The sequence below is a fragment of the Variovorax paradoxus EPS genome (assembly GCF_000184745.1).
Taxonomy (GTDB): Bacteria; Pseudomonadota; Gammaproteobacteria; order Burkholderiales; family Burkholderiaceae_C; genus Variovorax; species Variovorax paradoxus_C.
Map to the genome: position 1 here is coordinate 5,633,021 of NC_014931.1, position 112,684 is coordinate 5,745,704.

Below are 112,684 nucleotides of genomic sequence, written 5' to 3' on the forward strand. Positions count from 1 at the left end.
AGGTGAGCAATGTGCAGATCAGCTATGCCGGAGCTATCGCCGACGACGCCACCGCCGAGGCGCAGCGAGACTCGATCCGCACCGGCTGGGCCCTGCGCGCAGGCCTGCCCTTCACCCAGCAGGCCTGGGACGACGCCAAGACCACCGCGCTGCGCAGCCTGACGGCCAAGCGCTTCCCCACCGGCAACATCGAGGTGAGCCGCGCCGAGGTCGATGCCGACCGCAGCGAGGCGCGCCTTAGCGTCACCTACCAATCGGGCCCCGCCTACAAGTTCGGCCCGCTCGTGCTGCGGGGCCTTTCGCGCTACGACCCCGACGGCGCGCGCCGCATCGCACGCCTGCCCAGCGGCACCGACTACGACCAGCAGAAGCTGCTCGACGCCCAGCAGCGCCTGGCCAGCAGCGGCTACTACGACTCGGTGTTCCTCACGCTCGACACCGAGAGCGGCAACCCGCTGGCCGCGCCCGTCATCGCGCAGTTGCGCGAGGCGCCGCTGCAGAAGGTGGTGCTGGGGGCCGGCTTCACCACCGACAACGGCCCGCGCCTGTCGATCGACCACATCCACAACCAGATTCCGCTGCTGGGTTGGCGCGCGGTCTCGCGGCTCTCGGTGGACAACGACATCAAGTCGCTGGGCACCGAGTGGAACGCGATCCCCGACGACAAGGGCTGGCGCTGGTTCTCCGGCGCCGAACTCAAGCGCGAGGAAGCGGGCAGCTACATCGTCGACAGCGGCCGGCTGCGCGGCGGGCGCAACAAGTCCAGCGACCACATCGACCGCAGCTACTTCCTGCAGTACGACTACGCGCAGAACCGCGGCATCGACGCACCGCCCTCGGCCTCGGCGGTCACAGCCAACTGGGGCTGGACCGGGCGCTACTTCGACAACAACTCGGCCCCCACGCGCGGCTACGCGCTCGCGCTCGAACTCGCGGCCGGCTACACGCTCACGGGCGAGCAGACGCCCTTCACCCGCACCTATGTGCGCGGGCTGGGCATCCTGCCGCTCGGCTCGGCCGAGGACACCGAGGCGCGCGCGCGCCGCAGCCGCCTGCAGTTGCGCGTCGAGGCCGGCGCGGTGTCGGCGAAAGACTCCGCGCAGATCCCGTCCACGCTGATGTTCCTCACCGGCGGCGACACCACCGTGCGCGGCTACAGCTACAAGCAGATCGGCACCGTGCGCGCTGATGGCCAAACGGTGGCCGGCCGCTACCTCGGCGTGGCGAGCGTCGAGTGGCAGCGCCCCTTCGTCTACAACAACAAGCTCACCGAATGGGAGAGCGTGGTGTTCGTCGATGCCGGCGCCGTGGCCGACAAGCCCGGCGAGCTCAAGCCCAAGGTGGGCGTGGGCGTGGGTGCGCGATGGCGCAGCCCGGTCGGGCCGGTGCAGGCTGATCTGGCCTACGGCGTGGACACGAAGAAATTCCGCCTGCACTTTCGCCTCGGCTTCACTTTCTGACCGCACCGCATTCGATGTCGAACGAAGAAGCCGTCTCCAACCCCACGCCGCCCGTGCCACCCGCGGTCAAGGCCAAGCGCTCGCGCGCACGCCGAGCCATGCGCGCGCTGGCATGGACTTTCGCGGGCCTCTTCCTCGCCGTGCTGCTGCTCGTTGCGGGCGCGTGGTGGTGGCTGGGCTCGAACACCTCGCTCGCGTTCGCGCTGGCGCAAGCGGCGCAGCGCCTGCCCGCGGGCCAGACGCTCGAGAGCCGCGACGTGACCGGGTCCCTGCGCACCGGCGGGCACATCGGCTGGCTCAAGTACCAGAGCGAGAGCATCGCCGTCGAGGTGAACGACGCCACCATCGGCTGGCAGTTCGCGCCCCTCTTCCAGCGCAAGGTGCAGCTCGGCGAGGTGCATGCGAAGCAGGTGCTGATCGAGAAGCGCGGTGCGCCGAGCGAAGAACCGACCCAGCCGCTCGAACAGCTTGTGCTGCCGGTCGATGTGGATGTGCCCTTCCGCATCGATGAGGTGCGCTGGGCCGGCCCACCCGTGCTGGAAGCGAAGAACCTCACCGGCAGCTACGTCTACAAGAACGCCGAGCACGCGCTCGAAGTGAAGGGCGTCGACATTGCCGATGGCCATTACAGCGCGCGCATCAAGCTGCAGGGCCCCGCGCCGATGGCGATCGATGCAGCGCTCGATGGCCGCGTGAAGGCGCCGCTTGCCGAAGACCACAACATCGACGTGATCGCGCAAGCCACCGTGAAGGGCACGCTCGCCGGCACGGCTGCGCGCTTGCAGGTCGCCGCCGAACTCAAGCCCGCCGAAGAGAACGCCGATGCGCCGATGGAAGCCAAGCTGCAGGCGCAGATCGCGCCCTGGCTGCCGCAGCCGGTGATCGACGCCAAGGCCGATCTCAGCAATGTCGATGCATCGAGTCTCTGGCCCGGCGCACCCGAAACCCAGCTCACCGGCACCGTCTCGGTCGAACCCGATCCGGACGCGGGCGCGTCCGCATGGAAGGCCTCGGCCGACATCCGCAACGCCTTGCCCGGCCCGTGGGACCGATCGAAGCTCCCGGTCGAGCAGGTGCAAGGCCGCGTCGGCTTCGACGGCACCAACTGGACCATCCCCGAAGCCACGGTGCGCGCCGGCGGCGGCCGCATCGATGCCGAGGGCCGCTGGAGCCCCGCACCCGCGCCCTGGCAGATTCGCGCCACCGTGCGCAGCGTGCGGCCCGGCGCATTGCACAGCGAACTGGCCGGCGCGCCCGTCAGCGGCCAGGTCACCGCGCAGCAGCGCGAAGACACCATCACCTTCGACGCATCGCTCAAGGCCGAAGGCGGCGCGGGCAGCAAGTCGCTGCCCGGCTTTGCGCTCGACCGCGCGCTGGCGCAGGGCCAGTGGAAAGACCAGGTGCTCGACCTGCGCACGCTGCGCATCGAAGCCCAGCGCGCGAGCGTCGACGGCAAGCTCCAGGTGCGCGTGGCCGAACAGGCCGCGAGCGGCAAGCTCAACCTCGTGCTGCCCGGCGGCGGCGCGCAGCTCGAAGGCCGCATCGCGCCGGACGCGGGCGCAGGCGACATCAAGGCGCGCATCGATGATGCCGACACCCTGCAGCGCTGGGTCGAAGGCCTGCCCGGTCTCTCGGGCGTGTTCGCAGGCACGACGGCCAAGGGCTCGGCGCGGCTCGACGCCAGTTGGCAAGGCGGCTGGCGGACCATCCAGCGCCGCATCGAGAACGCGAACGCACCGGCACAACGCGGCATCGCCGAGCCCACGCTCAAGGCCGCGCTCACCGTGCCTCGCCTCGACCTCAACCTGCCGGCCGCACAGCCGGGCGGTACCGCCACCGCGGTGCAACTGCGCGAACTGCAGGCCGACCTTTCCGGCAGCCTCGCGCAAGCCGCGCTCACGCTCAAAGGCGAAGCCACCACCGGCACCCAGAAGATCACGCTCGACACCCGTGCCAGCGGCGGCATTGCCGGCGCCAACCAGTGGCGCGCCGCCCTCGCCAGCCTGCGCCTGCAGGCACAGGACAGCGCGCGCCCAGGCAACCCGTGGATCGTGGAGCTGAGCCGCGAAGTCACTGCCACCATCCGCGCGGGCGGCAATCCGGCCCGCCTCGACGTCGAAGCCTCCGCCGCTTCGGCCACGCTGCGCGGCCCAGTGCCCGGCACCGTGCGCATCGACTGGCAGCCGCTGCGCTTCAGCCAGAGCGGCGCGGCGCCCAACAAGGTGTTCCGCGTGCAGTCGAAGGGCCAGATGCAGGGCCTGCCGATGGCCTGGGCCGGCGCCTTCGGTGCGAGCTCGACGCTCAGCGAACTGGGCATCAGCGGCGACCTGATGTTCGACGGCGACTGGGACATCGACGCCGGCGACACGCTGCGCGCCAAGGCCCGCATCGCGCGCCAGAGCGGCGACATCCGCGTGCAGGCTGGCGAGGCCGCGCTGGTTACCCGCATCACGAGCACCGGCACCGGCACGGCGAGCGAGCGCACGATGAATTCCGCCTCGGCGGGCGGCGCCGATTCGCCCAGCACCCCCGCGGGCCTGCGCCAGGCCGAGTTGCGGCTCGACGCCGAAGGCGATGCCGTGCGCGCCACGCTCGCATGGGACAGCGAACGCGCCGGCAAGATCAACGCCGACATGAACACGCGCGTCACGCAGCGCGCCGGCGGCTGGCAGTGGGCACCCGATGCGCCGCTGGGCGGCAGCATCAAGGCCACGCTGCCGAACCTGGGTGTGTGGTCGATGCTCGCGCCGCCGGGCTGGCGCATCGCCGGCACGCTCGACGCCAACGCCACGCTCTCGGGCAACCGCGCCGCGCCGCGCTGGAACGGCACGCTCGGCGCCGACAAGCTCGCGCTGCGCGCACCGGTCGAAGGGCTGGACCTGCGCGACGGGCGCCTGCGCGCCAGCCTCGCCGGCGACCGCATCGAGATCACCGAGTTCACGCTCAAGGGCGGCGCCGGCAGCTCGGCCCGCATTGGCGGCCAGAGCGGCAACCGCAGCACCGCGGCGAGCGAGGCGGGCACCGATGGCGGCTCGCTCTCGGCGCGCGGCGACATGAGCTGGGGCGCCGCACCGGGCACCGCCACGCCGAGCATCCGCATGGCGCTGCAAGGCGAACTGCGCGCGCTGCGCGTGCTGGTGCGCACCGATCGGCAGGTCACGCTCTCGGGCGACCTGCAGGCGCGGCTCGACGCCGGCCAGTTCACCGTGCGCGGCAAGCTCAAGACCGACCGCGCCGTCATCATCCTGCCCGACGAAACCGCGCCGAGCCTCGGCACCGACGTGGTCGTGCGCTCGGCCGCCAAGGACCGCGAAGCGGCCGAGGCCGCGCAGCGCGAATCGGCCCGCGCCGATGCGCAGGCCGCCAAGCCGCAGACCGCGAAGCCGCCCGACATCGTCGTGAACTTCGACCTCGGCGACGACTTCGCGGTGCAGGGCCGCGGCATCACGACGCGGCTCGAAGGCGACCTGGAAATCCGCAGCACCAAGCTCAATGCGCCGCCGCGCATCACCGGCGAGGTGAAGACCGTGAAGGGCCAGTACCGCGCCTACGGCCAGCAGCTCGATGTGGAAACCGGCGTGGCGCGCTTCAACGGGCCTTTCGACAATCCGCAACTGGACATCCTCGCGATCCGCCCGAACATCTCGCAGCGCGCGGGCGTGCAGATCTCGGGCAGCGCGCAATCGCCGCGCGTGAAGCTCTATTCGGAGCCCGCGCTCTCCGATGCGGAAACGCTCTCGTGGGTGATCCTCGGGCGCGCTTCGGCCACCAGCGGCGGCGAGTCGGCGCTGCTGCAGCAGGCCGCGCTCGCGGTGCTGGGCAAGATCGGCAAGTCCGGCAGCGGCGGCAGCCTCGCGAGCCGCTTCGGCCTGGACGAACTCGGCTTCAAGGGCCCGGGCAGCGGCGGCGATCTGCGCGAGTCGGCGGTCACGCTGGGCAAGCGGCTGTCGAAGGATTTCTACGTGACCTACGAACGCAGCGTCGGCGGCACCTTCGGCACGCTCTTCATCTTCTACGACCTGACGACACGCCTCACGCTGCGCGGACAGGCGGGCCAGACCAGCGGCCTCGACCTGATCTACACCCTGAAGTACGACTGATCGAAATCCTGGTACGTCGCCCCGGAGATTTCGAAACATGACGAAAGCGATGGATTCGCGCCGAGGGCAAGGCGCAAACCGCAGCGATACCCGTAGGTATCGCGAGGATTTGCAACGCCGCCATCGGGGCGAAGACGCGCTTTCGTGTTTCGAAATCTCTGGGGCGATGTACTAGGGACTTCGATCTTGACCGGGCCGAACCCGGAGTTAACAATTCGTTGACGCCTTCACCGAGGAGCGACGATGAAAAAAGATGGAGACAAGGGCGACCACAGCCCGGTGCACGACCGTCGGATGTACGACGCGCCGACGTCCTCGCGGATCGCGCTCGTGCGCAGCGCGCTGCATGTGGTGATCGCGGTCGTCGCGCTTCTGGCGATCGCCACGTCGATCCCGCACTGGGGCGGCGAGAACTTCCCCGTGCTGAGCCTGGTGATCTACGTCGCGGGAATGGTGTTCATCGCGATGCCGCTGTGCCTTTGCTATGAGGCGCTGCTGAAGTCATACACGGAGCAGCAGCAGATGAGGCGCACCAGCCTCACCTGATCCGGGACCTACCTACCCCGCGTCGCCGCCCCCCGGCGGAAACTGCTCTTTCCTTTCAGCCAGCTCGACCGCCCCGCCCGGCAGCAGGTTCGCGCGATGGCTGCGCACGGCCGACGCAACGATCGGCATCAGGTGCGTCGCGCCGCCCGCTTCGAGCGCGCGGATCAACTGCATGCGCATGCTCGGCGCCCAGAACGATTTCAGGTGCGCCGCGATCGCGTCCGTGGCCATCGTCGCGTTGTCGGGCGACTGGGCCTGGAAGAAGCTGCCGATCTGGTTGGCCATCTTGACCAGTTGCGCCGTCGGATCGTGGTCGTGCATGCACTGCCTTTGAAGAGATGAAGTAGCTTGCCGGCAGCTCGCGTCAGTGCGCGCGGCGCCCGGTCGATGTGGATGAGAGTTCCCGCCCAGCCGTCGTCACGCGCTCCGGATGGCTGTAGACGGCCAGGTCGTCCTTGCGCGCGAAGCCCACCAGCGTGAGCCGCGCGCGTTCCGCCGTGGTCACGGCGAACGAAGTCGGCGCCGACACCGCAGCGAGCAGCGGCACGCCCGCCATCGCGGTCTTCTGCACCATCTCGAAACTCGCGCGGCTGGTGACGGCGATGAAGCCGGTGGACGCGTCGATGTCATTGCTCGCGAGCGCACCGATGAGCTTGTCGAGCGCGTTGTGGCGGCCCACGTCTTCGCGCAGCCACATCACCTCGCCTTCGGCGGAGCACCACGCCGCCGCATGCACCGCGCCGGTGGCCTGCTGCAGCGTCTGCAGCGACTGGAACTGCGACATCGCGCGCGCAATCGCCTGGCGTTCCAGCGCCACAGCCGCATCGCCGAGCACCGGCAGTTCACGCGATACATGCGCCAGGCTCTCGGTGCCGCACAGGCCGCAGCCGGTGCGGCCCGCGATCGTGCGGCGCCGCTGCTTCAGGCGGTTGAACGCGGCGCTCGACACCTGCAGACGCACCGTGATGCCGAGGTCCGAGGGCGCGATGTCCACCGAATAGAGCTCGTGCGCCGCATCGAGGATGCCTTCACCGAGCGAGAAGCCGAGCGCAAAGTCTTCCAGGTCCAGCGGCGTCGCGAGCATCACCGCGTGCGAGATGCCGTTGAACTCCAGCGCCACGGGCACTTCCTCGGCCACCCAGTCCTGCACCGCATAGGCCTCGCCGCCGCGCACGCCGTGCACGGGCAAGAGCAGCGCGCCTTCGCAGAAGGTGTCGGCGCCTTCGGCGGCCGGCAGGGTGGCGATGTTGTTCACGGCGCGCTTGCTTCCCTACTTCGCGGGGATCGTCTCGTTGCTGCGGTCCGTCGCCGAAGCAGCAGTCGCCAGGTCGAGCTGCGTCTTGTTGAAGCGGCTGTACTCCTGCTGCCAGGTCGAGGGCTGCATCACCGGCATCACCTGCACGGCCGTCACCTTGTACTCGGGGCAATTGGTGGCCCAGTCGGAGTTGTCGGTGGTGATCACGTTGGCGCCCGACTCGGGGAAGTGGAAGGTCGTGTAGACCACGCCCGGCTGCATGCGCTCGGACACCGTGGCGCGCAGCACCGTCTCGCCCGCGCGGCTCTGGATGCCGACCCAGTCGTCGTCCTTCACGCCGCGCTCCTCCGCATCGTGCGGATGGATCTCCAGCCGGTCTTCGCCGTGCCACAGGTTGTTGTCGGTGCGGCGCGTCTGCGCGCCCACGTTGTACTGCGACAGGATGCGCCCGGTGGTCAGCAGCAGCGGGAACTTGCGCGTGACCTTCTCGTCCGTCGCCACGTACTGCGTGACGATGAAGCGCCCCTTGCCGCGCACGAAGGCATCGATGTGCATCGTTGGCGTGCCGTCGGGCGCGTCGTCGTTGCAGGGCCACTGGATGCTGCCGAGTTCGTCCAGGCGCTTGTAGCTCACGCCGTGGAAGGTCGGCGTCAGCGCGGCGATCTCGGCCATGATGTCTTCGGGGCTCTTGTAGTTCATCGGGTAGCCCAGCGCCTCTGCGAGCTTCACCGTGATTTCCCAGTCGGCGAGGCCCGCCTTCGGCGGCATCACCTTGCGAACGCGCGAGATGCGGCGCTCGGCATTGGTGAAGGTGCCGTCCTTCTCGAGGAACGACGAACCCGGCAGGAACACATGCGCGTACTTGGCGGTTTCGTTGAGGAACATGTCCTGCACCACCACGCACTCCATCGCCATCATGGCCGCGGCCACGTGCTGCGTGTTGGGGTCCGACTGCACGATGTCCTCGCCTTCGCAGTACAGGCCCTTGAAGCCGCCGCCGATGGCGGAGTCGAACATGTTGGGAATGCGCAGGCCCGGCTCCGGGTCGATGGTCACGCCCCAGGCCGCTTCGAACGAGGCACGCGTGGTGCTGTCCGATACATGGCGGTAGCCCGGCAGCTCGTGCGGGAACGAGCCCATGTCGCACGCGCCCTGCACGTTGTTCTGGCCTCGCAGCGGGTTCACGCCCACGCCTTCACGGCCGACGTTGCCGGTGGCCATCGCGAGGTTGGCAATGCCCATCACGGTGGTGGAGCCCTGGCTGTGCTCGGTCACGCCGAGGCCGTAGAAGATTGCGCCGTTGGCGGCGCTCGCGAACAAGCGGGCCGCGGCGCGCATCTCGGCAGCCGGCACGCCGGTGGCCTTCTCGGTGGCCTCGGGCGATTGCTCGGGCTGCGCGACGAAATCCCTCCACGCAGCGAACGAGGCGGTGTCGCAGCGCTCGGCGATGAAGGCATCGGCCGTGAGCCCCTCGGTCACGATCACGTGCGCGAGCGCGGTGACCACGGCCACGTTGGTGCCGGGCTTCAACTGCAGGTGGTGCGAGGCCTTCACGTGCGGCGACTTCACGATGTCGATGCGGCGCGGATCGACCACGATCAGCTTGGCGCCTTCGCGCAAGCGCTTCTTCATGCGCGAGGCGAACACCGGGTGGCCATCGGTCGGATTGGCGCCGATCACCATGATCACGTCGGCCTTCTCCACCGACTTGAAGGTCTGCGTGCCGGCCGATTCACCGAGCGTCTGCTTCAGACCATAGCCCGTGGGCGAGTGGCACACGCGGGCGCAGGTGTCGACGTTGTTGTTGCCGAAGGCCGCACGCACCAGCTTCTGCACGAGGTAGGTTTCTTCATTCGTGCAGCGCGACGACGTGATGCCGCCGATCGAATCCTTGCCGTACTTGGCCTGCAGGCGCTTGAATTCGCCGGCAGCGTAGTTGAGCGCGGTGTCCCAGCTCACCTCTTGCCACGGGTCGCTGATGTTCTTGCGGATCATCGGCTTGAGCATGCGGTCCTGGTGGGTCGCATAGCCCCAGGCGAAGCGGCCCTTCACGCAGGAGTGGCCTTCGTTGGCCTTGCCGTCTTTCCACGGCGTCATGCGCACGACCTCGTTGCCCTTCATCTCGGCCTTGAAGGCGCAACCCACGCCGCAGTAGGCGCAGGTGGTGATGATGCTGTGCTCGGGCTGGCCGAGCCAGATGACCGACTTCTCTTGCAAGGTGGCTGTCGGGCAGGCTTCGACGCAGGCGCCGCAGCTCACGCACTCCGATTCCATGAAGGCTTCGTCCTGGCCCGGCGACACGCGCGACTCGAAGCCGCGGCCGCTGATGGTCAGCGCGAAGGTGCCCTGCGTTTCCTCGCAGGCGCGCACGCACCGGTTGCACACGATGCACTTCGAAGGGTCGTAGGTGAAGTACGGGTTCGACTCGTCCTTCTGGTCCTTCAGGTGGTTCGCGCCGTCGAAGCCGTAGCGCACGTTGCGCAGGCCCGTGACGCCCGCCATGTCCTGCAGCTCGCAGTTGCCGTTGGCCGAGCAGGTAAGGCAGTCGAGCGGATGGTCGGAGATATAGAGCTCCATCACGCCCTTGCGCAGGTCCTGCAGCTTGGGCGTTTGCGTGCGCACCTTCATGCCGGCTTCGGCCGGTGTGGTGCACGAGGCCGGAAAGCCCTTGCGGCCCTCGATCTCGACCAGGCACAGGCGGCACGAGCCGAAGGGCTCCAGGCTGTCGGTGGCGCAGAGCTTGGGCACGTTGATGCCGGCATCCACCGCCGCGCGCATCAGCGAGGTGCCCGCGGGCACGGTGACTTCGTTGCCGTCGATCTCCAGCGTCACTTCGCGCGTCGATTCGCGCTTGGGGGTGCCGTAGTCGATTTCTTTCAGATGGTCGAGCATGTGTTCTTGTCTCCTGCTGCTTGTGCGGTGCGGTGCGAGCGACGCGCTCAAGCAGCCTTGCGATCGGGAACCACCAGACCGAAGTCCTGTGGGAAATGGTCGAGTGCGGACAGCACCGGGAACGGCGTCATGCCGCCCATGGCGCACAGCGAACCGTGGACCATGGTGTTGCACAGGTCGCGCAGCAGGATGACGTGCTCCACGCGCTTGTTGTCCGCGCGGATCTTGTCGATCACCTCGACGCCGCGCGTCGATCCGATGCGGCACGGCGTGCACTTGCCGCACGATTCGATGGCGCAGAACTCCATCGCATAGCGCGCGAGCTTCGAGAGGTCCGCCGTGTCGTCGTGCACCACGATGCCGCCGTGGCCCACGGTGCCGCCCACGGCCGCGTAGGCCTCGTAGTCGAGCGGCAGGTCCCATTGCGATTCGGGAAGGTACGCACCGAGTGGCCCGCCGACCTGCACCGCCTTGATCGGCCGGCCCGAGGCGGAGCCGCCGCCATAGTCGTACAGCAGCTCCCGCAGCGTGACGCCGAAGGCCTTCTCCACCAGCCCGCCGTGCTTGATGTTGCCGGCCAGCTGCATCGGCAGCGTGCCGCGCGAACGGCCCACGCCGAAGTCGCGGTAGTGCTCGGCACCGCGCGCAAGGATCAGCGGCACGCTCGCGAGCGTGATCACGTTGTTGATGAGCGTCGGCTGCCCGAAGAGGCCGGTGATGGCCGGCAGCGGCGGCTTGGCGCGCACGATGCCGCGCTTGCCTTCCAGGCTTTCGAGCAGCGCGGTTTCTTCGCCGCATACATACGAGCCCGCGCCCTTGCGCACTTCGAGCCAGAAGGTCCGGCCCGAGCCGAGGATGTTGTCGCCCAGGAACCCGGCAGTCTCGGCCGCGCGGATCGCCTCGTTCATCGTCGCGATGGCGTGCGGGTATTCGGAGCGGATGTAGACATAACCCTTGGTCGCGCCGGTCGCGATGCCCGCGATGGTCATGCCCTCGACGAGCATGAGCGGGTCACCCTCCATCGTCATGCGGTCGGAGAAAGTGCCCGAGTCGCCTTCGTCGGCATTGCAGACGATGTACTTCTGCGCGGCCGGCGTGGCCATCACCGTCTTCCACTTGATGCCCGCCGGAAAGGCTGCGCCGCCGCGGCCGCGCAGGCCGGAGTCGAGCACCTGCTGCACCACTTCCTCGGGCTTGAGGCCCAGTGCACGGCGCAGGCCCGCATAGCCTTCGTGCGCTTCGTAGTCGGCAACCGACACCGGATCGGTGATGCCCATGCGTGCAAAGGTCAGGCGCTCCTGCTTCTTCAGGTACGGAATCTCGTCGGTCAGGCCGAGCGAGAGCGGGTGCGTCTGCGCGCCTTCGGCGAAGCCGGCGTCGAACAGGTCGGCCACGTCGTCGATGGTCACGGGGCCATAGGCCACGCGACCGGCGGGCGTGCTCACCTCGACCATCGGCTCCAGCCAGAAGAGACCGCGCGAGCCGTTGCGCACCATGCCGAAAGACACGCCGCGAATGGCGGCCTCTTGTGCGATGCGCTCGGCCACGCGCTCAGCGCCGACCGCCAGTGCGGCCGAGTCGCGCGGGACATAGATGGTGAGGCTCATGCGCAGCTTCCGTATTGCGCCACCAGCGCATCGAACGAACGCGTCGTCATGCGCGCGTGCGGTTCTTCGTTGATCGTCATCGCGGGCGACGACGCGCACAGGCCCAGACAGAAGGCCGGCTCCAGCGTGAAGTTGCCGTCCTTCGAATGGCCATGTGCGCTGCAGCCCAGCCGCAGTTCCGCGTGGGCCAAGAGCGCATCGGCACCCATCGACTGGCAGGCCTCGGCCCGGCAGATCTGGATCACGTGGCGCGCCGCGGGTGCGGAGCGAAAGTGGTGGTAGTAGGTGATGACGCCATGCACTTCGGCGCGCGAGAGGTTCACGCCCTCGGCGATCGTCGTCACGGTGTGCGGCGGGATGTAGCCCAGCGCGTCCTGCACGTCGTGAAGGATCGGGAGCAAGGCCCCCGGTTCTTCGGCGCGCTCCTGCAGCACCTGGCGCACCGCGGCCAGTTCATCGGATTCGCTCATCGTGGCGTGTCGGCCCACTTCGTTCATGCGGCGCTCCTTGGCGGTTTCTTATTCATCGTGACCTTGCATCCCGGCTCGGAGGCCGCGTCCCAGGAAAACCGTGGTTTCCCGCTGTGGGGGCACTGTCAGGGAATAAGAAGGCAATGGCCTTGACTCAGGTCAATTTCCCGGAAACAAGGGGCCGGGCGCCGCCGGCAGAGACCTCGCGCAAACCCGCGAGCGCCGGCCCGACGATGGCCGGATCGGCGCCCACCGCGTAGACCGCGTACGCGGGGTAGAGAAACTCCGGCGTGTTGGGCACGCGCCGCAGATGCCCCGATTCGAGATGCGCGCGCACCACGTCGAGCCGGAAGTAGCCGGTGCCACCCGCGGCCAGCAGGTACTCGCGGCCGAGCGGCCCGAGCCCTGCCTTCACCGCCGCGTTGGAGAGTTCGGGAAACGCAAGGCCGTGCTGCGCCGCGAACTCCGGGCCCCAGTCGACGTACACGTAGTCCGCCGGCCGCGGCACGCGCGGGCGCTTGGCGGTCGTGACCATCACGAGCTTTTCTTCGATGAGCAATTCCACGCGCAGCCCCGGCCGCTGCTGCGGGGCATAGACGATGGCGATATCAAGCACGCCCGCCGCCACCTTGTCGAGCAGGTCGTGCGGAAAGCCGACCTCGGTGCGAACCGCGAGCTGCGGCGCGGTCTGGCGCAGCCACAGCAGCCAGCGCAGCAGCAGCGGGTCCCACAGGCTGATCTCGCAACCGGCCGCGAGCACCGCCTGGCTGCCATCGGGCACCGCCACCTGGTGGCGCGCCCGCTCCCACACCTGCACGAGCGTCGTCGCATGAGGAAGAAATTGTTCGCCCGCGCGCGTGAGGGCGGCACCGGCCTTGTTGCGCACGAAGAGCTTGCGGCGCAGCAGTTCTTCGAGCGTTCGCACGCGTGCGCTCACCGAGGTCTGCGTCACATGCAGGCGCTCCGCGGCGCGCTGGAAGCTGCGCGTCTCGACGATCGCGAGAAAGGTGCGGGCCAGGTTGATGTCCATCGAGGCGCCCTCGTTGAATGCATTATTTTTGCATTCAACTGGCAATTAATCTCGTTTTACTTGGGCGGTGACCGGGCAGAAGATGAAGGCGTTCAACCTTCAACCTTCAATGCAACCGGGAGCCACTCATGCCGACCCTTGGTCACTCCGTACAGGCGAAGGGCGCCGAGCGCCTTGCCGATGCGCTCCGGGGCCTCGCCGACGAGGCCTTCATGCTCGTGGAGGCCTTGCTCAGCCCCCGCAAGCTCATCGAGGACGTGGAGCAGATGCGCGCCTTGCAGGTCGCGGCCGACACCCTCGAAGCCACCGACCCGTGGCGGGCCGACGTGCTGCGCTCGCGCGCCTCGCGCATCGGCCTTCGCTGACTGAAAGAACAATGGAATCAGGACGCCTGGCGGCTGGCCTCGATGTGCTTGCGGCGCATCGGACGCAACACGAACCAGGCCATCAGCGCGGCCGCGGCATTCACTGCGCTCGCGACGATGAACACCGCATGCCAGCTGCCGGTGGATGCGGCGAGCACGCTGGAGAGCGGCACCAGCAGCGAGGCCGTGCCCTTCGCGGTGTAGAGCATGCCGGCGTTCGACGCGGCGTACTTGGAGCCGAAGGTGTCGGCGCAGGTCGATGGGAACAGGCTGTAGATCTCGCCCCAGGCGAAGAACACCATGCCGGTCAGCAGCACGAAGAGGATGGGGTTCTGTCCGTAGTGGTACAGCGCCAGGATGCCGACCGCTTCGAGCGCGAAGGCGACGAACATCGTCTGCTCGCGGCCGATCTTGTCGGAGACCCAGCCGAAGAAGGGCCGCGTCAGGCCGTTGAGCACGCGGTCGATGGCGAGCGCGAAGGTCAGCGCGGGCAGCACCAGGCCCATGATGTTGACCGGCACGTCCATGATCTTGAAGTCCTGCGCAATGGGCGCGAGCTGCGCGGTGGCCATGAGGCCGCCGGCCGCCACCATCACGAACATCGCGTACATCACCCAGAAGATGGGCGAACGCAGTACCTCCGACGGTGCGTAGTCGCGCTGCGACTGCTGCACGTTGCCGCGGCTCGACGCCGCCTTCACGTGATCGGGTGCACGGGTGAGCAACCAGGCCAGGGCGAAGACGATCACGCCCTGACCGATCCCAAAATAGAGAAACGCAGACTCGTAGCCGCTGGTCTTGATCATCACGGAGATCGGGATGATCGTGAGGGCCGAGCCGGCACCGAAGCCCGCGGCGGTCATGCCCGCTGCAAGCCCGCGACGATCGGGAAACCACTTGAGCGCATTGCCCACGCAGGTGCCGTACACCGCGCCCGCGCCGATACCGCCGACGGCCGCCGCAACGTAGAGCATCGGCAGCGACGCAGCGAACGAATTCATCACCCACCCAAGGCCGCAGAGCACGCCGCCCACGAGCACCACGGGGCGTGGGCCGAAGCGGTCGACCAGATAGCCCTCGATGGGCACGAGCCAGGTTTCGGTGAGCACGAAGATGGTGAAGGCCACCTGGATGGCGGCGCGGCTCCAGCCGTGCTTTTCAGCGATGGGGTTGACGAAGAGGGTCCAGCCGTACTGCAGGTTCGCGATCATCGCCATGCAGACGATGCCGATCAGCAACTGTCCCCATCGATACGCTTCGGACCGCTTGGCGGTGACGGCGTAGGTGGAATCCGAAGGTGGATACATCGCGGGGTTGGAACCCGCAATCGTGGTGGTTGGCCGAGTCATGGAGTTGTCCTTAATGTTTTGATGAGTCCGACGGTCTCGGGAAAGACGACGCAATCAGTCGAGTGAAAAACGGAAATGAATCACTTGTTTTTGCGCGTGGATGACTGTCGGACTGCACGACTCAAAAACTCTTGACCGCAGTCAAGTTCACACGAATCGCGAGTTGTTGAGACCCCCGAGATATCCCTAGCACTTGGCTTCGTTTTTGGAAGGGCTTGGTGATGCTGCGCTGTTGTTCTTGGCGCTGTTATTCAGGGCGGCGATCACGCCGACGGGGTACCTTGCTCCGCGAATGTCCCCCGGGGCTTCGCCCCTCCTCCTTGATTTCGCTGCGCAAGGCACCCCATCGGCGTGATCGTTTTCAGAGCGGTCGTTGATCAGCGATATGCCAGCAGCGTGCCCAAGTGCGCAGGGCATCGGGTGCTCCCCGCAGCGAAATAAAGGAGGAGCGAAGCGGGGGACATTCGCGGAGGGGAGTACCCGGTGGCCTGTGCACCCGCTCCGGACAAGGCCCGAACAAAGGCCTCAGTGCACGCTTGCACCCCACATCCATCGGGAGAAAAATTGACCTAGGTCAAGAAACGCGAAATCAGCGTTTGCGATCGTCTAGGGTAAACCCTAAAATTGCGGGTAATCCCTTCAGTCTTTTTGATTCAACTTCTTAGGAGCATTTCCATGAGCAACACCACCCTCGATTCCCGCGCGATCCGCACTGCCCCCCAATCGGCCACCAACGACGAAGCCCTCCGCGATCTGGTCGCCGCAATGCCCATCGTGATCATGTACAAGGCCGCTCGCGCCGCACTCGTGCAACACCGCAAGAGCATCCGCAGCGCACTGACCAACTGATCGATCGTGCCCCGCCCCAAAGACAAAGAGCGCTTCAAGCGCTCTTTTGTTTTTTCAGGCCTGCGGTTGTCGTGACTCCAGAGGTTTGAACGGCACGATCTGCGAGATCAGCGATGCGCCATCGCTCAGCAGAAAGTCCTTGAAGGCTTGCGCCACCGGCGGCAGGCGCTTGGTGCGGCGGTGCACCACGTACCAGTTGAGCATCAACGGAAAACCTTCCACGTCGAGCACGCACAAGCTGCCGGCCTTCAGCTCCTGGCTGATGGTGTGCGCAGAGACGAAGCTCACGCCCATGCCCGCGATCACCGCCTGCTTGATCGTCTCGGTGCTGCGGATTTCCATCGCGATGTTGATGTGCTCCAGCTCGCGCCCGAAGCCGTCTTCCATCGAGTGCCAGGTGTCCGATGCCTTCTCGCGCACGACGAACGGCTCGCGCATCAAACGCTTCAGTGGAATGCCCGGCACGCCGACCAGCGGATGCGTCGGCGGCGCAACGATCACGTAGGGGTGCGGGGCAAAGGCCTGGTTCGATGTGTCGAGGTCGGTGGGCGGCCGCACCATGATCGCGAGGTCGGTGAGGTTCTCCGCGATGTGGGTCAACAGGCCCTCGCGGTTGTGCACGGTGAAGTTCAGCGTCACGCCGCGATGGCGGCTTGCGAACTCGACCAACAGGCGCGGAAAGAAGTAGTCGCCCGCGCTGATGACGCCCACATTGAGCTTGCCGCCCGAGACGCCCTTGAACTGCATCATCGCGTTCTCGGCCGCCTCGAACTGCTGGATGATCGCGCGGCTGATCTGCAGCAGCTCGGCGCCCGCGGGCGTGAGGAAGATCTTCTTGCCGAACTGCTCGAACAGCACGTTGCCCGCATGCTCCTCGAGCTTGGCGACCTGCGTGGAGACGGCGGGTTGGGTGAGGTGAAGCTCCTCCGCCGCGCGCGAAAAACTCAAGAGCCGCGCGACGGCCTCGAAGACCTTCAACTGGCGCAGGGTTGCGTGCTTCATCAGGCAGGGTCAAAAGATCGTTCGGGCTGAGAACCCCGACCGTTCGGGCTGAGAACCCCGACCGTTCGGGTTGAGAACCCCGACCGTTCGGGTTGAGCTTGTCGAAACCTCGCGCGGCGCTTCGACAAGCTCAGCGTGAACGGTGGGTGGGGGCAATGTTCTTCCCAGGCGATCGGCATCAGTTCGGTATCCGCGCAACGTGCAACAGGTTCGTCGTGCCAGACAAGCCGAACGGCAGCCCCGCCACCACCACCACATCGTCGCCCGCTTTCGCGAAGCCTTCGGCCTGCGCGGTGCGGCAGGCGCAGTCGATCATCTCGGCCACGTCGTGCACATCGTCAACCAGCGCCGCGTGCACACCCCACACCATCGCCATGCGGCGCGCGGCCGCGACGTCGGGCGTCAAGCTCAGGATCGGCACCGCGGGCCGCTCGCGCGCGGCGCGCAGGCTCGTGAAACCCGAGGAGGTGTAGGTGACGGTGGCCGCCGGCGTGAGCAGCGCGGCCACCTGCCGCATCGAGGCGCACACGGCATCGGCCGTGGTCGAGAGCGCCGCATCGTGCGTCGCATCGATGCCGGTGCGGTACGACGGGTCGGCCTCCACGCGCGCGACGATGCGGTCCATCATGCCGACCGCTTCGAGCGGGTACTTGCCCGAGGCCGATTCGGCCGAGAGCATCACGGCATCGACGCCGTCGTAGATGGCGGTTGCCACGTCGGACACTTCGGCGCGCGTGGGCACGGGCGCCGCGATCATCGATTCGAGCATCTGCGTGGCCACCACCACCGGCTTGCCGTGCTGGCGGCAGGCGCGCACGATGCGGCGCTGCAATTCGGGCACCTGCTCGGGCGGCAATTCCACGCCGAGATCACCGCGCGCGACCATGACGCCGTCGGCCAGCGCGACGATGCCGTCCAGGTGCTCGATGGCCGCGGGCTTCTCCAGCTTGGCCATGATCCATGCGCGCTTGCCGATGATCTCGCGCGCCTCGGTGATGTCTTCGGGTCTTTGCACGAACGAGAGCGCGACCCAGTCGACGCCCATCGAGAGGCCGAAGTCCAGATCGTCGCGGTCCTTCGGTGTGAGCGGCGAGATCGGCAACAGCACGCTCGGCACGTTGACGCCTTTCCGGTCCGAGATCGGTCCGCCGACGATGACGGTCGTCTCCGCGAAATCGGCGCCATGGCTCTCCACGCGCAGGCGCAACTTGCCGTCGTCCAGCAAGAGGTCGGTGCCGGCCTGCAGCGCCGCGAAGATCTCGGGGTGCGGCAGCGGCGCACGGCGGTAGTCACCATTCGTCTTCGTGTCCATGTCGAGACGAAAGCGCCGCCCTGCTTCGAGCTGCGCGCGCCCGCCTTCGAAGGTGCCCAGCCGGAGCTTCGGGCCTTGCAGGTCGAGCAGCACGCCGATGGGCCGGCCGAACTCTTTCTCGAGCCGGCGGATCGCCTCCAGCCGGCGCGCATGGTCGTGCTGCGAGCCGTGGCTGAAGTTCAGCCGGAACACATCCACGCCACGCTCGAACAGCGCGCGAATGGCTTGCTCGTCGGGTGTGGCCGGGCCGAGCGTGGCGACGATCTTTGCGCTGCGTGTGCGTCTCATGGGATGGCCTCTGTTTTCGGATAGTCGCTCGCGTTGCGGCTGTTGCTCCCTCTCCCCTTGGGGAGAGGGCTGGGGTGAGGGCCGACGGCGATGGCGGAAGCGGCGCGCGTGTGAAGGCCCATGCCCTCACCCCCACCCTCTCCCCAAGGGGAGAGGGAGAAAGACATGGTGCTCATGCCGCGACCTCATGGAGCTTGACGCGCCCCCGCTGCTCTTCCATGGTCCGCGCCAGCAGTTTCACCAGCGTGTACACGGTGTCGATGTGCGGCGTCGATGTGTCGGTGAGCCGCGCCAGTTCGACCACCGCGCCCACGAGTGCATCGATCTCCGGCGCGCGGCCGGCTTCGACGTCCTGCAGCATCGAGGTCTTGTGCTTGCCGACCTTCTCTGCGCCGGCGATGCGCTTTTCCAGCGTCACGCGGAACTCGATGCCCAGCTTGTGCGCGACGGCCTGGGCCTCGCGCATCATCGCGGCCGCGAGATCGCGCGACGGCGGGTACTGGCAGATGTCCACCAGCGTCGAATGCGAGAGGCTGCTGATCGGGTTGAAGGTGAGGTTGCCCCAGAGCTTGAGCCAGATCTCCGCGCGGATGTTGTCCAGCACCGGTGCCTTGAAGCCCGCGCCGGTGAAGCATGCCGAGACGCGGTTCACGCGCTCGCTCGACGAGCCATCGAGCTCGCCGACCGGGAAGCGATCGCCTTCGATGTGCTTCACCACGCCCGGCGCGATGAGCTCGGACGCGGGATACACCACGCAGCCGATCACCCGCTCCGCCGGCAACTTCGCGCTCACCAGCCCCGTGGGGTCGACGCTGCGCACCGGCGTGCCCGCGAGCGCGCCGCCGTGGTTGTGGAAGTACCAGTACGGAATGCCGTTCTGCATCGTCACGACCATGGTCTCGGGGCCGAAGAGCTTGGGCACGTCGTTGGCCACGGCCTCGACCTGGTGCGCCTTCATCGCGAGGATGACGATGTCCTGCGGGCCGGCCTCGTCGTAGCTGTCGGTGGCCTTCACGTTGCGCGCGACCTGCTCCTCGCCCTCGGCCGAGACCAGCTTGAAGCCGTTCGCCTTGATGGCCGCGAGGTTCGCGCCGCGCACGATGAACGTCACGTCTTCCCCGGCCAGCGCGAGTTTCGCGCCGACCAGGCCGCCGATGGCGCCTGCGCCGATGACTGCAATCTTCATGTCGATCCCCAGTAGTTTTGAATGCGTTGTGCGAGGCCGGCAAGGCTGCTTTTTGTCGTCTCAACCGAAGCGGTTGGAGAGCTTGCCGATGCCTTCGATGCCGATCTCGACCTGGCTGCCCGGCTTCATCGAGCCGACGCCCACCGAGGTGCCGCACAGGATCACGTCGCCGGGATTCAGCGTCATGTCCTGCGAGATCAGGCTGACCAGCCGCTGCACGGAAAAGCGCATGTCGCTGATCGGGTAGTTCTGGCGCTCCTCACCGTTGAGCACGGTGGTCACGACGAGCGTTGCGGGGTCCAGACCGGTGGCGACCACCGGCCCCATGGGGCAGAAGGTGTCGAAGCCCTTGGCGCGCACCCACTGGGCGAAAGATGCGTCGCGGTTCAGGATGTCGGCCACGGTTACGTCGTTGGCGCAGGTGTAGCCGAACACGTGGTCGAGCGCATCGGCCTCGCTGACGGCGGTGGCGGTCTTGCCGATGACGATGCCCAGCTCGCCCTCGAACACCACCTTGCCCTCGCACAGGGGCTTCTTGATCGCATCGCCGTGCGCCGCAAAAGAGTTGGGGGCCTTCAGCAGATACAGCGGCTCCGCGGGCACCGGCAGGCTGAGCTTCGCGCCCAGCGCATGGAAGTTGTTCCACAGCGCGATCACCTTCGTGGGCTCGCTGGGCGTGAGCAGCTTCAGGCCCGCGAGCACGAACACGCGGCCCGTGGGTTCGGAGCGGCCGTACATGTCGCCCTGGTGCTCGTGCACCGCATCGCCCTCGACGGTGCCGAACGTGGCCTTGCCGGCGTCTTCGAAACGGACCCACTGCTGCTTCTGCTGTTTCATTTGTTGTGTGCTTTCTTGAAATCTGCGAGGCCGTTCAACCAGTGATCGATGGATCGATCGATCAGTCGAACGGGAGGTAGTCAGGGATGACGAGCGATGCCAGCAGCTTCCCCATCTCCGCCGGATTGCTCGTCACATGGATGCCGCATTCCTTCATCACCGCGAGCTTTTCCTGCGCGGTGCCGCGCCCGCCCGAGACGATGGCGCCCGCGTGGCCCATGCGTTTGCCGGGCGGCGCGGTGGCGCCGGCGATGAAGCCGACCACGGGCTTGCGCATGTGGTCCTTGATCCAGCGCGCGCAGATCTCTTCTTCGTTGCCGCCGATCTCGCCGACCATGATCACGGCGTCGGTGCGCGGGTCGTCGTTGAACATCTTGAGCACGTCGATGTGCTTGAGTCCGCCGACCGGGTCGCCGCCGATGCCCACCACCGTCGATTGCCCGATGCCGAAGCGCGCCAACTGGCTCGCCGCTTCATACGTCAGCGTCCCCGAGCGCGACACCACGCCGATGCGCCCGCGCTGGTGGATGTGCCCCGGCATGATCCCGATCTTGATTTCGTCGGGTGTGATGAGCCCCGGGCAGTTCGGCCCGAGCAGCAGCGTCCTGCTGCCCTCCATGCGGTGGCGCGTGCGGATCATGTCGCGCACCGGAATGCCTTCGGTGATGCAGATGACGAGGTCGAGCTCGGCATCGACCGCCTCGTCGATCGCGGCCGCGGCGAACGGCGGCGGCACGTAGATCACCGAGACGGTGGCGCCGGTCTCGGCCTTCGCGTCCTTCACCGTGCCGAAGACCGGAATGCCGTCGAAGGACTTGCCCGCCTTGTTCGGGTTCACGCCCGCGACAAAGCACTTCTGGCCGTTGCCGTAGTCGCGGCACATCGCCGTGTGGAACTGGCCGGTCTTGCCGGTGATGCCCTGCGTGATGACGCGGGTGTGCTTGTTGATGAGGATCGACATCTCAGTGGCTCCTCCGCCGCGCCGCGGCCACGGCCTCTCGGGCCGCATCCGCCATGTCGTCGGCCGTGATGATCGGCAGGCCCGATTGGGCGAGGATCGTGCGGCCCAGGCTCTCGTTGGTGCCCTTCATGCGCACCACGAGCGGCACCGAGAGTTCGACCTCGCGCGCCGCCGCGATCACGCCCCGCGCGATCACGTCGCACTTCATGATCCCGCCGAAGATGTTGACCAGAATCGCGCGCAGGTTCGGGTTGCGCAGCATCAGCTTGAAGGCCTGCGTCACTTTCTCGGCCGTCGCGCCGCCGCCCACGTCGAGAAAGTTGGCGGGCGAGCCGCCGTAGAGCTTGATCACGTCCATCGTCGCCATCGCCAGGCCCGCGCCGTTGACGAGGCAGCCGATGTCGCCATCGAGCGCGATGTACGAGAGATCGAAGCGCGAGGCCTCGAGCTCGGCCGGGTCTTCTTCATCGAAGTCGCGCATCGCCACGATCTCGGGTTGGCGAAAGAGTGCGTTCGAATCGAAGTTGAACTTGGCATCGAGCGCGATCACGCGGCCGTCGCGCGTCACGACCAGCGGGTTGATCTCGGCGAGCGACGCATCGCTCGCATCGAACGCCTGATACAGGTTTTGCATCAGCGTGCGCGCCTGCATCACCGACTTGCCCGAGAGGCCGATGCTGCGCGCCACGATGTCGGCCTCGCTGCCCTTCAGGCCCGTGGCCGGATCGATGAGCACCTTGTGGATCTTGCCGGGCGTGCGCGCTGCCACCTCCTCGATGTCCATGCCGCCTTCGCTCGACGCCATCAGCGCCACGCGGCCCGATTCGCGATCGACCACCAGGGCGAGGTACATCTCCTTGTCGATCTCGATGCCTTCTTCCACCAGGAGACGCTTCACCACGCGGCCTTCGGGGCCGGTCTGGTGGGTCTTGAGCGTCATGCCGAGCATCTGGCTCGCGTGCCGGCGCACTTCGTCGACCGACCACGCGAGCTTCACGCCGCCGCCCTTGCCGCGGCCACCCGCGTGGATCTGCGCCTTCACCACCCAGGCGCGGCCGCCCAGGCGGGTGGCGGCGTCGGCGGCTTCGTCGGCCGAGGCGCAGGCGAATCCGCGGGGCGTAGTGACGCCGTATTTGCGCAATACGTCCTTGCCCTGGTATTCGTGGATATTCATGGCAATTGATGGCTTCAGGCGCCCAATTCCGCGCCGCGGCTTTCGGCCCAATTGAAATAGCGGCGGCGTCCGAGGCCTTCGCTCAATTCGCGCTGCTGGTGCACTTCCTTCTTTTGCTCGATCACCTCGGCCAATGACTTGGCGTCGTAGGCGCGCAGCAGATGCGGCTGGTGCGTGGCGAGGTAATGGCAAATACGCTCGGTGCCGTCCTGGCTCTGGCGCAGCAATTGGCAATAGGTTTCGCGGTCCCAGTGCCAGCGCAGACCCAATTCGTAGAACGCCGCGTTGTAGGCGTTGCGCTCCGTCTCGGAGCTCCAGTATTGAATTGGCAAATCGTCGATCATCATGAAATTTCTCCTAGAAATTGAATGCCGGGCGACAAATGGCTTGTGGGCTGGCATGGTCAAAATGTAGATTCGATGATCGATAAATAATAGTTAAACTATTTTATTGAATGCATTTGCCATGAGTTATATGTGAATTGGCAAAAAGGAACGTGTTTATCCATTGCAAATGGCTTTCGCCATTTGCAAAAAACGCTTTATTTATCGATCGGCCGGCGTGCCGTTAATTCAAATCACGCGCTCGGTGCGCAGCATGGCAATTTCGTCCACGCCATAGCCCAATTGCCGGAGCACGTCCTCGGTGTGCTCGCCCAGCAAGGGCGCCCGTGTCACCTCGGTCCGGCTGTCGGACATCTTGATGGGGTTGCCCACGGTCAGGTACTTGCCGCGCGTCGGGTGGTCCACCTCGACGATGGTCCCGGTCTCGCGCAGCGATTCGTCGGCGGCGATTTCCTTCATCGAAAGAATCGGGCCGCAGGGAATGTCGAACTCGTTGAGGATGTCCATGGCCTCGAACTTGGTCTTGGTCATGGTCCATTGCTCGATGCGCGCGAAGATGGGCTTCAGGTGCAAGAGGCGCGCGGCCGGCGTGGCGTAGGCCTCGTCGGTGATCCAGCTCTCCTCGCCGATCACCTTGCACACCGCGGGCCACACCGCGCCCTGCGTGATGAAGTAGATGTACGCATTCGGGTCGGTCTCCCAGCCCTTGCACTTCAGGATGGAGCCCGGCTGCCCGCCGCCCGACGCATTGCCCGCGCGCGGCACCGCGTCGCCGAACTTGCCGTCGGGGTACTGCGGGTACTCGTGCATGGTGCCGGTGCGCTCCAGGCGCTGCTGGTCGCGCATCTTCACGCGGCAGAGGTTGAGCACGGCGTCCTGCATCGGCGCGAGCACCTGCTGGCCGCGCCCGGTGTTGTTGCGCTGGTAGAGCGCGGCGACGATGCCCAGCGCCAGGTGCAGCCCGGTGCCGCTGTCGCCGATCTGCGCGCCGGTGACGACGGGCGGGCCGTCTTCGAAGCCGGTGGTCGATGCGGCGCCGCCGGCGCATTGCGCGACGTTCTCGTAGACCTTGCAGTGCTCGTACTTGCCCGGGCCGAAGCCCTTGACCGACGCGACGATCATCCGCGGGTTGAGCTTCTGGATGTGCGCCCAGGTGATGCCCATGCGGTCGAGCGCGCCGGGCGCGAAGTTCTCCACCAGCACGTCGCAGGTCTTGATCAGCGTGTCCAGGACCTGCTTGCCCTTGGGGTTCTTGGTGTCCAGCGTGATCGAGCGCTTGTTGTGGTTCAGCATCGTGAAGTAGAGGCTGTCCACACCGGGAATGTCGCGCAGCTGGGCGCGCGTCGCGTCGCCTTCGCCGGCGCGCTCGACCTTGATCACGTCGGCGCCGAACCAGGCCAGAAGCTGGGTGCAGGTGGGGCCCGACTGCACATGCGTGAAGTCGAGGATGCGAACGCCTTCGAGTGCCTTGCTCATCGTGTTGTCTCCTGTCTTATTTGTTCGTCGCGGCTTCGACTTCTACCAGACGGGCGCGCAATTTGCGCTCCTCGGCGAAGCGGGCGGTTTCGTCGCGCACGATGGCGACGATGCCCGAAACCTTTTGATCGGGGGCGAACAGCATGGAGACCGTGAAGGCGATGGAAAGGGTGTGGCCGTCCTTGTGAAGGGCGGGCACGCGCAGCACGTCGGCACCGTATTTGGTGACCGCCGTTTCCATCGTCTTGTTGTAGCCATCCCAATGCCTCTGGCGTTGTCGCATGGGGATGATGATGTCCAGCGACTGCCCGAGCGCTTCGGCTTCGGTAAAGCCGAAGATGCGCTCGGCAGCCTTGTTCCACAGCGTGATCGCACCCTTGGCATCGCAGACCATGATCGCGTCGCCGGCCCCGGCGACAAGTTGCTCGAAATCGATGGTCGATGAGGTCAAGGTGCGCTCCCGCTTCTTTCTCTTTTCGCTACGGCCTCAGACGGCCTTGGCTTCGCGAAGGTTGTCGATCTGGGCCTTGGAGTAGCCCAGCTCGGCCAGCACTTCTTCGGTGTGCTCGCCCAGCAGCGGCGAACCGGTGATCTCGGGCTTGAGGTCCGAGAACTTGATCGGGCTGCCCACGGTGAAGTAGCTGCCGCGCTCCTTGTGCGGCACTTCCACGATCGAGCCGCTGGCGCGCAGCGATTCGTCGTTCAAGAGTTCCTTCATCGTCAGCACCGGCGCGCACGGAATGTCGAACTTGCGCAGGATGTCGACCGCCTCGAACTTGGTCTTCTCGGCCAGCCAGGCTTCGATGGTCGCGAAGATGTCGGTGATGTGCGGCTGGCGCGCCTTGGCGGTCATGTAGTCGGGGTCGGTCTTCCATTCGGGCTTGCCGATGGCGTCGCAGATCGGCGCCCAGGCGTGGCCCTGCACGGTGAAGTAGATGTAGGCGTTCGGGTCGGTCTCCCAGCCCTTGCACTTGAGCACCCAGCCCGGCTGGCCGCCGCCGCCGGCATTGCCGCCGCGCGGCACCACGTCGCTGAACGTGCCGTGCGGGTACTGCGGATATTCCTCGAGGTAGCCGAGGCGATCGAGGCGCTGCTGGTCGCGCATCTTCACGCGGCAGAGGTTGAGCACCGCGTCCTGCATCGAGCAGGCCACGCGCTGGCCCTTGCCGGTCTGCTCGCGGCCGATGATGGCCGTGAGGATGCCGATGGCCAGGTGCATGCCGGTGTTGCTGTCGCCGAGCGCCGCGGCGCTCACGGTGGGCGGGCCGTCCCAGAAGCCGGTGGTCGATGCGGCGCCGCCGGCGCACTGCGCGACGTTCTCATACACCTTCAGGTCTTCGTAGTGATGGCCGTCGCTGAAGCCCTTGACCGAGGCGACGATCATCTTCGGGTTCAGTTCCTGGATGCGTTCCCAGGTGAAGCCCATGCGGTCGAGCGCGCCGGGGCCGAAGTTCTCGACCAGCACATCCGATTCCTTGATGAGCTTCTCGAGCACCAGCTTGCCTTCGGGCTGCTTGGTGTCCAGCGTGAGCGAGCGCTTGTTGCTGTTGAGCATGGTGAAGTAGAGCGCGTCCACATCGGGAATGTCGCGCAGCTGCGAGCGTGTGACGTCGCCGGCGCCGGGGCGCTCGACCTTGATGACGTCGGCGCCGAACCAGGCCAGCATCTGCGTGCAGGCGGGACCGGCTTGCACGTGCGTGAAGTCGATGATCTTGATGCCGTTGAGGGGTTTGTTGTCGCTCATGTGAAATCTCCTGGATGCTGAATACGGGATGGGATTACTTCTTCTTCGCCGTGGCGGGATTCAGGCTCGTGATGCGCCCGCTCTCCGTGCCCGCGGTTTCGTCGATGACGGCGTTGATCAGCGTCGGGCGGCGCGAAGCAACAGCCTCGGTCAGGGCCTTCTGCAGTTCGTCGGCGGTGGTGGCATTGACGCCCACGCCGCCGAAGGCTTCCATCAGCTTGTCGTAGCGCGCGTTCTTCACGAACACGGTGGGCGCCACGTCGGCGGTGCCGCTCGAATTCACGTCGGTGCCGCGGTACACGCCGTTGTTGTTGAAGACGATGATGCAGATCGGCAGGTTGTAGCGGCAGATGGTCTCCACCTCCATGCCGCTGAAGCCGAAGGCGCTGTCGCCCTCGATGGCGATGACCGGCTTGTCGGTGACCACGGCCGCGGCAACGGCAAAGCCCATGCCGATGCCCATGATTCCCCAGGTGCCCACGTCCAGGCGCTTGCGCGGCTCGTACATGTCCACGATGCTCCGCGCGAAGTCCAGCGTGTTGGCGCCTTCGTTCACCACGATGGCGTCCGGCCGTGCCTTCACCTGGTCGCGGATCACGCTGAGCGCGCTGTGGAAGTTCATCGGCGACGGGCGCGCGGCGAGCGTCACGGCCATCTTCGAGAGGTTCTTGTCCTTGCGCTCGGCGATGGCGCCGGTCCACTCGGTCGGCGGCTTGGCCCACTTGGCGTCGATGCCGCCCAACAGCGCCGCAACGCAGGAGCCGATGTCGCCGATCACCGGCGCGGCGATGGCCACGTTGCTGTCGATCTCGGTCGGTGCGATGTCGATCTGGATGAACTGCTTGGCGCCCTTGTCCTCGGCCCAGGTCTTGCCCTTGCCGTGCGAGAGCAGCCAATTGAGGCGCGCGCCGATGAGGAGCACCACGTCGGCTTCCTGCAGCACATAGGAGCGTGCGGCGGCAGCCGATTGCACGTGCGTGTCGGGCAGCAGGCCCTTGGCCATCGACATCGGCAGGTAGGGAATACCCGTCTTCTCGACCAGTGCGCGGATGTCGGCATCGGCCTGCGCATACGCAGCGCCCTTGCCCAGCAGGATGAGCGGCTTCTTCGCGCCCTTGAGCAGGTCGAGTGCGCGCTTCACCGCATCGGGTGCGGGAATCTGGCGCGGTGCCGGATCGACCACCTTGATGAGCGATGCCTTGCCCTTGGCCGCATCCATGGTCTGCGCGAAAAGCTTGGCCGGCAGGTCGAGGTACACGCCACCCGGGCGACCCGACAGTGCCGAGCGGATGGCGCGAGCGATGCCCACGCCGATGTCTTCGGCGTGCAGCACGCGGAAGGCGGCCTTGCAGAGAGGCTTGGCGATGGCCAGCTGGTCCATCTCTTCGTAGTCGCCCTGCTGCAAGTCGACGATTTCGCGTTCGCTCGATCCGCTGATGAGGATCATCGGGAAGCAGTTGGTGGTCGCGTTGGCCAGCGCCGTGAGGCCGTTCAGGAAGCCGGGGGCGGACACCGTGAGGCAGATGCCGGGCTTTTGCGTCAAGAAGCCTGCGGCTGCTGCGGCATTGCCGGCGTGTTGTTCGTGGCGGAATGAAATGACCCGCATGCCCTCGGCCTGCGCCATGCGCGTGAGGTCGGTGATCGGGATGCCGGGGAGGCCGAAGATGGTGTCGATGTCGTTCAGCTTCAGCGCATCGATGACCAGGTGGAAGCCGTCGGTCGTTTCGGCCTCCGGTGCGTCGTCCGCCACCGGTTTGAGGGCTCGCACGACCGCATCGCCGTCAACGGCCCGGCTCGTGGGCTTGAGGGCGTCGTCCAGGGTCGTGGATGCCTCTTTGTCCGTTCTTACTGAAGACATGTCTCTCCTTCTGCTTTGGTGAATGGCCGAGGCCCGAGCCGGGACTATGATTCGGGGGCATGCTTTCGAACGTTGACCTCGGTCAACTTTCCGGAAAACGGCACCGGCCTGAACCAGAAGTTGGAACCAGAAGTTGTTGTTGCGAATTCGAGCAAGACGGGACCCATGACGTTGTTGGAAAACCACCCGGAAAAAAACATCATTCGCGCGCAGCTCCGGCAGAACGTCCTGCTCAAGGACCTGAGCGAGAGCGACCGCGCAGAACTCGAAGCCCACCTCGTGATCGTGGACGGCAACAAGGGCGATTTCCTGTTGCACCAGGGGGTGCGCGAGATGGAGCAGTACTTCATCCTCGACGGCATCCTGAAGCGGGTCGTGAGCAACCCCGAAGGCAAGGAAATGATCCTTCGCTTCGCCGACGAACACGACATGGAAACGAGCTATGCGGCACTGCGGCTGGGCACGCCGACGCCCTACGGCATCGTGTGCGTCACCAAGGCCCGCGTGGCGAGCCTGCCGCTGAAGGAATGGATCACCTTCTTGAACCGGCACCCCGAGACGAAGGAGCTGTTCGAGTACCTGGTGATGAAGGGGATGAGCGAGATCATGGCGCACACGATCACGCTGCACTTGCTCGATGCGCCGGGGCGCGTGCACCGGTTCATGCGCAAGCACCCGGAGCTGGAAGACCGGATTCCTAGCAAGGAGCTGGCTTCTTATCTGAATCTCTCCGCGGAAACCCTTAGTCGGCTTCGCAAGCGCGGGAAGATTTAGGCGCTGCCTGGGGATTTACTCCCTCTCCCGCTTGCGGGAGAGGGAGCAAGACAAAGCGCCGACTCAGGTCTGCTTGGCCGATGCGAAACGGCGTGACGTCGCCATCAACCGCAGTTGGTTGTGCACACCGGTCACGCCGGGCACGGCGGCCGCCACCGCTTCGGTTTGCGCCCGCTCTTCGGAGTTCAAGACGATCCCGCGCAGGATCACCTCCCCCTGGTTCGCATCGACCGTCACGCGGATGTCGCTCGTCTCCGCCTGCTCCTTCAACGCCGCTTTCACGCGCGCCTGCAGCGCCATGTTTTTCAGCAACGCGCGCGACTCGGGCGTCTCCGCGAACTCGGGCCGTGCGACCAACTGGCGGATCTGCTCGACGCAGCTGTCGACGGTCACGCGATCGGTGTTGAGCACCAGGTCGTAGAGCACCGGGTCGCCCCATGTCACGCCGAACTGCGCATGCATGCGCGCCGCGTGCGCCTGGTCGCTGCGGCGGATCTCGGCTTCGGCGAATGCGGCGTCGTCGGTCTCGAGGTCGCCCATCAGCCACTCGACGCGCTTCTCCATGGAGCGCGTGATGCGCACGCACACCACGTGCGGCACGGGCCGCAAGAGGCAGGTGGCGCCCCAGCCGCGCAGCACGACGTTGCCACGGTCGGCCAGCGCGAAGAGCTCGTCGGCGGTGTAGAGCGCAACGCTGCGCTGGTCGGTCTTCAGGCGCTCGAAGAGCCCTGCCTTGCCGCCGCGCAGTCGGCCGATCAGGCTCTTGGAGACCTGCATCTTCTCGGCCACGTGGTCGATGACCTCGTGGCGCATCACGGCGAGCGAGAGCGTTTCCGCGAGCTTGACCGAAACGTCCTTGGCGAGGGAACCCATCTCCTGGGTCAGTGCGATGACTGGCATGTGTGTGCTCCTTGTGCTTTCTCGTTCAATCCACCGGACGCTCGACGGCGAACTCGTCGGGCTTCTTCGGCGGCTTGATGAGGGCGATGCCCTTGGAGATCAGCGGCCAGAACAACAGCACCAAAGCCAGCGTCGTGATGCCGCCCACCAGCGGGTTGGAGAACATGATCATCACGTCGCCTTGCGAGACCAGCATGGCCTGCCGGAACGAGTCTTCGGCCTTGTCCCCGAGCACCAGTGCAAGCACCAGCGGCGCGAGCGGGAAGTCGAGCTTCTTGAACAGATAGCCGATGACGCCGAAACCGAGCATGAACCAGATGTCGAGCATCGCGTTGTGCACGGTGTAGGCACCGATCGCGCAGATCACGATGATCACCGGCGCGATGATCGAGAACGGAATGCGCAGGATCGAGGCGAACAGCGGCACCGTGCTCAGCACCACGATCAGGCCCACGATGTTGCCCAGGTACATGCTGGCGATGAGGCCCCAGACGAAGTCCTTCTGCTCGACGAAGAGCAGCGGTCCGGGCTGCAGGCCCCAGATCAGCAGGCCGCCCAGCAGCACGGCGGCGGTCGGTGAACCGGGGATGCCCAGCGCCAGCATCGGCAGCAGCGCGCTGGTGCCTGCCGCGTGCGCCGCGGTCTCGGGGGCGACGACGCCTTCCATCTGGCCGGTGCCGAACTTGGAGCCCTTCTTCGACATCTTCTTGGCGAGGCCGTAGGCCATGAACGAAGCCGGTGTGGCGCCGCCGGGCGTGATGCCCATCCAGATGCCGATGAGCGAGCTGCGCAGCGACGTGACCCAGTACTGCGGCAGTTGCTTCCAGGTCTGCAGCACGACCTTGGGGTCGATCTTCGCGCTCTTGCCGGAGAACTTCAGGCCCTCTTCCATCGACAGCAAAATCTCGCCGATGCCGAAGAGGCCGATCACCGCGATCAGGAAGTCGAAGCCGCGCATCAGCTCGGGCTGGCCGAAGGTCAGGCGCAGTTGGCCGGTGACCGTGTCCATGCCGACCGAGGCGAGCGCGAAGCCGAGCGCCATCGACGCGAGGATCTTGAACGGCGACCCTTTCCCCATGCCGACGAAGCTGCAGAAGGTCAGCAAGTACACCGCAAAGAATTCGGGCGACCCGAACTTGAGCGCGAACTTCGCGACCAGCGGCGCGAGGAAGGTGATCATCACCACCGCGATGAAGGCACCCACGAACGACGACGTGAAAGCCGTGGTGAGCGCGGCACCCGCGTTGCCCTGCTGTGCCATCGGATAGCCATCGAAGGTGGTGGCAACCGACCAGGGCTCGCCGGGGATGTTGAACAAAATCGAGGTGATGGCCCCGCCGAACAACGCACCCCAGTAGATGCACGACAACATGATGATGGCCGAGGTCGGCGACATCGTGAACGTGAGGGGCAACAGAATCGCCACCCCGTTGGCGCCGCCCAGCCCCGGCAGCACGCCGATGAGCACGCCAAGAATGATCCCCACGAACATCAGTGCGATGTTCATCGGGGTCAGGATCACTGCAAAGCCCTGCATCAGGGCGCTGATTTCGTCCATTTCGCTGTGCTCCGTGAGTTCAGTAGCCGAGGAACCGGAGGGGGTCGAGTGCGCCCTTGAACAGGGGCACCTTGAACCACACCTCGAACATGCAGAAGAAGACCGTGTTGACCGCGAGGGCCGCGATCACGCTCTTCACCCACGAGTACTTGCCCAGCACGATCATGAAGAGCGCGATGTAGATCGCCGATGCGACATACAGCCCCACGAAGGTGATGCACAGCACGTACACGCTGGCCGGCACCAGCACCGAGAGCACGCGCTTGAGCTGCACCGAATCCACGAACACCTCGGTGTTGCGGTTCTTGCCGAGCAGTGCCTGGTACAGGATGCCCGCGCCCGAGATCGTGATGATCACGCCGATGAAGAACGGGAAGTAACCCGACCCCGGCCCATCGGTCGTCCAGCCCGCGCCGAGCTTGCGGGCCTCGAACACCACCACCAGCCCGATGATGAGCAGCAGCGCCGCGACCACCGCCTCGACCACGTAGGTGGCGACGCCCGAACGCGGCGCCCCATCGGAAATTTCTTCGTGCTCCATGGAGCCCCCATCGTTTGTGTGTGAGAGAAAGAAAGCGCCATCGCGCCAGTCAACCAAAAAACCGTTCGCTGATCGGCAGCCAACCGTTCGCTCCGATCAACAGCCAACCGTTCGCCCCGATCAACAACCAACCCTTCGCGCTGATCAACAACCAACCCTTCGCGCTGATCAACAACCAACCGTTCACGCTGAGCTTGTCGAAGCGCCGCGCAAGGCTTCGACAAGCTCAGCCCGAACGGGCGGCGAGGCGAAAGAGCCCGTGCATCCTGAGCCTGTCGAAGGGAGCCCGAACGGTTGTCGTCAATTCATCGACCGCGAGTCCGGCTTACTTGTTGCTGGCCAGGAAGCCCGCGTCCGACATCAGCGTGCGGTGCGTCGTTTCGGCCGTGGTGAGCCAGTCGGCAAAGGGCTTGCCGGTCATGAAGGTCGGGTTGAAGGCACCCTTCTCCATGTATTCCTTCCACTCCGGCGTGGCGGCCACCTTGGTCAAGAGGTCCGTATAGAACTTGAGCTGCTCGGGCGTGACGCCGGCGGGCATGAAGATGCCGCGCAGCATCGTGTACTTGGTGGGCACGCCCGCTTCCTTGCAGGTGGGCACGTCGTTCCACGATTGCGTGTCCGTCACCTTCGCCTTGAAGGGCATGCGCTCGTCGTCGAACACGCACAGCGCGCGCAGCTTGCCGGCGCGCCATTGCGCAACGGCTTCGATCGGGTTGTTGACCGTCGAATGCACGTGGCCGCCCACCAGCTGCACCGCGACTTCGCCGCCGCCCTTGAAGGGCACGTAGATGAACTTGGTGCCCGTGGCTTTCTCGAGCGCCACGGTGATGATCTGGTCTTCCTGCTTGGAGCCGGTGCCGGCCATCTTGAACTTGTTGGGGCCCGCGGCCTTGGTCGCCGCGATGTATTCGCCGGCCGTCTTGTAGGGCGCGTCGACGTTGGTCCACAGCACGAACTGGTCGAGCGCCAGCATCGCGACGGGCGTCATGTCCTTCCAGTTGAAGGGCACGCCGGTGGCCATGGGCGTGGTGAACAGGTTCGACAGCGAGATGATGATCTTGTGCGGATCGCCCTTGGCTTCCTTCACCGCCAGAAAGCCTTCGGCGCCCGCGCCGCCCGACTTGTTGACGACGATGAGCGGCTCTTTCATGAGCTTGTATTTGATGACGATGCCTTGCAGCAGCCGCCCCATCTGGTCGGCGCCGCCGCCGGTGCCGGCGGGGATCACGAACTCCACGGGTTTGGACGGCTCCCACGCGAAGGCGGGGGTGGCTGCGGCCAACGCCAGGACGGCCGCGCCAAGGGCTTTTGCAGGCCAGCTGCGGACGGCCTGCGAAGCGATGTTTTTCATCGTCATGTCTGTCTCCAATCTGTGTAGGGTTCGCCCTTTTTTATTCTTGGATCTGAGCGGAGATACGAACAGGGCGGATGTTGCGCGCACGCGTTCCGCGTCGACTTGACCGTGGTCAACTTCTTGGAGATTTCGTATCGGGGTTAGCCCGCGCTGGCCGGTTTTTTGCAGTGCAGCGAAGCGGCGGCGGGAACCCTATAAAATCGCGGCGCGCACCGGCAACCCCTCGCCGGCCGGCTACCCAGCCCATCGCGCCAGATGTCTTCGTAGTTCAATGGATAGAACGGGGTCCTCCTAAGACTCAGATACAGGTTCGATTCCTGTCGAAGGCACCAAAAACCCTGTCGTTTCTCAAAAGTTTTTTGGCCCGGACAAAACCGGGAACTTGCTCCTTGCCGAACAGCACATCCGTTGGTCTGAGCGTCAAACCAAACGGGACGGCCGCAAGAAGAAAAAGCAAGCAAGCGATACCCGGAATACAGCATTCATGCGGTAAGCCGCTGAATCAGCGGCGGTTTGAGCATGAACTTTCCACCTGCCTTGAAACTCATCCCATACTGCCCCAATTTATACCGTTGAACGGTAAGCAGCATACAATCACCCATGGCAATTCAATCCTTCTCTTGCCCCGACACCGAACAGCTGTTCGTCACTGGCAAGAGCGCTCGGTTCGCCAATATCAAGGATGTTGCGGCGCGAAAGCTGACACAGCTGGATGCAGCGCCATCACTGGTATTCATGAAGATGCCGCCCGGAAACGACTTGAAGTTCTATGAAGATGCCTGGCACATCAGGATCAACCAACAGTGGCGGCTGATCTTCAAGTGGAGTGATGCGGGTCCATATGACGTGAGGATTGATGACCCGCACTGACCGGCCAGTCAGCCGAAATCTCCCTAGAAAGGGCAACTCGATGTTTAAAAATGGAATGCGCCCGGTTCACCCGGGTGAAGTCCTCCGCGAGGACTATCTAAAACCTCTTGGCATGACTGCCAATGCGCTGGCGAAGGCGCTGCATGTGCCGGCATCCCGCATCAATGACATCGTGCTCGAACGCCGAGGCATCTCGCCGGACACCGCGCTCCGCCTGACCCGCTACTTCGGCGGCGAAGAGGCCGACGCGGTGGGCTGGGTCAATATGCAAGCGACCTACGATTTCAAGATCGCGCAAAAGGCCGTCGGCAAAGCGATCGCAAAGGAAGTGAATCCGCGCGCGGGTCTTGCGGCGGCCATGGTTAATGACGAGCGTTTTGCCCTGGGCGCGTGACGAACTTCAAGCAGTGAACGCCGCGTCTCAGGGCGCGTCGCAGTCGAAATTGACCGCGATTACTGAGGCAAATTCAGGCGGCTGGAACGGTGGTGGAACACCGAACCAGCCTAACCACAACGTGCAACCTCTTGGGAGAACCCGCACATCATGGCTAAGAAGAAGTCTATCAACGGCGCCACAAGCGCCCCGACCACCACCGCCGAGCCCAACACGCCGGCAACGCAACTCCCGCAAGCAAAAGATTTTCTCGACACCCCTCGTCGCGAAGTCATCCGCATCGCAGCCTGCGAATCACTCGACTGGCTCGTCATCCTTCAAGCGCTCTCCGGGTCCGCCACCTTCGACCCGGAAACGCTGGACAACAGACTCCCCGGCATCCTCAAGCACTTGGCGGAATTGAGCAGCGTCGTCCTCTCCGCCATCGACGACCCGAGCCACAAGACCGCTGCGCTGCGCCAGAGCTTGAGCCGAGCCGGCGCGACGTGAATCGGTGAATCAAGCCGCTGCCATGCAGCGGCTTTTCTTGCGGACTCAGCGCGGCTTGTCGCCGGAAGACGGGCCGCGCGCGTGGCGCCATATTGCACGCCGTTCAACTGCGGCTGGATGCGCAGGAAACGCAATCGAAAGAGCGACGGCATCGCCCTTTCACATTCACTCACTCAGGCTTGGTGGGCACGGTCCGCTCTTCGATCCAGTGCGTGCCTTCGCCGAAGACCTCGTTGCCCACCTCGGCCATGATCTCCAGGTCGCGGCGCAGCGCGGCGGTCTCGGGTTTCCAGCTCGCAGCCGCCTGGATCTGATGCTTGAGGTGGCTGACTTCCAGCGACCAGCCCAGGCGAATCTCTTTCACGACGGCCGTCATTCAGCAACGCGCATTGCGCGGCAGATGTGCAGCGTGCCAGCCCCGCCAAGGGCGCTCAAGCCGAGCGCTGCCTGCCCGCTGTGCCTGCCTCATCGCCGTGCGCCGCCTGCGTCGTCACACGCGGGGCGCAACCGCCGCGGCCTGCCTGAAGCGCTCGATGTGCGCCAGCACTTCTTCGAGGGTCACGGGCAGCGCGATCCGGGGAATGTTGATGACGAAACCCACGAGCGACGAATTGGCCTTCATCAGCATGCGCTTGAAGGGCGAGGCCTTGGCAAGGTAGTCCTTCGGATTGCGCAGCGACACGCCGAGAAACTTCTGCTGCTGGAAATGCACGATCTGCGCATCGGTGATGTCGGACCACGGGATGAAGCCTGCGGACAGGCCCGATGCGTTGTCCGTGATGCCGGCGAGATCGATCGTGATCGCCGGCTTTCTCGACACGACCCGGCCCAGTGCAAAGAGCCCGACCGCGCCGAAGAAGACAATGCTGGCCCATCCGCTGAGCCAGCCCATGAACTCGTCGCCCCGGATGGGATTTCTCAGCAGCCAGACGCCCCCGGCTACGAAAAGGACCGAGCCCACGAGGAGCAGGCTGACGCGCAGGCGGCTTGGATAGATGACGACAGGAGTCATTGGAAGCAGTTCCGTCCCTGGAAATGAAAGCTGCGGCAGATTAACGCCTTCGTGCGGCAACGCAAAACAGCCGGCTTGCGTGGGCCGGATGGCGCGGTTCTGCGGAAGGTGCTTGCGAGGGGAAACGGGGTGCTGCAGCGAGTGCGGGCATGAACGAAAGAATGCGTCGAGCCCTCAGTTGCCCCTGCTGCTCAGCGGTTCTTTGCTGCCGATGCCGGGGCGCTCTCACTCGCCACCGCTGCCGCCGCATCGAACGTCGCCCGATTCCGGAGCACGTCCTCGATGTTCCGCTCCGCCCAGAGGCGCAGTTCTTCCAGCGTGGCCGCGAGCGATTCGCCCAGCGGGGTCAACGAGTACTCGACCTTCGGCGGCACGGTGGCGTAGACCTCGCGGCGCACGATGCCGTCGCGCTCCAGCGAGCGCAGCGTTTGCGTGAGCATCTTCTGCGACACGCCCTGGATCTCGCGGCGCAGTTCGCCGAAACGTCGGGTGCCGCCGATCAGCAAGCCCACCACCAGCGCAGCCCATTTGTCGGCGATGCAGTCGAGCACCTGCCGCGTCGGGCAAGTGGCGAGGTACGGGTTCCAAGCCGGGTGAGCGGCGGGTTGCGGGGCTTGCTGTTGTTCTTCCATGGTCACTTCGAGGTGCCTTGGGCACGTTGGGGTGCGTTCTTGCGGGAGGGAATGCGGGTGGCTATTGTCCGCGCCATGAATACGAACACCACCATCGACACCACCACAAACCCGCAGCAGAACATCGAACTCGTCCGCAGCTACTTCGACGCCATCGCCAAGGGCGACTTCGATGCAGTCGGAAAGATCTTCGCGGACGACATCGTCTGGCACCAGCCGGGCAGCGGCAGCCTCTCGGGCACGCACCGGGGCAAGGAAGCCGTCTACGCGCTGCTGGGGCGCTTCATGGAGCGCAGCGGTGGGAGCTTTCGCATCGACAGCGTCGGGCCGCTGATGGCGCAAGGCGACCGGGTCGCGACGCCGCTGCACTTTTGCGCGGAGAAGCCGGGCGCGTCGATGGCGATGTCGGGCGTCGACGTGCTGCGCATCGACAGCGGGCGCATCTGCGAGGTGTGGCTGTTCTCCGAAGACCAGGCGGCGGAGGATGCGTTCTGGGGTTGATGGGCTGTCCCGCGGCGCCATCGTTTCGCAACGTGCGTGACATTTGGGAACGGTACTTCACCTGAGCGATGTGAGCGGCATCGTGCGCAGGGGCGTTGGACACGACATCAGGGCTGTTTCACGCCCCGCTTCAGGAGATGAAATGTCGATTCCCCGAACCGTTCTCAAGCTGGCCGCCGCAGGCCTTGTCGCCGCAGGCGCCTTGTTCACCGGCGCATCGGCCAATGCGGAGACCCATTGGTCCATCGGCGTCAACCTGCCGGGCCTGGTGGTCGGCCAACCGGCACCGGTCTACTACGAGCCGGCCCCCGTTTACTCGCGGCCGGCGCCGACCTACTACCAGCCCCCGGCGCCTGTGTATTCCACGCCCGCGCCGGTGTACTACGAGCCTGGTTCACGCTGGGAAGAGCGTCGCGCGGAGCGTTGGGAAGAGCGCCGTGCGGAGCGCCGCGAATGGCGTCGCCGGCAGTGGGAGCGCGAGCAACATCGCCGGTATTACGAAGATCGCGACTGATCCTTCGGATCAACGGCGCACGTAGCTCTTCGCGCCGCTGTCGCTCGGGCAGTGCCGGCCACCGCCCGCTCCCTCCGTCGCAACACGTCTGCTCGTGTTCCCCAGGGAACCCATACCGGCGGGTCTCAAACCTGGGTCGCGCTGGCGCGCTCCTGGTGATGGCGATCGGCTTCTTCGTGATGCAGAGCCAAAGCGGCGGCGGCTTGTAGGCACGCGCCCACGCGCAAGGTTTGCCTTCTCCCGCAAGCACCGGCCGAACGCGCGGCCAATGTGGAGGCCTACTTAGCTCACGGAGACTTCGATCATGAAAAGCATCATCCTTTGGCTCTGCGGCGTGCCGATCATCGTGATCATCGGATTGAAGATCTTCGGCATCCTCTGACGCCTTCCCCGCGTTCCCGCTTCCTCCTCACGGCGCATCCGTGCGTCGTTCAAGCGCCCTTTCGAGGGCGCTTTTTTTGCGGCTGCCGCTCAGCGGCTCAATGTGTTTCGCGGCGCAGCTGCTGCACGTCTTCATGCAGCGACTGCGCCCAGGTGCGGCGCTCGCGGCCGTGCGAATCCTGCGGCTCGCCGAAGCGCACGATGGCCAGCAAAGGCGGCGCGCGCAGCGTGTTCCAGAGCGAGGTGAGCAGGTTGTCGTCGTCGATGTAGCGCGGCGCCTGGCTGGTTTCGCCGGTGGCGGCATCGGCGAAGCGCAGCGCGGCGGGCAGCACCGGTGCACCGGAAGAAATCGCGGCCTGCAGCAAATTGGCGTGGAACGGCAGCAGCCCGCGGCCATCGCTCGTCGTGCCCTCGGGGAACACGCCGATCATGTCGCCCTCGCGCAGTGCCTCGGTCATGTGGTGCACCACGCGCAGCGCATCGCGGCGGCGTTCGCGCTCGATGTAGAGCGAGCCCGCGCCGGTCGACAGCGTGCCGATCACCGGCCAGTGCTTGACCCCCGACTTCGACACGAAGCGCACATGCCGCGCCGCATGGATGGCCGTGATGTCGAGCCACGACAGGTGGTTGCTGATGATCAGCACCGGCCCTTGGGTCGGCGCCGTGCCCTGCACCTTGAGCGTGATGCCCATGATCTCGAGCATGCGGCGCGACCATTCCTGCACGCGCGCGTTGCGCTCGGCCTGCGACATCTTCGGAAACGCAAATCGGATCGTCCACCAGCCGCCCAGCGCATGCCCGACCGCATGCAGCAACCGCCAGCAGGCCTTCAGCGAATGAAGCATGGCGCGTGGATTTCGTTCTCAGCCGTGGACGACGCGGCCCGCGACCAGCGTGTGGCGCGCACGGCCCTGCACCGGATAGCCGGCGAACGGCGTGTGCTTGCCCTGGCTCTTGAGCTGGTCGGGCTGCACCTGCCATTCGAGCGCGCTATCGACCACGCACAGGTCGGCGACACCGCCTTCGACCAGCCGGCCGATGCCAGTGCCCGCATCGACGGTGGCCAGCAGACGCGCAGGCGCGGAGGTGATGACCTCGATGGCCCGTGCGATGCCTGCGCCGCTGCGCTCGCCCCATTGCAGCGCGAGCGGCAGCAGCAGTTCGAGGCCGGTGGCGCCGGGTTCGGCTTCGGCAAAAGGCAGCGTCTTGGCATCGGCCTCGACGGGCGTGTGATCGGACACCAGCGCGTCGATGGTGCCGTCGGCCAGCGCGGCCGAGAGCGCGTCGCGGTCGCCCTGCTGGCGCAGCGGCGGGTTCAGGCGCGCGCGGCTGTCGAAGTAGCCGATGTCGGTGTCGGCCAGGTGCAGCGAGTTGATGCTGACGTCGCAGGTCAGCGGCAGCCCCTGCGCCTTGGCCGCGCGCACCAGCGCCACGCCCGCGGCGCTGGAGATGCGGCACAGGTGCACGCGCGCGCCGGTGCTCTTCATGAGCTCGACGATGGTGAAGATGGCGATCGTCTCGGCCGACACGGGCACGCCCGAGAGGCCCAGGCGCGTGGCGAGCGGGCCGCTGGCGGCCACGCCCTTGCCGAGGTCGCGGTCCTGCGGGCGCAGCCAGACGGTGTAGCCGAAGGTGCTCGCGTAGAGCAGTGCGCGCTGCAGCACCTGCGTGTCGGCGAGCGGCACGTCGGCCTGGCTGAAGCCGATGCAGCCGGCCTCGGTGAGTTCGGCCATTTCGGTGAGCACGCCACCGGCGAGGTTGCGCGTGAGCGCGCCGAGCGGAAAGAGGCGCGCGCGCTGCAGCTTCTCGGCGCGGAACTTGAGCATTTCGACAAGGCCGGGCTCGTCGAGCACGGGGTCGGTGTCGGGCGGGCACACAAGGCTTGTCACGCCGCCGGCGATGGCCGCGGCCATTTCGCTCTCGAGCATGCCTTCGTGTTCGTACCCCGGCTCGCGCAGGCGCGCGGCGAGATCGACGAGACCGGGGGCGACTATGCAGCCCGTGGCGTCGATGGTGCGGTCGGCCTTGAAGCCGGCCGGCGTGTTGCCGATGCCGGCGATCTTGCCGTCGGCGATGGCGATGTCGGTCTTCTTGTCGGTGCCCGAGGCGGGGTCGATGACGCGGCCGTTGGTGATGAGAGTGTTCATGCTTCGTTACCCGCCACGATGCTCATGACGGCCATGCGGACTGCGATGCCGAAGGTGACTTGCGGAAGGATCACGCTCTGCTTGCCATCGACCACGGCGGAGTCGATCTCCACGCCGCGATTGATGGGCCCCGGGTGCATCACGATCGCATCCGGTTTCGCCAGTTGCAGCTTCTCGGGCGTGAGCCCGTAGGTCTTGAAGAACTCTTGCGACGAGGGCAGCAGCGCGCCGCTCATGCGCTCGTTCTGCAGGCGCAACATGATGATCACGTCGCAGTCCTTGATGCCTTCTTCGAGCGTGTGGCACACGCGCACGCCCATGCCGGCCATGTCGCCGGGCACGAGGGTCTTGGGGCCGACCACGCGCACTTCGGCGCAGCCGAGCGTCGTCAATGCATGGATGTCGGAGCGCGCCACGCGCGAGTGCAGCACGTCGCCGACGATCGCGACCGTGAGGTTCGCGAAGTCTTTCTTGTAGTGGCGGATCGTGTACATGTCGAGCAGCCCCTGCGTCGGGTGCGCGTGGCGGCCGTCGCCGGCGTTCACCACGTGCACATGCGGCGCGACGTGCTGTGCGATCAGGTAGGGCGCGCCCGATTCGCTGTGGCGCACCACGAACAGGTCGGCCGCCATGGCGCTCAGGTTGGCAATGGTGTCCAGCAGCGACTCGCCCTTGGTGGCCGAGGAGCGCGCGATGTCCAGGTTGATGACGTCGGCCGACAGGCGCTTGGCCGCGATCTCGAAGGTGGTGCGGGTGCGCGTGCTGTTCTCGAAGAACAGGTTGAAGACGCTCTTGCCGCGCAGGAGCGGCACCTTCTTCACCTCGCGGTCGCTCACGCTCGTGAAGTTGGCGGCGGTATCGAGGATGTGCGTGACGATGTCCTTGGGCAGGCCTTCGATCGACAGCAGGTGGATGAGCTCGCCGTTCTTGTTGAGCTGCGGATTTCGCTTGTAGAGCATTACTTGCTTTCCTCCACCTTGAGGCTGAACGAACCGTCGTCGGCGCGGGCCAGAGCCAGCAGTTGGGTGTCGGGCAGGGTGAGCTTGGCGGCCGCGAAATCGGCGGCCACCGGCAGCTCGCGCCCGCCGCGATCGACCAGCACCGCGAGCCGCACGCAGGCTGGGCGGCCGAAGTCGAACAGCTCGTTGAGCACCGCGCGGATGGTGCGGCCGGTGTAGAGCACGTCGTCGAGCAGCAGCACGTCGGTGCCGTTCACGTCGAAGGGGAGCGAGGTCTGCGCGCTGGCCGAAAGGCCGCGGCGCGCGAAGTCGTCGCGGTGCATGGCCGAGGAGATGACGCCGGGCGCGCCGGGCAGGCCCAGGTCTTTTTGCAGCCGCTCGACGAGCCAAGCGCCGCCGGAGGTGATGCCGACCAGCTTGGTTTCGGGGCGCAGCAGCGCCTTCACGCCGGCCAGGAGGCCCGTGTAGAGCCCTTCGGCATCGGGAATGGCGGAAATGGAACTCACGGGAGACTCCTCAAAAATTGCTCCAGGATGATGCAGGCCGAAGCGGCGTCGGCGTCTCTGGCGCCGGAAGACAGCGCCTCGGTCGTGCTGTAGCGCTCGTCGACCTCGAACACCTGCAGGTTGAAACGGCCGCGCAACTGGCGCGCGAACTTCTGCGCGCGGCGGGTGTTCTCGTGCGGGGCGCCGTCGGGGTGGTAGGGCACGCCGATCACCAGGGCGTCGGGCTGCCATTCCTTGATGCGGGCCTCGACCTGCGCGAAGCGGGCATCGCCCTCGGCCTTGATGGTGGCCTGCGGGGTGGCCGATTGAAGCAGCCGGTTGCCGCTGGCCACGCCCGTGCGCTTCAGGCCGAAATCGAAGGCCAGGAAGGTCTGGAAATGGGGCGGGACGGGAACAGATGAGGACGCAGCACTGTCGGACATCGCCGGTCCACTCACAGGGGGCCGCCGCGCACGGCCGCCCGAAGCGGCCGGCCCGCCCCCGGTAGGGGGTTGGCGAAGCGACACGAAGTGCGCGAAGACTGGGGGCGAGCCGAGGTCATCATGCGTGTCCGGCGTCGGGGGAGAGCTTCCAGGCTTCGAGGCCCAGCAACATCAGCGCCTTGTCGTAGCGCTGCTCGATCGGGGTGTCGAAGATCACGGCCGGATCGGCGCTCACGGTGAGCCAGCTGTTCTCGGCCAGTTCCGATTCGAGCTGGCCCTCGCCCCAGGCCGAATAGCCCAGCGAGACCAGCACCTTGCGGGGGCCGGCGCCGGTGGCCAGGGCCTCCAGCACGTCCTTGGAGGTGGTCATCTCCAGGCCGCCGGGAATGGTCATGGTCGAGGCGTAGACCGATTCTTCGGGCTTCTCGGCATGGGCGAAGACCGGCTCGTGCAGCACGAAGCCGCGCTCGGTCTGCACCGGGCCGCCCTGGAAGACGGGCGCTTCGCCCAGCTCGGGGCGGGACAGGTGCAGCTCGATCTTCTCGAACAGCACCTTCAGGTTGATGTCGCTGGGTTTGTTGATCACCAGGCCGAGCGCACCGCGCTCGCTGTGTTCGCAGAGGTACACGACGCTGCGGTTGAAAGTTTTGTCTTCCATCCCGGGCATCGCTATCAAAAAGTGATGCGTGAGGTTCATCGGGGCAGAATCGGCGGCCATATGCCACCCATTTTACTGGCCGTCGACAAGACCTATCCCAAGGGGCTCATGTGGTTCCGCCGCGACCTTCGCGTGGACGACAACGCAGCGCTCTACCGCGCCCTTCGCGCCTGCCGCCAGGTGGTCTGCGTTTTCGTGTTCGACAAGGCGATCCTGGACCCGTTGCCCAGCGCCGACCGGCGGGTCGAATTCATCCGCGAATCGCTGCTGGAACTCCAGGCGGAACTGGGCGCACTGAGCGGCGGGCTGATCGTGCGGCACTCGCACGCGGTGCAGGAAATCCCCGCGCTCGCGAGCGACCTGGGCGTGCAGGCCGTGTTCGCCAACCGCGACGACGAGCCCGATGCGCTGGAGCGCGACGCCAAGGTGCTAGGCGCGCTGGCCAACGCGGGCATCGCCTTTCACACCTACAAGGACTCGACCGTCTTCGACCGCGACGAGGTGCTGACCAAAACCGGCCAGCCCTACACCGTGTTCACGCCCTACAAGCGGGCCTGGCTCGCAAAGGTGGATTCGTTCTTTCTCAAGCCCTACCCGGTGCGCGGCCACGCCGATGCGCTGGTTCCGCCGCCGCAGGCCTACCGCGAGCCGATGCCCTCGCTGGGCGAATTGGGCTTCGAGAAGACCAACCTCTCGGCGCTGGAGATCCCGACCGGCTCGCTCGGCGCCGGCGTGCTGTTCGAGGATTTCTTCGAGCGCATCGACCGCTACGACGAAGCGCGCAATTTCCCCGCCGTGCGCGGCCCCAGCTACATGGGCGTGCACCTGCGCTTCGGCACGGTGTCGATCCGCCAGGTGGCGAGCGTGGCGCACCAGCTCTCGCTGCAGGGCAACGCGGGCGCGGCGACGTGGCTGAGTGAACTGATCTGGCGCGACTTCTACTTTCAGATCCTCACGCACTTCCCGCACGTCCACAAGGACGGCGAATCCAAGAGCTTCCGCCCCGAGTACGACAAGATCCAGTGGCACCACGGCAAGCATGCCGACCAGCTCCTCGACGCCTGGTGCGAGGGCCGCACCGGCTATCCGCTGGTCGATGCGGCCATGCTGCAGATCAACCAGAGCGGCTACATGCACAACCGCCTGCGCATGGTGGTGGCGAGCTTCCTCTGCAAGGACCTGGGGCTGGACTGGCGCCGGGGCGAGCGCTACTTCGCGCTGCACCTGAACGACTTCGAGCTGGCCTCCAACAACGGCGGCTGGCAATGGGCGAGCTCCAGCGGCTGCGATGCGCAGCCCTACTTCCGCATCTTCAACCCGGTGACGCAGAGCGAGCGCTTCGACCCCGAGGGCAAGTTCATCCGCCGCTACCTGCCGCAGCTCGCGCGGCTGTCGAACGCGGCGATCCATGCGCCGTGGACGGCATCGCCGGTCGAACTGGAGGCGGCGGGCATCAAGCTGGGCGAGACCTATCCCTTGCCCGTGGTGGACCATGCCGAGGCGCGCGAGAAGACGCTGCAGCGCTACGGCGTGGCGCGGGCCAAGGCGCTGCAGAAATAGAAAAAGGCCCCGAAGGGCCTTTCTCTGGATGAGCGCCGGAGCGCGTCAGGCTGCGGCTGCCAGCGTCGGCTCGGTCGTGTACGCACGCACCAGGCGCAGCAGTTCCTCTTCCGAGTAGGGCTTGCCCAGGTAGTGGTTCACGCCCAGCGTGCGCGCGTAGTCGCGATGCTTCTCGGCGATGCGCGAGGTGATCATGATGATCGGCAGCTCGGCCAGCGCGGCATCGGCGCGGATGTTGCGGGCCAGGTCGAAGCCGTCCATGCGCGGCATTTCGATGTCCGACAGCACCACCGACGGACGCTCCTGCTGCAGCCGTTCGAGCGCCTGCAGGCCGTCGGCCGCGAGCGACACGCGATAGCCTTCGCGCTGCAGCAGACGCTGCGTCACGCGGCGCACGGTGATGGAGTCGTCCACCACCAGCACCAGCGGCACTTGCGGCGCCACCGGGGCCAGCACCGGCATCGGAACCTGCGGTGCGTCCTGGTCGGCCGTGGCCGACGCGGCGTGCGCCGGCGCCACCAGCGCGGCGGCCTGGCGCTGGCGCGCCTGTTCGCCGTGCACTGCCGCGAGCGCCACCGGGTTGTAGATCAGCGCCACAGCACCCGAGGCCAGCACCGAGATGCCGGCGAGACCGGGCAGCCGCGCGAGCTGCGGGCCGAGGTTCTTCACCACGACTTCCTGGTTGCCCAGCACTTCGTCCACGTGCAGCGCGACGCGCTGTGCCGCGCTTCGCACGATCACGAGGGTGTTGTTCTTGGCACCGGCATGCCCGCTGCGGGCCGAGGCCTGCAACAGCGCGCCGGCCCAGTAGAACGGCACCTGTTCGCTGCCGAACGGATGGCTGTTGTGCAGATAGGCCGCTTCCAGGTCGGTGCCGCTCACGCGCTGAACCAGTTCCACGAGGTTCGACGGAACGCCGATCGACACGTCGCCGGCACGCAGCATCACCACGTGCGTCACGGCGGTGGTCAGCGGCAGCACCAGCTTGAAGGTGGTGCCCTGGCCGGGCGTGCTGTGCGTTTCGATGCGGCCGCCGAGCGCCGCGATCTGCGCGCGCACCACGTCCATGCCGATGCCGCGTCCGGACAGCTCGGAGACCTGTCCAGCCGTCGAAAAGCCGGGCTTGAAGATCAGCTCGGTGGCTTCTTCGGGCGTGAGTTCCTGGTCGCTCGCCAGCAGGCCGAGTGCGCGTGCGCGCTCGGCAATCCGTTTCTGGTCGAGGCCGGCGCCGTCGTCGCGGAAGCTCACCGAGACGTCGTTGCCTTCGTGGTGCAGGTCGATGACGATGAGGCCGCTGGCTTCCTTGCCGGCCTTCTCGCGCGCCGCCGAATCCTCGATGCCGTGCGCCACGCAGTTGCGCAGCAAATGCTCGAAGGCGGGCGTCATCCGGTCCAGCACGCCACGGTCCATTTCGATGGAGCCGCCGACGATGTCTAGCCGCACCTGCTTGCCGGTGTCCTTCGACGCCTGGCGCACCACGCGGTAGAGGCGGTCGGAAATGCCTTCGAACTCCACCATGCGCGTGCGCAGCAGGCCGCGTTGCAGTTCGCGGGTCTGGCGGGCCTGGACGCTCAGGTCGTCTTCCGTCGCCTGCACCGTCTTTTGCAGCGTGCGCTGCACGGTGGCCACGTCGTTTACCGACTCGGCCATCATCCGCGTGAGTTCCTGCACGCGGGTGAAGCGGTCGAACTCGAGCGGGTCGAAGCTCTGCTGCGAATCCTTGGCTTGCGCGAGACGCGACTGCATCTGGCTTTCGGCCTGCACTTCGATGTCGCGCAGCTGCTGGCGCAGGCGGTCCAGGTTGCCCGTGAGGTCGGACAGCGATCCGCGCAGCTGGCCGAGTTCGGCTTCGAGGCGCGAGCGCGTGATGATGACCTCGCCGGTCTGCGCGACCAGGCGGTCGAGCAGTTGCGTGCGGATGCGCACGGCCTGGCCCGATGCAGCGCGCAGCGGCGCGAGCAAGGCGGGCGCCGGACGCGGCTGCAGCATCGTGACGGCCGGGCCGGCGGCATCTTCCGACGCATCGGCGACCGGAGCGGCTTCTTCGTCGTTCGCCGGCACGCCGCCTTCGGGCGCCACCTGAACCAATTGGATGGCCGGCGAAGGCGCGGTGGCCGCGGCAACGAGTTGGGCCATCTCGACCTGCGTGGCATCGTCGGCCGCGCGCAGCGCGTCGAAGGTGGCTTGCAGGGCATCGAGGCGGGCCAGGAGCTTTTCAATGTCGGCCCGCTCGGCGCCCTGGGAGCCCAGGACTTCGATCTCGGACTCCATGCGGTGCGCGCGTTCGCCCAGGCGCATGGCGCCGGCCAGTCGCGCACTGCCCTTGAGCGTGTGCAGCGTGCGCAGCACCGAGGCGCGCGGCGCGCTGTCGTCGGGATGGTGCGACCACTGGCGAAGCGCTTCGCCCAGTTGAGGCAGCAGGTCGGCGGCTTCTTCCTCGAAGATCGGGAAGAGGTCGGCATCGACCGCATCGGCCAGGTCGATGGCGTCTTCGGAATCGTCCAGCGCCACGTCGGCGATGCCGTCGCTGGTGGACACGATCTGCTGGAACGGCCGGACTTCGCTGCGCACGGCGGCTTCGAGCGGCATGGGGGCTGCCGCGATGTCGCGCAGCGCCTGCAGCGTGCCTTCGGCCGGATCGCGCAGGAACCCCACGGCGAACTGGTGCAGCAGGCGACGCAGCTCGTCGGCCGCGGCGACCAGCACCACGCCCTGTTCACGCGTGCCGCTGCCCTGCATCTGCAGATGCTGCAGCGCCGATTCGAGCAGGCGCGCCATCCCCGAGAGGCTGTGGAAGCCGACGGTGGCCGAACTGCCGGCCAGCGAATGCGCCAGCGCAATGGTCGAGTCGGGCAGGCGCTCGTGCGATTCGAGTGCCCATTCGCCGACGTCGGTGGCCAGTTGCCTGGACCATTCGTCGGCTTCGTTGAGGTAGACGTTGTAGAGCGCGATGCCGATGCGCAGCGGGCCGATCACCTTGACTTGGTCTTCGGCGCTGGCGGAGGCGGAGAGTTCTTCTTCCGCCACTTCCGCGACTTCCGCAACTTCCACGGATTCCGTCACCTCGATGGCTTCCACCGTCTCGACGGACTCGTGTGCGGCAACAGGCTCCGGCGTTTCTTCTTCGGCCACGATGGCCGGCGGCTCGGCGGGCGCTTCGACCGGGGCCTCTACCGCAGCCACGGCTGCGGGTTCGGGCTCCGGCTCAAGAGTCAGTTCCAACTCGGGCAGCGCCTCCAGCGGAGGCAGGGCCATGTCGTCGGCCTTGGGCTCGTTCGCCGGCACGGGCAGCGGGTTCAGGTCCCAGGCGAAGTCCGGCAGGCTGGTGGCGGTCGGCACCGTCGCCTCGATGCTCGCTTCGGGCTCGACGGACTTGGGCTGCGCAGCGGCCGGCTCGGCAGGCGCCGGCGTCTTCGCGGGCGCCAGGAAATCGAAATCGTCACCGGTGGGCAGCGCCTCCAGCGGTGCGGGCGAGGTGGGCTGCTTCGTCTCGAAATCGATGAAGTCGGTGGAGGTGAAGTCGTCGTCCGCCTCAGCGGACACGGGCTTCTGCGGCTCTTCTTCGAGCGCGGGCAGTTCGGGGAACGGCTCGGGCGCGGCCTGCACCGGGAGATCCGGCAGGAACGACAGATCGGGCAGCGGCGGCAGCTCGGGTTCGGCGGCGATGTGGCGGGCAGCCACGGCCAGTTGCTCGGCGTCGGCCACGCGCACCGGCGGCGGCACGGGTTCGCCGGCCATCAGCGCATCGGCCACGCGGCTGAACGGGCCGGCCTGCCAGGAATGCGATTCGCCCGAGGCGATGGCTTCGACCCACTGGCCGAAGTCGCGCAGCGTGCGTTCGGTGGCCGACAGCATCTCCGGCGTGGCGGGACGCTGGTCGGCCAGCCAGGTGTTGAGCACCTGCTCGAGCGACCAGGCGGCATCGCCGAAGTCGGTGAGGCCGACCATGCGCGAGCTGCCCTTGAGCGTGTGGAACGCACGGCGCAGGATGGTGAGCTCTTCGATGTCGTCCGGATGGCTGCCCAGTTCGGTGATGGCGGCCAGGCCGTTGTGCACCACCTCGCGGGCCTCGTCCAGGAAGATGTTCTGGAGGTCGTCTTCTTCCAGCTCGGTGACTTCGGTGTCGGGCAGTGCGCCCGGTCCGGTGATCTTGGAGGTCCAGCTCTCGGCCTTGCGGCTGAATTCCTCGAGCGGCGTCGGCTTGGTCTTCTTGGCGGGCGTGGCGAGCGCAGCGAGCTTCGAGGCGATCTGTGCGTCGACTTCCTCGATGCTGAGCACGGGTTCGGCCGCGGGGGCCGCAACGTCGCCTTCGTGGCTGTCGGCGGCCTGGCGGCCCATCAGCGGCTTGAGTTCGCCGGCCTCGGTGTCGAACACGAACAGGCGCTTGGCCAGCGCGGGCTGGTAGCCCAGCATGTCGATCAGGAAGCCCAGCGCGCCCAGGTTGTTGCCGAGCGCGTCGAAGCCGGCCATTTCCTCGGCGGGCGAGGTGCTGACCAGCATGGCCTCGACGTCGTCGCGCATGCGCTGCACGGTGAGCGCCGCCTGGTCGAGGCCGAGCACGGAGAACACGCCGCGCATCTGCATCAATTGCGTCGGCACGGTGCGCAGCAGCCCCTTTTCGGCGGGACGGCGGAAGTACTGGTCGAGCGACTTCTCGAGTTCGCTCAGGTGGCTGCGCAGCTCGTCGACCACGGTGCCCATGGTCTGGCGATCGCTCACGCGGCGGTACAGATCTTCCATCCACGGCTCGAGCGGCTCGGAATGGCCGCCCGCGCGCACGCGTTCGATGCGGCCCGCGAGCTGCAGCGTGCGGGAGGTGAGCTGCGGATCGCTCGGATCGAGGTCTTCGAGCGCGGCTTCCAGGTACAGCACCGAGGTGGCGACTTCCATCGCCAGTTCGGTGTCGGGCGGCTGGCCCGACTTGACCGAGGCCTCGACGGCATGCGACAGCGCCTCGACCATCGGCAGGCTCGGCGGATGCAGCTTCTGCAGCGATTCGCCCAGCTGCGCGAAGGTGTCGGCCACCTGGCGCGTGCGGGTGATGTCGCCGCCCGAGAGCGCCGACCACATTTCCTTGGCGGTCTCAATGCGCTTGCGGGCCTGCGTGAGCACCAGCGGATCGAAACGGCCGAACTGCTCGACGGTGTAGTCGATGTGCTGCTCGTGGGCGACGCCCCAGGCGCTGCGCACGGTGCGCAGCGTGGCGGCTTCGTCGCGGGCGGTGGGCACGGCCTGCGCGCAGAAGAACAAAAGGTCCTGGCCGAGACGGTCGGACACCAGGCTGTCGCCGCGTGCCAGCGTGGCGTACTGCAGCAGCACGCGCGTGGCGGCGCGCTTCACATACGAATCGGCGGGAATGAGGCCGAGCGACAGGGCTTCGAAGAAGCCCGCGGCCAGCGTCCAGAAGCTGGCGACGCGGGGCAGCAGCGCGCCGCGTCCGAGCCCCAGGCACAGGCCCTGCAGGCGCTGTGCGGCCTGCACGTCGCCGACCTTGACCAGCTGCAGCACTTCGCGGTCGAGCCGCGAGCGCACGGCCGGGTCGTAGGCAACGGCGGCTTGCGTGAGCGCGGGCTTGACCTCGACCCAGCGCCAGGCGGTGCTCCAGAGATCGGCCGGATGAACGCGCTCGTTGCCGCCCAGTTCCAGCACATCGCGGTATTGGGGAAAGAGCGCGACCGACGACACGGACTTGCCGGCCAGCAGCGCACTGAGGAAATCGGTGACGGCGAAGCCGGCACGCTCGATCTTCAGCACGGCGCTGTCGGTGCAGCGCTGCGGTTCGGCAATGAAGCCCTGCACCGCGAATTCGATGGCGCCGAGCACCAGCGCGGGCGACGAATGCCCGACCATCTGCAGCGCACCGACGGCCTGGTGCAGTTGCTGGCGGGCCATCTGCAGCGGGCCGCTTTCGGGCTCCGTTGCACTGCCCACGTCGCGCACGAAGCGCCGCAACGACTTGCCCACACCGTCGAGGGATTTCTGGATTTCTCCCAGCACCCAGGCCAGCGGCCCGAGGTCTTCGGTGGCCGGCAGGTTGCCGGCGATGGGGGCCGTGGCAGGGGTTTGAATCGACACGTGGTTGCTCGCCGTTCTTATCTATCTGTTGTCGTCAGGCAATCTTGAAACGGGCTACCGAGCGGCGCAGTTCTTCCGCCATCTGCGAGAGCTCGCGCACCTGCTGGGCCGTGGTCCGCGTACCTTCACCGGTCTGCTCGGTCACCGCAAAAATGTGCTGGATGTTGGCAGCCACCACGTTGGCCGAATCGGCTTCGCGGGAGGCGGACTGCGAAATCTGCTCGATCAGCTCGGCGAGGCGGCGCGACACGCGGTCAATCTCGGTCAGCGCGGTACCCGCGTTGTCGGACAGCTTGGCCCCTTCGACCACACCCTGCGTGGAACGCTCCATGGCGCCCACCGCATCCTGGGTGTCGGTCTGAATCGCCTTCACCAGCGCCGAAATCTGGCGCGTGGCGTCTGCGGAGCGTTCGGCCAGTCGCTGAACTTCTTCCGCCACCACCGAGAAGCCTCGACCGGCTTCACCGGCCGATGCGGCCTGAATGGCGGCATTAAGGGCCAGCACGTTCGTCTGTTCGGTAATGTCCGAGATCAGCTCGGTGATTTCGCCAATCTCCTGCGACGACTCGCCCAGGCGCTTGATCCGCTTGGAGGTTTCCTGGATCTGGTCGCGGATGGAGTTCATACCGCCGATGGCGTTCTGCACGGCCTGCAGGCCCGACGATGCGGCTTGCAGCGACTGGCGCGCCACCGTGGCGGACTCTTGCGCCTGCGTGGACACACCGTTGATTCGCTCGGCCATGGTCAGCACCGACTGGCCGGTTTCGCGAATCTCGCGCAGCTGTTCGGTCGAGGCGGCCAGCAGTTCGGTCGAGGTGTTTTCCACCTGCGACGTCGTCTGCGCCACGCGGGTCGCCGTGTTCTGCACGTTGCCCACCAGCAAACGCAGTTCTTCCACCGTGTAGTTCACCGAGTCGGCGATGGCGCCGGTGATGTCTTCCGTCACGGTCGCTTCCTGCGTCAGGTCGCCTTCGGCCACTGTCTGCAGTTCGTTCATCAGCCGAAGAATGGCGGCCTGGTTGGCGTTGTTGATGCGGCCGGCTTCTTCCGAAGTCTGCTCGGCGGCCAGACGCTCGCGTTCGGCGTTGGCGGCACGTTCGCGGCCTTCGCGCACCTGCACGAAACCGATGGCGCCGGCGAATGCCAGGGCGGCCAGCGACAGCACGAACAGCAAGACGATCGTTCCGGCGCCCAGACCCGTGCGGGCGGACAGCTTGTCCTGCAGGTCGCCCAGCGACTTACGCAGCGGCTCGCTGTCGGTCAGGATGGAAGCCTGCGCTTCGCGCGCCGCCACCAGACCCTGCAGGTTGCCCAGAATGGCGGAAGCCTGCGTGCGCATCTGCTCGTAGGTCTTCAGGATGGCTTCGAGCTGCTGGCGCGTCTGCGGATCCTTCGAGCCGGGGAAGCGCTGCTGCGCATTGCCGTCGAGCAGGCCGCGGGTGGTTTCTTGGAAGGTGTTCAGGTCCTTGCCCAGCAGGAACACGGCGTCGGGGTTCACACCCTCGACCGTGAAGAATTCGTTGGTCGACTTGCCGATGCGCTGCGTCAGCATCACGAGCTGGCCGGCGGCCGAGATTTCGGGCAGCGTGGCGTTCTGCTGCATCTTCAGCGACGCGACGGTTTCCGTCATTTCGAGCAGCGTGGACGACTGCTGGTTGATGTCGCGCAAGGCGGCGCCCACCTGGGTCAGGATCTGGCGCTGGGCCAGCACGGCCTTGGCGCTGGTGTCGGCACGTGCAACGAGGGGATTGATCTTGTTCATCTCCTCGTCGTACTGGTTGCCCACGCGCTCCAGGCGCAGGGAATCGTCGCCGTTGGTGAGGCCTGCGACGCGACGCGAGAGGTCGTCGGCGCTGTCCTTCACTTCGACGAACGCCGAGGCGCTGCCGACGAGGGCCTGGGAGATCGACTTGGCCAGGCGCTGCGACTGCATCAGCGACTGGCCGGTGGCCGCCACCTGCTGTGCGAGGCGTTCCGAGCGAAGAATGGCGGAGCCGGCCACCAGGAGCAGCAGCAACACCGTGACGGCCAGCAGGATCGCCAGGATCCGCTGCTGCTTTGCCTGGCTGGAGCCCGATCGGCCTGCGGCCGGGACGGCATCGAGCGCCGCCGCGTCGAGCGCGTCGGGGTTCTCGCCGCCGGTCAGGCCGTCGCCATCGGCGAAGCCGGTGGGCGCGGGCGCGACGGGCGACGAGCTTTCGCCCTTCCTCGCGATGCGCACGGTTTTCTCGTCCGGAACCTGAACCGTATCGACATCGTCGAGCGATATCGAACCGGAGCCGTCGACGCGGGCCTTGTCGTTCCCGTTGCTCACGGGCAGTAATTTCTTGAACTTGTCGGCGATCGAGCTCACGGTCGGTCCTTCAGGTGGTTGCCAGTGCTGCGTGCCAAGGCACTACGCACCAATACTCAAAAACTGGGGTTGCTGCGAAAGCGCTTGCAGGTTGACTTCCTGCCAGCGCTCTCCTGCTGCGTCGGTGTACAGATGCCCATGCCACGCAGGTGCTTCTGCGCCCGGAGCTTCGGAGGCCGTGAAGGCCTCCGCGCCCCGCAACCCCGCCAGTCGGTCGACCAGCAATGCGCAGTTGACTTCGAGCAGCTCGTTGAATGCAACGAGCCGCGATTGGATGCGCGCCGCCTCGGTGGCGGCCAGTGCCCCGGACCCGCCGGTGGCGAAGCCCGAAAGCTGGACGACGCCATAGAGGCCGCCGCGCAGGTTGGCGACGCCGAGGAACCACGGCGCCGTGTAGGGCACGGGCTGCGGCGGCGTCCAGGGAAAGATTTCGCCGGCGTGCCCCAGCGGGAAGAGGTACTTGCCCTCGCCCGCCTCGACGGCAAGCCACGTCGCGGCCACGCCTGTCGTGCGCGCAGCCTGCAGACGGCTTGCAAGCCGGGACTGGAAGGCTCTCAGTGCGTCGCGATTCGCCATGGACTCAGCCGACTCCTGCTCAGGCCAGCGCGCTGATCTTGGACATCAGATCGGCCGCGTTGACCGGCTTCACGATGTAGTCGCGTGCGCCCTGGCGCATGCCCCAGACACGATCGGTTTCCTGGTTTTTGCTGGTGCACAGGATGATCGGGATGGCCGCGTACTTCGGGTCGCGGGCGATGGCGCGCGTGAGCTGGAAGCCGTTCTGGCCGGGCATGACCACGTCCATGAGGATCAGGTCGGGCTGGTCTTCTTCCAGGCGGCGCATCGCGTCGTCGGCGTTTTCGGCCGTCTTCACGGCGAAGCCGTTCTTCTGGAGGAGGTCGGTCAGAAACACCAGTTCAGTCTTGGAGTCGTCGACGACGAGGATTTTTCGAATAGGCATTACTGCACTTCCTGTTGAACGATGCCAAACTGCTGCACGGCCTGCAGCAGCTGGTCTTTGGTGAAAGGTTTGGTCAGGTAGTCTTGCGACCCGACCATGCGGCCGCGGGCCTTGTCGAATACACCGTCTTTCGAAGACAGCATGACGACCGGAACCTTGGAGAAATGGGCGTTGCGCTTGATGATGGCGCACGTCTGGTAGCCATCGAGACGCGGCATGAGGATGTCGCAGAAAATCAGATGGGGCTTGTGGTCGTTAACCTTGGAGAGCGCATCGAAACCGTCTTCCGCCAGAAGAACCTCGTGCCCACCCTGCTTCAGAAAAATCTCGGCACTGCGCCGGATGGTGTTGCTGTCATCGATGACCAGCACCTTGTAACCTGATCCATTCGGGCCCATTGCAAACGCTCCTGCTCATGAGACTTGGATGCCCGCCGCGCCGTACATCGACGCAGATCGCGTAGCCCTATGCCAATCTTCAGATTTCAACCATTTCGAAGTCTTCCTTGCGTGCACCGCACTCAGGACAGGTCCAGTTCATCGGAACATCGGCCCAGGCCGTGCCTGCCGCGATCCCGTCTTCCGGTACACCAACCGCTTCGTCATAGATCCACCCACAAATCAGGCACATCCAAGTTTTCGTATTCATCGGAGCTTAAAGTCCTTGTTCATTAAATGCAACGAGTGTATCTATGCGTATCTCACTGGCGAGCGATAAACGTCGCGCCTATGCCACCATCCAGGGGATTCCGCCCGGCGTATGACCATCTACTTACTTCCAGCAGACAACGCCCGCAAACCGGGCGATCTTAACGACCCCTCGCAGGACGCCGAAGCGCTCGCCGAACGCGACCTGAATCCGCCCTGCGTGCTGGTCTTCAATGCCAGCGACCCGAGCGGTGCCGGCGGCCTGGGCGCCGACGCCCTCGCCATGGCGTCGGTGGGCGCACACATTCTGCCCGTGGTCACCGGCGCCTACGCCCGGGACACGGCCGAGATATTCGACCATTTCGCGTTCGACGAGGAGGCCATCGCCGAGCAGGCGCGGGCCATCCTGGAGGACGTGGAAGTCCAGCTGATCAAGGTGGGTTTCGTCGGAACGCCCGACGCCCTGAGCACGATCGCCGAGACCGCCTCCGACTACCCGGAAGTGCCCGTGGTGGCCTACATGCCCAACCTTTCCTGGTGGGACGAGAACCAGATCGAGGCCTATCTGGACGCGTTTCGCGAGCTCGTTTTGCCCCAGACGACAGTGTTGGTTGGAAACCACAGTACGCTCTGGCGCTGGCTGCTTCCGGACTGGAGCGGCGAGCGGGCGCCCGGTGCGCGCGACATCGCCAAGGCCGCCGGAGAGTTCGGCGTGCCCTACACGCTGGTCACCGGCATGGTGCTGCCCGACCAGTTCATCGACAACGTGCTGGCCTCGCCGCAGTCGGTTCTCGCCAATGAGAAGTACGAGCGGCTCGAAGCGGTTTTCGCCGGCGCGGGCGACACGCTCTCGGCGGCGCTGGCCGCCCTGCTCGCGAGCGGCACCGACCTCGTGGCCGCGACGAGCGAAGCCCTCGCCTACATGGACCGGTGCCTGGACGCGGGTTTCCGCCCCGGCATGGGCCACGTGCTGCCCGATCGCCTGTTCTGGGCCGAGCCCGAGGACGACGAAGAAGACGACGACCCCGACGCGCCCCAAGACTTCGCCCTCCCCCCTCACGACACCCGACACTGAAATGTTGCTCGCCCCCAGGCTGCCCGCACTTCGTGTCGGTTCGCCAACCCCCTACCGGGGGCGGGCCGGCCGCTTCGGGCGGCCGTGCGCGGCGGCCCTCCCCTGAAAACCCTCCCCTTCGCTGCGATGCATACCCCTGACAAAAACGACATTCTTTTCGAGCGCGCCCGCGCCGTGATCCCCGGCGGCGTGAACTCGCCCGTGCGCGCCTTCAAGGCCGTCGGCGGCACGCCGCGCTTCATCCAGCGCGCCCAAGGCGCCTATTTCTGGGACGCCAACGGCAAGCGCTACATCGACTACATCGGCTCCTGGGGTCCGATGATCCTGGGCCATGGCCACCCCGCCGTGGTCGAGGCGGTGCAGAAGGCCGTGCTCGAAGGCTTCTCGTACGGCGCCCCCACCGAGCGTGAGATCGAACTGGCCGAGGCCATCCTCGCGCTGGTGCCCTCCATGGAAATGGTGCGGCTCGTGAGCTCGGGCACCGAGGCCGCGATGAGCGCCCTGCGCCTGGCGCGCGGCGCCACCGGCCGCAAGAGCATCATCAAGTTCGAAGGCTGCTACCACGGCCATGCCGACGCGCTGCTCGTGAAGGCCGGCTCCGGCCTCGCCACCTTCGGCAACCCGACCTCGGCCGGCGTGCCGCCCGAGGTGGTGCAGCACACCATCGTGCTCGAGTACAACAACCTGCAGCAGCTCGAAGAGGCCTTCTCGCTGCACGGCAACGACATCGCCTGCCTGATGATCGAGGCCATCGCCGGCAACATGAACTTCGTGCGCGCCACGCCCGAATTCGCCAAGCGCTGCCGCGAGCTCTGCACGCAGCATGGCGCGCTGCTGATCTTCGACGAGGTGATGACCGGTTTTCGCGTCGGCCTGCACGGCGCGCAGGGCGTGCTCGGCATCAAGCCCGACCTCACGGTGCTCGGCAAGGTCATCGGCGGCGGCATGCCGCTCGCAGCCTTCGGCGGTCCGCGCGCCATCATGGAACAGCTCGCGCCGCAGGGGCCGGTCTACCAGGCCGGCACGCTGTCGGGCAATCCGGTGGCCACGGCCTGCGGGCTCGCCACGCTGAAGGAAATTGCCAAGCCCGGCTTCTACGAGGCACTCGGCAAGAAGACGCGCTCGCTGGTCGATGGCCTGAAGGCCGCGGCAGCCGCCGAAGGCCGGCCCTTCAACGCCGACAGCGAAGGCGGCATGTTCGGCTTCTTCCTCATGAAGGACCTGCCGCAAAACTATGCCACCGTGATGACAACCGACAACGCGAAATTCAATGCGTTGTTTCATGGTTTGCTCGATCGCGGCGTGTATATTGCCCCCGCGCTCTACGAAGCAGGCTTCGTGAGCGCAGCGCACGGGGAGGACGACATCGCAGCCACCATAGAAGCGGCACGAGAGATTTTCAAAACGCCCTAGTCCATGAACGCCCTGCGCCTGCTGCCGGTAGTGAGTGTCTCTCTTGCTCTTCTTCTACCCGGCCTGGCGCTTGCGCAGTCCGCCTTCGAGCCGAAGAACATCTGGGTCAACCCGGGCTTCTATTCGGCGCATTTCGACAGCGGCAAGGGCCTGGAAAATTCCAACTTCGGCCTGGGCTTCGAGTACCCGCTGAACGACACCTACCGCATCACGGCGGGTGCGTTCCACAACAGCGACCGCAGGCAGTCGCACTACATCGGGCTGTACGTGCTGCCCTTCGAGTTCTACGGCGTGAAGTTCGGCGCGGTGGTGGGCGGCTTCGACGGCTATCCCAACTACCGCGACGGCAACTGGTTCCCGGCGATCCTTCCGACGGCCGCCATCGAAGGCAAGAACTGGGGCCTGAACATCGCCTACGTGCCGACGATCAGGAACCGCCTGTACGGCGCCATCACCTTCCAGCTCAAGTACCGGTTCGGAGAATAGGCTCGCCCCCAGGCTCCGCGCACTTCGTGTCGCTACTCCTTCCCCCTACCGGGGGCAACACAAGCGGCCCGGCAAAGCCGGTTCCGCTGCGTTCTCGAAGAAACCGAAGAAAGCCCGCCCCTTCAATGCCGGAAGTGACGCACGCCTGACAGCACCATCACGACGCCGCGCTCATCGGCGGCATCGATCACTTCCTGGTCGCGCATCGAGCCGCCCGGCTGAATGACGCAGCTCGCGCCCGCATCCACCACCACATCGAGGCCGTCGCGGAACGGGAAGAAGGCATCGCTCGCCACGGCCGTGTCTTTCAGCGACAGGCCCGCGTGCTCGGCCTTGATGCTCGCGATGCGGGCCGAGTCTAGGCGGCTCATCTGGCCCGCGCCGACGCCCATCGTCATGCCGTCGGAACAGAACACGATCGCGTTGCTCTTCACGTACTTCGCGACCTTCCATGCGAACAGCAGGTCCTGCAGTTGCTGCGGCGTGGGCTGCTTCTTGCTGACCACCTTGAGGTCGCTCGCGGCGAGCTCGTGGTTGTCGGCGGTCTGCATGAGCAGGCCCGAGCCGACACGCTTCACATCCATCAGGTTGCGGCCGTTGTCCCAGTCGGTGGCGCCGCCCGGCGGCAGCGCGATCTCGAGCACGCGCACGTTGAGCTTGGCCTTGGTGGCCTGGAACACTTCGAGCGCCTCGGGCGTGTAGCCCGGCGCCATCAGCACTTCGACGAACTGCTTGTTGACGGCCTGCGCGGTGGCCAGGTCGACCGGCCGGTTGAAGGCGATGATGCCGCCGAAGGCCGAGGTCGGGTCTGTCTTGAAGGCCTTGGCGTAGGCCTCGTTCGCGTCCTTGCCCACGGCCACGCCGCAGGGGTTGGCGTGCTTGACGATCACGCAGGCCGGCACGTCGAAGCTCTTGACGCATTCCCACGCCGCGTCGGCATCGGCGATGTTGTTGTAGCTGAGCTCCTTGCCTTGCAGTTGCCTGGCCGAGACGAGCGAGCCGGGCGCGGGATAGAGGTCGCGGTAGAACGCGGCCTGCTGGTGCGGGTTCTCGCCGTAGCGCAGGTCCTGCACCTTCACGAAGCGGCCATTGCTCTGCGCAGGGAAGAGCGAACGCGTCGGCGCGGGCTGGCCGATGCTGGCGTCGAAGTCGATGGCCGAGAGGTAGTCGCTGATCGCGCCGTCGTAGTCGGCGATGCGGTTGAATGCGGCCACCGAGAACGCGAACTTGGTCTTGTCGCTGAGCTTGCCGTCGGCCTTGAGTTCGGCGAGCGCCACGGGGTACTGCGCCGCATCGGTGAGCACGCCCACGTCCTTCCAGTTCTTGGCCGCGCTGCGCACCATGGCCGGGCCACCGATGTCGATGTTCTCGATCGCGTCCTCCAGCGTGCAGCCGGGCTTGGCCACGGTCGACTCGAACGGGTAGAGGTTGACGATCAGGAGGTCGATGGTGTCGATGCCGTGTTCCTTGATCGCCGCCACGTGCGCGGGCAGGTCGCGCCGCGCGAGCAGGCCGCCGTGGATCTTGGGGTGCAGCGTCTTCACGCGGCCGTCGAGCATTTCGGGAAAGCCCGTGTGGTCGGCGACTTCGGTCACCGGCAGGCCGGCATCGGCCAGCAGCTTGGCGGTGCCGCCGGTGGACAGCAGCTTGATGCCCAGGGCATGCAGTGCTTGGGCGAATTCGAGGATGCCGGTCTTGTCGGAAACGGAGATGAGTGCGGTCTGAGCCATGGGTATGCCGTGAAGTTATTTCAAAAGTTTGTGCTCGACCAATTTCTTGCGGAGCGTGTTTCGGTTGAGGCCCAACCATTGCGCGGCCTTCGACTGGTTGCCTTCGGCGCGCGTCATCACGACGTCGAGCAGCGGCTTCTCGACCACGCGCACGAGCATCTCGTACATGCCGTCGGGTTCGGTGCCGCGCAGGTCGCGAAAGTAGCTGTCCAGACTGGTGCGCACGCAGTCCTCGATGTGTTTCTTGCTCATTGCTTCTTCTCTTCTTCTCTCAATCGACGGCGCAGGCCGCCTCCTCTTCACCGGACAGCTCTTCGGCCGCCTGGTGGGCGGGCATGCGGTCCATGCGGTCCGCAAGCCCGTCGAAATAGTCACCGACCGCGCGCAGCTGTTCGGCGCAGTCCTCGATGGTGTTCATACGGCCGCGGAACGCTTCGCCGTCGGGGAGCGTGCGCACGTACCAGCCGATGTGCTTGCGCGCGGTGCGCACGCCGCTGAAATCGCCGTAGAGCGCGTAGTGCTCCACCAGGTGATCGAGCAACAGGCGGCGCACCTCGGCGACCAGCGGCGGCGCGCGGTGCGTGCCGGTCTCCAGGAAGTGCGCGATCTCGCGAAAGATCCAGGGCCGGCCCTGTGCCGCGCGGCCGATCATCACCGCGTCGGCACCGGTGGCCGCGAGCACGTCGCGCGCCTTCTCGGGCGAATTGATGTCGCCATTGGCCACCACCGGCACGCGCACCGCGGCCTTCACTGCCGCGATGGTGTCGTACTCGGCGTGGCCCTTGTAGCCTTGCTCGCGCGTGCGGCCGTGCACGGTGAGCATCTGCACGCCGGCCGATTCGAAATCGCGCGCGAGCTTCACCGCATTGCGGTTGTCTTCGCTCCAGCCGGTACGCATCTTGAGCGTGACCGGCACGTTGAACGGTTGCGCCGCATCGACCACGGCCTGCACGATTTCAAGTGCCAGCGGCTCGTCGCGCATCAGCGCCGAACCCGCCCACTTGTTGCAGACCTTCTTGGCCGGGCAACCCATGTTGATGTCGATGATCTGCGCGCCGCGCTCGATGTTGTAGACCGTGGCCTCGGCCATCATGGCCGCATCGGTGCCGGCAATCTGCACCGCGATGGGGCCCGGTTCGCCGTCGTGATTCGCGCGGCGCGATGTCTTGAGCGTGCCCCAGAGTTCCTTGCGCGAGGTGACCATCTCGCTGACCGCATAGCCCGCACCGAGTTCGCGGCACAGCATGCGGAAGGGCCGGTCCGTCACGCCGGCCATGGGCGCGGCGAACAGGCGGTTTTCCAGCGTGTGGGTGCCGATCTGCAAGGTCATTGGGAAGGAGGCTGTGCGGTTCGGCTGCTGAAAAATGAGGCACGATTGTAGCCACCTGCGATTTCAGCGACTGAAACGATTTGCGCTCGCGGGACAGGCGTAAACACCAATGCTTCGCGGGGCTTTCTCCCACGTGGATGCGACGTAAGCGCTGCCTATACTCCGCCACCTTTTCGCCCCACCTCATGCAAGCCTGGCTCGACTCCCTCATGGCGCTTCTGGCGCTGCCGCAGTACGGCCTCTCGACGCTGTTCGTCGCCGCCTTCGTCTCGGCCACGCTCTTGCCCGTCGGCTCCGAGCCTTTTCTCTTCGGCCTGCTGAAGCTCAACCCGGACATGTTCTGGCCGGCGATCGCGGTGGCGACCATCGGCAACACGCTGGGCGGCGCGGTCGACTGGTGGATGGGCTACGGCGCGCACAAGGTCGCTGACAAATACTCGCACTCGAAACACCATGTGCGCGTGCTCGGGTGGCTCGAAAGGCTGGGGCCGAAGGCGTGCCTCTTGAGCTGGCTGCCGCTGGTGGGCGATCCGCTGTGCGCGGTCGCGGGCTGGCTCAAGCTGCCGTTCTGGCCGTGCCTCGGCTACATGGCCATCGGGAAGTTCCTGCGCTACGTCACGATGACGGTCGCGCTGCTGTACGTCTTCCCGTCCTGACGAGACTTCAGCCTCTCAGCTCAACAGGCCGTAGGGACCGCCGCGCTCCAGCGCACGCTTGTAGGCCGCACGCGCGTGGATGCGCTCCAGGTACGCCATCAGCTTCGGCCGCTTCGCATCGAGCCCGCCGCGCGCCTGCGCAGCTTCGATCACGAAACTCATCTGGATATCGGCGCCGCTGAATTCATCGCCGGCGAACCATTCGCTCTTGCCGAGTTCGGACTCCATGTAGCTCAGATGGCTCGCGATGTTCGGGTTGATGAAAGCGCCTTTGGTCTTGGCCGCGATGGCCTTGGCGATGGGCTTCGCGAAGAAGGGCATCTTCGTCGTCTCGATGCGGTCGAAGATCAGCTTGAGCAGAAGCGGCGACATCGCCGTGCCTTCGGCGAAATGCATCCAGTAGCGGTAGCGCAAAGCCTCCGGCGTGCCGGCCGCGGGCGCGAGGCGGCCGTGGCCGTAGCGCTCGATCACCGTCTCGATGATCGCGCCCGACTCCGCGAGCGTGAGGCCGTCGTCGGTCGTCACCACAGGCGACTTGCCAAGCGGGTGAATGGCTTTGAGCGAAGCGGGCGCCAACATGGTTTGCGCATCGCGCTGGTAGTGAGCGATCTCGTACGGCAGTTCGAGCTCTTCGAGCAGCCAGAGCACGCGCTGCGAGCGCGAATTGTTGAGGTGGTGAACGGTGAGCATGGCGCGGGCCTTGTGGAGGAATCGGGGCGCGCGCAGTCTAACCAACAGCAGCGACCACGGGGCTTTGACACCCACCGACACAGCGCGCCCGCCTACGGTGAACCGGAGGGCCGCTTCCTAGACTCATCCAGATGAAAAACTCCCTGCAGTCCTGGTCTTGGAAGCCCCTCGCAGCCGGCCTCTGGCTCGGCGCCCTGGCTTCGCACACGTGGGCGCTGCAACCCGAGGAAATCTTTCGCAAGGCATCGCCCGCGGTCTGGACCGTCAAGGGCGACCAGGGCAACAACAAGACCAGCGTCGGCAGCGCGGTGGCGGTCACGCCCGCGGCGCTGGCCACGGCCTGCCATGTGGTGAACGGCGCCATGTCGGCCACCGTGACGCAGGGCCAGGCCACCATCAAGATCAAGAGCATCCTGCGCGACCCCGATCCGTCTCGCGACCTGTGCGTGCTGATGACGGAAACGCCGCTGCAGTTGCCCGCCGTGCAGATCGCGCCAGTCGAAGGTTTGCGCGTCGGCCAGCGCGTGTTCGCCATCGGCAGCCCGCACGGACTCGAACTCACATTGAGCGAAGGTCTGATCTCCGCCTTGCGGCCCCGCTCGCAAGGCCAGTTGCCGATCATCCAGACCTCCGCGCCGGTGTCTTCGGGCTCGAGCGGCGGCGGGTTGTTCGATGAAGAAGGCCGGCTCGTCGGCGTCACCGACAGCGTGGCGCCCGGCGGCGCGAATCTCGGCTTTGCCTATCCGGCGCAGTGGGTGATGGAACTGCCGCAGCGCGTGATCGCGGAGATGACGAAGTGGCGCGAGCTGCTGAAGAACGTCGGCGTGACGCTCGGCCCCGACGGAGAACCCACGCCTTCAGGCCACGCCGACCTGGCCGATGAAGCCGGCCTGCCGGTCGTCGGCGCCGACCCCGCGCAGATCCGCGTCGCGTACCGCCAGTTCCTGCTGCAGGCGCGGCCGCGAGCATTTCTGATCACGAGCGACAACAAGTTCGGCACGGCCACCAACTCGGCTGCGCTGACCGAGCATCTCAGGGGATGTGCGGAACGCAAGGTGGTGTGTGCCGCTTATGCGGTGGACAACACGGTGGTGTGGGGCAAGCAGCAGCCCGCGAAGTAAGCGCGGCTTACTTCACCCCTGCCTTGCGGAGTTCCTCCGCCGTGATGCGAACCAGCTTCTGGTCGCGCTGCACGACGATGGCGGTGTTCGTGCGCACAGCCGTCTCGCGTGCCGCACGGGCCGCGCGCTGTATCGCAATCAGTGATGCAGGCAGGTCTTTGTCTTTCGCTTGACTGAGTTGGTCGCGGGTCATGACGCCTCTTTCCATTCAATGAGAGCCGGCGCATCGCCGGCGCTGTCATACAGAGCCCAGACATCGACCGCATTGCGATAACGTCCATCGAAATTCTGCCGCCCTGCCCGGAAACGGCGGCGAATCACGTCCTCAGGAATGCGATGGCCGCCTTGCCTGACGCGCTCGGCCACGCGGGCAATAGCCAATTCTGCAGTCGGTAGCGCCAGAAAGAAAAGGCTGACGTGATAACCCGACGCACGCCATGAGCGGATGTGGCGAAGATAACCAAGCCCCGACAGCGTTGTCTCGAATGCGAAGCTCTCTTGGCGGCCCACGCAACCGGCAATCTCCTCCAGCATCAGGCGCCCCGCCCTGATTGCTTCGGCTTCCGGCGCAAAAGGGGAAAGGCCGGCCGCGATCAGATCGGCATTGATGAATCGCGGGCATTGCGCCTCTTCCGGCAGAAAAGCGCGTGCGAAGGTGGTTTTGCCCGCGCCGTTCGGCCCCGCAATGATGACGATCTTGGGATGGCTCATCAAAACGGGGCGTGCGGGCTCAAGAACTGAACAGGAAGTTCATCACGTCGCCATCCTTCACGACGTATTCCTTGCCTTCCGACCGCATCTTTCCCGCGTCCTTCGCGCCCTGCTCGCCCTTGAAGGAGATGTAGTCGTCGAACGCGATGGTCTGGGCGCGGATGTAGCCCTTCTCGAAATCGCCGTGGATCACGCCAGCCGCCTGCGGACCGGTGTCGCCGATGTGGATGGTCCAGGCGCGCACTTCCTTCACGCCGGCGGTGAAATACGTCTGCAAGCCCAAGAGCTTGAAGGCCGCGCGGATCAGGCGGTTCAGGCCCGGCTCGTCCTGGCCGATTTCGGCGAGGAACATCTTCTTGTCCTCGTCGTCCATCTCGGCGAGGTCGGCTTCGATCTTGGCGCAGATGGCGACCACGGGGGCGCCCTGCTTGGCGGCGTATTCGCGCAGGCGGTCCAGGTACGGGTTGTTCTCGAAGCCGTCTTCGGCCACGTTGCCCACGAACATCGCAGGCTTGGCGGTGATGAGCGTGAAGCTCTTGACCAGCGGCTGCTCTTCCTTGGTGAACTCGAGCGCGCGCACCGGCGTGTTCTCGTTCAGCGCGGCCTGGCAGCGTTCGAGCAGGCCGACGAGCTTCTGCGCGTCCTTGTCGCCCGAGCGCGCCACCTTGGTGTGGCGATGCAGCGCCTTCTCGACCGTGGCAAGGTCGGCCAGGCAGAGCTCGGTCTGGATCACTTCGATGTCGGAGATCGGGTCGACCTTGCCGGCCACGTGGATCACGTTTTCGTCATCGAAGCAGCGCACCACGTTGACGGTGGCGTCGGTTTCGCGGATGTGCGCCAGGAACTTGTTGCCCAGGCCCTCGCCGGTGCTGGCACCTGCCACGAGGCCGGCGATGTCGACGAATTCGACGATGGCGGGCACCACGCGCTCGGGATTCACGATCGCACTCAGCTGGGCGAGCCGCGGATCGGGCACTTCCACCACGCCCACATTGGGCTCGATGGTGCAGAACGGATAGTTTTCCGCTGCGATGCCGGCCTTGGTCAACGCATTGAAAAGGGTGGATTTACCGACGTTGGGCAGGCCGACGATGCCGCATTGCAAACTCATGGGAGGTCCTCTTGGGTAACCCGCGATTTTAGGCGACCATGGTTTCATGCCCGCCCGACAGGTCTTCGGCCCCTTCTTCGATCATCTCGAAGTCAGGGTTAAACCCGATTAGCAAACGTTTGCGCAAACGTTTTCGTTGGTTAATATCGACACCCCCCGGCACAGACCGGCGTACTGCTCAACCACCCAGGAGACACACCATGAAGTTCACCCGCCGCACCCTGCAAAGCGCCGCCGCGCTCACGCTGCTGGGCGCCATCGCCGCCACGCCCGCCCTTGCACAGGACAAGCCCAAGGTGGCGCTGGTCATGAAGTCGCTGGCCAACGAGTTCTTCCGCACCATGGAAGACGGCGCCAAGGCCCACAACAAGGCCAACGCCGCGAAGTACACGCTGGTTGCCAACGGCATCAAGGACGAGACCGACACCTCCGCCCAGATCAAGATGGTCGAGCAGATGGTGGCGCAGAAGATCAATGCGCTGGTCATCGCGCCCGCCGATTCGAAGGCGCTGGTGCCCGTCATCAAGGCGGCCATCGACAAGGGCATCCTGGTGGTCAACATCGACAACCAGCTCGACGCCGCCGCGCTGAAGGAAAAGGGCATCCAGGTGCCCTTCGTCGGCCCCGACAACCGCGCGGGCGCCAAGCTGGTGGGCGATGCGCTCGCCAAGGAGCTGAAGGCGGGCGACAAGGTCGGCATCATCGAAGGCGTCTCGACCACCTTCAATGCGCAGCAGCGCACCCTTGGCTACCAGGACGCCATGAAGGCCGCCAACGTGACGGTGGTGGGCGTGCAGTCGGGCCAGTGGGAAATCGACAAGGGCAACACCGTGGCCGCCGGCATGATGCGCGAGCACCCTGATCTCAAGGCGCTGCTCGCCGGCAACGACAGCATGGCGCTCGGCGCAGTGGCTGCCGTCAAGGCCGCGGGCAAGACCGGCAAGGTGCTGGTCGTGGGCTACGACAACATCGGCGCCATCAAGCCGATGCTGGCCGACGGCCGCGTGCTCGCCACCGCCGACCAGTTCGCCGCCAAGCAGGCTGTGTTCGGCATCGAGACCGCATTGAAGGCCATCGCCGACAAGAAGAAGCAGTCGGAGATGCCCGCCGAAGTGAAGACCGACGTGGTGCTGGTCACCAAGTCGTCGAAGTAAATGTTGCTTGCCCCCTGGCTTTGCGCGCTTCGTGTCGCTTCGCCAACCCCGACCGGGGGCAACACCTGAGGCCCGGCGAAAAGCCGGTCCCTCGGTGTTTCTGGAATGAATGAGGTTGCCCATCGATGGCTGATAACGATCGCAGCGCCCCGGTGCTCTCGCTGAGTGCGCTCGGCAAGGACTACGCGGCGCCGGTGCTGGACGACGTCTCGATCGTCCTGAACGCAGGCGAAGTGCTCGCCCTCACGGGTGAGAACGGCGCCGGCAAGAGCACGCTCTCCAAGATCGTCTGCGGCCTGGTGCAGCCCACGCGCGGCCAGATGCTGCTGGACGGCAAGCCGTTCCAGCCCGGTTCGCGCCGCGATGCCGAGCGCCTGGGCGTTCGCATGGTGATGCAGGAGCTGGGGCTGGTCACCACGCTGTCGGTGGCCGAGAACCTGCTGCTCGACCGCCTGCCCAACAAGACCGGCTGGATCCGCAAGGCCAAGCTCTACGAGCTGGCTTCGCGCCAGCTCGCCAAGATCGGCATGGAGAACATCGACCCGGCCACGCCCGTCGCACGGCTGGGCATCGGCCAGCAGCAGATGGTGGAAATCGCGCGCAACCTGCAGGACGACACGCGCGTGCTGGTGCTCGACGAGCCCACCGCGATGCTCACGCCGCGCGAAACCTCGCACCTCTTCGAGCAGATCGAACTGCTGAAGGCGCGCGGCGTGGCGATCGTCTACGTGTCGCACCGCCTGGAGGAACTTCAGCGCATCGCCGACCGGGTGGCGGTGCTGCGCGACGGCAAGCTGGTGGACGTGCGCGCCATGGCCGGCGTTCGCGAATCCGAGCTGGTGCAGCGCATGGTCGGCCGCGCGGTGCACGAGCACGAAGGGCGCGACCGCCGCGTCGCCGGGCCGGTGCTGCTGAGCGCGCGCGGCCTCGGCCGGGCGCAGATGGTGCGCGATGTCGACCTCGACCTGCACGCCGGTGAAATCATGGGCCTCGCCGGCCTGGTCGGCTCGGGCCGGACCGAGCTGGTGCGCCTCCTGTTCGGCGCCGATCGCGCGGACCGCGGCGAAATTTCTCTCTACGACGCGAAGACCGGTGCAGAGCCGGTGCAACACGTGCGCAAGGGCTGGCGCTCGCCGATGCAGGCGATCCGTGCCGGCATCGGCCTCGTCACCGAAGACCGCAAATCGCAGGGCCTCTTGCTCACGCAATCGATCCGCGTCAACGCGACGCTCAGCGACCTGGGCGCGATCTCGCACGCCGGCTGGCTGCAGCGCGCCAAGGAACGCAGCATCGCGCGGCAACTGGTGGACTTGCTGCGCATCCGCTCGCGCAGCATCGAACAGCCGGTGGCCACGCTCAGCGGCGGCAACCAGCAGAAGGTGGTGTTCGCGCGCTGGCTGCATCGCGAATGCAAAGTGCTGCTGCTGGACGAACCCACGCGCGGCGTCGACGTCGGTGCGCGCGCCGACCTGTACGCCGAACTCGATCGCATGACCGACGCCGGCAAGGCGCTCCTGATGGTGTCGAGCGACCTGCGCGAACTGATGGCCATGTGCGACCGCATCGGCGTGATGAGCGCCGGCAAATTGGTCGCGGTGTTCGAGCGCGGTGAATGGAGCGAACAATCGCTGCTCGCCGCCGCCTTCAGCGACGCGACCGGACGCCCCTCCGCCTCAGCCCCCTCTTTCTCTTCCGATTCGAACCTGGCCCAACCGGCCACTGCCGAGACACCATGAACGCAGCCGCAGCCTCGACTTCCAATCCGCGCACCTCCGCACTGAAGGGCCAACTGGGCACCTACCTCGGCCTCACGGTCGTGCTGGTGGGCATGGTCGCGCTCTTCGGCTCGATGAGCGAATACTTCCTCACGCGCGACACCTTCATCTCGATTGCCAACGAAATCCCCGCGCTCGCGGTGATGGCGGTGGGCATGACCTTCGTGCTGATCATCGCGGGCATCGATCTGTCGGTCGGCTCGGTGCTCGCGCTCAGCGCGGCCGTGACGGCCGCGGCCATCCTCGAATGGAAGCTTTCGGTTCCTCTCGCGGCCGCACTCGGCCTCGCCACCGGCCTGATCTGCGGCACGGTGACCGGTGCGGTGTCGGTCGCATGGCGGCTGCCGAGCTTCATCGTTTCGCTGGGCATGCTCGAAGCGGTGCGCGGCGGCGCTTACCTCGTGACGGACTCACGCACGCAGTACGTGGGCGATGCGATCTCTGGCCTCGCCGCGCCGTGGATCGGCGGCATTTCGGCCGCCTTCGTGCTCGCGGTGGTGCTGGTCGTCGTCGGGCAGATGGTGCTCACGCGCACGGTCTTCGGCCGGCATGTGGTGGGCATCGGCACGAACGAAGAAGCGATGCGCCTGGCGGGTGTCGATCCGCGGCCGATCCGCATCATCGTGTTCGCCGTCACCGGTCTTCTTGCGGGGCTTGCGGGCCTGATGCAGTCGGCGCGGCTCGAAGCGGCCGACCCGAACGCAGGCGTCGGCATCGAGCTGCAGGTGATCGCGGCCGTGGTCATCGGCGGCACCAGCCTCATGGGCGGGCGCGGTTCGGTGGTCAACACCTTCTTCGGCGTGCTGATCATCGCGGTGCTCGAGGCGGGCCTGGCGCAGGTGGGCGCGAGCGAGCCGAGCAAGCGGATCATCACCGGGGCGGTGATCGTGGTTGCGGTGATCATCGACACCTTGCGCCAGCGCCGCGCGGACCGCCGCCTGGCCTGAGAAGGTGTGAACGAACCCACCAGGAACAAGGAACACAAGCCATGGCCACCATCAAGGACGTCGCGCTGCGCGCCGGAGTCTCCGTCACCACCGTCTCGCACGTGGTCAACGACACGCGCCATGTGAGCGCCAAGGGCCGCGAGCGCGTCGAGCTCGCCATTCGCGAACTGGGCTATGTGCCGAACGCGATGGCGCGCAGCCTGAAGAGCAACACCACCTCGACGCTCGGGATGCTGATCCCGAACAGTTCCAACCCCTACTTCGCAGAGATCGTGCGCATCGTGGAAGACCGGTGCTTCGGCGCCGGCTACACGCTGGTGCTGTGCAACACCGACGACGAGCCCCGCCGCCAGAGCGTTTACCTGCAGGTGCTGGCCGAGCGCCGCATCGACGGGCTGATCGTGGTGTCGACGGGCGACGACGATTCGCTCGTCACTCAGCTACAGGGCCTGCGCATTCCGACGGTGCTGGTCGACCGCGAGATCGCCGACCCGAGCTGCGACCTGGTGGAAACCGCGCACATGCAGGGCGGCCTGCTCGCGGTGCGGCACCTGCTGTCGCTCGGCCACAAGCGCATCGCCTGCCTCGGCGGCCCCGAGGGCCTCACGCCCAGCGAGCAGCGCATCGAAGGCTGGCGCATGGCGCTGGCCGAGGCCGGAACCACACCGAACGCCGATGCGCTGCTGTGGCGCGGCGCCTTCACCAGCCAGAGCGGCTACGAGGCGATGCACGCCATCCTTCGCACCGAGCATCCGCCGTCGGCCGTGTTCGTCTGCAACGACCTGATGGCCATCGGCGCCCTGCGCGCCGCGCATGAAAGCGGCGTGCATGTGCCCGACGAGCTGTCGATCGTCGGCTTCGACGACATCGAACTCTCGGCCTACACCAGCCCGCCGCTCACCACCGTCGCGCAGCCCAAGGAGCGCATCGGCGCACTGGCGGTCGACATGCTGCTGGAGCGCGTGAGCGGCAAGCGGCGCGATGCGCGCAAGGTGGTGCTGCAACCCGAGTTGCGCGTGCGCGCCTCGACCGCGCGCCATGCGAGCTTCAAGGAGCCGGCCGCACCGGCCACCGAATCGCCTTCAACGGAAAACCGAAAGTCCCGCACCCCGTGAGTCCGAAGCCTTCTTCCCGCAGTCCCGAGCCACCGCAAATCGTGGTGCTCGGCAGCCTCAACATGGACCTGGTGCTGCGCGTCCCCCACGCACCGGCCGCGGGCGAAACCCTGATCGGCCATTCGATCGCCAACATCCCCGGCGGCAAGGGCGCCAACCAGGCCGTGAGCTGCGCGCGCGAAGGCGCTCAGGTACGCATGATCGGCTGCGTGGGCGACGATGCCCACGGCCGAGCGCTGCGCGAATCGCTGGAGCGCGACGGCATCGACACCGCTGCGCTGCGCACGGTCGAGGGCGAGCCCACGGGCACGGCGCTGATCCTGGTGGAAGACAGCGGCCAGAACCGCATCGTGATCATTCCCGGCGCCAATGCGCGGGTCGAAATCGATGAAGCGGCGATGCTTGGGCAACTGCAGGGCGCGGCCTTTCTGGTGACGCAGTTCGAGACGCCGATGGACCAGATCGCACGCGCCATTTCGGTGGCGCACGAGGCGGGCTGCAAGGTGCTGCTGAATCCATCGCCGGTGCAGGCGATTGCCGAACCGCTCTGGTCGCGCATCGACACACTGGTGGTCAACGAGATCGAGGCCGAGACGCTGTGCGGCCAATCGGCCGACAGCCCGCAGGACGCCGCGCGGGCGGGCCGGGCGCTGCGCGCCAAGGGCATCGCGCGCGTGGTCGTCACGCTCGGTTCGCGCGGCGCGGTGGCGGTCGATGCCGACGGCGCGCGCCACCATCCCGCGCCGAAGGTGCAGGCGGTCGACACCACCGCCGCGGGCGACACTTTTCTGGGCGCGCTCGCCGTGGCACTGGGCGAAGGCCAATCCTTCGACGAAGCCGTGCGCCTGGGCATCCGCGCCGCGGCGCTCTGCATCCAGCAGCCCGGCGCCCAACCGTCCATTCCGCAGCGCGACGCCGTGCTGCAGAGTCCCCTGCCTCCCGACTGGATCACGCTGTGAAACGCTCTCCCCTGCTGCATGCCGAACTCTCGCAAGTGATTGCCGCGTTGGGGCACGGCGACATGGTGGTCATCGGCGATGCGGGCCTGCCGATTCCCGAGGGCCCGAAGCGCATCGACCTCGCGCTCACGCCCGGCATTCCGCGCGTCGCGGACGTGCTCAAGGCCGTGCTGTCGGAGATGCAGGTGGAGCGTGCGCTGTTGGCGCGCGAGGCGGTGGAGCAACTGCCCGGCGGCACGCTGCCCGCATGGTGCGAAGGCCAGCTGGCCGTGGTGCCGGAGACGATCTCGCACGAGGAGCTCAAGCGCCTGAGCGCGCGCGCCAAGGCGGTGATCCGCACCGGCGAATGCACGCCCTACGCCAATATCGTGTTGTGCGCGGGCGTGACGTTCTAAATCACTCGAACCGGTAGTTCGCGCCCACGGTCTGCCCGACCTTGAGCGTGTATTCGACGCCCTGCACCACGATGCAGTTCATGCCGAAGGTGATGCCGCCATCGACGCGCGCGTCCGCGCGGTAGGTGCGCAGCACATTGCCGACCTCAGGGCTGCTGACGGCGGTGGTCGGGTCGATGTCCGGAATCGGGCAGCGCGTGCAGGGCTTGACCGGCCTGAGCTCGGCTTCGCCTTCACCGGTCGTGACATGCAGCGCATCGACGCGGTCCTCGTCGTGCGACTCGATGCCGGCCAGCACGATGTTGGGCCGGAAACGTTCGATGCCGACCGCCTCGTGCCCCGCCGCTGCAAGCCGCTCGTTGAGTTCTGCCAGCGAACCCTCGCTCGCCACCAGCAGCGGATAGCCGTCGGCGAACTGGTTCAGCGCCTCGACGCCATCGGTCCATTTCAGGCTCGACAGGCGCTTGTGTTCGGGATCGAAGCGCACCAGCCGGAGGGTCTGCGGTTTGCCGGGCTCGGAGAGGAAATCGCTGAACCACTGGGCGGCGATGTCGCCCATGTCGTAGGCGGCGACTTCGTCTTTCCACACCCGCACGCGGACGGGCTTCTCGACGCGGTCGAAGGCCAGGTGCAGGGCCAGCATGCCGGGGGCGCGCAGCACCACCTCCATGTGCTTCATCTGCGGCTTGATCAGCGCCATGCGCGGAATCTGGCGCTGGGTGACGAACTCGCCGTTGGCATCGACCACCATCCAGGCCCGGTCGAACTCGAGACCGGTTTCGGTCAACAGCATTTCATTGAGTTCGACACCGGCACACGACTTGACGGGGTAGACGAACAGGCGCGCGATGGTGGCTTCGAGGTCGAAAACGGGCTGCGACACGGTGGGGGTTCCTTGAATCCTTGGAAAGCGACCGCGATTGTCCCGCATCGGCGCCGAAACCCCGTGGCCAGCCCATCGGGCGGATACCACGGAACCGGCTTTGCCGGGCCGCCGGTATCGCCCCCGTGAGGGGCTTGGCGAAGCGGCACGCAGTGCGCGAAGCCTGCGGGCGGTCATGTTCTTACAATCGTCCGATGGCCCTCCCCCCAGAAGTTTGCATTCGCGGCGCCGGCATCGTCGGCCGTACGCTGGCCCTGCTGCTCGCACGCGAGCGCGTGCGCGTGGCGCTGGTGGTGCCGCCCGCCGCAGAAGGCAAGCAGGACATCCGCGCCTACGCGCTCAACACAGCCTCCCGCACCCTCCTCGAATCGCTGCGCGCCTGGCCCGATGCGGCCCATGCCACGCCGGTGCGCGAGATGCTGGTGCACGGCGACGAAGGCGGCCGCGTGCAGTTCAGCGCGGCGCGCCAGAAGGTCGATGCACTGGCATGGATCGTCGATGTGCCGGCGCTCGAACAGCAACTGGCCGACGCAGTGCGCTTCCAGCCCCAGATCGAAGTCGTGACCGAGCCCGTGCCCGCGCCGCTTACGGTCGTGTGCGAAGGCAAGGCCAGCGCCACGCGCGAGGCGCTCGGCGTGAGCTACGAGGTCACGCGCTATCCGCAGCATGCGGTGGCCGCCCGCCTCGAAGCCGAGCAGTCGCACGACGGCATCGCGCGCCAGTGGTTCAACGAGAAGGGCGAAGTGCTCGCGCTGCTGCCGTTGGGCGGCACGCACGGCAAGACGGTCGCGCTGGTGTGGTCCGTCGACCAGCTCCGGGCCCCCGCCCTGCTCGCGCAGAGCGACGAAGAATTCAACGCCGCAGTGACCGAGGCCAGCCATGGCGCGCTCGGTGCGCTCAAGCTCGCGAGCGAGCGCGCGGCCTGGCCGCTCGCTCGCGCCATCGCCGACCGCTGGACCGGCGCGATGTCCGGGCAGACGGGCCGGTCATGGGCACTCGCGGGCGATGCGGCCCACACGGTGCACCCGCTCGCGGGCCAGGGCCTGAACCTCGGCTTGGCCGATGCGGCCGCCTTGGCCGAGGTGATCAAGACCCGCGACTACTGGCGCAGCGTGGGCGATGCGCGCCTCTTGCGCCGCTACGAACGCGCCCGCCGGGCCGACGTGCTGCAGATGAGCCTCGCCACCGACGGCCTGCAGCAACTCTTCTCGCACAACCTGGGCCCGCTGCCCGCGTTGCGCAACTGGGGCATGCGTGGCTTCGACCGCACGCGCCTCGTCAAGCACTGGATCACCGCGCAAGCCATGGGCTTGAAGGCATAACGCCCAACATTCGAACCGAACGGACTTCTTTCCCATGACCCTCGCACGAACCCTCCTCCTGGCCGCCTGCACGCTGGGCGCGGCCATGGCCGCCACCGCCGGCGAAGCCGAGATCCGCAAGAACCTGCCGGCCAGCATCCCGCAGTTCCCGCCGATCGACGAAGTCTCGAAGTCGCCGGTCAACGGCCTCTACGAAGTGCGGGTGAACGGCTCGCAGATCTTCTACACCGACGAGCAGGGCAGCTACCTGATCCAGGGCAACCTGATCGACGTGAAGACGCGCCGCAACCTCACCGAGGAGCGCGTCGAGAAGCTCAGCGAAGTCGCGTTCGACAAGCTGCCGCTGAAGGACTCGATCAAGATCGTGCGCGGCAACGGCAAGCGCAAGCTGGCGGTGTTCGAAGACCCGAACTGCGGCTACTGCAAGCGCTTCGAAAAAGACATGAAGACGATCGACAACGTCACCGTCTACCTGTTCCTCTACCCGGTGCTCGGCGCCGATTCGACGATCAAGTCGCGCGACATCTGGTGCAGCAAGGACAAGGGCAAGGCCTGGGGCGACTGGATGGAAGGCGGCACCAAGCCCACCACCGCGGCAAGCAGCTGCGACGTGACGGCGCTGCAGCGCAACGTCGAATTCGGCCGCAAGTACAACATCACCGGCACGCCCACGCTGATCTTCAGCAACGGCACCCGCACGCCGGGCGCCATTCCCGCAGAGCAGGTCGAGAAGCAACTCGCCGCTTCCGCCAGCTGATGGCGACGAAAGCCGTTTCCCGGCGCGCAGTTGCCGCGCCCGCTGCAGGCGTGCGTTATCGCGTCGAGTGCGCGGACCTGCATGCGCATCTCTTCGCCGTCACGCTGACCATCGACGCACCCGCCGCGCTGCAGCGGGTGACGCTGCCGGTGTGGATTCCAGGCAGTTATCTGGTGCGCGAATTCGCCAAGAACCTGCAGGGCCTGCGCGCCACGCAGGGGCGCCGCAAGCCCACGCTGACGCAGGTCGACAAATGCAGCTGGCTGGTCGACTGCGCACCGGGCCAGCCGCTGGTGCTGCACTACCAGGTCTGCGCGTACGACAACTCGGTGCGCACCGCGTGGCTCGACGCCGAACGCGGCTTCTTCAACGGCACGAGCCTGTGCCTGCGCGTCGAGGGTCAGACCAATGCGCCGCACGCGCTCGACATCGTCGCGCCGTCGTTGGCGGCCGATGGCGCCGCCTGGTCGTGCGCCACCGCGCTCGTGCCCAAGAAGGTCGACAAGCAAGGCTTCGGCAGCTACCAGGCCAGCGGCTACGACGAACTGGCCGACAGCCCGGTCGAGATGGGCGCCTTCTGGAGCGCCGAATTCGACGCCTGCGGCGTGCCGCACCGCTTCGTGATCGCGGGTGCCGCCGCCTCGTTCGACGGCGACCGGCTGATCGCCGACACCAAGGCCATCTGCGAAGCCGAGATGCGCTTCTGGCACGGTGACAAGGCCGGCAAGCGCGGCGGACCGAAGCTGCCGATCGACCGCTACGTCTTCATGCTGAATGCAGTCGACGACGGCTACGGCGGGCTCGAGCACCGGCACTCCACGGCGCTCATCTGCAACCGCCGCGACCTGCCGCAGCGCGGCGAAAAGAAGAAGCAGGCCGAGGGCTACACCACGCTGATGGGGCTCATCAGCCACGAGTACTTCCACACCTGGAACGTCAAGCGCATGCGGCCGGCGGAGTTCGCGCATTACGACTACAGCCGCGAGAACTACACGCAGCTCCTGTGGTTCTTCGAGGGCTTCACCAGCTACTACGACGACCTGCTGCTGCGCCGCGCGGGCCGCATTGACGACGGGGCGTACCTGCGCCTCCTCAACAAGACCATCAACCAGGTGCAGCAGACGCCGGGGCGGCTGGTGCAGCCTGTCGCCGATGCGAGCTTCGACGCCTGGGTCAAGTACTACCGTCAGGACGAGCAGACGCCCAACAGCACGGTGAGCTACTACACCAAGGGCGCCCTGGTGGCGCTGTGCTTCGATCTCACGCTGCGCCACGAAGGCAAGGGTTCGCTCGACGACGTGATACGCCACCTGTGGACGCACAGCGGCGGCGGGCCGATCAGCGAAGCGGACATCGCGGCCGCACTCGAAGCCGTGAGCGGCCGCTCGTATGCGCAGGAGCTTGCGCGCTGGGTGCATTCGACCGAAGAGCTGCCGCTCTCGCAGCTCCTGCGCACGCACGGCGTGGCGACGCTCGAAGATCCGTCGCAGCAGGCGCAGGTGCTCGGCCTGCGCGTTGCCGAAGCCAACGGCAGCGTGCAGGTCAAGGTGGTGCTGCGCGCCGGTGCGGCCGAAAAGGCCGGCTTCTCGGCCAATGACGAGTGGATCGGTATCGAGCTGCCCGCTGTTGGCAAGAAGAAATTTGCGCAGGCCTGGCGCATCGCCAAGCTGGACGATCTCGCGCTGTATCTGGGCGACACGACGAAGTTCACCGCCATCGTTGCGCGCGATCGCAAGCTGCTCCGGCTGCCGCTCACGCTGCCGACAGGCGTGACCACCTGGCGCCTCTTCACGCACGACGCCGCGAAAGTGACGGGCTGGTTGGCCGGTTAACCGGCGATTTCCGTCGCCGCCGGGTTCCGCACAAACAGCATCGGCTGCGGCTCGCCTACCAGCACGCAGGGCTTGCCGGTACGCCGGCAATGGTCCTGCACGCGCCAGTAGGCGCCGTGGCTCATGCAACCCGTCTGGCAGATCACGAGGTCGGCGGCGCGCAGGCCGGCTTCGAGTGCCGGATCGTCGGCATCGTCGCCCCCGTCGTGGTGCAGGTAGCGGCCACCGGCGATTTCGACCAGTTGGCGTGCGAGCGAAGGCGCTTCTTCCTCGCGCCCGACGCACAGCACGGCCTTTTCGCGCAGATCGGCCGGCGCTTCGGGCGTGGGCGGAATTTCGTGGCGCCGGCTGGCCGGCGACAGCAGGGCGTGCAGGCGCTTGGGCAGCGCACCGCCGACGGCCGCGCGCGCCGCGAGCTCTTCGCGCACCATCGCAATGGCCGAATCGCGCGCCACCAGTGCGCCGCGCAGGCGCACGATCTGCGCCTCGAGCCGCTCGACCAGCGCGGCCTGTTCGGCCAGCAGGCGCGAGCAGCGCTCCTGCACCCGGGCATACGCCCGCAGCAACACGGCATGTTCTTGCATCGGGAACTCCATGCGGCCATTCTAGATGAGAGCAATTCTCAATTGGAAGGATATGGGGTGTCAGCAGGCCGGGGGCCTTGCTCGGTATAGTGGCCCGGACGAATTTTTCCCACCTCTCCCGGAGACACCATGAGCTACGAAAACATCGAAGTGCGGACCGAAGCAGGCAAGGTCGGCATCATCACCCTCAACCGCCCCAAGGCCCTGAACGCGCTCAACGACGCGCTCATGACCGAGTTGGGCAAGGCGCTCAAGGCCTTCGATGCGGACGACGCCATCGGCTGCATCATCCTCACCGGCAGCGAACGCGCCTTCGCGGCCGGCGCCGACATCGCGGCGATGGCCAAGTACAGCTTCATCGACACCTACAAGGGCGACTACATCACCCGCAACTGGGAAACCATCCGCACGATCCGCAAGCCCGTGATCGGCGCGGTGGCCGGCTTCGCGCTGGGCGGCGGCTGCGAGCTCGCGATGATGTGCGACTTCATCATCGCCGCCGACACCGCCAAGTTCGGCCAGCCCGAGATCAAGATCGGCGTGATCCCCGGCGCCGGCGGCACGCAGCGCCTGCCGCGCGCGGTGGGCAAGAGCAAGGCGATGGACATGGTGCTCACCGCCCGCATGATGGACGCCGCAGAAGCCGAGCGCGCCGGCCTCGTGAGCCGCGTGGTGCCTTACGAAAAGCTGGCCGACGAGGCGCTGGGCGCGGCGCTGATCATCTGCGGCTTCTCGCAGGTCTCGGTGATGGCGGCCAAGGAATCGGTCAATCGCGCCTTCGAAAGCGGCCTGAGCGACGGCGTGATGTTCGAGCGCCGGCTGTTCCACGCGCTGTTTGCCACGGTCGACCAGAAGGAAGGCATGGATGCCTTCCTGAACAAGCGCACGCCTGATTTCAAGAACGCCTGAAGACGATGAAGGCGCTGCGGCGCGCAGCTATTAAATAACTAGCGCGTCAGCAGCGCCCGCAATGCGGCGAGCGCCGGTGCCGGTGGCGTGCCGACCGTTGCGGTGCCGCCGGGCTGCGGTGTCCAGCGCACCTGGTCGCCCGCGATCTCGAGCACGGCGATCACCGTGCCACCCTGATAGAGCGACAGGCGCGCCTCGACCGGTGCGGCCAGTTGCATGTCGGCCGTCGTGGCCGAGCGGGCCACCGTGTTCACCAATGCCGCCAGCCCTTCGATGTCGCCGCGTGCGTGCTGCACGCCCAGGCCTGCACGCATGAGATCGAAGGACGTCCAGCGGTCAAGCGCAGAGAACGCCGAAGCACCCGTCGGCGACCTGGCAGCCTTGGCAGTGGCAGCGCGCGGCGGGGCCGTGTCGCGCAGGGCGCCCGAGACGTCGGCATTCGGACTGCCTCCCCGCGCAATAGATCCGGATGCGTTGGCCGGCAGTTCCCGTTGCAAAGGCACGGGCGCAACAGGTGCTCGTGGTGCAGCCGCCACCACCGCAGGCGACGCCCTTTCGGGCACCGCGATGGGAGCAGGTGCGACCGACGACGCGGGTGGTGCTGCGGCATAGGCACTGCGCCGCTCCTGCTCTTTTTCATCCTGCGCGCTTTCGCTCTTTTGACGCGCGCGTGCAGCCGACTCGGCGGCGCCCGGCGCGGCCGCCGCGAGTGCCGGTGGCGCAGGCGCTATCGCAGGTGCGGGTGGAGAAACTGGAGCAGCGGGGGCTGGCGGCGCAGGGAGAGGTACTGCCGCCGATTGCACTTCGGCCGGAGCAGGCGCCGGCTCCGGAGGCGCCGACTTCACCTCTGGGGCAGGCGCAGGTGCTGCTTCTGTCTGCTTGCGAGCAGTCGCCGGCGCGGGCTTGCGGGCGGCATCCGCTATCGCGCGGTCTGGCGCTTCCCTGACCGCATCGCGCGCGGGAGCTGGAGGGGCTTCCGCCGCGGAGGGTGCCTGCTGCGCAACGATCGCGGGGCTGGATGCAGTCTCCGCCGCGGGCGGCGTCGGCGCTGCGGCGGGTGCCGGCGCCGGTGCGCTGGCGACCTTCGCCTCGCCGTCGAGCCTCGCATCGGGAATCGGCTCGCGGTGCCACAGCACGGTCACGAAGCCGGCCACGAGCACGGTGGCGAAGGCCGCATTCCAGGGCATGCGTGCGCGGGTGTCGCCGCCGCCGAACAGCCGGCGCCACCAGGGCGCGGCGCTCGCGTTATTGGCGGCGGATGCCGACGCCGATGTGGGCGCAGCGGCGAGGTTGTGCGCCATCTTCCGGATCGCATCGCGCGTGCGCGGATCGGGCGTCGCATCGCGATCGGGCGCATGGTCGAGCGCGCGGCGCAGCGCCGGGTCGCGTAAGTCCCCATCACCGTTGTCGTGGAGCTCGATGTCGTTGCTCATGCGCGTTGCTCCAGCACCGACAGGTAGCGTTCCATGCACCCACGCAGTTTCTGCAAGCCGTAACGCAGGCGGCTGCGCACCGTCTCGAAACCGATCTCCAGGCTCGCCGCCAGCGCCTCGACCGTCAGGCCGTCTTCGTGGTGCAACAGGAATGCGGCGCGCTGGTCGACCGGCAATTCATCGAGGCAGGCCAGCAGCCGCCGCCCGGCGGCGCGCCAGAAGGCGAGCTCCTCCGCGGACGGATGCGCGGCGGCATCGACCGCGCCGCGCACGCCCCGGTCGAGCGTGGGTATGGCGTCGCCGTCGTCGTCCGGATGCGCGTCGAGCGTCACCTCGCGGCCGCTCACGCGCAGGCGGTCCATCGCAAGGTTGTGCGCGATCGTGAAAGCCCAGGTGCGCCAGGCGGCGCCCTGCGGCGAGAAGCTCGCGCGCGCCGAGATGATCCGCACCCAGGTGTCCTGGAACACCTCGTCGGCCTGCGCCGCGAGCCGCGCGCCCAAGAGGCGCTTGACGAAGCGGAACAGCCCGCCCTCGTGGCGCGCGTAGAGCACGTCGAACGCGGCGGCGTCACCGTGGGCGTAGGCCAGCATCAACTGATCGTCGGGCATGGCGTCGCGCTCGGTGGCGGCTTTGGCGGAAGGGGCGCGTGGGAGCGCAGACATCGGCGGATTTTCACCTGAGCTTGTACGGGCGGCGGAGGGCATCGGGGTTCGCCACCGGGAAAAAAGTCGCGCGGCTTAATCCCGAACCCTTGCGAGCAGACCGGATTCGGGAGACGCAGCCGATGTTTCCAACTACTCGGTCCAGACGCTGGGTCTGGCCAATTGTGCGGCTGGTGACGGAAGAATTGGGCAGCTGCCGGCGGGTGGTTGAACTGGTCCCGCGGACTGGGCTATAATTTTGGGCTCAGCGCAAAACGCTGAAACGGCTCTTTAGCTCAGTCGGTTAGAGCGATGGAATCATAATCCACAGGTCCGCGGTTCGAATCCGTGAAGAGCCACCAACACTGCCGAAGCGGTTCTCCGCCAAGGCCAAAAGCCCTAAGTAGATCAACTACTTAGGGCTTTTTTTCGTCTGGCCGACAGACGACTGCGCGGCGCCCGCTACTCGTTGATCTCCGGCTCCACCAGCCTCGCGAGATTCCGCAGCGACTCTTGCCAGCCGAGATAGCAGGCTTCCACCGGGATCACCTCGGGCAGCCCTTCCTGGACGATGCTCAGTTCCGTGCCGACCGACACCTGTTTCAGCGTGACCGTCACCTGAACCTTCCCCGGCAGGTTCGGATCGTCGAAAACGTCGGTGTAGCGCAGCCGTTCGTTCGGCACGAGTTCCAGGTATTCGCCGCCGAACGAATGGCTCTTGCCCGTGGTGAAGTTCGTGAACGACATCTTGTACTTGCCGCCCACCTTGGCCTCCATCTCGTGGACCTTGCCCGTGAAGCCATTGGGCGGCAGCCACCGCGCCTTGGCGTCTGCGTCGAGAAATGCCCGATAGACCTTTTCGGGTTTTGCGGCAAGGACGCGATGCAACCTGACTGTGTTGGTGCTCATGGTTCTTCCTTTCGAAACCGTGAGCCTACGGACATCCAACGTGCATCACAAGGACCGAGAAACCGTAGATCCTGCCAATCAATCGCCCTGGACGGGAGATGCTTCCTTCTACGCAGCTTCCAGCCGCTCGGCCACCTCGTGCTTGCCCAGCTCTCTGACCGCGGCGAGCTTCTCGAGCTGCGCCGCACGGGGCCGGGCCTTCCCCTGCTCCCAGTGATAGATCGTCTGGCCCGATACGCCCACGAGCTTTCCGTAGGACGCCGCGGAGAGATCGAGCCTGCTGCGGTGCGCAGCCAGCCGCGTTGCGCTGAACCGCCGCTTCGGACCGGCCTCGCCCGCCTCATCGGAATCTTCGGCGGGTGCGCGCCGCGTGGAGCCCTTGGCGGCGCGTCGCAATTCCTTTTCCAGCGCACTCACCTGTCGACGCAATGCAGCAATCGAGGCGCGATGGTTGGCGGATGCCTTTTTGAGGATGTCGATCTCCGCGCGCACTTCTTTCCTGGCAACGCGTGAGATTTCGGCTTTGAGGATGGATGCAATGTTTGGCATGCCAGCATTGTGACCAAATCGTAAACGGCCTCGGTTATCAGGCCTTGTAAGCGCAACCGCAAGCTACCTAGGCCGGGGCCTGGACACGCGTTCGCACGATCCGTTCAAGGCACGCGCACATAGGCATCCGGCACGTACTTTTCCATGAGCGTCTGCGGCCGCGACGGCGGCGTGAAGCCGAACTTCGCGTAGAGCCCGTGCGCATCGCCGGTTGCCAGCATGAAGCGCCGCAGCCCCTGCAATTGCGGATGAGCCGTCACCGCCGCAATCAGCGCCGCGCTGCAACCCTTGCCGCGATGTTCCTTCAGCACGAACACGTCGACGAGGTAAGCGAAGGTCGCGAAGTCGGACACGACCCGCGCGAACGCGACTTGCGACTCGCCCAGAAAGCCGCCGAAGTTCAGCGAGTTGCGGATGGACGTGCGCACGGTCTCGATCGGAATCTGCCGCGCCCATGCCGACTCTTCCGACAGGAAGCGATGGATGAGCGGCACGTCCAGGTCCTCGATCGCGGTGGAGATTCGAAGTTGATGGTCCATGTCCACGAGCATAAGCAAAGCCCTTTCATCCGCGAAGTGCAGGCACATGCCCCGGCCGTACCCGTCGCCGATAATCCGCGCCAATGCCCACGCCCTTCCACGCCGCATCGAACAGGCACGCAGCCCACGCGGTCTTGCGGCGTCCGGGCTTGCCGCTGATCCGCTGGGCATTGCTGTGGTTCGCGCTCTCGCTCGGTGCAGCCATTGCCTCGCCGATGGTGCATCCGGTGTCGATGGAGCTGGTCTGCTCGGCCAGCGGTTCGGTCAAGGCCATCGTGCACACCGACGACGGCGCGCACGAGTTGGGCAGCGGTCACCTCGACTGCCCGCTGTGCGTGCTCGGCGGCGCACCGCCCGCAGCACCCGGCGTCTCGCTGCCAGCCGTCGTGCCCGAGGTCCACGCGGCCGCGCCGGTTGCGCACACGCACATCGCCGCCATCACCGCAGCGCCGCCGCCGGCGCGCGGGCCTCCCGCTCTCTGCTGATTCGCTTCCGGTTCCTGCGCATGTGAGATGCCGCCTCGATGGTGGTTGCCGCACATCGCGCGTTCCCGCCATTCATGCGCTCGCGTTCGCGCGACCGCCAGAGAGAGCTTTCATGCACACGACACGACCTCGACAACTTTCACGCCGCCATCTGCTCATTGCCGGCGGCGGTCTCGCCGCGCTGTCCCTCGCCGCTTGCGACAAGGTACTGCCCGTGAGCTTCAACGGCATCGACATCACCGGCGCCAACTACGCGCAGGACTTTCGCCTGACCGACCCCGACGGCCGCGAGCGCACCGTGGCCGACTTCAAGGGCAAGGCCGTGATGCTGTTCTTCGGCTTCACGCAATGCCCCGACGTCTGCCCCACCGCGCTGCTGCGAGCCGCCGAGATTCGCCACATGCTCGGCGCCGACGGCGAGCGCCTGCAGGTGATCTTCGTCACCGTCGATCCGGAGCGCGACACGCCCGTCGTGCTCAAGGCCTACACGAATGCTTTCGATCCGAGCTTCATCGGCCTCTACGGCGACCTGCAGAGAACCAGCGAAACGGCCAAGGCCTTCAAGGCCTACTACAAGAAAGTGCCCACCGGCGCTTCGTACACGATGGACCATTCGGCCTTCAGCTATGTGTACGACCCGCAAGGAAAGATCCGGCTGGTGCTGCGCCACGAACAAGGCGCGCCGGAATGCGCCGAAGACCTGCGCAAGATTCTCAAGACGACCGCCTGAACTTCAGTTCAACCCGATCCATTCACATCCAAGGAGATTTCTCTCATGACGAACATGACCCCCATCGCCCGCATCCTCGCCCTCTCCGCCGCTTCGTTCCTCGTGGCTACTGCGCACGCGCAAGTCACGGTCAAGGAGGCGTGGGTCCGCGCGACCGTGCCGCAGCAGCAGGCCACCGGCGCATTCATGCAGATCAGCGCCGCGAAGGACACGAAGCTCATCTCGGCCAGCTCGCCCGTGACGCCGGTCGTCGAGGTGCACGAAATGGCGATGCAAGACGGTGTGATGCGCATGCGGCAGGTGCCCTCGGTCGTGCTGCCCGCGGGCAAGACCGTGGAGCTCAAGCCCGGTGGCTATCACGTGATGCTGCTCGACCTCAAGCAGCAGGTGAAGGAAGGCGACACGGTGCCGCTCACGCTGGTGTTCGAAGGCCAGGACGGCAAGCGCGAAACGCTGGAGGTGAAGGCGCCGGTGCGCGCGCTCAACAGCGCGGCCAAGCCTGCAGCCGCGCATGGCGAGCACAAGCACTGAGCGACGTTGCAAGAGATGAATCGCCGGTCACCGCGCACGAACGGCCGGCGATGTTACCCAAGACCGCCGCGTATCGCACAAGAAATCTGCTGAGGATTTCCCCCTATGCCGAGCCCGAACCCGCCGATTTGCGCAGCCGGCATTTCCCGCCGGCCGAAGGGCTGCTCATTCAACAGGCAACGTGGTGGGAAGGCCCGTCAATGCTCGCTTTGAAGGGCGCCCTCCTCCGGCAACCCACAGAGTTGTCCACAGAAAAAACGAACAAGTCATCAAACTGACTTCGCCGCGACATATCCCTTGAACATTTCCCGCAGCTTCGTTTTCAGCAGCTTGCCGGTGGCTGTATGCGGCAGGCTGTCGACGAAGGCCACGTCGTCCGGCAGCCACCACTTCGCCACGCGCGTCGAAAGAAAAGTGAGCAGTTCCTCGCCGGTCACCTCCGCGCCTGCGCGCTTCACCACGATGAGCAGCGGCCGCTCCTGCCACTTCGGATGCGCGATGCCGATCACCGCGGCCTCCGCCACGGCCGGGTGCGCGCTCGCTGCGTTCTCCAGGTCGATGGACGAGATCCACTCGCCGCCCGACTTGATGACGTCCTTCGCGCGATCGACCAGCTGCACGTAGCCGTCTTCATCGATGTTGGCCACGTCGCCCGTCGGAAAAAAGCCTTCGGCATCGAGCACCGATCCGCCCTCGCCCTTGAAGTAGCCGCTCGCGATCCACGGCCCGCGCACATGCAGGTGGCCGAAGGCCTTGCCGTCGTGCGGCAGGCGCTGGCCGTCCTCGCCGACGATCTTGATCTCCACACCCCACACGCCGCGGCCCTGCTTCATCTTCACCGTCGTCTGCTCCTCCTTCGATAGCGCGCGGTGCTTGGGCAGCAGGTTGCCGATCACGCCGATGGGGCTGGTCTCGGTCATGCCCCAGCCCTGCACGAAGTCGGCGCCGAAGTCGCGCTCGAAGCGTTCGATCATGGCGCGCGGCGTGGCCGCACCGCCCACGCCGATGCGCTTCAAGCCGATGGCGTGCGTGTCGATCTCGGGGTGCGCGTCGAAGTACTGGAACAGCATGAGCCAGATGGTCGGCACGGCCTGCGAGAAGCCGACTTTCTCGTCGCGCATCAGCTCGTACAGGCTCTGCGGGTCCATGTGCGGACCGGGCATCACGAGCTTCATGCCTGTCATCGCGGCCGCATACGGCATGCCCCATGCATTGGCGTGGAACATCGGCACCGCGAGCAGCAGCGTCATCTGCGAGTTGACGCCGAAGGTGTCGGGCGCGCACTCCATCAGCGAATGCAGCACGGTGGAGCGGTGCGAATACAAGACGCCCTTGGGGTTGCCCGTGGTGCCCGAGGTGTAGCAGAGCGACGAGGCCGTGCGCTCATCGAATTCGGGCCAGGCGTAGTGCTCGCTCTGCGCGCCGACGAGCTCGTCGTAGCACAGCAGGTTCGGCACATCGATGGCGGGCATGTGCGCGCGGTCGGTCATCGCGATGAAGGCGCGCACGGTCTTCAACTTCGGCGCGAGCTGCTCGACCAGCGGCGCGAAGCTGGAGTCGAAGAACAGCACCTTGTCTTCCGCGTGATTGACGATGTAGTCGATCTGCTCCGGAAAGAGCCGTGGGTTCACCGTGTGCAGCACCGCGCCCGAGCCCGAGACGCCGTAGTACAGCGCGAGGTGGCGGTACGTGTTCCATGCGAGCGTGCCCACGCGGTCGCCGGGCTCGATGCCCAGCACCTTCATCGCGTTGGCCACCTGCTTCGAGCGGCGCTGCACCTCCCCGTAATTGGTGCGATGGACCGGCCCCTCCACCGTGCGCCCCACGACCTCGGCATGCGGGTGGAAGGTGGCCGCATGGTCGATCAGCGAAGAGATCAACAGCGGGCGTTCTTGCATCAATCCGAACATGTTCTTGTCTCCTGTGCGCCAACGGGAATCTCATGCAGCGGCCGGCTGCATCGTAGGCAGCAGCCTTCGCACGCCACATCGTCGGAACGGACGATTGAGCACCCCGGGGTTGTCCCTAGCATGGGCCTCGTTCAAGATGAATCCATCCCGCCCTCTTCCGAAATGAAAGCCAAAGCATGAACGTGTACGAAGCCATTGCGAGCCGTCGATCGGTGCGCGAATTTTTGAGCACGCCCGTGGCGCCCGACGCCATCCGCCGCGTGCTGAAGGAAGCCTTGCGCGCACCATCGGGCGGCAACCTGCAGCCCTGGCACCTGCATGTAGTGGGCGGCGAGCGGCTCGACGAACTCAAGTCGATCATGCGCACCCGCGTGCAGGAAATGCCGACCGGCGAAGGCACCGAATACGACATCTACCCGCGCGAGCTCGTTGCGCCGTATCGCGACCGACGCTTCGCGGTCGGCGAGGCGATGTATGCGCGCCTGGGCGTTCCGCGCGAGGACAAGGTGGCTCGGCGCGAATGGTTTGCGCGCAACTACCAGTTCTTCGGCGCGCCGCTCGCGCTGTTCTGCACGGTCGACCGCCGCATGGGCCGGCCGCAGTGGTCCGACCTCGGGATGATGTTGCAGAACGTCATGCTGCTCCTGCGCGCCGAGGGCCTGGACAGCTGCCCGCAGGAATGCTGGGCGATGTACCCGCAGACCATCGGCAAGTTCATCGCGCTGCCGCCCGAGCGCATGCTGTTCACCGGCATGGCCATCGGCTACGCGGACCGGAGCAAGCCGCTGGATGCGCTGGTGACGGAGCGCGCGCCGCTGGATGAAGTGGCCGAATTCATCGGCATCTGATTGACGGACATCGGCGGAGGGAACGAATCCTGCTTGGCCGGAGGAAACCTCGGAACTCCCTTTCATGCTCATCGCCCAGATCTCCGATCCTCACGTTCGGCCCGCCGGCCAGCTGTACCAGGGCGTGGTCGATTCGAACCGGATGTTCGAAGAGGCCATCGCGCACCTGCATGCGCTCGACCGGCGGCCCGACCTGGTGCTGCTGACGGGCGACCTCGTCGATGAAGGTCGCTCTGAGGAATACGCGGAAGCCCGCCGCCTGCTGGCAAAGCTCTCGATTCCTTACCTCGTCATCCCCGGCAACCACGACCATCGCGAGAACTTCCGCACCGCCTTCGCGGACCACGCCTACCTGCCCGCGACGGGCGCATTGCACTATTGCATCGACACGCACCCGGTGCGCATCGTCGCGCTCGACTCCTGCATTCCCGGTCTTCACCACGGCCACGTCGATGCCGAGGGCCTCGCATGGCTGCAACGCACGCTCGAAGCCGACCGCGAGAAGCCGACGCTGCTGATGCTGCACCACCCACCGTTCACCAGCGGCATTCCGTACATGGACAGCTATCGGTACATCGATACCGCGCCGCTCGAAGCCATCGTGCGAAGCGTCGGCAACATCGAGCGCGTGCTCTGCGGGCACGTGCATCGCACGATGCTCAAGCGCTGGGCGGGTACCGTCGTCTGTTCATGCCCGAGCAGCACGACCGAGATCGCGCTGCAGTTGGCGCCGGATGCGGCACCCGCGTCGTACCTGGGGCGGCCGGGTTGCATGCTGCATCTGTGGAATGAGGCAGAGGGCATGGTGAGCCACGTGAGCCATATCGGAAAGATGGACGGGCCGTATCCGTTTGCGTGACGTTGGCGCTCGGCGTCGCAAACGCATCGTCTTTCCGCTCCGCCGCGCGATGCTGCATCTGCACTTCGACAACGACACCTGTGGCTGGTCAATGGGCTGGCTGCCATCATCTGCGTCGGACCACCAACATTCAGGGCATCGCACCATGGGCTTCAGCATCTACTACACCGCGAAGCGAAACACACCGCTGACCCCCATCGAAACGCAGCGCATCGACGCGATCGTGCAGGCGTTCGACGTCACCGCAGAGATCGAGCGCTATGCCCATACCAACAAGGGCCTCAACTGGGAAAGCTTCACTCTCTACGAGGCGTCGCGGCTCACCGGCGACGATGTGCTGTCAGGTGCCACAGCCCTTCCCGACAACAAGCCGTTCGCCATGCACAAGGGCGCGCGCCACTGGGTCGATTGCCTCAACCGCATTCGCCGCGAAGTGCTCGCCGATGCCAAATGGAGCGTGCAGATCGAAGACGACGCGCTGCTGTGGGACGACAAGCACGGCTGGCACGACAAGGCATCGGACGGGCTCGCATCGCTGTGGCTCGGCTGCTTGCTGAGTTCCCCGTTCCGGCTGTTTTCCCGGGGCGCGTGAACCGCTGACTGCTACCTTCAGTATCGCCAACCGATACTTTTTGCCTTTGCCCGTGGGCCGGCCGAGCCGCGCCGTTACAGTCGCCGCGCCCGATTTTTCCGTCTGGAATCACTTGGGCCTAACCCGCCCCCGATCCTGCGCCGACCCTTCGGCGCCCTGGGGCGAACGCGAACGCAGACACCCGAAGCACCCATGTCGCTGGTCAAAAAAGCAATCGAAGAACACAAGGCCGCGATCGCCGCACGTGCCGCCAGCAAGGCGGCGGCCGCCGTCAATACGCAGGTCGCGCGCGATGCATTTCTCTCGGAGTTCAAGGCGCGGGTCGAAGCAGGCGTGAGACCGCTGCTCGACGCCTTCGCCTCCGACCTCGTCGCCTCACGGCACGATGCGCTCGTCGACGACGACCTCGCCAACCCCTACAAGCCCTACATCTCGGTGCGCTTCTCGCCGGTCGCCGGTGTGAAGCTTGAAGACCTCGCTTCGCGCGAGTCGGTCTTCACGCTGCGCGCCTTCGCGGCGACACGGCAGGTGCACCACGTGTCTTCCTACGACCAGCGCTCGGGCGAGCACGGCGTCACGCACGAGGCGCTGGGCATCGAGTCGGTGAATCCGTCGCGCGTCGAGCGCGGTTTCGAGGAGTGCCTGCGGGCCGCGCTGAAGGCCTGGCAGGCCTGATACCGGGTCGCGTTCGAAAGAGTAGAGATCCGTTCACGCTGAGCTTGTCGAAGCGCCGCGCGAGGCTTCGACGAGCTCAGCCCGAACGGTTTTGGCAAGATCGAACGCGATTCCGTATGCCGTTCTCGCGCGGGCCGCCGCCCGTCCTCGCTCAGAGCCGCTCGATGATCGTCACGTTCGCCATGCCACCGCCTTCGCACATCGTCTGCAGCCCATAGCGCTTGCCGCGCTGCGCGAGCGCGTGAACCAGCGTGGTCATCAGCTTGGTGCCCGAGGCGCCCAGCGGATGACCCAGAGCGATCGCGCCGCCATTCACGTTCAGGCGTTCCGGATCGGCACCCAATGCCTGCAGCCAGGCCAGCGGCACCGGTGCGAAGGCTTCGTTGACCTCGTACAGGTCGATGTCCTCGATCTTCATGCCTGCCTTCTTCAAGGCGCGCTGCGTCGCTGGCAGCGGCGCCTCCAGCATGATCACCGGGTCGTGTCCCATCACGCTCATGTGGTGGATGCGCGCGAGCGGCTTCACGCCCAGCGCCTTGAGGCCGCGCTCATTCACCACCATCACGCCGCTCGCGCCGTCGCAGATCTGGCTCGCGGTGGCCGCGGTGCAGCGGCCGCCTTCGGCGATGAGCTTCACGCCGGCGATGCTCTCCAGCGTGGCTTCATAGCGGATGCCTTCGTCGGTGGTGTGCATGTCGCCCGGCTCGGTGCCGTCGTTCAGGCGCGCGGCCACGGGCACGATCTCGGTGTCGAACAGGCCCGCCTTCGTCGCGGCGATGGCGTTGCGGTGGCTGCGCAGCGCGTAGGCGTCGAGCTCGGATTTCTCGATGCCGTAGTTCTTCGCGATCATCTCGGCGCCGGTGAACTGGCTGAACTGGATGTCGGGGTAGCGCTTCTGCATGAGCGGGCTCACGTAGAAGCCCAGGCCGTTCTTCATCGGCAGGATGTTCGGCGTGCCCATGGGCACGCGCGTCATGCTCTCGACGCCGGCGGCGATCACGATGTCCATGCTGCCCGACATCACGGCCTGCGCCGCGAAGTGCAGCGCCTGCTGCGACGAGCCGCACTGCCGGTCGACCGAGGTGGCCGGCACTGACTCGGGCAGCCGCGAGGCCAGCACCGCGTTGCGCGCGATGTTCGAGGCCTGCTCGCCGACCTGGCCGACGCAGCCCATGATGACGTCTTCGACCTGCGCCGGATCGACATCGGTGCGCTCGACCAGCGCGTTGAGCACCTGCGCGGCGAGGTCGGCGGGGTGCCAGCCGGACAGGCGGCCGTTGCGGCGGCCGCCTGCGGTACGGGCGGCGGCGACGATAAAGGCTTCAGGCATTCGGGTCTCCAGTCGTTGGTTTGCGAAAGATTGTCTTACCGCGGCGCCATGCGGATGGCACCGTCCAGCCGCACGCTCTCGCCATTGAAATAGCCGTTGGTGATCATCAGCTCGGCCAACGTTGCGTACTCCGCCGGATTGCCCAGGCGCTTCGGGAACGGCACCGAGGCCGCAAGCGCCGCCTTCACGTTGTCCGGCGCGCCCTGCAAAAGCGGCGTGTCGAAGATGCCCGGCAGGATCGTGTTCACGCGGATGCCCTCGCTCATCAGGTCGCGCGCAATCGGCAGCGTCATGCCGACGATGCCGGCCTTCGACGCGGTGTAGGCCGCCTGCCCCATCTGCCCGTCCTGCGCGGCCACCGAGGCCGTGTTGACGATTGCGCCGCGCTCTCCGTCCTGCAGCATGTCGAGCGTCAACATGCCGGCCGCCGACTTGGCGATGCAGCGGAAGGTGCCTACGAGGTTGATCTGGATGATGCGGTCGAAGTTGGCGAGCGGAAAGTGCTTGATCTCGCCCGTGGCCTTGTCGCGGCTCGCGGTCTTCACTGCATTGCCGGTGCCGGCGCAGTTGACCAGCACCCGCTCCTGCCCATGTGCCGCGCGGGCCTTGGCGAAGGCGGCATCGACCTGCTCTTCGGAGGTCACGTCGACCTTGCAGAACACGCCGCCCAGCTCCTTGGCGAGCGCCTCGCCCTGCTCCTCGTTGAGGTCGAACAGCGCGACCTTCACGCCGTGGCTGGCCAGGCGGCGCGCGGTGGCGGCGCCCAGGCCCGAGGCGGCGCCGGTGACGACGGCGGAAATACTGGCATCGAGTTGCATCTTGGGGTGTCTCCGGAAGGTTGTTCGAAAACCAGTTTAGGCAGCAGAATCACCCGCCGGAATCGTCGGAAGCGACGGAATTTCAAGGCGCTCACTCCCCGTTTGCGATGCCGTCTCCTGCTTCTTCTCTTCCTCCCCCGTCCTCCCCCAGGATTCTCGAGACCAAGCTCAACCCGCCGGCCTTCGTGGCCACGCAGGTGCCGCGCACCGCCATCGGCGAGGCGATTGCCGCGGCGGGCGCGAAGCTGGTGCTCGTGCGCGCACCGGCCGGCTTCGGCAAGACCACCGCCATGGCGCAGATCCGCGAGCGCATGGAGGCGCAAGGCACCGCCACCGCCTGGCTCACGCTGGACCGTGCCGACAACGACGTCTCGCGCTTTCTCAACTGCCTGGCCGAAGCTGCGCAGCGGCTGGGCGTGGAAGAGCCCCGCACCAACGGCCCCTTCGACGCCGTCGCCGCACTGGCCGCGCACGACGCGCCCTTCACCCTGTTCCTGGACGACTTCGAGGTGGTGCAGGAGCCCGCCGTGCTCGGCCTCGTGCGCGAGATCATCGAGCAGCTGCCGCGCCGCGGGCAGATCGTGATCGGCTCGCGCAGCCTGCCCGACCTGAGCCTGGGGAGGCTGCGCGCGCGCGGCCAGCTGATGGAGATCGACACCGACCGCCTGCGCTTCACGCTGGAGGAAACCAGCGCCTTCTTCGGCCTGCGGCAGGCCCACGCATCGCAGCAGACATCGCACGGCCTGCAGACGCTGCCGGCCGACCTGCTCTCGCAACTGCACCGCAAGACCGAAGGCTGGGTGGCCGCCATCTGGCTCGCGTCGATGGCGCTGGAGCGGCACGGCACCGAAACCGGTTTTGTCGAACGCTTCTCGGGCTCCGACCGCGCCGTGGCCGAGTACCTGGCCGAAGACGTGCTCGCACACCAGCCCAAGGAGATTCGCGACTTCCTGCTGCGCACCAGCATCCTTCGCCAGCTCGACGCCTCGGTGTGCCAGGCGCTCAACCCGCGCATCGACTGCGCAGCCATCCTGGAACAACTGGCCGCGGCCAATCTTTTCTTGACGCCCGTGAGCGGCGACGGCCGCGCGTGGCGCTATCACAGCCTGTTCGCCGACTTCCTGCGTGCGCAGCTCGCGCGGGAGCAACCCGGCGAGATCGAGCGGCTGCACCTCGCGGCATCAGGCTGGTACGAATCGCACGACCGGCCCGTGCCCGCCATCGACCACGCCATCGAAGGCGGCGACCATCCGCATGCGCTGACGCTGCTCGACAGCTACGCGGGGCAGTTCCTCGAACAGGGCCGCATGCGCATGCTCGCGCGCTGGTTCTCCGCCATTCCGGAACACCAACTGCGCGCGCACCCGTTCCTGCAACCCATCGCGCTCTGGGCCACCTGCTTCACGCACGGGCCGTGGGAGGCGATGCAGATGCTCGAGCAATCGGGCTGCCTCGACAGCGAGATCCCCGCAGTGCGGGCGAGTGCGCACACCCTCGTGCCGCTGCTGCTCGCGATGCAGGACCGGCACGACGAGGCATATGAAGTCGGCGGCCCCTGCCTCGCACGGCTGCCGACCGGCCTCGCGTTTGCCGACAGCGTGCTGCTCAATGCGATGGCGCACATCCTCGCCGTGCGCGGCGACCAGCGCGAGGCGCAGCGCCTCCTCGATGCCGCGCGGCGCGAGCAAGGCAACAGCACCTTCAACCGCATGTACACCGAGTCGCTCGCGGGCCTGTTCGACCTGCACGAAGGCCGGCTGCGCCAGGCGACCGCGCGGCTGCGCATGGCCGTCGATACGACGCATGCCGTGTCCTACAACCACAGCCACGGCAACGCGTGGGCCGGCGTGCTGTACGCCGGCGTGGTGTACGAGTCGAACCAGTTGCCGCAGGCCGATCACCTGCTGAACGTGTACCTGCCGCTCGCGCGCGACGTCGGCCTGCCGGACCACATGATCCTGAGCCACGTGATGCGCTCGCGCATCGCATTCCATGCGGGCGACATCGACGCCGCCGTCCAGGCGCTGACCGAGCTCGAATACCTCGGGCACCACCGGCAACTGCCCCGCGTGGTGGCCGGCGCGAAGCTGGAGCGCTCGCGCATGCTGCTGCTGCAGGGCAACGGGCCCGCGTCACGCGATGAGTTGTTGCGTGCAGACGATCCGGAACTGTGGGAACGCGAGCGACGCCAGCGCCTGCCCGCGCACGACCTCGACTACCTGGCGCTGGCGAAGGCGCGCTGGGAAATCGCGTTCGGCGACGCGCGCGCAGCGCTGACGGTGCTCGATGCCGAGATGCACGCGGCCATCGCATCGAACCGCTATCGCCGCGTGCTCAAGCTGCGCGTGCTGCGCGCGATGGCGCTGCAACGCGCGGGCGATGTCGCTGCTGCGATCGACGAAGTCAGTGCCGTGCTGCAGACGGCGAGCCAGGAGGGCTTCATGCGGCTGATCCTCGATGAAGGGCCGGCGGTGGGGATGCTGGTGCAGCGGTATGCGAATGCGGCGGCGCAGGAGGCGGCTGCTTCGTCTTCTGCTTCGACGCGCGGCGACCCGATCCTTGCGGACTATCTGCAGCGGCTGCTGCAGGCGATGGGGCCGATGGCGGCGGTCGATGCGGAAGCGGCGGCGCCGGGTGCTGCTGGCGATTCGATCAAGGAGCCGCTGACGCGCAAGGAGATCCGGGTGCTGCAGCTGCTGGCGGAGGGGTATTCGAACAATGCGATGGCGGAGAAATTGTTCGTGTCGGACAGCACGGTGCGGACGCACCTGCGGAATATCAATATGAAGCTGGATGCGAAGAGCAGGACGCAGGCCGTGGCGATTGCGCGGAAGGTGGGCGTGATTCGGTAATCAGCCGCCCCACGCCATTACCCTGAATTTCGCGGCGGACGCATAGCGATTTTCTTGGCTGATTTTTCCGCGATTCACACTCACGAAATCGCCGCAATCACGAAGCGGAGCCCGCATTCATTGGTGCGCCCGAATTTCCAAGACCCGTAATGCACGACGCTATACGGTCTTCGCAATAAAGGCAATTACCCGACCAATGGCCCCAAATCCCACGGTCATTAGAAACAATATCGCGATTTGCTTCGTCATGTCAGCAATCGAAATTCTATTTTTACTCAAATAATACCCGCGATATGCAAACACCATTATTGGAGAAGTTATAAAAAAGGCAACGCCAATCCAGTACCACGAGGGAATTCGGCAACGATCCGCCTCCCAGCAACCATCCAGATATCTGTCCGGGAACAGACCCTCCATATTTATTCGACCTGCGACGAACATGGCGATGCAGACAGATATCAATCCGAAAAACCCAAATAGCACAGCATATGCAGCCCTCTTCATTTGATCTCCCAAGAATAAAATTCTATTACTCAAAATCGGCAATTTTTATTTCCAGCACCCGGACAATGCATATGCTCCGGCGAGCAAATCAATCTCGAAATTCACCCTTGCTTTAATTCGAAATTCCTCTTTCTTCTCTTCCGTTTTATCCAGCACCTCGTCGCCCCAAAAACCCATAGATATCTGCAGATATCAAATGCTTACTCGGATTTGCAAATTTCAGCAGCCATGGAAATAAGTTTTTTCTTGATTCTTCAATGCTTACCGAGCACTTTTTAGCGTACATCACAGCACCTCAAGCGGCAGAAATGAATATGGAAGTTCGTGATATGCCACCGGCCAAAGTGAAAAACAAATAGCGAATTTGGCCAAAAAATAATCTGCCTTTCAAAAAAACACGCATCGGGATGACGCTGCACACGTTGGATGCGCACCCTTGCTACCCCGACGCGCCTTGGCGATCTCGGAATCTCAGGACTACGGAAATCGGTGATACCGCCCCCACCCCGCATTTCCTAGCATCCCTGTCAGAACAGCACAGGCGTACGTCGAGCAATGCCCAGAGGTATCCCCAACCCCGCCGCCATGTACGGCATCGCCCCTCGCCCCTGGGGCTTCGAAGTCTCGCTCGTGCGCAACGGCACCCGTTACTACCGGCAGTTCGGCAAGGCCAGCTATGGCGGCCTGGAGCAGGCGCTGCTGCAGGCGCAGGACTGGCGCGACGAAGTCGTGCGCAGCGTGCCGCCGGTGGCGCGGCGGGCGCGGGCCGAGAAACTGCGGGCCAACAACACGACGGGCGTCTCCGGCGTCTTCTGCCAGGTCGCGTCCGGCGGACGGGTGCGGGCATGGGTCGCAAAAACCTACATCGGGCAGGACGAGATCCTGCGCACCGACTTCCCGGTCGATGCGGTGGGCAGCGGGGCGCTGGCGCTCGCCATCGAGGAGCGCGAAAAGCAACTGGCCCGCATGTCGGGCCTGGCGCGGCTGCATCCGGCCGAAGAAGCGATTCGCCAGGGCCTGACGCTGCAGCCGCCGGGGCCGCGCGTCACCAAGCGCTCCAAGTCCGAAATCACGCGCTGCACCAACTCCAGCGGCGTGAGCGGCGTGCAGTTCAAGATGCCCAACGCAGGTCATCCGGGCTACTGGCTGGCGACCACGTTCACCGCGGGAAAGGGCAGCGTGTGCAAGGCCTTCTCGGTGAAGGAACACGGCTACGACATGGCCAAGAGCCTCGCCATTGCCGAACGCGCGCGCCAGCTCGAACAGAAGTTCAAGGATGCGGAAGAGCGACTGCAACCGCAACCGCAAGCCCCGTCGCAGGCACTACGGCCCGAACTCTCCTTCCAGCACAGGGCCGGTGGCCAGACGGCCCGGCCATGACGAACCTCAAACCCCTTCATCAGCTGCTGCGGGTGGCTTCCCATCTGCTTGACCAGGCCGCCACGGAGGTGCGCGATGCGCAGCTGGAGCCGATCGCAGAGAACATCGAGGGCATCGGCCGCGCGCTCCTCGAGGTGATGGAAGTGCAGCGCAAGATCTTCGCGGTGCGGCCCGAGCTGCGGCCCAAGACGCTGGCGGCGTCCGACCGCGAGGCCGACGCCAACAAGCTCTTCACCCAGTTCATGCTCGAAGCGCTGGAGCTGGAAGACACGGGCAACACGGTGGCCGCGGTGGAGCGCTACACGCGGTTCATCGGCATCTCGCCTTCGTACCATCACCGCGAAATCGCGCGGGCTGAAATCCGCCGGCTGACTTGATTAGTTAGTGATCAGCCGCCGGACGTTCACAGCGCCCGCGAAATCACCTCTTTCATGATCTCGTTGGTGCCGCCGTAGATGCGCTGCACCCGCGCATCGGCGTACATGCGCGCGACCATGTATTCGTTCATGTAGCCGTAGCCGCCGAAGAGTTGCACGCATTCGTCCATCACGCGGCCCTGCGCCTCGGTGCCCCAGAGCTTGGCCATGGAGGCGGTGGCGGTGTCGAGCCGGCCGGCCACGAGGTCTTCGACGCAGCGGTCGATGAAGGCGCGGCCCACCTTGATTTGCGTGGCGATCTCGGCGAGCTTGAACTTGGTGTTCTGGAACTCGGCAATCGGCTTGCCGAAGGCCTTGCGGTCGCGCACGTAGTCGAGCGTGGCCTCGTAGGCGCCTTCCATGGCCGCGAGCGCGCTCACGCCGATGATGGTGCGCTCGTACGGCAGGTCGCTCATGAGCTGGAAGAAGCCCTGCCCCTCCTGGCCGCCGAGCAGTGCATCGGCGGGCACGCGCACGTCGTCGAAGAAGAGCTCGGAGGTGTCCTGCGCCTTCATGCCGATCTTGTCGAGCACCCGGCCCACGCGAAAGCCTTTGCAGCCCTCGGTCTCGACGATGAGGATCGAGGTGCCCTTGGCGCCTTGCGCGGGGTCGGTCTTGCACACGACCAGCACCAGGCCGGCGAGATAGCCGTTGGTGATGAAGGTCTTCGAGCCGTTGATGAGGTAGCCGCCATCTTTTTTCTCGGCACGGGTGCGCACGCCCTGCAGGTCGGAGCCGGCGCCGGGCTCGGTCATGGCGATGGCGCCGACCATCTCGCCGCTCGCCATGCGGGGCAGGTAGCGCTGCTTCTGCTCCTCGGCGCCGTGGTTGAGGATGTAGTGCGCCACGATGGCGTGCACCGAGGTCGCCATGCCGGTGAGCCCGCGGCGCGACATCTCCTCGTACACCACGGCCTCGTGGCGGAAGTCGCCACCGGCGCCGCCGTAGTCGTCGGGGATGTCGGCGCACAGGAGGCCGAGCGCGCCGGCCTTGCGCCAGACCTCGTGGCCGACGTGGCCGCGCTTGCGGGCTTCCTCGTCGTGCGGGAGCACTTCGGTTTCGACGAAGCGCACCACGTTGTCGCGGTAGAGGTCCAGGTCTTCATCGCTCCAGGAGCGGCGGAAGTCGATGGGCATGGGTGTTTTCCTTTTTGGTTGTCTTGTGCAGGCGCGCTCAGCCGGCCGCGACGGGTGCGACTGTCGCGCCCCAGCGGCGCAGCATCGCCTCGCCGTCGTCGTGCGCGGTGGCGGGCGGCATCACCGGCGCGGTGCGGCTGAAGCGCGGCGCGGGCGCGGGCTGCACCACGCCGCCCACGTTGGCGAAGGTGCCGCGCGCCACGTTGTGCGGATGCGCGGGGGCCTCGTCCCAATCGAGCACGGGGGCGAAGCAGGCGTCGCTGCCTTCGAGCAGCACGCACCATTCGTCGCGCGTGCGGGTGCGGAACAGGTCGGCCATGCGCAGCTTGAGCAGCGGCCAGCGGTCGGCGTCCATCTGCGCATCGAAGGCGGTGTCGTCGGCGATGCCGCAGCGCTCGCGCAGCAGCGCGTAGAACTGCGGCTCGATGGCGCCCACGGCCACGTACTTGCCGTCGGCGCAGGCGTAGGTGTCGTAGAAGTGTGCGCCGCCGTCCAGCATGTTCTCGCCGCGCTGGTTGCTCCACATGCCGGCCGACTTGAAGCCGTACATCATCGAAGACAGGAGCGCCGCGCCGTCGGTCATCGCCGCATCGACCACCTGGCCCTGGCCCGAGCCCTTGGCCTCGTGCAACGCGGCGAGGATGCCGAAGGCCAGCAGCATCGCACCGCCGCCGAAGTCGCCCACGTAGTTGAGCGGCGGCACAGGTGGTTCGCCCGCGCGGCCGATGGCGTGCAGCGCGCCGCTGATGGCGATGTAGTTGATGTCGTGGCCCGCCGCATGCGAAAGCGGGCCGTGCTGGCCCCAGCCGGTCATGCGGCCGTAGACCAGGCGCGGGTTGCGCGCATGGCATTCGGTGGGGCCGAGGCCCAGGCGCTCCATCACGCCGGGGCGAAAGCCTTCGATGAGCACGTCGGCCTTCGCGATGGCGTCGAGCACGTTCTCTGCCGCGCCTTCGGCGCGCAGGTCGATCTGCAGCGTGCTGCGGCCGCGCGCGAGGATGTCGTGCGGCGCGGTGCGCGTGCCGGGGCGCTCGATGCGGACCACCTCCGCGCCCATGTCGGCGAAGAGCATCGCGCAGAACGGCCCCGGGCCGATGCCCGCCATCTCGATCACCCGAAGGCCTTGCAATGGACCTGCCATGGTCTGTCTCCTGTGTTGGGAGGCATCTTGGCGCGGGGGCAACGGGGGTGCATCGTCCAAAGCGACGAATGCGGGTGCTGGGTCCTTCTTTCTGTAGGGCAGTGGCGTGCAGCTTCGCCGCGCGCCGCGGCTGAATTCGTCTCGCCGGCTCAGGCGGCGACTGTTTCGCGCGCCGGCATCGCCTTCGAGGGCCCCGGCATGTGCTCGCTCGTGCCTCTGCGCCACTTGTCGTGGTTCTTGATGCTCTGGTTCGTGCTCATTGAAACAGCGCCTGCGCAGTGTCCGCCAGCTCGCCGGGCAGCACTTGGCCCCACAGCAAGCTCTCGATCACGCTCCAATGCGCCCGGTGCATGCCGTCGCCCCGGCAAGAACGCACTGTTGAAAAGAGGGCATGGCGGATGTCGTCGAGCACGCGCTTGCCATTGATGGCTCTGCGATACACGCCTTCGAATCCCAGTGCGATGACGATCAGCAGCAGCTCCAGCACGTCGACGTGTTCGGCAGGTCTTTGGAGCAGGTTCGCCATGAACTTGAAAACGTTCTCGCCGCCTCTGCTGTCCCCGTGAAACTGAACCGCCAGCATTCGTCCGGCCCAGGTGTTGACGCCAGTGGTGGCGTCTGTCGCCCAGGCGGACAGGCCCGCCGCTTCATCGAGCGCGGTGCACAGCGTGTAGCTCGCGCCGGTGATGTACTCCTTGCGAATAGAGGCATCCATGCACACGGACTGGAAGCTGGCGACCTCGCGCACCAGATCGCCGTGCAAGGTACCGGCGTGTCCTGCGTCGAGCTGCCCGGGCATGTGAACCAGGGCCAGCAGCAGCGGCCGGGCCGCCTCGATCAGAGGGACGCGGGCAGCCTGAACAGCCACCAAACGGTCGGGCTGGGGGGACTGGCGGGAGAGGATCTGTTCACTCGTCAGGAGAGGCTTGGGCTGGGGCTTGGGAGCGGCCGCTGTGGCAAGGCGCTGGGCGGCCTGCTCGAAGTGGTTGTAAGCAGCGAGCGCGAACTCTTTGCGAAGCGGCATCAATCCCTCCGCGCCTTCGCAGCAGCCAATGCCTCGGCGGTGCCATAGCGCTCCATCAATTCCACTTCTTCGTCCTTGCTCAACTGCCCCCTGGCGCGGTAGACCAGCGCCGTCATCACGGCCCCCGTCTGCACGGGTCTGTCTTCGGGCTCGCCCACGCCGCTGTCGCTTTGCCATTCCTTGGGAAAACGCGGCCAGCTGCACGTGATCTGGCTGCTCATGTGAAAGAAGGTTTCCATGAAGCCGGGCCTGCACTCCTGCCTGTACTGGTAGCTGCTGGGCAAACCGCAGTAGGTGGTGTATTCCGGATGCAGGTAGCGCGCGATGCCCTTGAAGTTGGCCGGTGCGCCGGGTGGAATGCGGTCGATGGTGGGGCCGGTTTCCATGTACTGGCGGATGTATTCCCACAGATGGGCTGCACCTTCAGGGCCAGTGACTGCGGGGCCTGCGAACAGGCAGTCTTCGCCTTGGGCCACGGGGTCGGTGGCATCGAAGGGAGGGTGGTACAGGGCCAGCATCGCAACGTCCTGCTTGTCCCAGCGGTTGGTGCTTTGAGGGTCGAACAATGCAACAAGTCGATCCCATTCGAACACCGCGTTTCCCCCGCAGTACTTGGGGCGCAGCACATACACCTTGCGTGTGAGCCGATTGAATCGGATGCGACCTCGTGCAAAAGTGAAGAAGCAGGTGCGCATGCCCATCTTGCAAAACCACATGTAGATCAGGAAGGCGGAGGCCAAGGCTAGGGGGAACAGAAAGAGCCAGCCAAACCAAAGAAGGGAATTTGGAACCCAATCGCCAATGACGAAGAAAAAGATGACTTCATGAAAGAACAACGGGTGGACCGCAAATCCATACCACCCCCAAATGACAAACAGCGCTGGCAAGATCACATAGAGATTCCCGATGCCCGCCCGCCACTGCAAATTCCAACATGGATTGCAAAGCTCCAAATAAGCGTCGTTCTGCGCGTAGGCGCAGCCGTTGGGGATCGTGATACCTCGCGCACCTGCTCGATTGGTTGGCCATTGCTTTTGACCGTCCACATTGATGTGCGCACGACTCTTGGCTATGTCCGATCTGTGCAGGCGGGCGTAACCCTCTTCGCGAATAAACATGATGGATGTGTCCTCAAGCAGGTTGCAGTTCGCCCTGGGCATTGCCCAACGCTTGCAGCGTATCGCGCAAGTTGTCGTGTATTGGCTTCTTGCCTTTTCGTTGTTTGTTAAGGGGCATGTCGCGCAGCCAAGTGATCCACTTGTCTTCACCCAAGAACAGCACGAAGATCGTGCTTCCGATGGCCAGGACGGCACCCGCCAAGCCCAAGATCGCCGCAGCGGCGCTCCACGTAGCCGCGCCAACTCCTACGCCCGCCGCGAAGATTCCTGCGCCGGCGCCTCCAATCGTGAAGATAGTCCCGAACACGCTTGCCAGCTGCGCAATCAACAGGCCGCTACTGCCTCGCTGATACGACTTCCACGCATCCATCCCATCCAACACCACCGAGAACATCGCCGCCGGCCCCAGGAACTTGAACGCCGTCATCCGCAGACTCTTGAGATGCAGCGCCTTGATGCTGTCCAACCCTTCGATAAGTGCCGGGTACTTGTAGGCGTCGTACCCCTTCACCCCCTTGTAGATCGTTTCGTCATACGCCTTGGCGCGCCAGTCATACAGGCTGCCGATGCCTTGCAGCAATTGGCCCGAAAGATCAAAGGCGCCGCGCGCATCGAGCTTGGTGCCCAGCTGATTGCCCTTGATGATGGCGGCGCCCAGGTCCATCAGCGCACCCAGCATCGCGGCACGTGTGCCAGGGGCCGCGCTGCGTGCGCGCTCCAGCGCCACGGCCTTGCCGGCGCGGGTGGCCGGATCGGCAATGGACTCCAGCTTCTTGGCGCGCAGCGCAATGCGCTTGGCGTTCTCCGCAACGTCGCTTTGCAGTTGCGCCACCGCTTTGTGCACGGTGCTGCCCAAGGTGCTCATGCCGGCCAAGGCCAGGTGCTGCACCATCCGCGCCTCCAGTTGCGACGCTTTCCAGCCGCTGATGCCGGTCGCGGCGCGCGCCGAGAGCAGGGAAAACACGTGGCCGACCCAGGCCGCCTTGCGCAGCATCGCAGGTGCGTCGGGGTTTTGCGCTTCTTCAATGAAGCCCAGTGCCTTGTCGCCCAAGGCCAGGCGCCCCGCCATCAATTTGAGGTTTGTCGCCAATGTGTCGGCCATGGAGGCTTCGGGCTCGGCCGCGGGAGTCACCACGACCGGGGGCTTGGCGTTTTCCAGGCTCTTGTAGGCCGCCTGAAGGGTGACGCTGTTGAAGCACAGCAGACGCGACAGCAGGCTGCCTCCCCACGGATTCATCGCCAGCAGCGCCTGGCGGCCGGCCTCATGCGTTTCCAGGCCTGCCAGACACTGCGCAAGCTGCAGGCTCAATGCGGCGCCGCCGCCGGGTTTGTCGATCTTGCCGTCCTGATTGCTGAAACGGCCCAGGGCTGCGAGCAACAGGCTGCCGAACACCCATTTGCTCTGATCGCGACCCAGCGCCGCCACTCTGTCTTGAGCTTGCTGCTGCCGCATCTTCTGCTCCTGCAGGATGTCGCGTGCCGCGGCCTGGTCGAACCATTGGCTGCAGGCGCTCTGAACGGCTGACTGGGCGCTGCTCAGTTCGCGCTGGTAGTTGGCCGTGCGCGCTGCGGTCCGGTGTGCACTTTCCTTGGCGGCCTCCAGGGGGTCGCGCGGCAGCGGCGCATGGATGCGTGCCGACTCCGCGAAGCCCCGGTCCACGCGCGCGACGGCGCCTTGTTGCGCGAGTGCGATCAAACCCTGCGCCCCGACGGCCGTCTGGAACACCCATTCGTTGCTCACGTCCTTGTGATGCCCTGTGGCACTGGATGCCTGCCAATGGCTATAGATGATTTGCGCTTCGCCCTGCAGGTGCCCCAGCTCCTGCGCAATGCCCATGGCGTCGTCGCATGCGACGACCGCCCCGCCGTTGTCGGCCAGGAATTTGGCGATGTTTTGCAGGCGTTTACCGTGTGCGCCGGCGTAGTCAAGCTGCTTGATGAGCGAGGTTTCTTCGACTGTGATTTTTCCGGCGTGTTCGCCCGTGACTAGGTAGTGATCCCTCTCCACAAAGCGCTTGTTCTCATAGTCGCCCCAGCCGCGCTCGATCGCATTGCTGCCCATCAGACCGTACAACTGGGGCTCCAGCGCATCGCGCACGGCTTCGTCCTTGAGCGCCTTGAATTCGGCCACGCTCCAGCTATTGGGGTCCGGGCTGGGCACTGCGGTGTCGGGCGCGCCCTTGCTGCCGTTGGCCCAGCTGGCCACGTCGAAGCTCTGTGTGTACTTGTCCAGGTCGCTGTCGATGACCTTGCTCAAGTGATCGGGGTCTATCGGGTCGGGGTGGAACAGGTAGTTCAGCTTCGTGACGTCCCTGGCGCCCTTGATCCACACGAGGCTTCTGTTGGCACCCCATTCCTGCGGACTGCAAGCGGCAAGGCCTTCGGCTTCCTTGGGGTGATCGACGTCGAATCGGGTCAGGTAGCCATGCGAATGCACGGCGTAGCCGAACCATGCAGGGCGCCGGCAGTTGGTTTCGATCCGGATGTACAAATAGCCGGTGCGCAGCATGCGCACGTTGTATTTCGCGGTCTGGAGCGCAACGCCGCCTGGCTGGTTTTTTAGATTTCCACCGGGCTTGAGCTTGTCCAGCGCCGCCGCGCCTTTGTCAGTGGCGCTGTAGGCTGCGCCGTAGCGCGTGAACAGAATCGGCAGTCCGGTTTGGGCGCATTGATCGCACGGGTTCTTGCAGGCCATGGCTTATCTTTTTTGAGGCTGGATGATCTGGTTCAGAACCATCGAAAAACTGGCATCGGGCCGATCGCGCAGCTGGTCTTCGATCCGGCTCAAGGTCGATGCCAGATGCGGCAGGCGCCAGTCGATGGCGCGCGCAGGGCCTTCTTTGGGGGCATGCATCCAGGTGATCCAGACATAGTCTTCAAGATCGAGGCCTTTCAGATCCATGCGCGCGGCATCGACCAGCATTTGCTGCAGGCTGTCTGGATCGGGCAGGGCCTCGGGCGGTATGTCGTGCTTGGCATAGCTGCGCCAGATCGAGTTGGCATCCGGCGAGACACCCGAGAGAAACCACTGCGCTTCGTCGAACAGATCGCGCGGCGATCCGCCCACCCGCGTTCCGTAGGGAAGCAGCGGCGCCTTGGCACAAAACCATTGGGCAGGCTCAGGACTGCCGCTGAACGGCCCCCAGGGTTGCATCAGCGACCACCATTGCGTGACCGGGCCGAGCCACCGGCTTTGCTGCAGGGGACTCAGCGCGGGCCAGACACGCTGCATGACGCGCGGGTCCTGATAGCGAAACAGCACGCTCTCTTCTTTGTAGGGAGGCCGCTGGTCGCCCAGGCCAACCCAATACCGGGTGATGACCTGCGCCGATTCATGGCTGATGACCACACCGCAGAAGTCCTGTCTGGTGACGCGCTCGTGCACCTGCTGCGAAGCGAACTTCAGGCAATGCGCCAACCATGCGAGCAGGTCTCGAGTCTTGAATCCCGGAACGGGGACAACCAACTCCTCGGGCAACTCCAGCAGGCAGGGTGCGCGCTCTTCTCGGTAATCAAAGCAGCTGTCGGGCACGCTGACGCGGTCGCGCGCCCATTTGGGAAACTGCTCGCAAAGTTCTTGCGCCAGTGGATTGTTTTCCCAGCGGTTGAACAACAGGTAGGCGCGCTGGGGAAGCGGCTCGTTTTTGCTCCTGGATGTGTCTTCGGACGCCTTGGGCGCAAGCGCTGTCAGGGCACCCCAACCCTGCATCAGCGCGTCGATCAGTTTCTCGCTGTGGGCCTTTTGCCCTTCTGCATCGGTGTCGCCAATCATCAGCGCGACACCGAGTTACCGCCGTTGGCGGCGGCGTTTTCCTTGGTGACACACGCCTTGTCGTTCACGGGCCGGGTGGGCTTGGAGTCGCCCGCAACGTAGCTGTGAACGCCGGCGTGGTTGGTGTACTTGCCGGTGGTCCCCTTGGTGATGCTGCCAGCGCTGTATTCGCCGTAGCTGCTCCCGCCGTTGATGGTCAGCCTGGTCTTGGCCGTGATGTTGATGAGGTCGGCGGTCAGTTCGATCTTGTCTTTGGCGTGCATCTTGATGGAGTTCTCAAGCGCCTTGATCTCGATGTCGGCCTGGGCTGCAATCACTTCCATGCCGTTTTGCATGGCGTAGACCTTGAACGCCTCCAGCGCAACCGCGATCAGGCTGCCGCCGCTGTTGATGCTGGTGTGCGCGGAACTGGTGATTTGTGTGTGTTCGACGCTGGCGATGTGCGTGGAGCCTCCCGAGGTAACAGCGATGCCACTCGGGCTGGCAAGCACCAGATGAGGGTCGGCCAGTTCCGGAAACCGCCCTTCCTGCGGGTTGCCGCCACTGCCCTTGATGGTGTCGTTCTGTTTCTTGAGGGCCTTGGCGACCGCATCCTGGTCGCCTTTGATCTGGGCTTTGCTGGTACGGGCCGCATCGGATTGGCCCTCGATCAGATCGCGGGCCAGCGCGAGGCGCGGGACGGCGTCGCCCAGGTCTTTGGCATGGCCCGCGGCGTCCACGCGGGCCTCGGTGGTGATGAGCATGCCGTCGGCTGCGCGCATGACGCCATGGCCGTCGGTACGCAGTTCATAGCCTTGGCCGCGCCGGTCCTTACGCCCGGCGTTGTCTTCGACGCGAGTGATGGAGCCCAGGCTCAACGAACTGGACTGGTGATCGCTCTTGAGCTGGACTTGAATTTCCCCGGCCGTGTCGTCCAGAACCACCTGATTGCTGCGCCCCGCAGAACTGTTGCCGCCAACGCCGACGAGTTCGCGCGAACGAAACCCGGAAAGCGCTGCCTGTTCGGGCAGCTTGAACGGCGGCATGTTCATCTGGTTGTAGACACGACCTGTGCAGATGGGCAGGTCGGGGTCGCCGCCGAAGAAGTCGATGACGACCTCTTGTCCAATGCGGGGGAGATGCATTGCGCCGAGCTGGTTGCCTGCCCATGCCTCGCTCACGCGCACCTTGCACGAACTGTTCTGATCGAACTGGCCGTCGCGGTCCCACGGAAACTGGACCTTGATGCGGCCGTATTCGTCGGTCCAGATGTTCTGACCGGCGGGGCCGACGACAACCGCATTCTGCGGGCCACCCGTCTTGGGCTTGCGGCGGGTGAGCGCGGGGCGCAACTCTTCTTTGATCGGGTGCGCCGTGAAGTCAACGCTCACCGTCCAGTGCTGCGAACGGCTAGGGGTGGCCTCCTTGACCTGACTGTCTTGCCCGACGTCTTCGATCACGAAGTCCGTATGCAGGATCAGGTATTCGGCGTTCGCACTTTCGCGCGGGTGCTTTTGCATGCGAAACGTGCAGCCCGGCACCATGCCGCGCAAGTTGCCTGCGGCATCTGCGCGGGCGCCGTGGGTGCGCAGGTGCTCCATGCGCAACCGGGCGAAGGCACGACCTTCGATGGACGGATCGTTGGGGCCTGTGCCCCCGGCCTCCGGTTGCACGAAATGACTGCCGCCGACACTGGCGTGGTACTGGTACACCTCGCCGTTGGCGTGGCTCGTCGGACGCGGTGCACTGTTCTGACCGATCAGCCGGGCCTTGCTGCGTGTGTAGTCGTAGTCTCTGGTGACGTAGGCACCACTGGTGAGTTGGTTGTGCGCCGCGAAGCGATGGATGTATTCGGCGTCGGTCTTGTAGCCCGGGGTATGGAATTCGACATTCGCGTAGGCGGTGCTGGGGCATTCCCGATAGGCCGCCATCGCATCCGACAGAACCAGGCGATGAGCGCCGTCGCTGTGCTCGAAGTGGTAGTTGATGCCGTACTCCTGGCACAGGCGCTCGAAGAACTCGAAGTCGCTCTCGTTCCATTGCACGCAGTAGTCGCGGATCGGATAGGTGTCGTACAGCCTTTTTTCCACGGGAAACGAATAACTTTCCAACACCTGATCGAGGGTTTTGACGACCGTCTGGTCCTGATAGATCTTGCAGTCGCAATTCAGCGTCGCCAGGTGCAGCCAGGGCCGAATGATGAAGCGGTAGACCACATGGCGGCCTGCATCGCCTTCCATGACGGCATCGGTCACGATGCCGCTGATTTGTCGTGTCCCTGCGCCGGTACCGTAGGCACTGGCGCCAACGGTTCCGGCCAGCAGCTCGCCTGAGCCATCAAGCTCGATCACGCAGGTAATGGCTTGCCCGATGAAGCCGTCGAGGTTGAAATCGGCCGCGCCGCTTGCACCGAGATTCAGCGCATCGGGGGTCTTGAGGATGAGTTCGTACTCGAAGAGGCCGTTCACGCCCTCGCGGCCGGCGAGCCGCACGGGCGCCAATGCGGGCAGCCCCAGACTCAAGGGGATGACGGTGCTGATGACGGAGAGGGTTTGGGGCACTGGCGGCAGACCTGATGGATGGCGATCCAAAAAGTCTGGGCCACGCAGAACCCACACATTCACAAACAATAGTCAAACGACCTGCATCGCGGCGATGCGCACTCAAGAGTGCGAAAAATTCACGCCCTCAAGACGCTGAACTCTTCCCCATGGGCCGGGTCGCGCTCCATGCGCTCAGCACGAGGCGCAGCGTCACCGCGCCGGATCTGCCGCCGTCAGGCCGAGATGGCCTCCCGCGCCGGTGTCACCTTCGACGCCACCGGCATGTGCTCGGCCCAGTCGATGATTTCCAGCGTGCCGTCCGCATGCTCGGCCAGCGCCGTGAGGCTTTCCACCCAGTCGCCGTCGTTGCAATAGAGGATGCCGTCGATGTCGCGCATCTCGGCATGGTGGATGTGGCCGCAGACCACGCCCTGCGCGCCGCGCTTGCGGGCCTCGCGCGCCACGGCGTTCTCGAAGTCGCCCACGTAGCTCACCGCGCGCTTGACCTTGCCCTTGAGGTACTTGGAGAGCGACCAGTACGGCAGCCCCATGCGCGCGCGCAGCGAGTTGAGGTGGCGGTTGAGCTTCAACGTGAATTCGTAGAGCGAGTCGCCCACGTAGGCGAGCCACTTGGCGCACTGGATCACGCCGTCGAACAAGTCACCGTGAATGATCCACAACTTGCGGCCGTCGGCGGTTTCGTGGATCCATTCGTCGGCCACGTCGATGCCGCCGAAGTTGTGGTTCAGGTACTTGCGGGCGAACTCGTCGTGGTTGCCCGGAATGAAGATCACGCGCGTGCCCTTGCGCGCCTTGCGCAGCAGCTTCTGGATCACGTCGTTGTGCGCCTGCGGCCAGTACCAGTGGCGCTTGAGCTGCCATCCGTCGATGATGTCGCCGACCAGGAACAGGGTCTCGCACTCGGTGTGCTTCAGAAAATCGAGCAGCGCGCGGGCCTGGCAGCCGGGCGTGCCCAGGTGCAGGTCGGAGATCCAGAGGGTGCGGAACTGCAGCGGTGGACGCTGGCGATCGTCGTCCTCCGGCTCAGGAGTCCCGGTCGCGGTGTCGCGCCATGCGCGAAGGAAAGCGTCGTCGCGTTGCATGGACGGGTAGGCTCCCATCCGCGCATGACGCTGCGATGGCACACCCGTGACATCCCGGTGACGCGTGGCCCAGGGCCTGTTGATGCTATTTCCGGCGTCGCGAAGGTATGCCAGGGCGGGCCAATCAAGGCGCGCGACGCCGCGTGTGCATATGCACACGCAAGGAGCGCAACGCAGAGTGGGCTGCCCTGGCATACCTTCCCGCAGGGTTGGCTGTCCAAGGGGCCGTCTGCGGCGTTGCCCGCGCTTGCAAGGCAAAGCCTTGCTGCGCTTGGGCGCCTTGCAGCCAGCCCCTTGGACAGCCAACGCGACGCCGGAAATAGCATCAACAGGCCCGGCAACGCCACAATCGCGCGATGCAATCTGGCCAGATCATTGTTCTTGCGACTCCCGTGTTCTTTTTGCTGATCGCGATCGAGTTCGCGGTGGGCCGCGCGCGGGCGCGCCGCGGCACGGGGCACGACACCTACCGGCTGGCCGATGCGGTCAACAGCATTGGCCTGGGCATGCTGAGCCAGATCAGCGCGGTGCTCACCGGCCTCTTGCGCATCGGCATCTACACCGCGGTGTATTCGGCCGTGGCGCTCTTTCCGAAGGAGGCCGCCAGCGAGTTCTGGACGACCTGGTACGGCTGGCTGCTGGCGCTGGTGTTCTACGACTTCTGCTACTACTGGCTGCACCGCATGGGCCACGAATCGGCGGTGCTGTGGGCGGCGCACGTGGTGCATCACCAGAGCCAACACTACAACCTGTCGACCGCGCTGCGACAGACATCGAGCGGTGCGCTGCTCGGATGGATCTTCTATCTGCCGATGGCGGTGGCCGGCGTGCCGCCGCTGGTGTTCGTCGTGGTGGCGCTCATCGACCTGCTCTACCAGTTCTGGGTGCACACCGAGCAAGTCGGCAAGCTCGGCTGGTTCGACCGCTGGTTCTGCTCGCCTTCGAATCACCGGGTGCATCACGCGGTGAACGACACGTATCTGGACCGCAACTACGGCGGCATCCTGATCGTGTGGGACCGCATGTTCGGCACCTTCCGCGAAGAGAACGAACGCTGCGTCTACGGCACGCGCGGCGAGCTGAAAAGCTGGGACCCGCTGTGGGCCAATGCCGAGGTGTACTGGACGCTGGCCAAGGACTCGTGGCATGCGCGCAGCTGGGCCGACAAGCTGCGCGTGTGGTTCAAGCCGCCCGGCTGGCGGCCGGCCGATGTGGCGGCGCGCTTTCCGAAGCCGGCTTTCGACATCGCGAAGGTCACGCGCTACGAGCCCGTCGTGAGCCGCGGGGTGCAGTGGTTCGCGGGCGTGCAGTTCCTGCTGATGCTGGGTGGCGTGGCCTTCTTTCTCTGGTTCTCCGACGGCATGCCGCTGCAGCGCTCCGCCGTCTGGCTGGCCGCATTGACGGCGAGCCTGTGGGCCATCGGCGCGGTGCTGCAGGGGCGCATTTCGGTCACCGAGGTGCTGCTGGTCGAGGCGGCCGCGCTGGCCACCGCGAGCGCGGCGCTGGGCATCGACTGGCTGCACCACATCTGCAAGCCGCTGGCGCTGTCGATCGCCATCGTCTTCGCGGCACGGCGTGCGATGGCGTCTGGTGCAGTCACGCGCTTCGAAGGGCTGCTGCTCGCGGGCCTGGTCGCCTCGCTGGCCGGTGACGTGCTGCTGATGGGATCGGCAGCATTGTTCGTGCCCGGGCTCATCTGCTTCCTGCTCGCGCACCTGGCGTACATCGCGCTGTTCCGCATCAGCGTGGGCATGTTCCCGCGCCGCGCGGTGCTGGCGGCGACGCTGCTGATCGGCGCGGGGATGTATGCGTTTCTCTGGCAGGGCGGGCTGCCGCCCGCGCTGCGCATTCCGGTCGGGGTCTACGTGGTGGTGATCGCCTGCATGGCGGCCCAGGCCATCGGGCGCGCGGCGGTGCTGCGAGCAGCCGATCCGTCAGCGGTGTGGGTGGCGGTGGGCGCGTGCTTCTTCATGCTGAGCGATGCGCTGCTGGCGACCAATCGCTTTGTCGCGCCGCTGCCGCTGGCGCAGTTGTGGGTGCTGGCGACTTATTACGCGGCGCAGGTGCTGATCGTGCGACACGTTCGCCGGCCGGGCTCTTAAGGCCGCAGCTGCTCCCACGAATGGCCGGGAGCCGCCGGCCTGCTTCGATCACGGAACTTGCGTCCATTGAAGAAGCCTCGGCTTCGTGAATTACGTCCGAGCGCGGGCGGCCATCCGCTCTCCACAATGCCCCACCAAAAGCAGTCCTGGGAGGGAAAAGTGGAGAGAAAAATCATTGTGGTGGGCGATCCGCCCGCGCCCGGAGGCCGGGTGCTGCCCTACGGCGGACCGATCGCCGAAATTCATGGTCATCAGGTCGCGCTCATCGGAGGGCGCGCGTACTGTGAGGGATGCCGCAGCGTCGGCATCATCGCGAAGGCAGGCGGACCGCGGCGCATGCAGTTCCTTGGAGAAGTGGCACTGGAGGGCGACGTGTTGGTTTGCCACTGCCCGATTCCTCCTGCGCTCTTGGCCACGTTGCAGCAATCGGCGAGCTTCGACGACGGCATGAGCATCGCAGCGGGAGCGTTCAACGCCAGCGTGATCCCATCGCAGGGATGGTTCTTTGAAGATGCCGCAGCCGTTGCGGCGAGCAAGAAGCTGGTCGATGCGGCAGTGAGCCATCCACCCGAGGCTGAGCAGACGGAAAACATCTGCCCGAACATGACCAACAAGGAGTTCGCGATCAAGGTCTTGGGACTGCGAGACCTCGCCGTTGGCCTGGTCGAAAAACGCGTCAAGGATCTGACAGCGTGGGGAAAGCCTGAACGAGAACGCGTGACCAAGTGGTTCGGCCAGAACGACGAAGATTTGCGACGGCACCTGGACACCGGCCTGCAAGCATGTGTCCGGGTATTGAAGGGACTGACAGAAGCCAACTTCGTGCGCTACTCAGAAGAAGCGATGCGAAATGTCGGCTGCATTCCTTCGGGCAACATCGGCCTCCTTGCCGCCGAAGTGTGCAAGCCCGACCTCAAGACACGCACGATCGGAATAGGACTTCCGTTTTGCGAGCTTCCCGACGTTTCATACAGAATCGTCTCTAAGCTGGCCACCATCCTCCATGAGGTAACCCACTTTGACGACGTGTTTTCGTCGATCGATACGGTCTACCAGATGACGCAGAGCCTGAAACTGACGGCGTCCGATCCCAGCGCGGCAAGGGTCAACGCGGACAGCATCGTGGGGTTCGTTCTATATGCCGACTAGACCTTTCTTTTTTGTCTTGACCGTCCTGATCGGGTCGGGCGTGGGCAATACCGCGCAAGCATGCAAACCACCATTGATGATCATGCTGGCCTTCGATGAGGGCTCCGCGACCTTGGGCCGAGACCAGATCGTTCTGCTGGCCAACAAGCTGGCTCACTTCCGTCGGCTGTATCCGCACGTGGAGGTTGCAGATATCGAGGGCGTTGCACGCGACACCGTTCCCGATGCGAAGCAGTTGGCACAACGCAGAGCCCTGGAAGCGGCGCGCGCAGTCCGCGTTCTTTTCGATGGTGCGAAGTTGCACGTCTCGTCGAATGTCTATTCGCCCGCGTGGTCGACCCTCGATGGCAACTACGCAGGCATCAACATGGCGCCGCCCATGAAAGACATACCCGACTGCTTGCCGGTGCCGCTTCCCGGTTTCAAGTACTGAATACGCAACGCTTCATCGCCCTCACCTTCGTGGAGCGGGAGGCAGTGAAAACCTAATCCACGCAGCGCTGGATTTCCACTGTCGAATGGCGAATTTCCTCATGCATCGAGAAGCAGGCGCGCACCTCGTCGGCCGTGAGCGTGAGTGAGTGCGTCACCACCGTGAGCGCGCAGGCATAGGCATCGCGCCCCACGCGCCAGACATGCAGGTCGGCCACGCGGGTTTCCGAATCGGCCAGCGTGGTCTCCACGCCTTCGCGGATCTCTTCGGTGACCGGGTGGTCCATCTCGCGGTCGAGCAGGACCTTGCCGGTTTCCTTCAGCAGGCCCCGAGCCCAGCTGGCGACCAGCACCGCGCCGACGATGCCCATGGCCGGGTCGAGCCAGGCCCAGCCGTAGAACCAGCCGCCCAGCAGCGCCGCGATGGCGAGCACCGAGGTGGCGGCGTCAGCCAGCACGTGCAGGTAGGCGGAGCGCAGGTTCAGGTCGTGGCCGTGTTCGTGCGAATGACCGTGATCGTGGCCGTGGTGATGCCCATGGTCATGCCCGCGATCGTGGTGCGTGCCGCCCAGCAGCCGTGCGCAGACCAGGTTGACCACGAGCCCCAGCACCGCCACCGAAATCGCCTCGGGGTAGTGGATCGCGGAAGGCGACCACAGCCGCTCCAGCGAGCCCACCACCATCAGCGCCGCCACGCCGAGCAGCAGCAGCGCGCTCGCGAAGCCGCCGAGCACCTCGATCTTCCAGGTGCCGAATGCGAAGCGCGGGTCGCGTGCATAGCGGCGAGCGGCCGCATAGGCAAAAGCGCTCAGGCCGATGGCCAGCGCGTGCGAACTCATGTGCCAGCCGTCGGCCAGCAGCGCCATCGAGTTGAACCACCAGCCGGCGCCGATCTCGACCACCATCATCGCGGCGGTGATCCACATCACGAGGCGCGTGCTGCGCTCGGCGGAGGCATTGCCGGCGCCGAACTGGTGGTCGTGCTGCCAGGCGCTCAGGTCATGGGTGTGCATGGTGAGTCTTCAAACTCCGAAAAGGTCCTGTCCGTCCGAACGGCTCGAGGGCGGCGTCACGCCCAGGTGCCGGTAGGCGGCCAGCGTGGCGATGCGCCCGCGCGGCGTGCGCTGCAGGTAGCCCTGCTGGATGAGGTAGGGCTCGATCACGTCCTCGATGGTGTCGCGCTCCTCGCCGATGCTGGCCGCGACGTTGTCCAGGCCGACCGGGCCGCCGTCGAAGCGGTGGATCACGGCTTCGAGCAGCTTCCTGTCCATGAGGTCGAAGCCCTGCGGATCGACGTCGAGCATCGCGAGCGCCTTGTGGGCGATGTCCTCGGTGATGCGGCCGTTGCCCTTGACCTCGGCGTAGTCGCGCACGCGGCGCAGCAGGCGGTTGGCGATGCGGGGCGTGCCGCGCGAGCGGCGGGCGATCTCGAAGCCGCCGGTGTCGTCGGTTTCCACCTTGAGCAGGCGGGCGCTGCGGGTCACGATCAGCGCCAGTTCCTCGGGCGTGTAGAACTCCAGCCGCGCGACGATGCCGAAACGGTCGCGCAGCGGGTTGGTCAGCATGCCGGCGCGGGTGGTGGCGCCCACCAGGGTGAAGGGCTGCAGGTCGAGCTTGATGCTGCGCGCCGCGGGGCCCTCGCCGATCATGATGTCGATCTGGTAGTCCTCCAGCGCGGGGTACAGGATTTCCTCGACGACCGGGCTCAGGCGGTGGATCTCGTCGATGAAGAGCACGTCGTTGGGCTCGAGATTGGTCAGGAGCGCCGCCAGGTCCTTGGGCTTCTCGAGCACCGGCCCGGAGGTCTGGCGCAGGTTGACGCCCAGCTCGGCCGCGATGATGTGCGAGAGCGTGGTCTTGCCGAGGCCGGGCGGGCCGAACAGCAGCACGTGGTCGAGCGCCTCCTTGCGCTTGCG

105 protein-coding genes and 2 tRNA genes (2 of these 107 cut by a window edge) are annotated in these 112,684 nt (G+C 66.0%); 43 read left to right on the forward strand and 64 right to left on the reverse strand.

Annotated features, from left to right (window positions below; genetic code table 11):
• The 3 genes from VARPA_RS25835 to VARPA_RS25845 all read left to right on the forward strand — a co-directional run.
• A protein-coding gene (locus VARPA_RS25835; RefSeq protein ID WP_041943060.1) for an autotransporter assembly complex protein TamA crosses the window boundary here: on the forward strand, positions 1–1,460 show its 3' portion. The gene continues 472 nt to the left of window position 1, outside the view; the window shows 1,460 of its 1,932 coding nt (coding positions 473–1,932); its start codon lies off the left edge, out of view; its stop codon occupies positions 1,458–1,460.
• A 14-nt stretch (positions 1,461–1,474) separates the two neighbouring features.
• Positions 1,475–5,560: a translocation/assembly module TamB domain-containing protein gene (locus VARPA_RS25840; RefSeq protein ID WP_013543540.1), complete on the forward strand. Its 4,086-nt coding sequence runs from the start codon at positions 1,475–1,477 to the stop codon at positions 5,558–5,560.
• Positions 5,561–5,803: 243 nt separating this feature from the next.
• Entirely contained in the window at positions 5,804–6,106 is a 303-nt protein-coding gene (locus VARPA_RS25845; RefSeq protein ID WP_013543541.1) for a hypothetical protein, read from the forward strand.
• Positions 6,107–6,118: 12 nt separating this feature from the next.
• Here the strand turns inward: VARPA_RS25845 and VARPA_RS25850 are convergent, their stop codons facing one another.
• The 6 genes from VARPA_RS25850 to VARPA_RS25875 form a co-directional block, all read right to left on the reverse strand.
• Complete coding sequence (locus tag VARPA_RS25850; protein WP_013543542.1) at positions 6,119–6,427, reverse strand: formate dehydrogenase subunit delta; 309 nt, start codon at positions 6,425–6,427, stop codon at positions 6,119–6,121.
• Between the two features lie 43 nt (positions 6,428–6,470).
• Positions 6,471–7,361, reverse strand: coding sequence for a formate dehydrogenase accessory sulfurtransferase FdhD (gene fdhD / locus VARPA_RS25855; RefSeq protein WP_013543543.1), 891 nt, complete (start codon positions 7,359–7,361; stop codon positions 6,471–6,473).
• A gap of 15 nt (positions 7,362–7,376) precedes the next feature.
• Positions 7,377–10,253 (reverse strand): formate dehydrogenase subunit alpha, encoded by a 2,877-nt coding sequence (gene fdhF / locus VARPA_RS25860; RefSeq protein WP_013543544.1) that lies wholly within the window; start codon positions 10,251–10,253, stop codon positions 7,377–7,379.
• Between the two features lie 47 nt (positions 10,254–10,300).
• On the reverse strand, positions 10,301–11,860 hold the full coding sequence (locus tag VARPA_RS25865; RefSeq protein ID WP_013543545.1) for a formate dehydrogenase beta subunit: 1,560 nt from the start codon (positions 11,858–11,860) through the stop codon (positions 10,301–10,303).
• Positions 11,857–12,357 carry a formate dehydrogenase subunit gamma gene (locus tag VARPA_RS25870; RefSeq protein ID WP_013543546.1) on the reverse strand — a complete coding sequence of 167 codons (501 nt, stop codon included), beginning with the start codon at positions 12,355–12,357 and terminating at the stop codon, positions 11,857–11,859. The genes VARPA_RS25865 and VARPA_RS25870 overlap by 4 nt, the downstream gene beginning before the upstream one ends.
• 127 nt (positions 12,358–12,484) lie before the next feature.
• Positions 12,485–13,360, reverse strand: a complete 876-nt coding sequence (locus VARPA_RS25875) for a LysR family transcriptional regulator (protein WP_013543547.1) — start codon at positions 13,358–13,360, stop codon at positions 12,485–12,487.
• A 128-nt stretch (positions 13,361–13,488) separates the two neighbouring features.
• On the opposite strand from VARPA_RS25875, the gene VARPA_RS25880 reads away from it, so the two are divergent.
• Positions 13,489–13,725 carry a hypothetical protein gene (locus VARPA_RS25880; protein WP_013543548.1) on the forward strand — a complete coding sequence of 79 codons (237 nt, stop codon included), beginning with the start codon at positions 13,489–13,491 and terminating at the stop codon, positions 13,723–13,725.
• Between the two features lie 17 nt (positions 13,726–13,742).
• On the opposite strand, the gene oxlT is transcribed toward VARPA_RS25880, so the two are convergent.
• Positions 13,743–15,032, reverse strand: a complete 1,290-nt coding sequence (gene oxlT / locus VARPA_RS25885; RefSeq protein WP_373423469.1) for an oxalate/formate MFS antiporter — start codon at positions 15,030–15,032, stop codon at positions 13,743–13,745.
• A 717-nt stretch (positions 15,033–15,749) separates the two neighbouring features.
• On the opposite strand from oxlT, the gene VARPA_RS31455 reads away from it, so the two are divergent.
• The gene (locus VARPA_RS31455) at positions 15,750–15,923 is read left to right on the forward strand and encodes a hypothetical protein (protein WP_013543550.1); all 174 of its coding nucleotides are present in this window, start codon (positions 15,750–15,752) and stop codon (positions 15,921–15,923) included.
• Between the two features lie 54 nt (positions 15,924–15,977).
• Here VARPA_RS31455 and VARPA_RS25890 read toward each other — a convergent pair whose 3' ends face one another.
• The 11 genes from VARPA_RS25890 to oxc form a co-directional block, all read right to left on the reverse strand.
• Complete coding sequence (locus VARPA_RS25890; RefSeq protein WP_013543551.1) at positions 15,978–16,925, reverse strand: LysR family transcriptional regulator; 948 nt, start codon at positions 16,923–16,925, stop codon at positions 15,978–15,980.
• Between the two features lie 178 nt (positions 16,926–17,103).
• Positions 17,104–18,525: a pyruvate kinase gene (pyk, locus tag VARPA_RS25895; protein ID WP_013543552.1), complete on the reverse strand. Its 1,422-nt coding sequence runs from the start codon at positions 18,523–18,525 to the stop codon at positions 17,104–17,106.
• 172 nt (positions 18,526–18,697) lie between these two features.
• Positions 18,698–19,711 carry a 2-dehydropantoate 2-reductase gene (locus VARPA_RS25900; RefSeq protein ID WP_013543554.1) on the reverse strand — a complete coding sequence of 338 codons (1,014 nt, stop codon included), beginning with the start codon at positions 19,709–19,711 and terminating at the stop codon, positions 18,698–18,700.
• A gap of 60 nt (positions 19,712–19,771) precedes the next feature.
• Complete coding sequence (locus tag VARPA_RS25905; RefSeq protein WP_013543555.1) at positions 19,772–20,548, reverse strand: fumarylacetoacetate hydrolase family protein; 777 nt, start codon at positions 20,546–20,548, stop codon at positions 19,772–19,774.
• Positions 20,549–20,609: 61 nt separating this feature from the next.
• On the reverse strand, positions 20,610–21,509 hold the full coding sequence (gene sucD, locus VARPA_RS25910; RefSeq protein ID WP_013543556.1) for a succinate--CoA ligase subunit alpha: 900 nt from the start codon (positions 21,507–21,509) through the stop codon (positions 20,610–20,612).
• Position 21,510: 1 nt separating this feature from the next.
• The gene (gene sucC, locus VARPA_RS25915; protein WP_013543557.1) at positions 21,511–22,683 is read right to left on the reverse strand and encodes an ADP-forming succinate--CoA ligase subunit beta; all 1,173 of its coding nucleotides are present in this window, start codon (positions 22,681–22,683) and stop codon (positions 21,511–21,513) included.
• A 14-nt stretch (positions 22,684–22,697) separates the two neighbouring features.
• Positions 22,698–23,030 (reverse strand): hypothetical protein, encoded by a 333-nt coding sequence (locus VARPA_RS25920; RefSeq protein WP_013543558.1) that lies wholly within the window; start codon positions 23,028–23,030, stop codon positions 22,698–22,700.
• A 225-nt stretch (positions 23,031–23,255) separates the two neighbouring features.
• Positions 23,256–24,503, reverse strand: a complete 1,248-nt coding sequence (frc, locus tag VARPA_RS25925) for a formyl-CoA transferase (protein WP_013543559.1) — start codon at positions 24,501–24,503, stop codon at positions 23,256–23,258.
• A gap of 16 nt (positions 24,504–24,519) precedes the next feature.
• Entirely contained in the window at positions 24,520–24,954 is a 435-nt protein-coding gene (locus VARPA_RS25930) for a PAS domain-containing protein (protein WP_013543560.1), read from the reverse strand.
• Positions 24,955–24,990: 36 nt separating this feature from the next.
• Positions 24,991–26,247, reverse strand: a complete 1,257-nt coding sequence (gene frc / locus VARPA_RS25935; protein ID WP_013543561.1) for a formyl-CoA transferase — start codon at positions 26,245–26,247, stop codon at positions 24,991–24,993.
• Between the two features lie 34 nt (positions 26,248–26,281).
• Entirely contained in the window at positions 26,282–28,105 is a 1,824-nt protein-coding gene (gene oxc / locus VARPA_RS25940; protein ID WP_013543562.1) for an oxalyl-CoA decarboxylase, read from the reverse strand.
• A gap of 165 nt (positions 28,106–28,270) precedes the next feature.
• Here oxc and VARPA_RS25945 point away from each other — a divergent pair, with 165 nt between their 5' ends.
• Complete coding sequence (locus VARPA_RS25945; RefSeq protein WP_013543563.1) at positions 28,271–28,879, forward strand: Crp/Fnr family transcriptional regulator; 609 nt, start codon at positions 28,271–28,273, stop codon at positions 28,877–28,879.
• A gap of 63 nt (positions 28,880–28,942) precedes the next feature.
• Here the strand turns inward: VARPA_RS25945 and VARPA_RS25950 are convergent, their stop codons facing one another.
• From VARPA_RS25950 to VARPA_RS25965, 4 genes are all read right to left on the reverse strand, one after another.
• The gene (locus tag VARPA_RS25950; RefSeq protein ID WP_013543564.1) at positions 28,943–29,779 is read right to left on the reverse strand and encodes a cytidylate kinase family protein; all 837 of its coding nucleotides are present in this window, start codon (positions 29,777–29,779) and stop codon (positions 28,943–28,945) included.
• A gap of 25 nt (positions 29,780–29,804) precedes the next feature.
• The gene (locus VARPA_RS25955; protein ID WP_013543565.1) at positions 29,805–31,337 is read right to left on the reverse strand and encodes a tripartite tricarboxylate transporter permease; all 1,533 of its coding nucleotides are present in this window, start codon (positions 31,335–31,337) and stop codon (positions 29,805–29,807) included.
• Between the two features lie 19 nt (positions 31,338–31,356).
• Positions 31,357–31,878: a tripartite tricarboxylate transporter TctB family protein gene (locus VARPA_RS25960; RefSeq protein ID WP_013543566.1), complete on the reverse strand. Its 522-nt coding sequence runs from the start codon at positions 31,876–31,878 to the stop codon at positions 31,357–31,359.
• 325 nt (positions 31,879–32,203) lie between these two features.
• The gene (locus VARPA_RS25965; RefSeq protein WP_013543568.1) at positions 32,204–33,235 is read right to left on the reverse strand and encodes a Bug family tripartite tricarboxylate transporter substrate binding protein; all 1,032 of its coding nucleotides are present in this window, start codon (positions 33,233–33,235) and stop codon (positions 32,204–32,206) included.
• A gap of 254 nt (positions 33,236–33,489) precedes the next feature.
• On the opposite strand from VARPA_RS25965, the gene VARPA_RS25970 reads away from it, so the two are divergent.
• The 4 genes from VARPA_RS25970 (at position 33,490) to VARPA_RS25985 (ending at position 34,985) form a co-directional block, all read left to right on the forward strand.
• Positions 33,490–33,564, forward strand: a tRNA-Arg gene (locus VARPA_RS25970).
• A 268-nt stretch (positions 33,565–33,832) separates the two neighbouring features.
• Positions 33,833–34,102 (forward strand): type II toxin-antitoxin system RelE/ParE family toxin, encoded by a 270-nt coding sequence (locus VARPA_RS25975; protein WP_013543569.1) that lies wholly within the window; start codon positions 33,833–33,835, stop codon positions 34,100–34,102.
• Positions 34,103–34,142: 40 nt separating this feature from the next.
• Positions 34,143–34,496, forward strand: a complete 354-nt coding sequence (locus VARPA_RS25980; RefSeq protein WP_013543570.1) for a HigA family addiction module antitoxin — start codon at positions 34,143–34,145, stop codon at positions 34,494–34,496.
• A 150-nt stretch (positions 34,497–34,646) separates the two neighbouring features.
• Complete coding sequence (locus VARPA_RS25985) at positions 34,647–34,985, forward strand: hypothetical protein (protein WP_013543571.1); 339 nt, start codon at positions 34,647–34,649, stop codon at positions 34,983–34,985.
• A gap of 169 nt (positions 34,986–35,154) precedes the next feature.
• Here VARPA_RS25985 and VARPA_RS25990 read toward each other — a convergent pair whose 3' ends face one another.
• From VARPA_RS25990 to VARPA_RS26000, 3 genes are all read right to left on the reverse strand, one after another.
• Positions 35,155–35,361: a hypothetical protein gene (locus tag VARPA_RS25990; protein WP_013543572.1), complete on the reverse strand. Its 207-nt coding sequence runs from the start codon at positions 35,359–35,361 to the stop codon at positions 35,155–35,157.
• A gap of 114 nt (positions 35,362–35,475) precedes the next feature.
• Positions 35,476–35,997 carry an STM3941 family protein gene (locus VARPA_RS25995; RefSeq protein WP_013543573.1) on the reverse strand — a complete coding sequence of 174 codons (522 nt, stop codon included), beginning with the start codon at positions 35,995–35,997 and terminating at the stop codon, positions 35,476–35,478.
• A 191-nt stretch (positions 35,998–36,188) separates the two neighbouring features.
• A complete protein-coding gene (locus VARPA_RS26000; protein ID WP_013543574.1) occupies positions 36,189–36,629 on the reverse strand; it encodes a winged helix-turn-helix transcriptional regulator in 441 nt (146 codons plus the stop codon).
• Between the two features lie 75 nt (positions 36,630–36,704).
• Here VARPA_RS26000 and VARPA_RS26005 point away from each other — a divergent pair, with 75 nt between their 5' ends.
• Positions 36,705–37,130, forward strand: a complete 426-nt coding sequence (locus VARPA_RS26005) for a nuclear transport factor 2 family protein (RefSeq protein ID WP_013543575.1) — start codon at positions 36,705–36,707, stop codon at positions 37,128–37,130.
• 142 nt (positions 37,131–37,272) lie between these two features.
• On the forward strand, positions 37,273–37,644 hold the full coding sequence (locus VARPA_RS26010) for a hypothetical protein (protein WP_013543576.1): 372 nt from the start codon (positions 37,273–37,275) through the stop codon (positions 37,642–37,644).
• 479 nt (positions 37,645–38,123) lie between these two features.
• Here VARPA_RS26010 and VARPA_RS26015 read toward each other — a convergent pair whose 3' ends face one another.
• The 6 genes from VARPA_RS26015 to VARPA_RS26040 form a co-directional block, all read right to left on the reverse strand.
• Positions 38,124–38,870: a lysophospholipid acyltransferase family protein gene (locus VARPA_RS26015; RefSeq protein WP_013543577.1), complete on the reverse strand. Its 747-nt coding sequence runs from the start codon at positions 38,868–38,870 to the stop codon at positions 38,124–38,126.
• Positions 38,871–38,888: 18 nt separating this feature from the next.
• Complete coding sequence (locus VARPA_RS26020) at positions 38,889–40,172, reverse strand: dihydroorotase (RefSeq protein ID WP_013543578.1); 1,284 nt, start codon at positions 40,170–40,172, stop codon at positions 38,889–38,891.
• Entirely contained in the window at positions 40,169–41,131 is a 963-nt protein-coding gene (locus VARPA_RS26025; RefSeq protein WP_013543579.1) for an aspartate carbamoyltransferase catalytic subunit, read from the reverse strand. Before VARPA_RS26025 ends, VARPA_RS26020 begins: the two co-directional genes overlap by 4 nt.
• On the reverse strand, positions 41,131–41,628 hold the full coding sequence (gene pyrR, locus VARPA_RS26030; RefSeq protein ID WP_041944022.1) for a bifunctional pyr operon transcriptional regulator/uracil phosphoribosyltransferase PyrR: 498 nt from the start codon (positions 41,626–41,628) through the stop codon (positions 41,131–41,133). Before pyrR ends, VARPA_RS26025 begins: the two co-directional genes overlap by 1 nt.
• Before the next feature lie 5 nt (positions 41,629–41,633).
• Positions 41,634–42,059, reverse strand: coding sequence for a Holliday junction resolvase RuvX (gene ruvX, locus VARPA_RS26035; RefSeq protein WP_013543581.1), 426 nt, complete (start codon positions 42,057–42,059; stop codon positions 41,634–41,636).
• A 118-nt stretch (positions 42,060–42,177) separates the two neighbouring features.
• On the reverse strand, positions 42,178–42,777 hold the full coding sequence (locus VARPA_RS26040; RefSeq protein ID WP_013543582.1) for a YqgE/AlgH family protein: 600 nt from the start codon (positions 42,775–42,777) through the stop codon (positions 42,178–42,180).
• On the opposite strand from VARPA_RS26040, the gene VARPA_RS26045 reads away from it, so the two are divergent.
• Positions 42,778–44,277, forward strand: a complete 1,500-nt coding sequence (locus VARPA_RS26045) for a cryptochrome/photolyase family protein (protein WP_013543583.1) — start codon at positions 42,778–42,780, stop codon at positions 44,275–44,277.
• 45 nt (positions 44,278–44,322) lie between these two features.
• On the opposite strand, the gene VARPA_RS26050 is transcribed toward VARPA_RS26045, so the two are convergent.
• The 6 genes from VARPA_RS26050 to VARPA_RS30845 all read right to left on the reverse strand — a co-directional run bounded on the left by VARPA_RS26050 (position 44,323) and on the right by VARPA_RS30845 (position 54,314).
• Entirely contained in the window at positions 44,323–50,352 is a 6,030-nt protein-coding gene (locus VARPA_RS26050; protein WP_013543584.1) for an Hpt domain-containing protein, read from the reverse strand.
• A gap of 34 nt (positions 50,353–50,386) precedes the next feature.
• The gene (locus VARPA_RS26055; protein ID WP_013543585.1) at positions 50,387–52,705 is read right to left on the reverse strand and encodes a methyl-accepting chemotaxis protein; all 2,319 of its coding nucleotides are present in this window, start codon (positions 52,703–52,705) and stop codon (positions 50,387–50,389) included.
• Positions 52,706–52,747: 42 nt separating this feature from the next.
• Positions 52,748–53,281: a chemotaxis protein CheW gene (locus VARPA_RS26060; protein ID WP_013543586.1), complete on the reverse strand. Its 534-nt coding sequence runs from the start codon at positions 53,279–53,281 to the stop codon at positions 52,748–52,750.
• A gap of 19 nt (positions 53,282–53,300) precedes the next feature.
• Positions 53,301–53,666 carry a response regulator gene (locus VARPA_RS26065; protein ID WP_013543587.1) on the reverse strand — a complete coding sequence of 122 codons (366 nt, stop codon included), beginning with the start codon at positions 53,664–53,666 and terminating at the stop codon, positions 53,301–53,303.
• Positions 53,666–54,064, reverse strand: a complete 399-nt coding sequence (locus VARPA_RS26070) for a response regulator (protein ID WP_013543588.1) — start codon at positions 54,062–54,064, stop codon at positions 53,666–53,668. The genes VARPA_RS26065 and VARPA_RS26070 overlap by 1 nt, the downstream gene beginning before the upstream one ends.
• 79 nt (positions 54,065–54,143) lie before the next feature.
• On the reverse strand, positions 54,144–54,314 hold the full coding sequence (locus VARPA_RS30845; protein WP_007838397.1) for a rubredoxin: 171 nt from the start codon (positions 54,312–54,314) through the stop codon (positions 54,144–54,146).
• Between the two features lie 111 nt (positions 54,315–54,425).
• Here VARPA_RS30845 and thiD point away from each other — a divergent pair, with 111 nt between their 5' ends.
• The 3 genes from thiD (at position 54,426) to VARPA_RS26085 (ending at position 57,287) form a co-directional block, all read left to right on the forward strand.
• A complete protein-coding gene (thiD, locus tag VARPA_RS26075) occupies positions 54,426–55,388 on the forward strand; it encodes a bifunctional hydroxymethylpyrimidine kinase/phosphomethylpyrimidine kinase (RefSeq protein ID WP_013543589.1) in 963 nt (320 codons plus the stop codon).
• A gap of 126 nt (positions 55,389–55,514) precedes the next feature.
• Positions 55,515–56,801: a glutamate-1-semialdehyde 2,1-aminomutase gene (gene hemL / locus VARPA_RS26080; protein WP_013543590.1), complete on the forward strand. Its 1,287-nt coding sequence runs from the start codon at positions 55,515–55,517 to the stop codon at positions 56,799–56,801.
• Between the two features lie 3 nt (positions 56,802–56,804).
• Entirely contained in the window at positions 56,805–57,287 is a 483-nt protein-coding gene (locus tag VARPA_RS26085; RefSeq protein WP_013543591.1) for a hypothetical protein, read from the forward strand.
• A 122-nt stretch (positions 57,288–57,409) separates the two neighbouring features.
• Here the strand turns inward: VARPA_RS26085 and purH are convergent, their stop codons facing one another.
• From purH to dusB, 3 genes are read right to left on the reverse strand one after another with little or no spacing between them, the layout of a single operon-like run.
• Complete coding sequence (gene purH, locus VARPA_RS26090; protein ID WP_013543592.1) at positions 57,410–59,017, reverse strand: bifunctional phosphoribosylaminoimidazolecarboxamide formyltransferase/IMP cyclohydrolase; 1,608 nt, start codon at positions 59,015–59,017, stop codon at positions 57,410–57,412.
• Between the two features lie 15 nt (positions 59,018–59,032).
• A complete protein-coding gene (locus VARPA_RS26095) occupies positions 59,033–59,269 on the reverse strand; it encodes a Fis family transcriptional regulator (RefSeq protein ID WP_007838304.1) in 237 nt (78 codons plus the stop codon).
• A 19-nt stretch (positions 59,270–59,288) separates the two neighbouring features.
• Positions 59,289–60,347 (reverse strand): tRNA dihydrouridine synthase DusB, encoded by a 1,059-nt coding sequence (dusB, locus tag VARPA_RS26100; RefSeq protein ID WP_013543593.1) that lies wholly within the window; start codon positions 60,345–60,347, stop codon positions 59,289–59,291.
• A gap of 185 nt (positions 60,348–60,532) precedes the next feature.
• Here dusB and VARPA_RS26105 point away from each other — a divergent pair, with 185 nt between their 5' ends.
• Complete coding sequence (locus VARPA_RS26105) at positions 60,533–61,003, forward strand: YqaA family protein (RefSeq protein WP_013543594.1); 471 nt, start codon at positions 60,533–60,535, stop codon at positions 61,001–61,003.
• Between the two features lie 15 nt (positions 61,004–61,018).
• On the opposite strand, the gene VARPA_RS26110 is transcribed toward VARPA_RS26105, so the two are convergent.
• Positions 61,019–61,693 carry a glutathione S-transferase gene (locus VARPA_RS26110; protein ID WP_013543595.1) on the reverse strand — a complete coding sequence of 225 codons (675 nt, stop codon included), beginning with the start codon at positions 61,691–61,693 and terminating at the stop codon, positions 61,019–61,021.
• Positions 61,694–61,824: 131 nt separating this feature from the next.
• Between VARPA_RS26110 and VARPA_RS26115 the strand changes: the two genes are divergently transcribed.
• The gene (locus tag VARPA_RS26115) at positions 61,825–62,814 is read left to right on the forward strand and encodes a trypsin-like peptidase domain-containing protein (protein ID WP_013543596.1); all 990 of its coding nucleotides are present in this window, start codon (positions 61,825–61,827) and stop codon (positions 62,812–62,814) included.
• A gap of 7 nt (positions 62,815–62,821) precedes the next feature.
• On the opposite strand, the gene VARPA_RS26120 is transcribed toward VARPA_RS26115, so the two are convergent.
• Genes VARPA_RS26120 through ychF form a run of 3 tightly spaced genes read right to left on the reverse strand, consistent with a single transcriptional unit; the run spans position 62,822 to position 64,636 of the window.
• The gene (locus VARPA_RS26120) at positions 62,822–63,007 is read right to left on the reverse strand and encodes a hypothetical protein (RefSeq protein ID WP_013543597.1); all 186 of its coding nucleotides are present in this window, start codon (positions 63,005–63,007) and stop codon (positions 62,822–62,824) included.
• Positions 63,004–63,525, reverse strand: a complete 522-nt coding sequence (locus VARPA_RS26125; protein WP_013543598.1) for a zeta toxin family protein — start codon at positions 63,523–63,525, stop codon at positions 63,004–63,006. The genes VARPA_RS26120 and VARPA_RS26125 overlap by 4 nt, the downstream gene beginning before the upstream one ends.
• Positions 63,526–63,544: 19 nt before the next feature.
• Positions 63,545–64,636, reverse strand: coding sequence for a redox-regulated ATPase YchF (ychF, locus tag VARPA_RS26130; RefSeq protein WP_013543599.1), 1,092 nt, complete (start codon positions 64,634–64,636; stop codon positions 63,545–63,547).
• A 200-nt stretch (positions 64,637–64,836) separates the two neighbouring features.
• Here ychF and VARPA_RS26135 point away from each other — a divergent pair, with 200 nt between their 5' ends.
• From VARPA_RS26135 to rbsD, 6 genes are all read left to right on the forward strand, one after another.
• Positions 64,837–65,790, forward strand: coding sequence for a sugar ABC transporter substrate-binding protein (locus tag VARPA_RS26135; RefSeq protein ID WP_013543600.1), 954 nt, complete (start codon positions 64,837–64,839; stop codon positions 65,788–65,790).
• Between the two features lie 125 nt (positions 65,791–65,915).
• Entirely contained in the window at positions 65,916–67,526 is a 1,611-nt protein-coding gene (locus tag VARPA_RS26140; protein ID WP_013543601.1) for a sugar ABC transporter ATP-binding protein, read from the forward strand.
• Positions 67,523–68,512, forward strand: coding sequence for an ABC transporter permease (locus VARPA_RS26145; protein WP_013543602.1), 990 nt, complete (start codon positions 67,523–67,525; stop codon positions 68,510–68,512). The genes VARPA_RS26140 and VARPA_RS26145 overlap by 4 nt, the downstream gene beginning before the upstream one ends.
• A 41-nt stretch (positions 68,513–68,553) precedes the next feature.
• Entirely contained in the window at positions 68,554–69,627 is a 1,074-nt protein-coding gene (locus tag VARPA_RS26150; protein ID WP_013543603.1) for a LacI family DNA-binding transcriptional regulator, read from the forward strand.
• Positions 69,624–70,586 (forward strand): ribokinase, encoded by a 963-nt coding sequence (gene rbsK, locus VARPA_RS26155; protein ID WP_013543604.1) that lies wholly within the window; start codon positions 69,624–69,626, stop codon positions 70,584–70,586. The genes VARPA_RS26150 and rbsK overlap by 4 nt, the downstream gene beginning before the upstream one ends.
• The gene (gene rbsD, locus VARPA_RS26160; protein WP_013543605.1) at positions 70,583–70,981 is read left to right on the forward strand and encodes a D-ribose pyranase; all 399 of its coding nucleotides are present in this window, start codon (positions 70,583–70,585) and stop codon (positions 70,979–70,981) included. Before rbsK ends, rbsD begins: the two co-directional genes overlap by 4 nt.
• A gap of 1 nt (position 70,982) precedes the next feature.
• Here the strand turns inward: rbsD and VARPA_RS26165 are convergent, their stop codons facing one another.
• Positions 70,983–71,864 (reverse strand): MOSC domain-containing protein, encoded by an 882-nt coding sequence (locus tag VARPA_RS26165; RefSeq protein WP_013543606.1) that lies wholly within the window; start codon positions 71,862–71,864, stop codon positions 70,983–70,985.
• A 194-nt stretch (positions 71,865–72,058) separates the two neighbouring features.
• Between VARPA_RS26165 and VARPA_RS26170 the strand changes: the two genes are divergently transcribed.
• From VARPA_RS26170 to VARPA_RS26180, 3 genes are read left to right on the forward strand one after another with little or no spacing between them, the layout of a single operon-like run.
• The gene (locus tag VARPA_RS26170; RefSeq protein ID WP_013543607.1) at positions 72,059–73,186 is read left to right on the forward strand and encodes an FAD-dependent monooxygenase; all 1,128 of its coding nucleotides are present in this window, start codon (positions 72,059–72,061) and stop codon (positions 73,184–73,186) included.
• A gap of 34 nt (positions 73,187–73,220) precedes the next feature.
• Positions 73,221–73,943: a DsbC family protein gene (locus VARPA_RS26175; protein WP_013543608.1), complete on the forward strand. Its 723-nt coding sequence runs from the start codon at positions 73,221–73,223 to the stop codon at positions 73,941–73,943.
• Entirely contained in the window at positions 73,943–75,775 is a 1,833-nt protein-coding gene (locus tag VARPA_RS26180) for a M61 family metallopeptidase (RefSeq protein ID WP_013543609.1), read from the forward strand. The genes VARPA_RS26175 and VARPA_RS26180 overlap by 1 nt, the downstream gene beginning before the upstream one ends.
• On the opposite strand, the gene VARPA_RS26185 is transcribed toward VARPA_RS26180, so the two are convergent.
• Positions 75,772–76,359 (reverse strand): DUF2325 domain-containing protein, encoded by a 588-nt coding sequence (locus VARPA_RS26185; protein WP_013543610.1) that lies wholly within the window; start codon positions 76,357–76,359, stop codon positions 75,772–75,774. The two genes, VARPA_RS26180 and VARPA_RS26185, sit on opposite strands and share 4 nt — an antisense overlap.
• 129 nt (positions 76,360–76,488) lie before the next feature.
• Between VARPA_RS26185 and VARPA_RS26190 the strand changes: the two genes are divergently transcribed.
• On the forward strand, positions 76,489–77,268 hold the full coding sequence (locus tag VARPA_RS26190; RefSeq protein WP_013543611.1) for an enoyl-CoA hydratase: 780 nt from the start codon (positions 76,489–76,491) through the stop codon (positions 77,266–77,268).
• A 38-nt stretch (positions 77,269–77,306) separates the two neighbouring features.
• On the opposite strand, the gene VARPA_RS31770 is transcribed toward VARPA_RS26190, so the two are convergent.
• Both VARPA_RS31770 and VARPA_RS26205 read right to left on the reverse strand, forming a co-directional pair.
• Complete coding sequence (locus tag VARPA_RS31770; RefSeq protein WP_234974860.1) at positions 77,307–78,701, reverse strand: hypothetical protein; 1,395 nt, start codon at positions 78,699–78,701, stop codon at positions 77,307–77,309.
• The gene (locus VARPA_RS26205) at positions 78,698–79,363 is read right to left on the reverse strand and encodes a sigma-70 family RNA polymerase sigma factor (protein ID WP_041943062.1); all 666 of its coding nucleotides are present in this window, start codon (positions 79,361–79,363) and stop codon (positions 78,698–78,700) included. Before VARPA_RS26205 ends, VARPA_RS31770 begins: the two co-directional genes overlap by 4 nt.
• A 264-nt stretch (positions 79,364–79,627) precedes the next feature.
• On the opposite strand from VARPA_RS26205, the gene VARPA_RS26210 reads away from it, so the two are divergent.
• Positions 79,628–79,704, forward strand: a tRNA-Met gene (locus VARPA_RS26210).
• Positions 79,705–79,804: 100 nt separating this feature from the next.
• Here VARPA_RS26210 and VARPA_RS26215 read toward each other — a convergent pair.
• From VARPA_RS26215 to VARPA_RS26225, 3 genes are all read right to left on the reverse strand, one after another.
• Entirely contained in the window at positions 79,805–80,251 is a 447-nt protein-coding gene (locus VARPA_RS26215) for an SRPBCC family protein (RefSeq protein ID WP_013543614.1), read from the reverse strand.
• A 108-nt stretch (positions 80,252–80,359) separates the two neighbouring features.
• Complete coding sequence (locus VARPA_RS26220; RefSeq protein ID WP_013543615.1) at positions 80,360–80,800, reverse strand: helix-turn-helix domain-containing protein; 441 nt, start codon at positions 80,798–80,800, stop codon at positions 80,360–80,362.
• Positions 80,801–80,904: 104 nt separating this feature from the next.
• The gene (locus tag VARPA_RS26225; RefSeq protein WP_144299047.1) at positions 80,905–81,339 is read right to left on the reverse strand and encodes a GNAT family N-acetyltransferase; all 435 of its coding nucleotides are present in this window, start codon (positions 81,337–81,339) and stop codon (positions 80,905–80,907) included.
• Positions 81,340–81,422: 83 nt separating this feature from the next.
• Here VARPA_RS26225 and VARPA_RS26230 point away from each other — a divergent pair, with 83 nt between their 5' ends.
• From VARPA_RS26230 to VARPA_RS31460, 4 genes are all read left to right on the forward strand, one after another.
• Positions 81,423–81,824 carry a DUF2946 family protein gene (locus tag VARPA_RS26230; protein ID WP_013543617.1) on the forward strand — a complete coding sequence of 134 codons (402 nt, stop codon included), beginning with the start codon at positions 81,423–81,425 and terminating at the stop codon, positions 81,822–81,824.
• A 112-nt stretch (positions 81,825–81,936) separates the two neighbouring features.
• The gene (locus tag VARPA_RS26235) at positions 81,937–82,554 is read left to right on the forward strand and encodes an SCO family protein (RefSeq protein ID WP_013543618.1); all 618 of its coding nucleotides are present in this window, start codon (positions 81,937–81,939) and stop codon (positions 82,552–82,554) included.
• Between the two features lie 45 nt (positions 82,555–82,599).
• Positions 82,600–83,085, forward strand: coding sequence for a copper chaperone PCu(A)C (locus tag VARPA_RS26240; RefSeq protein WP_013543619.1), 486 nt, complete (start codon positions 82,600–82,602; stop codon positions 83,083–83,085).
• Between the two features lie 50 nt (positions 83,086–83,135).
• Positions 83,136–83,363, forward strand: coding sequence for a hypothetical protein (locus tag VARPA_RS31460; protein WP_167330561.1), 228 nt, complete (start codon positions 83,136–83,138; stop codon positions 83,361–83,363).
• On the opposite strand, the gene VARPA_RS26245 is transcribed toward VARPA_RS31460, so the two are convergent.
• Positions 83,355–84,995 (reverse strand): 3-(methylthio)propionyl-CoA ligase, encoded by a 1,641-nt coding sequence (locus VARPA_RS26245; RefSeq protein WP_013543620.1) that lies wholly within the window; start codon positions 84,993–84,995, stop codon positions 83,355–83,357. The genes VARPA_RS31460 and VARPA_RS26245 overlap by 9 nt on opposite strands.
• 176 nt (positions 84,996–85,171) lie before the next feature.
• Here VARPA_RS26245 and VARPA_RS26250 point away from each other — a divergent pair, with 176 nt between their 5' ends.
• The 4 genes from VARPA_RS26250 (at position 85,172) to VARPA_RS26265 (ending at position 87,969) form a co-directional block, all read left to right on the forward strand.
• Positions 85,172–85,843: a nitroreductase gene (locus VARPA_RS26250; RefSeq protein WP_013543621.1), complete on the forward strand. Its 672-nt coding sequence runs from the start codon at positions 85,172–85,174 to the stop codon at positions 85,841–85,843.
• Between the two features lie 64 nt (positions 85,844–85,907).
• A complete protein-coding gene (locus tag VARPA_RS26255) occupies positions 85,908–86,702 on the forward strand; it encodes a phosphodiesterase (protein ID WP_013543622.1) in 795 nt (264 codons plus the stop codon).
• Between the two features lie 49 nt (positions 86,703–86,751).
• Positions 86,752–87,294, forward strand: coding sequence for a hypothetical protein (locus tag VARPA_RS26260; protein ID WP_144299048.1), 543 nt, complete (start codon positions 86,752–86,754; stop codon positions 87,292–87,294).
• Positions 87,295–87,486: 192 nt separating this feature from the next.
• Entirely contained in the window at positions 87,487–87,969 is a 483-nt protein-coding gene (locus VARPA_RS26265; protein WP_013543624.1) for a hypothetical protein, read from the forward strand.
• A gap of 151 nt (positions 87,970–88,120) precedes the next feature.
• On the opposite strand, the gene VARPA_RS26270 is transcribed toward VARPA_RS26265, so the two are convergent.
• Together VARPA_RS26270 and VARPA_RS26275 are read right to left on the reverse strand one after the other, a co-directional pair.
• Positions 88,121–89,299: an acetyl-CoA C-acetyltransferase gene (locus tag VARPA_RS26270; protein ID WP_013543625.1), complete on the reverse strand. Its 1,179-nt coding sequence runs from the start codon at positions 89,297–89,299 to the stop codon at positions 88,121–88,123.
• A gap of 35 nt (positions 89,300–89,334) precedes the next feature.
• On the reverse strand, positions 89,335–90,117 hold the full coding sequence (locus tag VARPA_RS26275; protein ID WP_013543626.1) for an SDR family NAD(P)-dependent oxidoreductase: 783 nt from the start codon (positions 90,115–90,117) through the stop codon (positions 89,335–89,337).
• A gap of 107 nt (positions 90,118–90,224) precedes the next feature.
• Here VARPA_RS26275 and VARPA_RS26280 point away from each other — a divergent pair, with 107 nt between their 5' ends.
• The 3 genes from VARPA_RS26280 to VARPA_RS26290 all read left to right on the forward strand — a co-directional run bounded on the left by VARPA_RS26280 (position 90,225) and on the right by VARPA_RS26290 (position 95,230).
• Entirely contained in the window at positions 90,225–92,969 is a 2,745-nt protein-coding gene (locus VARPA_RS26280) for a LuxR C-terminal-related transcriptional regulator (protein ID WP_013543627.1), read from the forward strand.
• Between the two features lie 1,059 nt (positions 92,970–94,028).
• Positions 94,029–94,853: a hypothetical protein gene (locus tag VARPA_RS26285; protein WP_013543628.1), complete on the forward strand. Its 825-nt coding sequence runs from the start codon at positions 94,029–94,031 to the stop codon at positions 94,851–94,853.
• A complete protein-coding gene (locus VARPA_RS26290; RefSeq protein ID WP_013543629.1) occupies positions 94,850–95,230 on the forward strand; it encodes a hypothetical protein in 381 nt (126 codons plus the stop codon). The genes VARPA_RS26285 and VARPA_RS26290 overlap by 4 nt, the downstream gene beginning before the upstream one ends.
• A 26-nt stretch (positions 95,231–95,256) precedes the next feature.
• On the opposite strand, the gene VARPA_RS26295 is transcribed toward VARPA_RS26290, so the two are convergent.
• The 8 genes from VARPA_RS26295 to VARPA_RS26330 all read right to left on the reverse strand — a co-directional run bounded on the left by VARPA_RS26295 (position 95,257) and on the right by VARPA_RS26330 (position 107,085).
• A complete protein-coding gene (locus VARPA_RS26295) occupies positions 95,257–96,405 on the reverse strand; it encodes an acyl-CoA dehydrogenase family protein (protein WP_013543630.1) in 1,149 nt (382 codons plus the stop codon).
• A gap of 37 nt (positions 96,406–96,442) precedes the next feature.
• Entirely contained in the window at positions 96,443–97,546 is a 1,104-nt protein-coding gene (locus VARPA_RS26300; RefSeq protein ID WP_013543631.1) for a CaiB/BaiF CoA transferase family protein, read from the reverse strand.
• Positions 97,547–97,802: 256 nt separating this feature from the next.
• A complete protein-coding gene (icmH, locus tag VARPA_RS26305) occupies positions 97,803–98,570 on the reverse strand; it encodes a type IVB secretion system protein IcmH/DotU (protein ID WP_013543633.1) in 768 nt (255 codons plus the stop codon).
• Positions 98,570–99,688 (reverse strand): hypothetical protein, encoded by a 1,119-nt coding sequence (locus VARPA_RS26310; protein ID WP_013543634.1) that lies wholly within the window; start codon positions 99,686–99,688, stop codon positions 98,570–98,572. Before VARPA_RS26310 ends, icmH begins: the two co-directional genes overlap by 1 nt.
• A gap of 13 nt (positions 99,689–99,701) precedes the next feature.
• Positions 99,702–102,383 (reverse strand): T6SS effector BTH_I2691 family protein, encoded by a 2,682-nt coding sequence (locus VARPA_RS26315; RefSeq protein ID WP_013543635.1) that lies wholly within the window; start codon positions 102,381–102,383, stop codon positions 99,702–99,704.
• Between the two features lie 3 nt (positions 102,384–102,386).
• Positions 102,387–103,460 (reverse strand): DUF4123 domain-containing protein, encoded by a 1,074-nt coding sequence (locus VARPA_RS26320; RefSeq protein WP_013543636.1) that lies wholly within the window; start codon positions 103,458–103,460, stop codon positions 102,387–102,389.
• Entirely contained in the window at positions 103,460–106,000 is a 2,541-nt protein-coding gene (locus VARPA_RS26325; RefSeq protein WP_013543637.1) for a type VI secretion system Vgr family protein, read from the reverse strand. The genes VARPA_RS26320 and VARPA_RS26325 overlap by 1 nt, the downstream gene beginning before the upstream one ends.
• A 215-nt stretch (positions 106,001–106,215) precedes the next feature.
• A complete protein-coding gene (locus VARPA_RS26330; RefSeq protein ID WP_013543638.1) occupies positions 106,216–107,085 on the reverse strand; it encodes a UDP-2,3-diacylglucosamine diphosphatase in 870 nt (289 codons plus the stop codon).
• Between the two features lie 356 nt (positions 107,086–107,441).
• On the opposite strand from VARPA_RS26330, the gene VARPA_RS26335 reads away from it, so the two are divergent.
• The 3 genes from VARPA_RS26335 (at position 107,442) to VARPA_RS26345 (ending at position 110,769) form a co-directional block, all read left to right on the forward strand.
• A complete protein-coding gene (locus VARPA_RS26335; protein WP_013543639.1) occupies positions 107,442–109,187 on the forward strand; it encodes a lysoplasmalogenase family protein in 1,746 nt (581 codons plus the stop codon).
• Positions 109,188–109,313: 126 nt separating this feature from the next.
• Positions 109,314–110,336: a M35 family metallo-endopeptidase gene (locus VARPA_RS26340; protein WP_013543640.1), complete on the forward strand. Its 1,023-nt coding sequence runs from the start codon at positions 109,314–109,316 to the stop codon at positions 110,334–110,336.
• A 16-nt stretch (positions 110,337–110,352) separates the two neighbouring features.
• Positions 110,353–110,769 (forward strand): hypothetical protein, encoded by a 417-nt coding sequence (locus tag VARPA_RS26345; protein WP_144299049.1) that lies wholly within the window; start codon positions 110,353–110,355, stop codon positions 110,767–110,769.
• Positions 110,770–110,821: 52 nt separating this feature from the next.
• Here VARPA_RS26345 and dmeF read toward each other — a convergent pair whose 3' ends face one another.
• Together dmeF and ruvB are read right to left on the reverse strand one after the other, a co-directional pair.
• A complete protein-coding gene (dmeF, locus tag VARPA_RS26350) occupies positions 110,822–111,781 on the reverse strand; it encodes a CDF family Co(II)/Ni(II) efflux transporter DmeF (RefSeq protein WP_013543642.1) in 960 nt (319 codons plus the stop codon).
• Between the two features lie 9 nt (positions 111,782–111,790).
• A protein-coding gene (ruvB, locus tag VARPA_RS26355) for a Holliday junction branch migration DNA helicase RuvB (RefSeq protein WP_013543643.1) crosses the window boundary here: on the reverse strand, positions 111,791–112,684 show its 3' portion. Its footprint extends 171 nt past the window's final position; only the last 894 of its 1,065 coding nucleotides appear in the window; its start codon lies beyond the right edge, outside the window; it ends in the stop codon at positions 111,791–111,793.

Bases quoted from the DNA above. Each gene is read 5' to 3' on its own strand.
- VARPA_RS25840 (WP_013543540.1), top strand. From the start codon at position 1,475: ATGTCGAACGAAGAAGCCGTCTCCAACCCCACGCCGCCCGTGCCACCC.
- VARPA_RS25845 (WP_013543541.1), top strand. From the start codon at position 5,804: ATGAAAAAAGATGGAGACAAGGGCGACCACAGCCCGGTGCACGACCGT.
- VARPA_RS25850 (WP_013543542.1), bottom strand. From the start codon at position 6,427: ATGCACGACCACGATCCGACGGCGCAACTGGTCAAGATGGCCAACCAG.
- fdhF (WP_013543544.1), bottom strand. From the start codon at position 10,253: ATGCTCGACCATCTGAAAGAAATCGACTACGGCACCCCCAAGCGCGAA.
- VARPA_RS25865 (WP_013543545.1), bottom strand. From the start codon at position 11,860: ATGAGCCTCACCATCTATGTCCCGCGCGACTCGGCCGCACTGGCGGTC.
- VARPA_RS25870 (WP_013543546.1), bottom strand. From the start codon at position 12,357: ATGAACGAAGTGGGCCGACACGCCACGATGAGCGAATCCGATGAACTG.
- VARPA_RS25875 (WP_013543547.1), bottom strand. From the start codon at position 13,360: ATGGACATCAACCTGGCCCGCACCTTTCTCGCGATCGTCGAGACGCGC.
- VARPA_RS25880 (WP_013543548.1), top strand. From the start codon at position 13,489: ATGCCGACCCTTGGTCACTCCGTACAGGCGAAGGGCGCCGAGCGCCTT.
- oxlT (WP_373423469.1), bottom strand. From the start codon at position 15,032: ATGTATCCACCTTCGGATTCCACCTACGCCGTCACCGCCAAGCGGTCC.
- VARPA_RS31455 (WP_013543550.1), top strand. From the start codon at position 15,750: ATGAGCAACACCACCCTCGATTCCCGCGCGATCCGCACTGCCCCCCAA.
- VARPA_RS25890 (WP_013543551.1), bottom strand. From the start codon at position 16,925: ATGAAGCACGCAACCCTGCGCCAGTTGAAGGTCTTCGAGGCCGTCGCG.
- pyk (WP_013543552.1), bottom strand. From the start codon at position 18,525: ATGAGACGCACACGCAGCGCAAAGATCGTCGCCACGCTCGGCCCGGCC.
- VARPA_RS25900 (WP_013543554.1), bottom strand. From the start codon at position 19,711: ATGAAGATTGCAGTCATCGGCGCAGGCGCCATCGGCGGCCTGGTCGGC.
- VARPA_RS25905 (WP_013543555.1), bottom strand. From the start codon at position 20,548: ATGAAACAGCAGAAGCAGCAGTGGGTCCGTTTCGAAGACGCCGGCAAG.
- sucD (WP_013543556.1), bottom strand. From the start codon at position 21,509: ATGTCGATCCTCATCAACAAGCACACCCGCGTCATCACGCAGGGCATC.
- sucC (WP_013543557.1), bottom strand. From the start codon at position 22,683: ATGAATATCCACGAATACCAGGGCAAGGACGTATTGCGCAAATACGGC.
- VARPA_RS25920 (WP_013543558.1), bottom strand. From the start codon at position 23,030: ATGATGATCGACGATTTGCCAATTCAATACTGGAGCTCCGAGACGGAG.
- frc (WP_013543559.1), bottom strand. From the start codon at position 24,503: ATGAGCAAGGCACTCGAAGGCGTTCGCATCCTCGACTTCACGCATGTG.
- frc (WP_013543561.1), bottom strand. From the start codon at position 26,247: ATGAGCGACAACAAACCCCTCAACGGCATCAAGATCATCGACTTCACG.
- oxc (WP_013543562.1), bottom strand. From the start codon at position 28,105: ATGTCTTCAGTAAGAACGGACAAAGAGGCATCCACGACCCTGGACGAC.
- VARPA_RS25945 (WP_013543563.1), top strand. From the start codon at position 28,271: ATGACGTTGTTGGAAAACCACCCGGAAAAAAACATCATTCGCGCGCAG.
- VARPA_RS25950 (WP_013543564.1), bottom strand. From the start codon at position 29,779: ATGCCAGTCATCGCACTGACCCAGGAGATGGGTTCCCTCGCCAAGGAC.
- VARPA_RS25955 (WP_013543565.1), bottom strand. From the start codon at position 31,337: ATGGACGAAATCAGCGCCCTGATGCAGGGCTTTGCAGTGATCCTGACC.
- VARPA_RS25960 (WP_013543566.1), bottom strand. From the start codon at position 31,878: ATGGAGCACGAAGAAATTTCCGATGGGGCGCCGCGTTCGGGCGTCGCC.
- VARPA_RS25965 (WP_013543568.1), bottom strand. From the start codon at position 33,235: ATGACGATGAAAAACATCGCTTCGCAGGCCGTCCGCAGCTGGCCTGCA.
- VARPA_RS25975 (WP_013543569.1), top strand. From the start codon at position 33,833: ATGGCAATTCAATCCTTCTCTTGCCCCGACACCGAACAGCTGTTCGTC.
- VARPA_RS25980 (WP_013543570.1), top strand. From the start codon at position 34,143: ATGTTTAAAAATGGAATGCGCCCGGTTCACCCGGGTGAAGTCCTCCGC.
- VARPA_RS25985 (WP_013543571.1), top strand. From the start codon at position 34,647: ATGGCTAAGAAGAAGTCTATCAACGGCGCCACAAGCGCCCCGACCACC.
- VARPA_RS25990 (WP_013543572.1), bottom strand. From the start codon at position 35,361: ATGACGGCCGTCGTGAAAGAGATTCGCCTGGGCTGGTCGCTGGAAGTC.
- VARPA_RS25995 (WP_013543573.1), bottom strand. From the start codon at position 35,997: ATGACTCCTGTCGTCATCTATCCAAGCCGCCTGCGCGTCAGCCTGCTC.
- VARPA_RS26000 (WP_013543574.1), bottom strand. From the start codon at position 36,629: ATGGAAGAACAACAGCAAGCCCCGCAACCCGCCGCTCACCCGGCTTGG.
- VARPA_RS26005 (WP_013543575.1), top strand. From the start codon at position 36,705: ATGAATACGAACACCACCATCGACACCACCACAAACCCGCAGCAGAAC.
- VARPA_RS26010 (WP_013543576.1), top strand. From the start codon at position 37,273: ATGTCGATTCCCCGAACCGTTCTCAAGCTGGCCGCCGCAGGCCTTGTC.
- VARPA_RS26015 (WP_013543577.1), bottom strand. From the start codon at position 38,870: ATGCTTCATTCGCTGAAGGCCTGCTGGCGGTTGCTGCATGCGGTCGGG.
- VARPA_RS26020 (WP_013543578.1), bottom strand. From the start codon at position 40,172: ATGAACACTCTCATCACCAACGGCCGCGTCATCGACCCCGCCTCGGGC.
- VARPA_RS26025 (WP_013543579.1), bottom strand. From the start codon at position 41,131: ATGCTCTACAAGCGAAATCCGCAGCTCAACAAGAACGGCGAGCTCATC.
- ruvX (WP_013543581.1), bottom strand. From the start codon at position 42,059: ATGTCCGACAGTGCTGCGTCCTCATCTGTTCCCGTCCCGCCCCATTTC.
- VARPA_RS26040 (WP_013543582.1), bottom strand. From the start codon at position 42,777: ATGGCCGCCGATTCTGCCCCGATGAACCTCACGCATCACTTTTTGATA.
- VARPA_RS26045 (WP_013543583.1), top strand. From the start codon at position 42,778: ATGCCACCCATTTTACTGGCCGTCGACAAGACCTATCCCAAGGGGCTC.
- VARPA_RS26060 (WP_013543586.1), bottom strand. From the start codon at position 53,281: ATGGCGAATCGCGACGCACTGAGAGCCTTCCAGTCCCGGCTTGCAAGC.
- VARPA_RS26065 (WP_013543587.1), bottom strand. From the start codon at position 53,666: ATGCCTATTCGAAAAATCCTCGTCGTCGACGACTCCAAGACTGAACTG.
- VARPA_RS26070 (WP_013543588.1), bottom strand. From the start codon at position 54,064: ATGGGCCCGAATGGATCAGGTTACAAGGTGCTGGTCATCGATGACAGC.
- VARPA_RS30845 (WP_007838397.1), bottom strand. From the start codon at position 54,314: ATGAATACGAAAACTTGGATGTGCCTGATTTGTGGGTGGATCTATGAC.
- thiD (WP_013543589.1), top strand. From the start codon at position 54,426: ATGACCATCTACTTACTTCCAGCAGACAACGCCCGCAAACCGGGCGAT.
- hemL (WP_013543590.1), top strand. From the start codon at position 55,515: ATGCATACCCCTGACAAAAACGACATTCTTTTCGAGCGCGCCCGCGCC.
- VARPA_RS26085 (WP_013543591.1), top strand. From the start codon at position 56,805: ATGAACGCCCTGCGCCTGCTGCCGGTAGTGAGTGTCTCTCTTGCTCTT.
- purH (WP_013543592.1), bottom strand. From the start codon at position 59,017: ATGGCTCAGACCGCACTCATCTCCGTTTCCGACAAGACCGGCATCCTC.
- VARPA_RS26095 (WP_007838304.1), bottom strand. From the start codon at position 59,269: ATGAGCAAGAAACACATCGAGGACTGCGTGCGCACCAGTCTGGACAGC.
- dusB (WP_013543593.1), bottom strand. From the start codon at position 60,347: ATGACCTTGCAGATCGGCACCCACACGCTGGAAAACCGCCTGTTCGCC.
- VARPA_RS26105 (WP_013543594.1), top strand. From the start codon at position 60,533: ATGCAAGCCTGGCTCGACTCCCTCATGGCGCTTCTGGCGCTGCCGCAG.
- VARPA_RS26110 (WP_013543595.1), bottom strand. From the start codon at position 61,693: ATGCTCACCGTTCACCACCTCAACAATTCGCGCTCGCAGCGCGTGCTC.
- VARPA_RS26115 (WP_013543596.1), top strand. From the start codon at position 61,825: ATGAAAAACTCCCTGCAGTCCTGGTCTTGGAAGCCCCTCGCAGCCGGC.
- VARPA_RS26120 (WP_013543597.1), bottom strand. From the start codon at position 63,007: ATGACCCGCGACCAACTCAGTCAAGCGAAAGACAAAGACCTGCCTGCA.
- VARPA_RS26125 (WP_013543598.1), bottom strand. From the start codon at position 63,525: ATGAGCCATCCCAAGATCGTCATCATTGCGGGGCCGAACGGCGCGGGC.
- ychF (WP_013543599.1), bottom strand. From the start codon at position 64,636: ATGAGTTTGCAATGCGGCATCGTCGGCCTGCCCAACGTCGGTAAATCC.
- VARPA_RS26135 (WP_013543600.1), top strand. From the start codon at position 64,837: ATGAAGTTCACCCGCCGCACCCTGCAAAGCGCCGCCGCGCTCACGCTG.
- VARPA_RS26140 (WP_013543601.1), top strand. From the start codon at position 65,916: ATGGCTGATAACGATCGCAGCGCCCCGGTGCTCTCGCTGAGTGCGCTC.
- VARPA_RS26145 (WP_013543602.1), top strand. From the start codon at position 67,523: ATGAACGCAGCCGCAGCCTCGACTTCCAATCCGCGCACCTCCGCACTG.
- VARPA_RS26150 (WP_013543603.1), top strand. From the start codon at position 68,554: ATGGCCACCATCAAGGACGTCGCGCTGCGCGCCGGAGTCTCCGTCACC.
- VARPA_RS26170 (WP_013543607.1), top strand. From the start codon at position 72,059: ATGGCCCTCCCCCCAGAAGTTTGCATTCGCGGCGCCGGCATCGTCGGC.
- VARPA_RS26175 (WP_013543608.1), top strand. From the start codon at position 73,221: ATGACCCTCGCACGAACCCTCCTCCTGGCCGCCTGCACGCTGGGCGCG.
- VARPA_RS26180 (WP_013543609.1), top strand. From the start codon at position 73,943: ATGGCGACGAAAGCCGTTTCCCGGCGCGCAGTTGCCGCGCCCGCTGCA.
- VARPA_RS26185 (WP_013543610.1), bottom strand. From the start codon at position 76,359: ATGCAAGAACATGCCGTGTTGCTGCGGGCGTATGCCCGGGTGCAGGAG.
- VARPA_RS26190 (WP_013543611.1), top strand. From the start codon at position 76,489: ATGAGCTACGAAAACATCGAAGTGCGGACCGAAGCAGGCAAGGTCGGC.
- VARPA_RS31770 (WP_234974860.1), bottom strand. From the start codon at position 78,701: ATGAGCAACGACATCGAGCTCCACGACAACGGTGATGGGGACTTACGC.
- VARPA_RS26205 (WP_041943062.1), bottom strand. From the start codon at position 79,363: ATGTCTGCGCTCCCACGCGCCCCTTCCGCCAAAGCCGCCACCGAGCGC.
- VARPA_RS26215 (WP_013543614.1), bottom strand. From the start codon at position 80,251: ATGAGCACCAACACAGTCAGGTTGCATCGCGTCCTTGCCGCAAAACCC.
- VARPA_RS26220 (WP_013543615.1), bottom strand. From the start codon at position 80,800: ATGCCAAACATTGCATCCATCCTCAAAGCCGAAATCTCACGCGTTGCC.
- VARPA_RS26225 (WP_144299047.1), bottom strand. From the start codon at position 81,339: ATGGACCATCAACTTCGAATCTCCACCGCGATCGAGGACCTGGACGTG.
- VARPA_RS26230 (WP_013543617.1), top strand. From the start codon at position 81,423: ATGCCCACGCCCTTCCACGCCGCATCGAACAGGCACGCAGCCCACGCG.
- VARPA_RS26235 (WP_013543618.1), top strand. From the start codon at position 81,937: ATGCACACGACACGACCTCGACAACTTTCACGCCGCCATCTGCTCATT.
- VARPA_RS26240 (WP_013543619.1), top strand. From the start codon at position 82,600: ATGACGAACATGACCCCCATCGCCCGCATCCTCGCCCTCTCCGCCGCT.
- VARPA_RS31460 (WP_167330561.1), top strand. From the start codon at position 83,136: ATGTTACCCAAGACCGCCGCGTATCGCACAAGAAATCTGCTGAGGATT.
- VARPA_RS26245 (WP_013543620.1), bottom strand. From the start codon at position 84,995: ATGTTCGGATTGATGCAAGAACGCCCGCTGTTGATCTCTTCGCTGATC.
- VARPA_RS26250 (WP_013543621.1), top strand. From the start codon at position 85,172: ATGAACGTGTACGAAGCCATTGCGAGCCGTCGATCGGTGCGCGAATTT.
- VARPA_RS26255 (WP_013543622.1), top strand. From the start codon at position 85,908: ATGCTCATCGCCCAGATCTCCGATCCTCACGTTCGGCCCGCCGGCCAG.
- VARPA_RS26260 (WP_144299048.1), top strand. From the start codon at position 86,752: ATGCTGCATCTGCACTTCGACAACGACACCTGTGGCTGGTCAATGGGC.
- VARPA_RS26265 (WP_013543624.1), top strand. From the start codon at position 87,487: ATGTCGCTGGTCAAAAAAGCAATCGAAGAACACAAGGCCGCGATCGCC.
- VARPA_RS26270 (WP_013543625.1), bottom strand. From the start codon at position 89,299: ATGCCTGAAGCCTTTATCGTCGCCGCCGCCCGTACCGCAGGCGGCCGC.
- VARPA_RS26275 (WP_013543626.1), bottom strand. From the start codon at position 90,117: ATGCAACTCGATGCCAGTATTTCCGCCGTCGTCACCGGCGCCGCCTCG.
- VARPA_RS26280 (WP_013543627.1), top strand. From the start codon at position 90,225: ATGCCGTCTCCTGCTTCTTCTCTTCCTCCCCCGTCCTCCCCCAGGATT.
- VARPA_RS26285 (WP_013543628.1), top strand. From the start codon at position 94,029: ATGCCCAGAGGTATCCCCAACCCCGCCGCCATGTACGGCATCGCCCCT.
- VARPA_RS26290 (WP_013543629.1), top strand. From the start codon at position 94,850: ATGACGAACCTCAAACCCCTTCATCAGCTGCTGCGGGTGGCTTCCCAT.
- VARPA_RS26295 (WP_013543630.1), bottom strand. From the start codon at position 96,405: ATGCCCATCGACTTCCGCCGCTCCTGGAGCGATGAAGACCTGGACCTC.
- VARPA_RS26300 (WP_013543631.1), bottom strand. From the start codon at position 97,546: ATGGCAGGTCCATTGCAAGGCCTTCGGGTGATCGAGATGGCGGGCATC.
- icmH (WP_013543633.1), bottom strand. From the start codon at position 98,570: ATGCCGCTTCGCAAAGAGTTCGCGCTCGCTGCTTACAACCACTTCGAG.
- VARPA_RS26310 (WP_013543634.1), bottom strand. From the start codon at position 99,688: ATGTTTATTCGCGAAGAGGGTTACGCCCGCCTGCACAGATCGGACATA.
- VARPA_RS26315 (WP_013543635.1), bottom strand. From the start codon at position 102,383: ATGGCCTGCAAGAACCCGTGCGATCAATGCGCCCAAACCGGACTGCCG.
- VARPA_RS26320 (WP_013543636.1), bottom strand. From the start codon at position 103,460: ATGATTGGCGACACCGATGCAGAAGGGCAAAAGGCCCACAGCGAGAAA.
- VARPA_RS26330 (WP_013543638.1), bottom strand. From the start codon at position 107,085: ATGCAACGCGACGACGCTTTCCTTCGCGCATGGCGCGACACCGCGACC.
- VARPA_RS26335 (WP_013543639.1), top strand. From the start codon at position 107,442: ATGCAATCTGGCCAGATCATTGTTCTTGCGACTCCCGTGTTCTTTTTG.
- VARPA_RS26340 (WP_013543640.1), top strand. From the start codon at position 109,314: ATGCCCCACCAAAAGCAGTCCTGGGAGGGAAAAGTGGAGAGAAAAATC.
- dmeF (WP_013543642.1), bottom strand. From the start codon at position 111,781: ATGCACACCCATGACCTGAGCGCCTGGCAGCACGACCACCAGTTCGGC.